We start from the raw sequence: 115,343 nt of genomic DNA on the forward strand, positions 1-115,343 counted from the left end.
CTCCCGTATTCTTTCAGAATTATGACCAACTATTCGGAACACTACACACATTTTCCTACTCTTTCCAAGAATCAAGAATTCTTACTTCTCTAGCGCAAGGAAAGGAAGTTCTCGATTTTAATTTTCATAATTGGACAAATGGAGCAGATCTTGCCAGCAAAAAGATGACAGGTTATATCGAGACAATTAATTAGCTTCAATCCTTTTTAATAAACGTCTAAAACCTTGATACAAAGGGATTAGACGTTTTTTAGAAGGATTAACATCATGCTAGAAGTTGAAGCGTAGCTCAATTACAAAGAAGGGGACTCTTATGTAACTATCGGAGTTTAGGGGAAAAAGGACTTCTATAATTTGTAGAGAATATTAATAAAGGAATTATACAGTTTATGGATTTAGAAGGAGTAGTAGCATGGAGCATCTTGATAAATTGATTACGTGGGTAGAGAATATTAGAGAAAAAAATGGAAGTAGTAGCTCAGCATTATATATTTTAAAGGATAACGAAGTAATACTTGAACATTATAATGGCTTTCATTCCAATTCCACTAAAGCAAATCCGATCACTGCATCTTCTCAATTTAATGTAGCATCTGCTAGAAAGAGCTACCTTGGATTAGTAGTGGCCTATGCAATATATGAGGGGAAAATTAATAGTATTAATGATTATGCCAGTGATTACTTTGGAGATATGGATGAAGGATTATTAGGTAAAACAACTTTACGTCATTTAGTTACCCACTCGCACGGGTTACACCAAAAAGAGGATGGTACTATTTATCGAGAGTTTGAACCTGGGCAAAATTGGGCTTATAGAGGGATTAATGTGTTAATGATGACAGAACTAGTAAATCGTCTATTTAAAATAAGTTTTCCAGATTTTTTGGAAGAAAGAGTATTTTCAAAATTGGGCTTTAGGGAAACAGCTTGGCAAACGAAAGAGAGTGAATTATTAGTAAAACAAATCATTAATCGTGAAGATGAAGGAGCCTTCAAACTAGGGAATTCTGCTGATGGAATGGAGTCAAACTTACATACCACTGCACGGGAGTTTGCACAGTGGGGAAATCTTCATTTAAATAAAGGTTTTGCAAATGGAAAGCAGATTGTGCCCAAAGAAGTTATCGAGATTACGACTCAAATCCAAAGTCCTATTTATAGAGATAATAAACTACCATTAAATGGATTGTTTTGGTATGTGCAAGGTGATCCTGCAGTTTACAGTGAACTTGGTCATAGAGTTCCAAAAGGTTCTTATCAAATATTGGGAATATCAGGACCAACACTTTTGGTTATTCCTAAATACAATGTGGTCGTTGCGAAGATGTACAATAAACGTTATAACTATGGAGGTGAAAACTACCTTTATTATTTAAAGGAATTTAGTAATTTAGTTGCTGATACCTTTCAAAATTAAAGATTGTTATAATGTCTAGTAAACATTTGTATGTAATTTAACAGGAATATGCACTTCTCTAATCTATGGGGCATATTCCTGTAATAAGTGAAATGGAGCATAAAGATAAAGTTTGGCCGAAAACACCACACAAAACGATTTCACCTTAAAATCAAAAGAAGCCATTTTGAATAGAGATTAAATAACATGGCTTCTTTCTTTGGGAAAAACTTATCTATCTTAACATACTAATAACAATCATCAGTTGCTATCCCGCTATATGTCCAAGTAACGAGGTTTTTATCATAGGCGGCAAAGAGCCATAATATCAAGCATTCTCCTAGTTTGAATGCTTGATATAATGATTTAAAGGTAATGAGTTATAATATTTCTACATATCCTTCTGTTCCATTCACCCTGATTCTTTGTCCGTCTTTTATTAGTTTCGTGGCATTTTCTACCCCAACCACAGCTGGTAATCCGTACTCCCGTGCAATAACGGCTCCATGCGTCATAAGTCCACCCACTTCGGTGATTAGACCCTTTATTGATACAAACAATGGTGTCCAGCTAGGGTCCGTAAAGGTTGTGACTAGTATATCTCCATCTTCTAAATCTGCGTCCTCCAAGTTTAAGATAACGCGAGCGCGGCCCTCCATAATTCCTGAAGAAACTGGCAGACCTGGAATTGCTTCTTCTGGGAGATTTTCACGTTTATACTTACCTTCAATGATTTCGCCATCAGATGTGATCACACGCGGGGGAGTCAGCTTTTCATATATGTTGTAATCTTCCTTTCTCTTGCTGATAATTTGATAATCCAGCTTATTTGTGCGTACTATTTTATGGAGTTCTTCGAAAGTGAGATAGAATATATCTTCTTTTTCATGCATAACTCCCGCTTGCACGAGCTGGGTAGCTTCATTCAATATGGCCTGCTTGTAAACGAAGTAACGGCTGATCATCCCAAATTTCGGATATTCACGATAACCGATGAAATTTCGGATTAGGTCAATCATCTGTTTTGTTTCGTTTGCCTTTTGTTCACCATCCGGTAAATATTTCAAGCGCTCCAATAACTCTTTTTCTTTTTGCAAAGCTTCATGAAGTCCTTGTTCAAATATCCGCTTACTAGCGTGGGGTTCAAAGTTTTTGATGTTACCAAGAATCATGGGAACAAGTGTAAGTGGTTTTTCACTCCAGCGTATTCTCGTAATATCAATTTCACCAGCACATCGCATTCCGTATTTGGTAAGAAAGGCAATTATGGCATTGCTTGCTTCCTGCCCACCATGTAACTTGACCATTTCATTCAAAAAGTTATCATCTTTTACACTTTGCAAATAATCAATTACTTTTGGAAAAGGTCGAATCGCATCTGCGACATCCAAGAGAGCTAAACCCATTTCTGAAGTAATATTATTCGATACAGATTGGGAAATGGTGTCCGCTGCGTTTTTTTCACCCAGCCACTCGTTCATCTTTTCATTGAGCCATGTTGCTGCATTCATGGCAGCCATAAATACAGCTGTACTTTGCGGGTCAAATAATATCCTCTTTAATTCCTGAATATCTTCTAGAATAAAATCAAATAACTCTGATCCGGATTTAGTTTTAATGTTTTGTTTTAACTCTTCAATGGATATTTGGCTGCGCTTTATGAAATCAGAAACGATGGATGGGTTATTATTTTCTAATTGAGCCTGTATAGCTGTATTGCCTTTTACATGATTGGGAGCTTGATCATCATCAGGTAATAACTTGATAAAATTTTCCCGCTCCAAGATGGTCATGAGTGCATCTTTTAGAAGTGGATCGTGTTGTCCCATGCCATTTAATAACATGTTTCTGCTAGCAGGTAAAGCAAGCTGCTGTGTGACATCAACAAACAACCTTCCACCTGCTTTACGCATAGGTGCGTTAGTCGTTAACAGAAAAAAAGACAATCCCAGCGGTTTAATTGCGTCGGTCATCATTTGCTGATGACCGACAGAGATATAGACATGGTTTTCTTGATCATTCGCCTCGGGGATTGGGAAAAGCGTTGTAATAGGACGACTCTGAACTATATAAAATTTATCATCAACTAAACACCACTCAATATCTTGAGGACAGCCAAAATAATCTTCAATCTTTCTTCCGATGCGTGCCAGATGCAAGATTTGCATATCAGTCAGTGATTGTGTCTTTTGCTGCTCAGGATTAATCGCTTGCGTCTTTGTTCCGCCATCTTTAACAGCAGTTACAGCCAACTTTTTGGCAGCGATCTTTTTATGGGCAATTTCATTTTCTTGAATCTTATAATTATCGGCTGATACCAAGCCAGAGACTAGCGCTTCTCCAAGTCCAAAACTGGCATCAATCGATAGTATTTTTCGGTTGGAGGTAAGGGGATCAGCTGTAAATAAAATCCCAGAAGCCTGTGGAAAAACCATCCTTTGAATAATCACAGATAAATAAACTTGCTGGTGGGCGAATCCATTTTGCATTCGGTAGATTACAGCGCGATCTGTAAATAGAGAAGCCCAACATTTCTTGATATGCTCCAAGATGGCTTCTTTGCCAATGATATTTAAATAAGTGTCTTGCTGGCCGGCAAAAGACGCATGCGGCAAATCCTCAGCAGTTGCACTAGAACGTACTGCATATGCATGTTTTTCACCAAAACGGGCGAGATACGTGACAACTTCACTAACAACATCGGAGGGAATATCCGTTTCCATGATGATTTGTCGAATCTCCCTAGAAATCTGACTTATTTGCTTTTGATTTTCTACTTTTAAGCATGTAAGCTTTTCTATTAATGCTTTAAACATTTCGTTTTGTTCGATGCTTTTTTGATAGCCTACTGTTGTCACACAAAATCCATCGGGTACTTGTATTCCTGGAATTTTTGATAATTCCCCTAAATGGACTCCTTTCCCACCAACAAGCATACGTTCTGTTTTTCCAACTTTCTTTAGATCGAGTACCAAAGAACTCATCCGCATCGCTCCTAACCATTAATGTTCTATTGATTTTAGCAGTAATAAAGGAGAATAAATAGTCTGTAATAACCATTTTTTGTATGGTATAATTAATATAGAGGATACTATGAAAATAAAATCTAGCCTTACAATAAAATTCATGCCATTTCTTATTTAACTTTTTTTGCTTTATGTTCTAATAGTTAATAGGAGATATTAAGCCTTTATCATACACACTGTGCGATACTTAATAATGAAGTATCGTATTTTAATTGAACAATAGGTGTATGAAAAAAACGCTATCTCATGATATATAATGGACAAGTAATAAGGAGGAGATTCATAATGCTAAGCAATAAATTTTGTAGAATCGGTATTTTGGCGGGGATGGGTCCACGTTCGACCGCTCCATTTATTGAGTCGGTTTTAGATGAATGCGAGCGACAATATGGTGCAAAAAATGACATAGATTTTCCCCATATGATTATTTATTCATTACCTACACCCTTTCATCCAAAAGAACCTATTATTAAAGAAGATATGGTGAAATCTTTACAAATAGGAATAAAATCTTTAACAGAAGCTAATTGCGATTTTATTGCTGTTCCTTGTAATGTAGTCCATCAATTTTATGAAGATATGACAAAGATGACCAATATACCTATTCTTAATATTATCCAAGAAACAATAAATGCTATTGGTGTCCAAAGTTCAAAAGTTGGTTTAATTGGTACCAGAAGCACAGTAGAAAATCAGCTATACCAGCCTTACCTACACAATAATAATAAAGATATTTATTGGACAGAACGTATTCAAAGCCAGGTTGATCAATTAATTTATGATGTTAAACAGAATCACGAAATGGAAGAGCTTATTCAAAAATGGAAAAACATAGAAATGGAGCTTGTAGAAAATGGTGTAACAGATGTAGTTTGTGTATGTACTGATCTATATTTTTGTGGATCTTATACTTCTTTAAATTTCTTCGATTCATCAAAAATTCTTGCTAAAAGTTTAGTAGAAAGATATTTAGCCTTTAAATAGGTGATATTCGTGTTCAACTATAGGGTGGTTTATTTAGCGGATAAATAGTTGTACGAAGGGGAATATAGATCTTTAAATTATCCAGTATAATTTTATATTCACAAATAGAGTGCATTTGTATAATACATATTAATGCTTCAAAGATTTTTAATAAAAACGTCTAAAACCTTGATATATAAGGAATTAGACGTTTTTTATTTCAGTTGAAGGAAAAGAAGATTCTTGGGTAACTTCTGGTTTTATTAAGTAAAACCTTACTTTTGCTAGAAAAGGACTGTGTTGTTATTTAAGTTAAATGATTTACGTTAATAATCTTTTATCCGAGTGGTGGAAGAACCTTTAATTAGAATAAAATAAATGCTTTTTAGTAAATAATATAATGGTTAAACCATTTTATTTAAGGGGGGACATCTATGCCACACCATCGAAAAGCAGAACTTCAAAATGATACATACGAAGAAAAAGAGATGATTTCAGATAATTCACAAAGTCTACCTCATCATGTGCAAAAGGAGCTGCCGCAAGAATTATCGGTAAATCCTTTATTTGCCCGTGAAGGGGAATCGGACGTTCCGCGTTTTCACATGGCTGATAAAGGCATGTTACCAGAAACAGCATATCAAATCGTCCATGATGAAATTGCTCTTGATGGCAATGCTCGCTTGAATCTTGCTACATTTGTTAGCACATGGATGGAACCAGCCGCAGAGCATTTATATACTAAATCATTCGATAAGAACATGATTGACAAGGATGAATATCCACAGACAGCTGAAATTGAAGAGCGATGTGTCCGCATTTTAGCCAACCTCTGGCATTCGCCCAACCCTCTCACGACTATGGGTGTTTCTACAACTGGTTCGTCGGAAGCATGTATGCTCGCGGGGCTTGCGTTAAAGAGACGCTGGCAGAACACACGCAAAAGCACAGGAAAGTCGGTAGATCGCCCCAATATTGTGTTTAGTTCTGCTGTTCAAGTCGTTTGGGAAAAATTCGCGAACTATTGGGAGGTTGAACCACGCTATGTGAAGGTTAGCCCTGATCATCCTCTATTGGATCCTCAAGGGGTTCTCGCTGTAGTGGATGAAAATACAATTGGTGTGGTACCAATTCTCGGTGAGACTTACAGAGGGCTTTATGAACCGGTTGCTGCTATTGCAAAAGCGTTGGACGATTTGCAGAAGAGGACAGGTATTGACATTCCGATTCATGTAGATGCGGCTTCTGGGGGATTTATAGCACCATTTCTTCAACCAGATTTAGTCTGGGATTTTCAATTACCGAGAGTGAAATCCATCAACGTATCTGGACATAAATATGGGTTAGTATACCCCGGGCTGGGCTGGATAATTTGGCGGGAAGCTGCAGATCTCCCTGAGGATCTCATCTTCCGTGTTTCCTATTTAGGCGGGAACATGCCGACTTTCGCTTTGAATTTCTCTCGTCCTGGCGCACAGGTGCTCCTTCAATATTACAATTACCTGCGTTTGGGGAAAAGTGGCTACTATGATGTTCAAAGAGCTTCTCAGAAAGTCGCTCTTTTTCTTAGCGAGGCGATTCAAAAGATGGGACCGTTCGAACTTTTGTCCGATGGTTCGGATATTCCGGTTTTCGCTTGGCGGCTTAAGGATGGTTACACATTAAATTGGAATCTTTATGATTTATCTCGACAATTACGTGTATTCGGCTGGCAAGTACCCGCCTATCCTTTACCTCCAGATATGGAAGAAGTGACGATAATGCGCATTGTGGTTCGAAATGGATTTTCTATGGATCTCGCGCATCTGTTTTTGATGAATCTCAAACAGACCGTTGCTTTTTTGGATTCTCTAGACGGACCCATGCCACATGATTCGAAGTCTAACAATGGGTTTCATCACTAAATGGATTCTATAGTCTTTAAATTGAGCTAACTCTCAGTGAAATTAATATTCTTAGATGGATCCCTCCAAGCAGAAGTTTATTGGAGGGACTTTTTTATGGAGATTACGTCAATAAAGGAGAATATGCTTTATACAGCTTATAAAACATAAACGTAGATGATTTGCTTTAAAAGAAATGTTTCTACCTAGCTCTGGCAGTATAACTTAATAACAAAATAGTTTATGATAGTAGTAAATACAATGAAATATATGATAATAAGAAAAATAATAAAAGAAAGGAGTCTTACAAAGTGCTCGAAAATAGAAAAGTTATTATAACAGGTGCAGCCTCCGGTATTGGAAAGGAGAGCGTCAGAAGATGTTTACATGAAGGTGCTTCCGTTATTGCTTGCGATATTAATAAACAGTCCTTACATAGTTTAAAACAGTCAATGGGTGACTGTTATGATCTACATACATATCATTTGGATATAAGTAACTACGAAGAGGTTCATAAATTTTTTGTATATATTGATGAAGACCATGCTGATATAGATGGTTTGGTTAATAATGCGGGAATTTATTTGGCTAAAAATATCTTGGATTATCAAGTAAATGAAATTGATAAAGTTCTAGATGTAAACATAAAGGGATTTATTTATTTTTCGCAAATGTTTGGTAGAAAATTGATGCAAAGTAAGTCAAATGGAGTAATCGTAAATATGTCTTCCGTGTCAGGCGTTGAAGGCAGTTCAGATGCAATTTACGGGCTCTCAAAAGCTGCCATAATTGGTTTAACTAAAAGCTGTGCCATCAATTTCTCACCGTATATTCGAGTTAATGCTGTTGCGCCCACGATGGTGGATACATCTATGATGGATACAATACCCGATTGGAGAAAAGAGGAGTATCAAAGCCACCAGCTTATTGATAAGCCTGTCTTACCGGAAGATGTGGCTGATACGGTTGTTTTTTTATTATCAGATAAAGCTAAACATTATACTGGTGCCACATTTGATATTAATAACGGAGGATATTTAAGATAGTACATTTTTTATAAGCTTTGTGCAGGCTTCCTTTTATTTTAGGAAGCCTGATTAATTAATTAATTGGAATGAGAAACAAATGCTTTTCGCTACTATTATATATAGTGGATTAAAGAAGTAATGTAGCAATAGGCCAATAGAGAACCTAAATAAATTTGTGATATAGTTAAGAATAAATAACATTTGATTTATGTAATTGGAAGATTTGATTTTATTTAGGAGGAGATTCATTGAAGAATAAAAATTGGATATTATACGAGAATTTTGATGGTAAGAGTTTAACGGAAAATCTTGTGTGGCGTTGTGAACCAAAGAAATGGTTTGTAGACACGAAATCTTCTCAACTAGTTTTAGAAACAGATCAAGAAACCGACTATTGGCAAAAAACTCACTACGGTTTTGAGGTTGATAATGGCCATTTTCTCTTTACCAAAACGAACAAGAATTTCAGAATGACAACAAGAGTTAAAGCTATTCCCAAATCTAAATATGACCAAGCTGGACTGATGATTCGATTTTCCGAAGAGACATGGGTGAAAACGTCTCTAGAGTACATACCAGATGGGTTAAGCAAGCTGGGTGCAGTTGTCACCAATAGAGGTTATTCCGATTGGTCTACTCAATATGTAGACTGTAAAGAAGTGCAAATATATTACCGTATATCCAAAATTGGGCAAAATTGTTATATGGATTTTTCGTGGGACGGAGAGGTATGGAATCAAATTAGAATTGCCCACTTAGATGTGGCAGATAGTTCAACTGTTTTAGCAGGAGTCTATGCTTGCAGTCCTCAAGGAAGAGAACAAGAAGTTCGTTTTGATTTTATAACAATCGAAGAGCTAAATAATGACCCGGCAACTGCATATTTGTAAGTCAACGATATTTACTATAAATTGCAAGTATTTAATTTAGATTAGATAAAAGAATTACTATGGCGCATTGATCCAATAAGGGATAATGCTTCTTTTTTGTTCTTATACTAACGGGGGGGGAGTATAGCCCAAGAAGGATGATTTAAAGCAATCTAGAGTAGTAAAACGGAGTTAATTGTAGTATAGAAAGGAGAAAACCTACTTGTAAATAGATAAAACCATTGCGGATTTACGTCAACAAGTGGATACTTAGCTTAAAGAGCTAAATGTCGTTTAAATGCTGTTCATATGGATGAACAGACTTACTTCCTTTTAAATAATAAGCATACAGCTAACGAAAATTTTATAGATTAAAGTACTTTAATCATTTGACGAGTCATGTTATAGTAAATACTACAAATGTAAAAGTTTGGGCGTGATGAATGTAATTTTAGAAAATCTAAATATAGAAAATAAGCTATTTATAGAATTTTACAATCATTAAATGGTTAACGAATTATTTTAAATAATTTTTTTTGGTTGAAAAACTACAAATGTAGTATTTTGAGAAAAGAGAATCTATATCCAATATGGAAGAATAAATGTCAAAATACGTATATTTATTGTTATGAAAGGGAGGGTGCCGTTGAAGAAAAAAAAAGAGAGGACAAAGCCATTTGTTTTCTCCTTCCGAATAAACATATTATTTTTAATTGTTTTTTTGCTGTTCTCGCTTCTTATTTTAAGGCTTGGGATTGTGCAAATAGTAAATGGAGAGGACTATAAGCGGGAAGTTGACAGAAAGGAGAATGTAACTGTAAAAATTGCTATGCCGCGTGGGGAAATATTAGATCGAAATGGAAAGTTAATCGTAGGGAATAAGCCGTCTAACGCAATAACGTTCACAAGAGCACAAAATAGTAAAACTGAAGAAATGTTGAAAATTGCAGAAAAGCTAGCGATATTTATTAAAAAGGATTCTAAAGAGGATTTAAAAGCAATAACAGAAAGAGATAAAAAAGATTACTGGATTATAAAACACTCAAATGAAGCAGAAGCGAAAATTACTGTAGCTGACAAGAAAAAGCTTAAAGATGATAAAAATTACGATGCAAAAATTTATCAGCTAACCCTAGACCGTATAACAAGTAAAGAAGTAAACTCATTTACTAAGCAAGAACTAGAAGTATTAGCTATTTATCGTGAAATGAGTAGCGGATATCCGTTGACACCACAGATCATCAAAAAAGAGGCTACAACTAAAGAAGTTGCAATGATTAGTGAAAATCTAGATTCCCTGCCTGGGGTTGATACAACGATAGATTGGGATCGCTATAATCTTTATAAAGATACAGAAGGGAATGAAACTTTAGCCTCGGTCATTGGTAAAGTATCCTCTTCTAAAGAAGGCTTGCCTAAAGATTCTATTGATTATTATTTAGCAAGAGGCTATAGCAGAAATGATCGAGTAGGAAAAAGTTATATTGAAAATCAATATGAGGATGTATTGCAAGGCCAAAAAGAAAAAATCAAAAACATAATCGATAAAAACGGAAATATATTAGAGTCGGAAGTTGTGCAAGAAGGAAAACGAGGTGATGATTTAATCCTTTCAATTGATATCGATTTACAGCGTGAGATAGAAAAGATAATTGAAGAAAAAATAGGTAAAGCTAGAATTGGTGAGCCTTATCTCGATCGAACATTTGTTACTGTTATGAATCCGTATTCCGGTGAAGTTCTTTCCATGGCGGGAAAACAATTTGAGCAAAATAAAAAAACAGGTAAAACGGAAGTAAATGATTTTGCATTAGGAAATATAACGACCTCATATGAAATGGGATCAGTTGTGAAAGGAGCTACCGTATTAACGGGCTATCAAACAGGTGCAATTGTTCCAGGTGAGGTACTTAATGATCGACCTTTAAAGTTTTTAGGAACGAATGCAAAAAAATCTTGGAATAAGACAGGATTCGGTCCAATTAATGATCTTTATGCATTGAAACGATCTTCTAATGGATATATGTTTTTAACGGCCATGAAATTAGGTGGACAGCAAACCTATATTCCCAATGGACTATTAAGTATTGATAAAGTGTTCGCGATTGAAACATTCAGATACAATTTCTCTCAATTTGGGCTAGGAGTGAGAACAGGAATTGATTTACCTGGTGAACAAATTGGTTATGGTGGAGGTCAAATCCCTTCTGAATCTGGAAAAGTATTAGACTATGCGATTGGGCAATATGATACATATACGCCATTACAAATTGTCCAATATATTTCCACTATTGCAAATGGGGGTTATCGAATCCAGCCGCATATTGCCAAGGAAGTACGTGAACCTAACCAAGCAAATGAATTGGGACCTATTATTCAGGAATTTGAACCAAAGGTGTACAATAAAATTGACATGAAGGAAGAGTGGATTAAACGTGTCCAGCTTGGCTTTAAGCAAGTAGTGAATGAGCCACTTGGAACCGGATATGGAATAAAGAACAAAGAATATAAGATTGCTGGGAAAACAGGGACTGCACAGGCGTTATATAATGGCCCATTACCACATAGCCCAGGTCTAATGCTCTGGAATATTACATTTGGAGGGTATGCACCTTATGATCACCCAGAAATTGCTGTTTCTGTCACTGTCCCTTGGTTACGAACAGACCAATCACACGTTAATTTAGAAATAGCGAATGATGTGTTTAAAGCGTACTTTGAACTAAAGGAAAAGAGGCAAGATTCTGAATAATCATTGTGTTTAATTCGCCTTAATTACTACAAATGTAGTAATTAAGTGAAAGGAAATGAGGGGAAGAGAGTTGACTAGCAGAGTAGAAAGAAAAAAGAGAAGAATCAAACCCTATATCATAATGATATTTGTCACTTTAGCTGGGATTATTGGCTTAAGTCTTTATATGATCATGAATAATAGTAATAGTAGCCAAGGACAAAAAGCTGCAGATGCCTTTATTCAAATATTAGTGAACAAAGAGTATGAAAAATTAGGAGAAGTTCTCGAAAAAGACTCATACGATTCATTAGGATATACGTTGGAGGAAGTGATCGACAAATATGATCATATATTTAATGGAATTAATATTCATGGGATTCACGCGTCCAATATTGAATTAAAAAAACTCAATCACAATGTGCAAGAGTTATCCTATCAATTAAGCATAATAACTCCTTTAGGTAGATTAGATAAAATTAATTATCAAGCAAGGATTATCAAATCAGGAGATCAGTATTTGATAAAATGGGACCCTTCATTAATTTTTCCTAATACGGAGGGAAAAGATAAGGTAGCTTTTCATCAATGGAGAGCAGAACGTGGAGAAATTATAGATCGTCTTGGCAATGGCATCGCAGTGAATGAAAACTTTAAGGAGGCAGGGATTGTTCCGAAAGACTTACTCAAGGGAAATGAAAAAACGAAGCAACTGCAAAACATTAGCAAACAATTAAATATATCTATAGAAGAGATTCAACAAAAACTGAAACAAGGATGGGTAAAGGATGACCTATTTGTTCCTCTTAAAATTATCGAAGCCAATAAAGCGGAAGTCATATCTGGGATTTCCTATCAAAATACTAACCTCCGATATTACCCTTTAAAAGAAGCTGCGGCACATTTAATTGGATATATCGGAGAAGTAACAAGGGAAGATTTAGATAAAAATTCTGATTTGAAAGAAGGAGACATGATAGGCAAAGCCGGATTAGAAAGAGCTCTTGATAAAGAGTTGCGTGGAAAAGATGGTGGAGAAATTCTGATTGTCGATGAAAATGGAAAAAACAAGCAAGCAATTCAAAAAACCGAAAAAATAGATGGAAGAGATATTAAACTAACCATTGATGCTTATATTCAAATGGAGGCATACAATCATTTGAAAGAAAATCCAGGTTCTACTGTAGTCATGAATCCGAAAGAAGGTGGTCTTTATGCTGTAGTTAGCTCTCCTTCATACGATCCGAACAAAATGGTTCGTGGCATATCACAGAAAGAATATAATAAATATGCTATGGATGAAAACAAGCCATTTCTTTCAAGGTTTGCTTCAGCTTATGCTCCAGGCTCCACTTTTAAAACGATTACAGCTAGTATCGGGCTTGATGCGGGTGTGACATATCCAGAAAAGCGAAGAATAATAAATGGGTTAAGTTGGCAAAAGGATAAATCCTGGGGAGGGTATTCCGTTACACGTGTTTCTAATGTGCAACATGTCGATATGAGAAAGGCACTTGTTTATTCCGATAATATTTATTTTGCTCAAGAAACGTTAGAAATGGGAGAAAAAACGTTTCGAAATGGGCTGGATAAATTTATCTTTGGCGAGGAATTGGATTTACCAATCGCAATGAAGCCAGCGCAAATTTCAAATCACAAGTCATTTAATTCAGATATCCTTCTTGCTGATACAGGATATGGACAAGGAGAATTATTACTTTCACCTATTCAACAAGCTGCCATGTATTCTATTTTTCAAAACGAAGGAAAAATCGTTTATCCGAGATTGCTAGAGGATAAAAGCGGGCCGAAAACTAAATCAGCTATTACCCCTTCAACAGCAAATGAAATGAGAACCTTTTTAGAAGCTGTTGTGAGCAACCCAAATGGAACGGCCCATCTTCTCTATAATCAACAGTATCAGTTAGCAGCCAAAACGGGTACCGCTGAATTAAAAATGCACCAAGGAGAGAAGGGGGATGAAAATAGCTTTTTATTAGCTTTTGATACAGGGAATGATCAGTTTCTTTTACTTTCATTAGTGGAACACTATTCAAAAGGCGGTTCGGCTACTCAATTAAATAAATCATTCATCGATGAGTTGTATAAATATTTTAATTCCTTGTGATGCTTTAATAATTTGGCCCAACCTGCTATAATAAATACTACAAATGTAAAAGCAGGAGGGTCATGATGAAAGATATTCCGCAAATTTCTGAAGGTGAATATGAAGTGATGAAGGTAGTCTGGAACTATGAGCCGATTTCCACTCCTGAAATTGTGGAGAAAGTATTAAAAAATAGCGATTGGAAACCGAATACAATTCATACAATGCTTGTACGTCTAGTGAAGAAAAAAGTATTACAAACAAGAAAAGATGGCAGAGCATTTATTTATACATCACTTGTTAAAGAGAACGAATATGTGGAACAGAAAAGTAAATCTTTCCTGAAACAATTTTTTGGTGGTACATTAAACTCAATGGTATTAAATTTTATTGAAAATGAGCAGCTATCAAAGGAAGATATTTCAGAACTCAAGAGTATTTTAGCTGAGAGGGATAAGAAAGAAGGGAAAAAATAATGGTTGTAACCCGGTTATTATTAAGTACACTTGTTGTATCCCTCCTTATTTTAATAATCCTGTTAATCAAAAAAGTATTTTACAACCATTTATCTCAGCAAACACATTATAAAATTTGGTATTTTCTTTTCGCTCCAATAATTACTTACGTGATTCCATGGGATTTTTTACAGTTTCGAGAAATATTTCAATATATGCAAAACTTCCTATTCATTGAGAAAGATATAACTAAGGGCAATGAAAGGTTCAGTGGTTTGGGCATTTCACAGACATCCAATTATGATTTATTGAATGATTTCTCTATTTCTGTGAACAAAACAAATACAGAATTTTTTCAACAGTTCTTTTTGGTAATTTGGATCACTGGAATCATGTTTTTCATTGGGAGTGCTATTTATGCAAATTATCAAATTAGGCAAATTAAAAAGTCATCTACGAGTATTAAAGATCAAAAAATAAATGAAATGTTAGAAGAGTGCAAGGAGGTTGTCGGGGTAAAAAGAAAAATAATTTTACTGGAGACCGCACTTATTACCTCTCCTATTACATTAGGATTGTGGAAGCCATATGTATTTTTACCCCAAAAAACCAAAGAAGAATTCTCGTTAAGTAAAATAAAATATGTCTTTTTACATGAACTATGCCATCAAAAAAGTAAAGATAGTTTCGTTAATTACCTAATGTGGTTGCTTCAAATTATTTATTGGTTTAATCCATTAGTATGGTTGGCTTTAAAAAAAATGCGAATCGACCGTGAGTTGGCATGTGATGCTTCTGTTCTAAATCTTTTGGATGAAAGTAGATACACCGAATATGGCTATACAATCATTCAGTTTGCGGATAAACAGTTTAACCGACCATATAAACAGTTTTCCACTGGAATGGGAGGAACGAAGGAACAACTCAAACGACGAATTCAGAGTATAGCTAACTATAGAGTGGATTCTCCATTACTAAAATGGAAGAGTAAAGTTATTTATACTATATTGGCAATTGTTGTGTTACTCTTTACTTCGCTTTCTTCTGTACTCGCTAGTTCAGACGATGTGTATCATTTTAATGAGAAAAATGTTATCTATGAAGATCTTAGTTCTTATTTTAATGGGGATATGGGTAGTTTTGTTCTATATGATGCTATCAAAAAACAATATCAAATATATAATCGTGAAATGAGTGAACAGAGGGTTTCCCCCAATAGCACCTATAAAATTTATTCTGCATTATTCGCTTTAGAAACGAATGTAATTTCCACTACAAGCAACGAGCAGTTGTGGGATGGAACGGCATATCCTTTTGAAAAATGGAATACCAATCAGAATTTGTCAACTGCTATGGAGAGTTCTGTTAACTGGTATTTCCAACACCTTGATCGTGAAGTTGGGAAGAAAAAGCTGCAAAGTTATTTTCACAAACTAAACTACGGGAATGAAAATTTGTCAGGTAATATAGATCGCTATTGGATGGAATCCTCTTTGAAAATTTCTCCAATTGAGCAAGTTCAATTATTATCTGCATTAGAAGAAAATAAATTGGGCTTTAAAGAGGAAAATATTCGTTCAGTAAATAATGCTATTTTCATAGATGAACAAAAGCAGGCACAGCTATATGGAAAAACAGGAACTGGTACAATTAATGGGAAAGAAATAAATGGTTGGTTTGTTGGCTTTGTGAAAAAAGATGGCTATAGTTATTATTTTTCGATAAATATTCAAAATAAAACTGGAAAAGCCAATGGAAAAAAGGCGGCTAATATCGCAAAGCGAATATTACATGACAAAAATATTTTCTAAATAAACCTAGTATGATACATGAAATTTTAAAGATGACTAGATTAGGAGAATTTAATACTAGTTGATAAAAAAATTATTTTAAATGATATGGTTTAAATTAAACACCTTCACTTTATTGGAAGAGTCTGTCACTAAGGGATACGTATGTTCTTAGTGACAGGCTTTTTTCTGATTTATGTTTGGTTTGGAACTTTAATCGATTTTATCATCTGTCGTATTGATCCGAGATGGTAGGCGGAGTGAGCGAGCGCCCCTAACAAACCATGCGATGTTTGTTTATCTAAGGAGCCAAGAGAATCAATCTTTTTTATTAGTTTTGTGTATTCTTGTTGAAGTTCGTCAGTAAATTGAGCCCATGTGATTTTATCAACGGTTGTGATTTTCCATGATGCTCCCCAGTCCTTACTGGGTACTTCCCCATTTAAGTAAGAGTTCGCAACCCATAAGTAATAGCGGGTATGATCTGTTTGTGCGGCGATTGTCGTACCGTTGACAGGTATTGAAGCATCTTCTGCCGATATCTTTTCAAGTGTTCCGAATAAACCACTACCAGGTTTCGCTTCTGTGTACCAGCTTGCGTTTTCTTCAGGTCCAGCATATGTTTCCTTCAACAATGTTCTAACAGCCACCAACATCGGATTGTCCATCTCAGTACCTCCTAAATTCAGTGTTTAACCATCAAAAATACTTTTGATGGTTAAATTATAGCTAGGTTGATTCTAACTGTCAATTTGTATTATGATAGTTATAGTAAAGGAGCTTTAAATATGTCGGAAATGAACTCTTATATGATGGTCGGAGAACGTTTGTGTATGGATTTTATCAATACTGTCAGTTGGCGGGAAAGTGATGAGAAAAGGCGCGATTGGTTTACGAGTTACGCTAAAATAGTCGACTGGTGCATCCATGCTGACGTCTTGACCAAACAAAAAGCAAAAGTACTTCTTTTAAAGGCCGAGGAGAAACCGTCTGAAGCGGGAGAAGTTCTAAAGCGGATTATCGAAATGCGGGAGGTCATGTATCAAATCTTCAAGTCCGTTTCAAAGGGGACATCGCCACATCCGCTAGACCTTGAATGTTTCAATGGTTTTGTAAGTAACTTCTACCAAACTTTGCGTGTAATCCATGAAAAGGATCATTACACGTTGAAGTTCATGGATAACGAGGAAAACTTGGACACTATGCTGCCTCCAATTTTGCAATCTGCTGTTGATTTACTTGTTTCTAAAAACGATTTAGAACGAGTCAAAAAATGTGAGGGCGACTCTTGTGGATGGTTATTTTTTGATACGAGTCGGAATAGGAGCCGTCGCTGGTGTTCAATGGCTGATTGCGGCAATCGAGCTAAAGCCCGCCGATTTTATCAAAAAGAAAAGTGATTAGATTCTCTCTGTGTAGAAATAGTAATTGGACAGGCAGGAAATAACAGTGGGTTTTCAATAATTATAGACTTGTTTAATAAATAAATCGTAGCTTATAAGCTATATCATCAATTTTGGTGATTGCCCCTTGGTGAAGTCTTAGCAAAATGAGGAAACCATAAAGGCATAATCATCCATTCTGATCAATGCAGCGTCTACGCTTCTTATACATATCAAAAAATATGATTAAAGAAAAAATTTAGTCAGTAGTATGTCACGCCGAGGAAACTATTGAGAAAACACAGTCATTGAGCCTTTTCATTCGAATGTAAAATTAGAGAGGGTTCAAAAGAAGTAACAGAACATGTAGAACAGTTTATGAGGATCATAGCGAGTAAACATATGCTGCCTGTTACCAATAGAGATTGGCAACAGGCAGCATATGTTGGTATTTTATTACTGCCCCATTTTGCTAGGTCAGTCTAATCTAAAAATATAATTTTTTAACTTTTGCATTCCTAATAACCTCTGTTATAAAGTTGCCCGATAACTTAGAACAGAACTTTCATTAATTGCCCGAAAGGAAGCCTAAAAAGTGTACGATATTTAATCTACATCTTTTATGCTTATTTTATTGATGTGAAGTAAAACTAGCATATTCATAACATTCTCTCGCCATTAACAATACTATAGTAGCCAACTTTAGCTAATTAAAAATCAATCGACTCATTATCCAATTGCTGCTGAATGGTCTTTACTTGTTGAAGTGTTTGCTCCTTCGTTAAATTATCTCTTTCCATTCCTATCATAATGTAAATGGACTTAGTAGTTATAAGAGTATTATAGTTATAGGCAAAAAAAGAAACTAAATAAATACGTGATAGATCTAGTTAAGAACAAATAAAATTTGGTTTATGTAATTGTAAGGTTTGATTTAATAGGAGGGGAATCATTGAAGTATAAAAATTGGGTATTTTACGAAAATTTTGATGGTAAGAGTTTAAATGAAAATATTGAGTGGTGTTTTGAACCAAAGAAAGGATTTATAAACATAAACTCTTCTTAAATTGTTTATGCTTCTTTTTTGTTTTTTGTTCTGCTACTAACAGGGATAGTTAGTTACCCAGAGAATATAATAAATACAATCATAATTTAAGTATTAGAGGGGGAATTTTAAATGAATCCTATTTTATTAGATATTCCGTTACAAATCGAAACAGATAGACTGATTCTTCGAGCACCGCTTCAAGCTGGTGACGGCGATGTCGTATGCCAAGCTATAAAGGATTCATTTCATGAGTTAAAGCAATGGTTAAGCTTATTTCAAACAATGCCTACTGTTGAAGAAATAGAAATTATCTTGAGAAATGCCCATATTGATTTTTTGAAAAGAGAAAGCTTTCGTTATCTTATCTTTCATAAGGCAACTAACGAATTTATTGGAACTGCTAGCCTTCACGGAATTAATTGGAAGATTGCTAAATGTGAAATTGGATACTGGATTAATACAAAATATACTGGCAAAGGATATATGACAGAAGCAGTAAGAGCGTTAGTTAACCATGGTTTTCAACAACTCAATTTTAGCAGGATTGGAATAAGATGTGAATCAACAAATGTTAAAAGTCGTTCGATTCCAGAAAAACTAGGTTTTGAATTAGAAGGAATTTTAAGAAATGAGGATTTATCCGCAGATGGCAGCAAGCTAACTGACATTTGTATTTATTCAATAATAAAGGAATAATCCCACTTAAATTAATACGGGTGCTTTCGTTTTAATAAAAAAGTAGGTAAAAACAGCTGAATATGGTTCAGCTGTTTTTACCTACTTAATTTTAGTTAATAACCGGAGTCTTCTGAGGTAAGGTTATCGATCATTTTATAATCATATTTTTGTAATGGCTTTTCAGCTGGTCCTTCAAGCACTTCTCCTGTATACGAGAACCTAGAACCATGGCACGGGCAATCCCAAGATCGTTCACCATCATTCCATGCAACTTCACACCCCATGTGAGTACAAGTTGTATCGACAATATGAAGCGTACCTTCCTTATCTCTATAAGCTCCTTTTCTTTGTCCATTAATGTCAATAACAGCTCCCTCATCAGGGGATAGGTTATGGATATCGTTTTGAGGTATTTCTAATTTCCCTTTAATTAGGTGACTAACAACGTTCGCATTTTGCGTTAAGAAATTTTTTAGACTTGGATTCAAATTGAAACGGGAAGGAGAATACAATTCCTGGTACTTGCTCTTTTTACCGAGTATGGTATCTCGGAATAAAAGCGCAGCTGCAGTTCCATTTGTCATTCCCCATTTCCGGTATCCAGTAGCGATTAATATATTTTTTTGGCCGGAAGTAATTTCGCCAATGTATGGAATTTTATCCAGAGTAGTTAGATCTTGTGCTGACCAGCGGTAGATAATATTTTCAATTCCGAATACTTGTTGACCGAACGCTTCTAAGGCTTCGTAATGCTTCAGTGTTTCTCCGCCTTGTCCTGTTTTATGACTTTCCCCAGAAATGAGAATCATTTCTTCCCCATTAATTGTTGCATACCGGAGAGACCTTTTCGGCTCATCTGCACTAATATACATACCACCTGGATAGGCTGTTTTTACTTTTGCAGCAATAATATAGGAACGGTCTGCATGCATTCTTGTAGAATAAAGTCCAGCCCCCTCATAAAAGGGAAAATGAGAACAGGAAAGAACATATTTCGCTGTAATTCGTGCTCCCCCACGGGTAAGAACTGTGGGGTGTTCGCCAGTCTCGATATTTACAGCTGTTGTATTTTCAAAGATGTATCCTCCTTTTTCGGTGATTATTTTGGTAAGATGAGCTAAGTACTTAAGTGGATGGAATTGAGCTTGATTTTTCATAACAAGTGCATTATATATTTCTAAATCGAAAGGAAGTTTGTTTACGAGTTTTCCTTCAATATGAAGCTCCTCATAGGCTTTTGCTTCTTTTTCTAGTTTCCGTGCATATTCTTTTGTTGTGGTATATACATAGGCATCTTGATGAGTGAAATCACAATCAATTTGATGCTTATTGACCGTTTCTTGAATAAATTTTAAAGCATCGGTGTTCGCCTCGTAATATAATCTTGCCGTGTCTTTCCCGGCATAGCGAATTAGTTCCTCATAAATTAAATCGTGCTGGGCAGTGATTTTAGCTGTGGTATGTCCCGTTGTCCCATTCAGTAATTTGTCTGCTTCGATAATAGCAACTTTCAGACCTTCATTCACCAACAGATAGGCGGAAGTAATGCCTGTAATGCCACCACCTACAATAGCTACATCAACTTGCATGTTATCCTCAAGGCATGGGTACTCTGGTAAATGAATAGTGTTTGTCCAATAAGATTCGGTGTTAGGTGGTAATTTTTCATTGTAATTAGCGTTGTCGGCCACTTTAACTCCTCCATATAATAGTTTATACCATTATTATTTCCATTTGCTAGAAGGATAAACTTAGTTTGGAAAACTGTATCGTTTATAAAGGGGAATAAAAGTGAATTTATGACCTATTTTCATACGTATTTAGGCTGTACCCATATAAGTCCTAATATATAAACATGAGTAAAGAGAAGTATAAAAAAATATTAACAGATTTTCAAGGAAGGGGAAACATTACCTAAGGGAACAAGTAACTTATATACCATTTAAGACTTAATAGAAAAATTTTTTCCTGGTAAAAAGAATGGAGTGTAAAAAATACAGATTACGCTAAATAAACAATAGAATAAGTCTAATATGAACTGGGAAAAGTGATTGCCTTAATTAGCCCATTTCTTTATATAAAATACTTTTTATATTTTTCCTGTTATTGGGAATATTATTCCCAATGGATGAATAGGAGGATTGTTAATGAAGTTGATGAGGCATTCAAGGGGATTACTAGTATTGATGATGTTTCTGTCTTGGTTTTTCCTTCCTTTAATCGGGAAAGATGCTGTAAAAAGATTTTTGCCAGCAGGGTTATTTATAGCTTTGATTGTCACCATAGAAGATATAATTGCAAAAAAGCGAAAATGGTGGTGGTGGTACGAAAAAATTCATCCAAAGCTATCTGGCATTGTTCCTTTTTTATGGGGCCCATTTTTTATTGGTTCCTTGTGGATTTAAAAATGGACTTACGGCAAATACTTCAGATACATTTTAATAAATTTAGTGGTTGATTCGATCTTCGTCTATTTCTTGGTAGATTGGTTAAAAAAATTAGGAATTGCTTCGTTAGTTCGATTAAAAAAGTATCAACTATCATTGTTATTCTTTTTTAAATCCTTACTTTTATATGGCTTTCAGTTTGTAAAGGAAAGAAAATCATTAAAAAAAAATAGTGATAACACTCTTGTCTAATGGCTAGATACTAACGTATTGTTAGTAGAACAAAGCCTTTTTGTGACTACATTAAAGACATCACTACTTAGAATTGAAAGCAATATCGTTAAATAGTTCAGCTATTTATGAAGGAAAATGACCATTTTAAAGTAATAAACGACAAGAACAAAGAAATTAGCTATAGTGTTAGTTGATTTTCTCGGATAATAAACCGATTAGTACATATTAGAGGTAACTTAGGGGGATGGTTACTGTATTATCTCTACTTGGGGGTTACTTATGATAGTACATGGTTGGCTGGAACAGCCCCCGATGGGATCAAATCGTGATGAATTAATAGGAAAATGTGTTCTCTTTAACTTATTGGGATCGAAATATTTCTGTCCCATCATCGTTTATTTTTAACAAGTTTTTTTCCTTCATTGTACTTTCAGACTTTTAGTTTATTGCTGTGAGTCAACATATTAAGTGATTTCAGCATCTATTTCCTTAAAAAGACTAAAAATCGGGTGTTGTCTATTAGCATAATATTAATCATTGTTGTGATAGCTTATATTATTTGAAAAAAACGACCGTAATATCAATAATCTTCTCTATTGTTGGAAAAGCTATGGAAGTGCGAACAGATGCACTAACTAGAGAATTACTTAACATGAAGGAGGATTATAATGGGGATTTTATCTGGAAATCCAAAGGAAGAGCCCTTACACTATGGGGAAGTTTTTGATATTTGGGCTTCCCTATTGGCCGGAAACAGTATGACAGCAGGTTACCAAACGATGTTGAATCATGCTGGTGATGGGGATTTAAAGAAGTTATTAGTCGAAGCTATTGAAACTTGTCAGGAAGAAAAAAAACAGCTAGAAGAAATTCTGAAAGAAAATGGTGTCGCTACACCACCAGCTGCTCCCGAACCTCTTGAAGCATGTTTAGAGGATATTCCAGTTGGAGCAAAAATTCCAGATCCTGCAATAGCAGCTACACTTTCTGCTGATATTGCTGCGGGCTTAGTTACCTGCAGCCAAATAATTGGAAAATCCATCAGAGAAGACGTTGCTGCTATGTATGGTCAATTTCATACCAAAAAGGCAGCTCTTGGAGCAAAAGTTCTTCGCTTAAATAAAGAAAAAGGCTGGCTTATTCCACCGCCATTACATCTTAATAAACATGGTGATTGTTAATTCTCAAACACGGTTAGTACTAGCCGTGTTTTTTTATTTTCTAGCTAACAAGCTATTCACGAATTGACGCTGGGGTCGATGAGAGGATGTATGTACATAAAAGATAGTATTGTTTAATAACTTAGTCTCTGTTTTGTTTACTTTTGTTGAAGAGGAGGAAATGAATAAAAAAGGTTTATTACAATAATGAAAAAGAAAAGGAGTTTTGTATCATGTATTTTTGAGTAAAGTTGTGGATCCAAAAGGCATATTCATATAATCTTTAAACAGACTAGAAAAAGTTACCGGTTGTTTCTGCTCTTAAAATATATAACAATGATATAGCAAGATAGCAGTCAACCAAACAGGGAGGAACATCATGAGAAAAACTAAACTATTATTATCACTAACTATGAGTATCGCGATAATCATTTCTGTTATGGGGATGAAACCAACTGTTTTAAAAGCTCAGACAACTGGACATGATCCAGTAATCTATGTTCATGGAACTGGCGGCAGCAGTACAAACTTTCTTGCGATAAAAAATTATTTGCTTAAGCAAGGCTGGTCTTCTGATGAATTATTCGCAATTGAATTAATTGATAAAACAGGCAACAGCTTGACGAATGCTAAGCAGCTTGAATCATATGTAGATAAAGTGTTAAAGGAAACGGGAAAAAACAAAGTAGATATTATCGGTCACAGTGCTGGTGGAATCAATACCCTTAAGTATATCCAAAATACGGGCGGAACGAAGGTAAATGATGTGATTACATTGGGATCTCCAAACAAATTCATTACGTCAAAAGCACCTGTGGGAAAAGATCCTAATCATAAAATCCTTTATACTTCTATTTACAGCAAAAATGATTATTTAGTTCCTAATATGCTCTCAAAATTGGAAGGCGCTAAAAACATACAAATAAGCGGTGTTGGCCATTTAGGATTAGTAGTAAATAGTAAGGTAAATGAGTTAATTAAAGAAGCTTTAAATGGTGGGGGAAAAAACACCAATTAAGATAAGAATAATAAAGAGCCCTTCGATGTTTAGTATAAGCATGGAAGGGCTCTTTTATTATGGAAAAATTAAATTTGGGGTTAGCAGTGGTACGATTTTATCCCAATTTGGTGTCGCGTTTGGTGCTTTTGTTGGAGCTATGATTACTACATTATGTGGTTCCTTCTCTAGCCTCATTATTTATTTTTCTAATAAATGTGATGGTATCAAAACAGTTATTTTTGGGTCTATGGGAAGCTTAGCATCATCTAGTTGGACAAAAGTCCCTATTATGGCAGTAGTCATTATGCTAGGGTGCATTTTGTTTCTTTTTCAATATCGCGTGTTAAACACAAGGCTACTTTGGGATGAATCTACTATTACTTTGGGAATTGATTTAAGCGTTTTCCGTAAATCTTACATGATTGCTACTGCTCTGGTTACAGGAACATTGGTTGCATATGCAGGAATGTTTGGTTTTGTTGGGCTTATTATTCCCCATATATGTAGAAGTGTTTTTGGGGAAGATTATAAACGTTAATGCTAGGAACATTTCTAGTAGGAGGCTTGCTTTTAATTTGAGCGGATATTCTACCAAAGAACATTAATACATAATGTTGAATTGCCTATAGGAATCATTATATTTGTCATTGGATCACCGCTATTTATCTACAGGAAGCAAACGTTATATGAAAACAAAGAATTTAAAATGGAAAATCTAGTGGAAAATCTCCCGTTTTTTAGTAATAACATGTTACAATATACTTCATTTAAAAAAAATGGAAATTTTGATTATAATTTATATATCAATTATTTATAGGAAATTGTTGAGGGGAATATCTACATGTCGAAAAAAAAAGGAACTATTCCGTGGTCCCAAGAGAACTATTACGGAAGAATAATTGATTGGATTGTGGAAGAACTAGACAAAGTAAATTTACGAGTACAAGGTAATATAAAGCATATAAAAGAAACCGATCTGACACTCCTACTTCGTGTGCCAACAAACGAGGATAATTATTATTTTAAGGCAGTTGGTTCAGTACTAAAGTTTGAGGCAGCCCTAAGCAAGGAATTATATAGGAAATGCCCTGAAAGAACAGGTGATATACTAGCTATAAATGAAACAGAAGGATGGCTATTGATGAAGGATTTTAAAGGCCAGCCCTTACAAAAAGATAAAAAACTTTGGCAAAAAGCTATAGGGGATTATGCTGAACTTCAAATTTCACAAATCGGTAACGTGGATAAGTTTTTACAGATTGGGGTTCCTGATCGAAGAATGCCTATTCTTAAAGAGGAAATCAACCAGTATTTAGAAGAAATGTGTCTAACAGGGTTAAGCAAGGAAGAAACTAATCAGATACTTTCACTCTTGCCAATATTACTTGAGATGTGTGATGAAATGGCATCCAATATACCAGCTTCAATTGAACATGGGGACCTTCATACAAACAATATTAGAATTGTGGAAAATAAATTTGTATTCTTTGACTGGGGTGACGCATCAATTTCACATCCCTTCTTCAGTACCCGAGTTTTCTGGCATGCGCTTGATAACTTAATTTCATCAGAAACTGAATGGTTGGGTATGGTAGAAGAATTTCGTCCATATTACCTGGAACCTTGGACCAGATTTGGGTCAATGAAAGAGATTGATAAAACTCTTCGGATTTCTGATGAGCTAGCATGTATTCAAAGAGCGCTAAGCTGGCATTTATATATCACACCAAATAGACAAGATAAATCTGATTCTAATCATAAACCTTCGCAATGGCTTCGGTTATTACTTGAACATCGTACTTTATTAGGAAAGTAATGCACTTTGAACTTCAATGAGATACACCACTGAGAACCATATCATAAATAATGAATGAATCCTCCAACAAAGGTACTTTAGTTGAGGATTATTTAAATAACTTAAACTACTATATTATTAACTTAGAATTTTGCGAAATAAATTAATAATCAACTTCACTATTTTATGAACAACTATTGATATATATCCGAAAGGGAGAAATTTAAATCCATCTATATTAATTCTTGATCAAGCTACTTCAGCTTGAGATACTGAAACCGAAGCAGCTATACAAAGAGCATCCACTGAATTGTCACAAAGAAGAACTATCTTAGTCATCGCCAGCTGGTTTGCGACATAAAAATTGCTGATTGTATTCTAGTGATTCCGGAAGCAGGCATACAGAAACAGGGAACTTATAAAGAATTAATTCAAATAGGAGGGACATACACTAGACTTCGTCATACTCAGTTTCGTGTCGACTAAAAATTTTACCGTTAACGTAAGATTGATATGGATCCAGTTTTGGATAATATCTTGCCAACCAACTATAAAATAAAGGAAAAAAGTGTAATCACCAAAAGAGATTACGCTTTTTTCCTTTAACAAGACTTTTTGTCTGGTAATAAGACGTCCCTTTTTGTTTTCATTATTTACGGTCGGCATCTTCTTTAAATTTTCCTGCTGTTTCCTGCATTTTTCCTTTCAGCTTATCTTTTTTACCATCAGCTTGCATACTCGTATCGCCTTTCGCGTTACCAATCTGATCCTTTACTTCGCCTTTTACTTTTGATACACCACTTTTTACTTTATCTGCGATACTATGTTTATTTTCTGCCATGATTGATCACTCCTCATTTTATGTTATGTTTAATTTGTACCCTGTTGTTTTTTTCGTTAAACGTTCGGCTGATTGATTTAGTGATAAAGGTAGAGCATATATAGATGATTAACAAATTCCAACATCAATCATACAAACAAACTCTCATAATACATCCACTGAAACATGATTTTTTGAGGGTCTTGGAGACCAAAATTAAAAATTGCTTGAATTCAAATGTTTTGATTTTTATTTTATAGGTAATGTATAATTAAAGTGACAGAAAACTGATTTTTCTGTAATAATTTATTACAAGAGGTGTTTATTCAATGAGTAAAGTTGCAGTTATTACAGGTTCAGCCGGTGGTTTAGGTCGTGGTATTGCAGAACGTTTACTTAAAGATGGTTTCAAAGTAGTAATACATGATATCAATCAAGAGTTATTGAATGCCACTCTAGAAGAAATGAAATCTCAAAATGCTGATGTAATTGGTGTTGTGGGAGATGTTTCAAAGCGAGAAGATCAGTTTAATCTTGTCCAAAAAGCAGTAGACGCATTTGGACGTTTAGATGTATTTGTTAACAATGCAGGTGTTGATGCAGTTAAACCTTTCTTGGAAATTGAAGAAAATGAATTAAACCGCCTATTTAACATCAATGTAAATGGTGTAGTTTTTGGTACACAAGCTGCTGCTAAACAATTTATAGCGCAAGGCTCAAAAGGTAAAGTCATAAACGCTTGCAGTATAGCAGGTCATGAATCTTTTGAAATGTTAGGTACTTATTCTGCTACAAAACATGCAGTACGTTCATTTACACATTCTGCTGCGAAAGAGCTTGCCAAATATCAAATTACTGTTAATGCTTATTGTCCAGGGATTGCGAAAACAAAAATGTGGGATCGAATTGATGAAGAAATGGTACGTTATAGTAATGGTGCTTTACAACCAGGTGAAGCATTTGCTCAGTATAGTGCAGATATTGCGTTACAGCGTTATCAAACACCAAGAGATGTAGCGAACTTAGTATCATTTTTAGCTTCTGATGATGCCGATTATATTACAGGACAAGCAATCTTAACAGATGGTGGCTTAGTTTATCGTTAATTTTCTAAAGTTTATTGGAGGCTGCTGTGTCTGTAAATGCAGACTGCAGCTTTCAAATTCATTTTTTAGCTGCTTTCTACTTATTCTTTGTTGTTTCTACGCTTGTTATTATTGATACCATTCTTTTCAAACCAACTTTCAAACGGTTGTCTACATTCTAAATATCAGCAAAACAGGAAATAGTCTATTGGCGCCTTTCTAGATAACGCTAATAGAGCCAAAAACCGTTCCTTTATCCCCAAATAAAATCTTCATTTTATCTCGCTTTCTATTACAAATACAAAATAGATTAGGAGAAAAAGAATTTAGCTCAAAAAAAGCCAATCCACCAATTATTTTTTTGTATCCGTATTTTCTTATTACTAGAAAGATTCAATCAACAGTCACTTTATTTAATATGAGTTTTCAGTACCTTTATCAGGAGAAGAAGTGAATTAAATCTAAGAATAAGCTTTTTTCTTCAGTATCCCAAGCCACTGTCATAGTAAAACATTGTTTTATGAACTAAAGCTCCCAAATTATATCTAAGAATTGGATAAAAATCCTTTTCTATCATTTACACAGTTATTTATTAGCGAAAAAGGAAGAAATTTGGGAATCTATGTTAAAATAGATATGGAAGGTTAAATTTTTCGAACAAGACATAAAGAGATTGGAGTTTTACAAAATGAAAAAAAGCAGTATATTTTTTGCAGCAACCTTGCTTGTTCTTTTATTAGCAGGTATGTCTGCATGTAGCAACACATCTGAAAGTGATTCATCGAACAACACTAATAATAAGCAGTCAGAAAGTGATTCATCGAATAACACTAATAATAAGCAGTCAGAAACTGATCAGAAAGCAGAAAACACAGACGTTTCTTCTCCGTCTAATGAAGCATCTGCAGATAGGACAGAAACTGCTGTAAATAGTAAGAATAGCAAGATGGACAAACCGGCGAGCGAAGAGAAATCGCAAGCAGTTGATAAAGTAGAAGGAAGAAAAGCAGAGTTTATCGCAAAGTTAGATAACATCCAAAAAGAAGTAGATGCTATGCCTGATAAGAAAGATTCAGATAAAGGGGTAACAAACGCGATGATTAACTACTATGGCGTATCCTATGAGAAGTATGATGAGGCTCTGAACGAGATTTATAGCATTTTAAAGGCAGAGTTATCACCAGAAGTAATGAATAATTTGAAAACAGATCAAGTGAAGTGGATTGAACAAAAGGAAGCGGCAGCAAAGGAAGAGAGATCAAAATATAGTGGCGGTACGTTTGAAAATGTTGCTAATTATATTTCTTTATACGAATCCACTAAGAAGAGATGCTATGAATTAGTGAATGAGTATATGGCAGATTAGCGGTCTTTATCATTCCATCTGGATACGACATTTATAGGCAGAATATGTCGGACGAAATGTCTCTAATTTTTATAAGATAGGAAGTGAAAGGAGGGATTCTATGGACTGGCTGGATAGAATGAATCATGTACTAGACTACATAGAAGCAAATCTAGAAGGAGAGATAGACTACAAAGAATTAGCCAAAATTGCGTACTGTTCTGAGTTTCATTTTTCGAGAATGTTTGCATCTATATCAGGATTTACTCTATCTGAATATATAAGACGAAGACGTTTAACGCTTGCTGCTTTTGAATTACAAAAAAGCGATAGGCGGATTATTGAAATTGCTCAATTATATGGTTATGAATCAGCTGATTCTTTTTCTCGTGCTTTTAAAAAACTACATGGAATAAAGCCCTCAGAATGCCGTTATCAAGGAACACAGCTAAAGGCCTTTCCAAAAATCTCCTTTCAAATCACTATGAAAGGAGACACAGAAATGGAATATCGAATCGAAAATATAGACTTTGAAGTAAGGATTGTTGGGAAAAGCAATTCGGTTCAAACAAGTAGAGCCTTTAAAACGATCCCGACCATCTGGAGCAAAGCGAAAAAAGATGGATTTATGCAGGAATTGATTGACCTGTCATGGGAAAATCCAAAGTGCTCATTGGAAGGGATTTTAGGTATATGTGGAAAAGAAGCCGCCATAATGGATGAGGAATTCAATTATTTTACGGGTGTCCGATATGAGGGAGAAGCAAAGAATGGGATGGAAAGCATCTTTATTCCTCCAGCAACATGGGCTGTTTTTCCCAATATCGTAGAAGCTTGGAAACGATTATATTCCGAATGGGTTCCTACCTCTGGATATGAGCTTGCCAATTTACCATGTATAGAATGTTATTATGGCCCAGGACATAAGCCGCGCCATGAACTCTGGGTGCCCATTATTCCTAAACCATCCAAGTAACTTTTAGAAAAACAGCCACTTATAAGAATGGCTGTTTTTCATTGAAAAGGAAGAGTTTTATTAATAGAAGAGTTAGTATAAGCTTACAGGTGAGTGCAGACTTACAAGGAAACGAACAATAATGGACTTAGAAGCCTAGAATAAAGAATTACAGCAAAAAGAAGCTGTATGGATGAATGGAAATGTATTAGTTATTGCAAATCATTAATACATTTCCATCTAAGTCTTTAAAGTTAAAATAAGCAAAATCACCAATTCGTTCTATCTCTTTCACAATAGTAATCCCTTTGTTTTTGATAAACTGATATGCTTCATCAATATCTTGAACAAAAAAGTTAAACAAAACATGCTCAGAGGGATTTAACTTAAAGCCTGGATCGAAAGTATGGTCGTCCAAAGTAATCCCCGTTTCTGAAGTAACTGGAATATTGTATACAGGCGATTCAACATTATTTTTATTGAAAGGAAGTCCGAGTAATTCACTATACCATTCAGCTGCCTTTTCAAGATTATCAACATGAATAAAAACATTATTTACTTTACAAGCAATAGGAGAAGAGAGTGAGTTCATTTATTTTCCACCTTTATATAGAATGTATGATAAAGATTCTATATAAGGGGAAAATATTCCTTTAAGATTCGAAAGATTTAGTAGCTTTTTTTGCTCATGTTAAAAGGACTGAAAAAGTCAATCAGTTTTTAGCTGGCTGCCTAATAGCTGCTTTTCTAATCAGTATTATCATAAATCGAACAAATAAAAAAGTTGTTGCGATGGAACCCAGGCTATAGAAAGAGGTCCAGGATTTTTTGTATTTAATTAAATTGGTTTTTCTTTCGATCCAATGTTCGGCAATCGCTATTGGAAGGCTAAACAATAAGCATTTAACCAAAATTCCCACTATACTTGAATTTCTTGTTACTTGATTATAATAGATACAAGTGACAGGAAAGAGAAGATAACTGAAAATCACACTGACATCAAATGTCTTTAAAAATTTTACAGGATAAGTTAGATAGCCCTTTTTTACTAACAGATTATCTAAAATAGAGGCGATATAACTTTTCAATAAGAAAATAATGAGCCAATCTTTTAGTGGCGGCTTTCGCAGTAAATTTAAAAACGAACCTATTCCAATTACAAATAGGACCCGTAACAGGAGCTTTTCTTGCTTGCGTTTCTTCACAGTAGTTTGCCCTTTCCTTTGCTTTTCTTTTAGTTTAACCAAAGAAGAAAGATTTCCTCTGCTTTTTTTAATGGGAATATGAGGATGGATGAATAAGCAAGATAGAAATTAGAAAAGCTCTGCTTCTTACACAGAGCTTTTTTCAAAATCTCCTTTAAGGATCGAATACATATATAAATCATCAAACTTTCCGCGTGTATACTCATAGTGCCTTAATAGGCCTTCTTTTAAGAAGCCGTGTTTTTCGACTAATTTTTGCGAGGCTGTATTGGCTGGTTCGATTAAGGCTTCGACTCTTTCCAAGCTAAGCTGTTGAAATCCATAGGCGAGAACAGCGTTGAGGGCTTCACCTGCGATTCCTTGTCCCCAATAGCTGCTGCTTAATTCATAGCCAATTTCTGCTTTATAATGCTTTGGCTGTCTATTCAGAAAGCCGCAGCTTCCTATAACGATGTTTTCCTTTTTCAATGTGATGCACCAGCGTATGCCAGTGCCTTTTTCCCAGATTGATTTGTACCAATTTATTTCTTCTAATACATCTTCTGCTGACTTGTAAGGTTCAAGCCCCATATGCTGCACTACCTCTTGATTCGATAAGTAGATAAACATATCTTTTGCATCTTCATCTCTTGCCTGTCTTAAATGCAAACGCTCTGTTTCTATGATGGGGAATGGCTGCTTCATTGACAATACTCCTTTTTTCTAAATACAATGGATAGGTATATACTTCAACAAGGAACAGATAATTCCTTCATTTGTCTTATAAAGAAGGGAAGAAGTCCGGCAGAATACATTTAGAATCACATATAGAAGAGGAAGTGAAACAATGGATTTGGAAACAGTTATGCAGGAACTAGAAGCACTAGGGAAAGAGAGAACGAAAAAGATTTATATGGGCAATGGGGCACAAGAGCCGGTTTTTGGGATTGCAACAGGTGCGATGAAGCCACTTTCTAGGATGATTAAGAAGGATCAAGCCTTGGCAGAAGAGCTATATGCAACGGGTAACTATGATGCCATGTATTTTGCAGGGGTTATTTGTGATCCAAAGAGCATGACAGAGGAAGATTTTGAGCGGTGGATTGATGCAGCCTATTTTTACATGATTTCCGATTTTATAGTAGCCGTTTCTTTAGCGGAAACTGACTTTGCCCAAGATGTTGCTGATAAGTGGATCGAAAGCGGAGAAGAATTTCGCATGTCAGCCGGATGGAGCTGTTATTGCTGGCTGTTAGGAAACCGCAAGGACGAGGAATTTAGTGAAACTAAGCTGGCGAGTATGCTGAATCAAGTAGAAAATACGATTCATCAAGCTCCAGATATTGTAAAATCATCTATGAATAATTTTATCGCTACTGTAGCCATTTCCTATGTTTCCTTACATGAAATGGCAGTAGAAACGGCTAGAGCAGTAGGTCCAGTGGAAATCAAGAAAGGCAAGAAAAAAAGCACGACCTCAATTATATCAGACAGAATTCAAAAAGAGCTGGACAGAGGAATGCTAGGATTTAAAAGGAAATATGTAAGATGTTAAGAAAAAGGTCAAATTCCTTCATGCTCACAGGGAATTTGGCCTTATGTTGTAGCCCTTTGTAATCATGCAAAACCTTTTCTAAACCAGAAGGCAAATTTCTTAGTCATATATAAAACGAGAAAGTCGATGCTGACAGCAAGCCACCAATGCCAGTTTAGATCATGTATAAGATTGCTATTTTTCTCTACTAAAAACATAAAAAGATGTATGCCATTGCTAAAGATTAAGTAATAGAGGAAAATTTTTAGCCAATGTTTCTTTTCCGGATAATAGAGAAGAAACAGAACAGCGAAAGTTGGCAATACAATGTAGTAGAGGGAGAAACTCATTTTTGTTGCATGCGAAAATTCTCTATATGGAAATCTCACCAAGTCCATAGATACTTGTATATGTGTAAAAATCCAAGCTGTTGCATGGGCGAATAAAAAAACAATTTGAAAATATCTTTTTCTCTCTTTTGGAATAATGCGAATGAGTAAAATCAAACAGACAACCCATGAAATAATTAAAATAATTAGTTCCTTATTCATTCTTTTTCAGTTCCTTCTTAAACCAACTATAGTAAGTATGGTTAATATACAATGTGACCATAACACTTAGTAGCGTATAAGATCCGTGCCAACTAAGATAGTCCACGAGTTCGGTGTAGCGCTCTATCACTACTTCAAGACAAGTGAAGAATCCAGCAAAGAGAAAATAATAGAAGAATTTGCCTGTTTTTTTTAATTTTTTGGGGAAATATAAACTAAACATAATCGCTGTCACTGGGAAAAGAAAGAATTCAAACGTAAAGCTAGACCGGTTAAATTTGTTTGCGGAGGAGAAAAGTTGAACAGGGTAGTCAATCATATTCCATTCCACAGCAAGTAATCCGGCAGGCCAAGTGATAATCTGCAGAGATAAAAATATCACCCACGCTTCTCTCGTTTTCTGTTTGGGAACAAGTAAGAAAATGGCAAGGATACTGATTACAATAATTCCTACTAAAATCCATCTTTCCATATTCATGGGAATTTCACCTGCTCAAATAGATAGTTATCCATAGTATTGCCGCTGGGACAGAAATTATCCAGAAAAATATAAAGGAAGACTTCTAGATATTCTACCTATTAACAAAGGGAGGCAGGTGGAGAGCAACGTCCACTGGCAGATAGAGAAGTGCGGGAAGGGAGAATAGCAGCAAACAAATTTATTGCTTACGTTCTCTGTCTTGCTCATAATGCTTCCAAACATAATAAATGCACCAAAATACAATCGGCAAAGATAAGGGAATAAAACTCTTTTCTGGTGGAAGAAAGAGAATAAGCACAATTCCTAGTATCAAAAAGGGAGGCATTAATAGCCAATACTTCTTATCTATGTTCATTTGTATCAATCCAAATAGCTTGTTTATACATATACGCTCCCGTGGATGAGAAAGTTTCCTTTCGTTATGAAACTTTCCCCCAGAATTGAAAAAATGCTGTTTTTTCTATAGCCAAATTGTCAAGACTGCATATGATAAAGTGGATGGACAACCAATAACTTGCCAGCTAGGAACGCGAAAAGCTCTGCTCATTTCATCCTGAGCAGAGTTTTTTTAGCAAAAAATTAATAAGCAATCTGTTTATGATTAATTTGGATAGATATTTTATCTGGAACTTCTTTTTTTGTTTGTTCCAGATTGGAGACGGAGGAAGTTTGGAGGCGATGGGAATCTGGTGGACCAATGACAACAGATTCCTTCAGCGCAGAAAAAGCATTGGCAACCTTTTCTGAATCCACTCCATATGCTGCTTCAAAAACTTCTGGTGGAGTTAAGCGTAATGTATCGGAGCCTTCCGCACTTTCAAATTGGTCATTATTAAAGAAGAGATGTAAATGCAATTTCTCTGTCGTCGGCTGAATCCAATGCCACCATGCCATTGGAATAAATACGACATCCCCGACCTTTGCATGGTAATGATGAAGTTTTCTTGTATCTGGATCGACAATCGAAATCATTGCTTCACCGGATACAATGACATCTAATTCCCAAGCGTTTGGATGCCAATGCGGCTCCCGCATATGTCCTTTTGTTAAAAATAAATCGACAAAGGCTCCGCCAATCATGGCTGGTAATTGTGTAGACGTAACTTTATAGGCAATGTTTTCTGGATTTCTTTCAAAAAATACATTATCACGAGTGTTATAAATAAGATTAGGAGTGCCACTCGATGAATGAATATTCGTGTTATCAGGAATATAGCCTGACTTTGACATGTGTTTTCCTCCAATACATAATTTTAAGGAATAGATCCTATTTTTTAATATGCACATGGAATGACGATGGTGTTAAGGAGAGAAAGAAAAGAGGAAGAAAAAATGGAAGATGCCATAATAGGCTTCTCCCATTTTTTCAGGCTTAATTATTTAAATCCATAAGGCCTGATGCATGCTCATTTGGCATATCTGGCAGTTCTGGAACTGGATAGCCTTGCGGTGGTGGAACGACATTTAAATCACCATTATTTCGGCTAGGGGTTGTGCCTTGAAAAATCTCACCGATTCTCGTATCGTCTAGGCGGAAATTAAATTGGGCATTGTGGAAGCCCATTTCTACATATTTACGACATTCAGGATATTTATTAATATCGTAGTTTGGAACTGGCAGAATTTTCCCCCAATTTACTCCTAATGTTTCTAATGCTTTGGCAAAAGCATTTTGATGAGCATTATCACGAACGATTAAAAAGGCAATCGTTTCTCTTAATGTCTTATTATCGCTCATTTCATAAATTCTTGATTTTTGAAGTACACCTGTTGATTCTAACATCACATTATTGAGAAGATTAGCAACGAGGTTTCCATGATCATACACCCAAGAACCATTCCATGGATTTCCGCCTGCATCGACAGGAAGAGAAGCTTTTGCACCGATTATATAATGGTGAGGGTTTGCCCCGCCTTTAATGACATCATCTAAAGGAGCTCCATCACTTGCCATATTTCCTGGCATGCTACCACCAGAATCGTTTAGAAGCTGATTGATAGTGGATTGTACAAGCTCTACATGGCTAAGCTCTTCCAAGAATACGCCGCGGATAAGATCACGATACTGTTTTGCTTTTCCACGGAAGTTAGCGCTTTGAAAAGAGAACTGCATTAGTGTTCTCATTTCTCCAAACTGTCCGCCTAATGCCTCCTGCAATACTTTTGCTGCATTTGGATCTGGTTTGTCAGGGACGATCATATTGATTAAATCTTCTTTATAAAAATACATACATCATCTAGCTCCTTTTTGATAATCTGCATATCGCTTTTATGATTCCAAAAGTAGCTGAATCTATTCTGAACTAGGGAGAGTTGGGAATTTTTTGATAGGAAAAAATGATGATTTTTGTTAGAGTGAAGGAAGCATTAGCTAATGGAGGGGAAAACATGAACAGATTAGTCGTCATGACAGTGGGCATGACACATAGCGGAAAGTCCACTTTTGCGCAAACGTTAAAAAGCAGACTTGAAAACGCGATTGTCATTGATCAAGATAATCATGCAGAATTTTTGCAGACCTATTATGAAAAGCTTTTGCCAAAGAAGGGGCCTAATCTTATTAAGCATGCTCTCACAAAAACAATTGTTGATTATGCCGTCCATCACTCTGACTGCCATCTTATTTTGAGTAATAGCAATCGCGATCGTGAAAGTCGGGCAGAACTGCTTCCATATTATAAAACACTTGGTTTCACGACGATTCTTGTCCATTTTGATCTGCCGATAGAGCTGCTAAAGGAGAGAATAGTTAAAAGTAAGCGGGATAAATTACGTTTAAGAACAGCGGCTACTTACGAAGAGGTTCTTGAGCGTCAGCATAAACAAACAGGGGGAGATCCAGCAGAAGGGGAAGCGGATCATTTATTTAGAGTAAAGCAGGAAGCAGATATCCCAGTTATAAGGGATTTGATTGTTAGTATATTTAAGTAGGCTAAAAAATTGATTCCTGAGATAAATGGAGTCCATTGTTCATGACCATTAATCTCAGGATTTTATTTAAGGCAACTTAAAAAACGGCATTTTCCTTAAATAAATAGTAAGATAATAGCTTTTCTGTATTTGCTTTTAATTCTGTATTAGCAAATCGGTGAACTTCGTGATAGTTGGCTACATAGTAATGATACTCGGTAAAGTTTTTATCCATATTGCCTTTTAGTAGTTTTATTTTCTTTCTATACATTTTTTCTCTGAAGCCTTTTAAATCATCTTGGACTTTTTTCATCGTATGTTCGATTAAGTTTAGATAGACTTGATTAAGTTTAAAGGGAGTTGTTTTTGCTTGCTGGTAATCTCTTTCTAAAACAGTTAGTAAGAGAGGCAAATATATGAGATGTTCCAGTATTTTTATGTCTTCCTTTGATAGTCTATTCATGGTGATTTCCTTTAAATTATAGGCGTTCCACATCGATTAATAGATGGAATGGAATGTAGTGAATAACATTGGTTTCGTCCTCTATCCGAAGTTCTTTTTTTAAGTAGTCAATAAAAACAGTTCTGCCAATGAGTGTTTCGATAAATCCATTTTTAAATAATGAAAATTGCAGGAATAAATGGTATTCCATTCCCTCGTGAATAAGCAAATCGATATCATTTAATTTTTCTTGATCCAATTCTGGTTTTTTTATTTTTTTCTCATTTAATAGCTCTTCTTTCACAGCAGCAACATGTTCTGGCAGCATCATTGCTACCCATTTTTTTGTTCCACGGTCTTTAATCATGCAAACACACTCCTTATATTATTATAATAAAACGAACAGACGTTCTTTTCAATACTTTTTTGAGAACATTTGTTCGTTTTATAATATGCGCATAATGATGATATATATGTGAAGTTAGGGAAAAAAATCGTAGCGTATAGAAAACCACTGATGAGGTGAATACGTATAAAGCGAGGGAGATCGAAGAGAGAAGGGGGTTTTCGGTGATTCGCTAAAAAACGTGGAGGAGCTGATTATATGTTTGCCTATCAATTTGTTTCCATTCCCGTTAAAGGATTGAGTGGAATACTCCAAATGGATTATCAACCAATTTGTTCATGAATATGCAAGAAACGGTGGAGTAGTCTTTAACAATGGAGGTAGTTTTTGAAAAAGAAAGAAAAGAAGGGGAAGGCAGTGAGCCAACCCTTTTCCTTTTTATTTAATAGGTCTTTCAAGTGTCAATAATTCGTCTTCAAGAGAGCTGGCTCTTTCTTCCACGATTTTTCTTGCATCTTTTACTCCAGCATTATAAAAATGGGGAGCAAGAGACTCTTTCACAAAGTCTAACAACCGTTCGGCAGCAAATTCCGAGATTTCTTCTTCTCGCTCTTGAGAAAAGAAGTATTGAATGTCTGCAATCATCGCATTTTGCTGTTCTCTAGTTAATTTATAAAACATGGTATCCCGTCCTTTATTTTGAGTTTTCCCATTCTTCACGCAGCAAACCATAGATAACATGGTCAACATAATGGTCATAAAGCCATTCTGCTTGTCTGATAATGCCTTCTTCTGTAAATCCAAGTCTTTCTGGAAGTGCTCTGCTTTTTTTGTTTTCGCTTGCTGCTGCAATTTGAATACGATTAAGCTTTAATTCAGTGAAGCCATAATGGATGATCGCTTGGCATGCTTTTGTCATAATTCCCTTTCCCTGATATTCTTCTCCTAACCAATAGCCAATTTCGCCAATCTTACTCGTACGGTTAATCTCATTGAAGCCGATGGTTCCAGCAATTTTTCCTTTATAGAGAATGGCGGTGGATTTTGGATAGCCACCAGTTTCCAGCATTCCTTGAAGTCTTTGCCGAATATTTTCTTTTGTGTCTTCCACTGTTCGCGTATAATCAAGCCAGCCGAGCCATTTCTTTAAATAAGCTTTATTTTTCATTGTTAATTGAAAAAATTCTTCGGCATCGTCTAAACGGAACACTCGTAGTGCTAAATTTTCGTCAATTGTATGTTCAAACATATGTATCCCTCCGCGGTTAGATTATGTATATTCTTTCATTGATTTGTAGGAGAAGATACACTGCTTGCAGCAGATGCATTCTTCCCATCCACTCAATATGCAATGAATGTGCTTGGAAAAGAAAGAGGATGGGAACCATATACGCGAGAAACTTTTGATGCAGCTCGTAGTGAAACTGGTGCTTTATATGTCGGAGATCCGCGTACAGTCGCAGATAAAATTATTGCTCTGCGCAAAAATGTAGGAATCACACGTTTTATGCTTCATGTTCCTGTTGGCAGCATGCCACACGACCAAGTGATGCGTTCAATCGAATTGCTTGGAACAGAAGTTGCCCCAATTGTCCGTAAAGAAATTGCCGAATGGGAAAATAATAACTAAAAAGATAAGGACTGCTCGTTAAGAAGCAGTCCTTATCTTTTTATCGGAGATGATAAATTTTTGAAACCAGTAATTAAGAAAAGAGAGGCCATATGCAATTAAGAATAAATGAATGGATGTGAATTTTTTTAATTTATAAAAGCCTGCTTTTTGAAAAAAGGAATTTAGTGGAAACGCAAAAATAAGATCCATGATTAAGTTTACTAGTGTGTACACAAGGAATCTTTTATATGTGAAATGAAATATCCCAATATTAATGGCGGCGAAAGGTCCGAATATAAACCCTAATGCGTCTGCGACCAATGATTTTAATCCGCCTTTTACCTCCCACCATTTAAAGATAAGCGATAAGAGCGTTTCAACTAAAAGGATAGAAGCAGAGAAAAAAGTAACCGGAAGAAATTTTTTAACTGCTGATTTAGGAAGAAAAAACAAGCTTCCCCAACTAATCAGAACCATACAAATTCTTAAAATAACAATCGACATTGGATTCCATCCCCATTTTGAAATTTTCCTAAATATGAATCATTTTTAGTTTTCGTCTATTTAATAATTTTATTCTCAGTAGAAGTCGGGGAATTTGGAGAATAAAGTCTGATTTGGCAAAGGGAATGGAAAGGAACAGTAGACAATAAAAAATCCATCATTAATTAATGATGGATTGGCAGTAAGGACAGGTGATATCAGTTAACTGTTTAAATTCAATTCGTTTAAAGTCTGATTTTTTAAAGGTGGAGTATGATTTATACTTTGATCCACACATACAATAATTTTTGTCCTTTACAACATGTCTAAGACAAGGCTTTTCATCCGTTACTACAGTTGGGTAAAACATTAACATTCCTCTTTTCTAATTTTATAAGGCAAATTAGACAGGAAGATTTATTAACAAGATATACGATAATCTTGGCAACCCGGCTACCATAGCATTTTTGCTTTAGGCCCGTGGCTTTGCGTCTTTTACTTTCGTAAAATTTGCCCAAATTTAATTCTACCATGTTCCTCTGTTAATTCAAGGTATAAAGTCATGATTTTTTAATATTTTTGTAAAAAAAATGAGTTTATAGACCTATTTATTGTCAAATAAGGAAATATAGACGAGCGTCAATACTAATTTCAGATATATATTCGATTATATTCATGAATGTGGCAGGAAAAAAGAGATGGATTTTTTGGTATACCGCCAAAAGCGGCAGGGAACGGGATGAATTGCCGCTATATCAGCCAACCTGCAGGATATATCAGCCAAAGTGGAGGGGAAATCAGCCAACCTGCAGGGTATATCAGCCAAAGTAGAGGGGAAATCAGCCAACCTGCAGAAATATCAGCCAAAGTGGAGAGGAAATCAGCCAACCTGCAGGGTATATCAGCCAAAGTGGAGAGGAAATCAGCCAACCTGCAGGATATCAGCCAAAGCGGAGGGGAAATCAGCCAACCTGCAGGATATATCAGCCAAAGCGGAGAGGAAATCAGCCAACCTGCAGGATATATCAGCCAAAGCGGAGAGGAAATCAGCCAACCTGCAGGATATATCAGCCAAACCAAATAAAACCCCAACAAAAAGCCGAGTAGCAACCCAACCAGGACGCGCTTTCTTTATAATTACGCCAAAAAGGATTTCTTCTCGAGCTTATTTATTAGCTTATAATATTTAATTAAAATAAATAATAAGAACGGATTAATAAGAAAGGAGTAGGAGAGTTTCCACCAGCCATAATGAAAGTATCCCCATGGGGAGGGGAGTAAAGTAAGCCATTCGTATCCTACAATGATAAAATTCCATAGGAAAATAAACAAAATTTTGTTTAGAATTCGCTTTTTTATCGGATAAAGATTTAGGAAAATAATATTTACTGGCGGTACTAAAAATAAAATATGAATAATGGATTCCCAATCTACTTCTGTTTTACTAAAGTACCAGTAGGCATGGTATCCAATATCTATATATAAGTCAAAAAGCTGCTGAAATGCAATCGTGAAGATCCATATATGTAAGATTTGATTTACTGTTAACTTTTTATTTGTTTTATAAGCAATCAAGTTAAATAAAAAGACAGAGAGTAATAATCCAAGCATAACATCCTCCTGGAAGTAATTAGATAGTTATACTATTTACTTACTTTGATTAGATTATCCTATATATGTTTTTTTACATTTCTTCTTCTGTAAATATATCTTTTAACATTTTCTCCCGATATTGCAAAAAGTATTTAGTAATCTGATAATGTTCTGTATCCTCGTATGCTATTTCTTCGATTTGGTCCCCGTCGAAGCTTAGAATTGTTGCACTTGGATACCCTAATAGAATTGGAGAATGGGTGGCAATAATAAATTGGCATTCTTCCGTTTCAGCTAAATCATGGAGGATGCGGAGAAAGCTTAATTGCCGCTGCGGGGATAGCGCAGCCTCGGGCTCATCCAGCAAGTAAATGGCTTCCCCTCTAAAACGATGGAGAAAGAGGGATAAGAAGGATTCGCCATGAGATTGCTGCAATAAGGACTTTCCGCCATAGCTCGCGAATTTTTTTTTAATATCGAACTCATCTAGTTGATCAATATGGGTGGCAAATTGATAAAAAGATTCGGCCCGCAGAAAGAATCCATTGGTGAGCTTAGTCGGAGACCAAGATAGCTGCAGATATTCTCCTAAATCCGATTGAGAAGCATGAATATCATAACTGTTATTTCTTCCGCCGCCTGCTGTGTTAAATTGACATTGATAGGCAATTGCCTCAAGCAAGGTCGACTTTCCAGAACCATTTTCCCCTACAAAAAAAGTCACTTTATTTTGAAAATCAAGGGAGCTGAAATGGCTAATAGCAGGGATGGTAAAAGGATAGCCACTTTTTGATGGGATATTTTCTTTTTTTAAGCGAATTTGCTTTAACATTTGATGCACCTCATTTTTTTTATTTTTTATGACCGCCAAGCAGCTGTGCGCGCTGCAAGGCTGTACCGCCAGAAGTGTAGGAAACAGCACGTAAGAGGGCAGTTGATCCATAGCGATTTCGAATAGTATCGACAACATATCCAAGCTTTCTTTTTTTCCAGCCGCCTGTATCAAATAAATCTAATTGCATTTCATCATCATTCTCTAATTTTGTAATAGAAACAGAAATTTGTCTAACGGTTTGTCCTCGGTGATTTTCATGAAACAATTCAAGACAAACTTGATAAATAATCATGGTTACATTAGTCGGATTTTCGATTGTTCGTGAGCGCTGGAAACCGCCGCCAAATTCATCTTTGCTGTAAGAAATGCCTAATGTAACCGTGCGTCCTGCATGGTGATTACTTCGTGCTCTTTTGGCAACATCTTCGCACATTTCAAGAAGAACCGATTTGATTTCATCAATCTCTTTATAATCCCGTAATAAAATTTGACTTTTCCCATAGCTGATTTGTCCCTGCATAATAGGTGCGCCAATTTCCGATAAATCAATGCCCCAAGCATGATGGTAAAGTTGATTGCCCATAATTCCCAATTTTTTCTCTAGTAAGCCTAAATCATAGTGTGCAAGTTGACCAACAGAGAATATTCCCATATTATTTAATGTCTTTTCCGTTCGCTTCCCAATCCCCCACATATCGCGTAAAGGGGAGATAGGCCATAATTTATCTGGAATGTCTTCATAAGTCCATCTGCTTATACCACCTTCTGCCTTTTTGGCTTCTAAATCGAGACAAAGCTTTGCCATAAGCATATTTGGGCCGATGCCGATCGTTGAAGGCAGCCCAAACTCACGCATAATATCGGCTTTTATTTTTTGTGCTATTTGGAAAGGTGTGCCCAAGCTTTTTTCCATTCCACTGACATCCAGAAAGCTTTCATCGACAGAATAGGTATGGACAGCAGTAACAGGGACATAACGAAAAAATAATTTCGTTATTTCCGTTGACACCCGAATAAATAGTTCCATTTTGGGATTACTTACGAGAATTCTTGGATCATCTGGTATTTCAAAAAGGCGGGAGCCAGTCTTTATCTTAAAATCCTTCTTCATAGCAGGAGATGCCGCAAGTACGACACTGCCCTTTTGATCGGTATTGCCGACAACAACTAGATGACAGGTTAGAGGGTCTAAACCTTTAGTGACCGCTATAATACTCGCATAAAAACTTTTCATATCGACGCAAAGAATCGCTCTATTGGGCAATTGGTCATAATCAAACACGGTAATGCTCCTTTTTTTAATCATTTTGTATGTTTACTAAGCTGTGAAAAGGAATAGAGTGCATATGATTATTCTTATCCTTGAATACGAAACTCTTGTTTTAGGTGGTTTTGCCATTTAAACGATCAATCGTTCCATTGTTAAAAATATCGTAGTGAAGCAAAAGCTTATTTTCGAGTCCTTCTAGTAAGAGTAGCTCCATTTCTGCATTTTATCTTTTTCTAAAATGAGAATTGTTATTTTTTCCGGTTACTCTAAAATCTCTTTTATACTTTGAAACATGCTCCGGCAGCAGCGATGTCCATTTAATCGAGCCTCGATTGCGTATTCATCATCTCCTTAATGGTTTCATCATATCAGAACAAACGTTCGTAAACAAGGAAGGGAACAAGAAAAATAAGAGGTAAAAGAAGGAAATGAAATATTAGAGAATAAAAATTTTACGTATCCAAAATAAGTAAAAAAACTTTCAACGTCTATAAAACAAGAATTGACAACAAGAAATTATCGTGCTAATATTTTGTTAATTCAAAATCGAATAAAAACTCTTATATAGAGAGGTGGAGGGACTGGCCCGTCGAAGCCTCAGCAACCATTCTTTTTAAAGAAAAGGTGCTAATTCCAGCAAAGCTATTATGCTTTGAAAGATAAGAGGGGGATAAGGATACAAGGTGAAACCTCTCTTTTTTTTAAAGGGAGGTTTTTTATTTTTGCACAGGACAATTGAATAGCGCAAATAGGTGCTGTGAATGAAGTATTCATAGCTTAAAAGGGAAGACCGGTTAGAATCCGGCACGGTCCCGCCACTGTAAGGAGGAGCAATTTCTCAATATCCACTGTCTTTTTTAGATGGGAAGGGGAGAAAGAGTGATGATTCTAAGTCAGGAGACCTGCCTATTTTGTAAGTAAGCTACTCTACGTGGATATAGAGGAGGGAGACCATGTGTTGGGATAAAGCGTATCTCAACTCTAGTTAGTGCTGGACTAAAATGAGAGAAAATCTCATAAGAGTCTGACTCCACTGTTTATCCAAGAAGCAAGAAAGTAGGAAGCTTCTGAAGAGAATGTGGATGTCAGACTCTTTTTTTACTAACTTTTGGCTGAGAAAAAATAAGAAATGGGGAAAAGAAATGTACAAAAGTTCTAATTTAGGCTATCCGAGAATTGGAGAAAAGCGAGAATGGAAAAAAGCATTGGAACGTTATTGGAAGGGAGAGTGTTCCGAAGAAGAGCTTTTACAAGAAACGAAAAACCTTCGATTGAAAAACTTACAAAAGCAAAAGCTTCAAGGAATTGACTTGATTCCAGTTGGTGATTTTAGTTTCTATGACCATGTATTAGATACGGCTGCAATGTTTGGGCAAGTGCCAGCTAGATTTGCTTATGATGGGGGCAGGGTCCCGTTACAAACTTATTTTCAGATAGCTCGCGGAAATCCGACTGCTGTAGCAGCAGCCATGAAAAAATGGTTTAACACAAATTATCACTATATCGTGCCAGAGCTTGGGGAGAGAACACCAACATTAACGGAGAATCGCCCGCTGTTTTTTTATCGAGAAGCAAAAGAAGCATTAGGAATCGAGGGGAAACCAGTATTATTAGGACCGCTGACCTTTGTGAAATTAGCAAAAGGCTATGAAGAAGATAAGCTTGCAGAAACAGTGGCATCCTATCTTCCTTTATATGCGCAGGTTTTAAAAGAGCTAGAAGCAGAAGGGGTACAATGGCTTCAAATTGATGAACCATATTTAGTAACAGATGTCACAGCAAGAGAATGGGAGATTACGCAGCAAATATATCAAACATTGCGAGAAGCGGCTCCAAACTTAAAAATAATTCTACAAACCTATTTTGATTCTGTAACAGATTATAAAACAATTGTTTCGTTGCCTGTTGCAGGAATCGGTTTAGATTTCGTTCATGATGATGGAGAGAATTTAGCATCTATCCAGCAATACGGATTTCCCCAAGATAAAATCCTAGCGGCAGGCATTATTGATGGTAGAAATGTATGGAGAGCTAATTTAGAGGAAAAATGGAATCTGCTTACAGAGATACAGAAAGCGGTCGGAAGTGATAAGTTAATTATTCAGCCGTCATCAAGCTTACTTCATGTACCGGTAACAGTGAAGGAAGAGCAAATTGCTCCCATTTTAAAAGAGGCACTTTCTTTTGCAGATGAAAAACTGCAAGAATTAAATGCATTAACAAAAGGAATTAGAAATGGAAAAGCAGTCATTCAAGCAGAAATCAATAAAAGCGTAGAAGCAATCGGTCAATTGAATGCCTCCTCAGCAAGAAATAATCAACACCTTCAAGAAGAATTAAAATGGCTTCCTGATAAAGTGGAAAGAAGTGAAAATGCAAAAATCAGACAGCAAGCACAACAAGAAGCTTTTAAACTCCCAATTCTTCCAACCACCACAATCGGAAGTTTTCCGCAGACAAAGGAAGTACGAAAAGAACGCTTGAGATGGCGAAAAGGAGAAATAACGAATGAGGAGTACGAGACTTTTATTCAAGCAGAAATAAAAAAATGGATGGAAATACAAGAAGACTTGGGATTAGATGTATTGGTACATGGAGAATTCGAACGAACCGATATGGTTGAATATTTTGGCGAAAAACTAGCTGGTTTTCAGTTTACAACATTTGGCTGGGTTCAATCCTATGGTTCCCGCTGTGTGAAGCCGCCTATTATATATGGAGATGTTGCTTATGTGAATCCAATGACGGTGAAAGAAACGGTTTATGCCCAAAGCCTGACGAATAAGCCTGTGAAAGGAATGCTGACAGGGCCCATTACTATTTTAAACTGGTCTTTTGTAAGAGATGATATTTCACGAGCAGAAGTTGCCAAACAAATTGCCTTCAGCCTTAAAAATGAAGTAGAGGAGCTGGAGAAAAACGATATACGCATGATCCAAGTAGATGAACCGGCACTTCGTGAAGGGCTGCCATTGAAAAAAGAAAAGTGGCAGGGCTATTTAAATACTGCCGTCTATTCTTTTAAACTTGCTACCACTTTTGTGGAAAAGGAAACACAAATTCATACCCATATGTGTTATTCGAATTTTGAAGACATTATCGATGCTATTGATGCCCTCGATGTGGATGTCATTTCTATTGAAACTTCGAGAAGTCACGGTGAATTTATTCAAACATTTGCAAATAAAACATATGAGAAAGGAATTGGCCTTGGTGTATATGATATACATAGTCCTAGAGTGCCAACAAAAGAAGAAATAACGCAAACAATCGGAAACTCCTTAGGTGTTTTGGATCCACAATTATTCTGGATTAATCCTGATTGCGGCTTGAAGACTAGAAATGAAGAAGAAACGATTCGTGCACTTGAAGTAATGGTAGAGGCAGCGAAAGAAACCAGAGAAAAGCTATTTGTGCAAAAACAGTAATTGATCGTAAAAACTTGTAACCTTGGTTGCAAGTTTTTTTGCATTCCCATTAAAAATGTCCAAGGCTTGCCACAAAGTTTTTTTCAAAAAGCTGAATAAAATGGTCATTTCATGTATAATATTAGTGGCTTTAAGTAATGACAGATAGATAAGCGCCTAAATACAGTAACTAAAAGTTGAAGAAGTACCGTGTTTTTATCTATAATAAATAAGTTGAATGTATAAGCAGAAAGAGAGTGTTCATAATGGGTCGTAAATGGAACAATATTAAAGACAAAAAAGCTTCAAAAGATGCAAATACTAGTCGGATTTATGCAAAATTCGGACGTGAAATTTATGTAGCGGCTAAACAAGGGGAACCAGATCCAGAATCTAACCAAGCATTAAAAGTTGTACTAGAGCGTGCAAAAACATATAGTGTACCAAAACACATTATTGATCGTGCGATTGAAAAAGCAAAAGGCGGTTCCGAAGAAACATATGACGAGCTTCGCTATGAAGGCTTTGGCCCTAACGGTTCGATGGTAATCGTTGATGCTTTAACAAATAACGTAAACAGAACTGCTTCAGATGTTCGTGCGGCATTTGGCAAAAATGGCGGAAACATGGGAGTAAGTGGATCTGTTTCTTATATGTTTGATGCAACAGCTGTTATCGGTGTAGAAGGAAAAACAGAAGAAGAAGCATTAGAGCTACTAATGGAAGCAGATGTAGATGTCCGTGATATCATGGAAGAAGAAGATTCTGTTATTGTATACGCAGAGCCAGATCAATTCCACGCTGTCCAAGAAGCATTTAAACAAGCTGGTGTAACAGAATTCACTGTAGCCGAGTTAACAATGCTTGCTCAAAACGATGTAACATTAGATCCAGAGGCACAGGCGCAATTTGAGAAAATGATTGATGCAATCGAAGATTTAGATGACGTGCAGCAAGTATACCACAATGTGGATTTAGGCGAGTAAGCTGGATAAGAATAAATGATAAAACCCCACTTATTGGATGGATGAGAGCCATCCAGAAAGTGGGGTTATTTGTTGTTAGAAGAAGTATATCCCCAGTCTATAAGTTGGGGGATTTTTAACTTATTCTGCAATCGCCAACCATTAGGTAGAATTTTTCCAATTCTCCCTTGAACCTCCAGTTACTTGAGGAGTTATAATGAAATTAAACTTTGAATAGGGGGAATTTTAATGGACAAAAATAACAAGTTTTCGATTGGGGAATTCTCAGAAAAGACAGGAGTATCAATTCCTACTTTACATTACTATGATGAGATTGGTATATTACGACCCGAAAAGAATCCATCATCCGGTCACCGAATTTACAAATATCAGGATATTGTAACCTTACAGAAAATTCTTAGCCTAAAATTTCTAGGATATAGTCTAGATAATATCGCTAATTTGTTATATGAATCAAGTTTTACTACTGATTTGAATGAAAGTCTGTCTCTCCAATTGCAAGTGTTAGAAAAAGAACAAGAACAAATTGAACAATCCATAAAATCTATTAAAAGAGTAATTAAGCTAGTCAAGGAAGAAGGAGAAGTAGATAGTGCTGTTTTATTTAGCCTCATTCATAGCATGCGTACCGAATATATCCAAGAAGAGTGGATGGAGCGTCATATGTTAACAGATGTTGTTGAAGAGCTATCAAAGAAATCGGAAGAAGATAAAATCACTTTAGATAAAACATATATTCAGATGTCTAAAAAAGTAAAACGATTATATGGTAAACCAGTAGAGGATCCAGAAGTCCAAGAAATGATAAAGACCTATATAGAAGCATCCTTGGCATTTCTTGGGGAGGATTTGATGCAAAAGCTGGCTGATACTAATATGGAAGAACTTGATATTCAAGAAATTGAAAATATGACACCATCTCCTTTTACGGAAGAAGAACAACAATGGTTTAACCAAGCAATGGCATTTTATATGAAGCAAGAAGAACTAGAATAGGCAGATAACCCTTGAAGTTCAAAGAGATAAACCATTAAAAGGGCACGTTTGTAGGATTTAACAGGTCTTTCCTTAGTTAAAAGGGAAGCCTTTTTTTATGCTGGGATAAACAAATATTAGTAGAGGTAAAACTTACCTTGATTGAGGATCGTCTAATCATTGAAAGAGAGTAAATAAAGGTATGCAGCTTACAAAACATTGAAAAGTAATGGAGGGGAAAATGAAGAAAATAGGAAAAGTAGCTCTAAAGATAAGTTTCGTGTTTTATTTATTAGCACTAGTATATTTATTATTCTTAGGCACAAGAGCGATCTTCTGGTCAGATATATCATGGATAGAATATATAAAAAACTCATCCAATTTTGTCCCATTTAAAACGATAACTACCTATATTCTAGCAATGTTTGACGGAAGTATGAATATGTATATACCTATTGAAAATCTATTTGGTAATTTTATGATGTTTATGCCAATGGGTATATACTTACCTTATTTATTCAAGCATTTAAACAAGTTTAGCAGATTTACTATTTCGATGAGTTCCTTGCTAATAGTTATTGAAGTAGTTCAAGTAGTTACAAGATTAGGGAGTTTCGATATTGATGATTTTATCTTAAATATGTTAGGTGCATGGATAGGATATGGTGTTTGGAAAACAAAAGTTGTCCAATATTTACTTAAATGACTTATGTTGAAGAAGGAGTACAACGAGAGAACAAAGAATATAAAAGGGGAGAATTTACAAGGGGATGATATACGATGGAAGGGATACTGCAATCATTTTTAGAAGTAGAAATTTCAGATCAAGAGTTTTATGACGGTATTATTGATTTTATTTATAATGGCAATATAAGATGTGGAGAATATGAATGCAATGAATTTGTCATTCGGAAAATGGATTTTTTAAATTTCATCGTTTATGTAGAGTATGTTATAGATGATAAGAGAGAAATTCACGGGTCTTTTTCTATCGCTAAAAATAAATTACTTCGAGCCATTAATGAATATGCCCGAAAGCAAGGATTTACCATAAGAAATTTCGAAGGTTATTCTAAACATAAAGGACATTGATCTAAAAAAGATTAATGTCTTTTTTCGTTTGGATGTCTTATGGAAGAAAATAAGTTAGAAGCACAAGCAGTGCGAAAAGGGAAGTTATTTGTGAAGTAAATTATTAGCTGGGATAAAGAAATTTGGTTATTTTAAAAAGAATAGTATTGTTTATGTTTTAGGACTTTTTTGGCAGAAGCAGGGTTTCTCACTCTGGTTAGAGAATACAAGTTAGTGGCTACGTAGTAGTGTGAAAAGGATATCTAAAATTATGGAAATTAAAAAATGATATTGGGAGAGAATCAATGTTAAATAATATATGGCAAGAAGATGATGATTACTATAGGCTAGCTCCATTAACAGATAAACTTATAAAAAAGGCCGAAGAACAATTAAATATTAAGCTGCCATTATCTTATCTTAATTTACTGCAGAAACAGAATGGTGGATCTATTAAATTCAATGCCTTTCCCTCGAAAGTCCCTAATTCATGGGCAGAAGACCCTATCAATGTAGACCATATTTTCGGTATAGCAGAAGAAGAGGGCATATTAAATAGTGAATACCTTATTAAAGAGTGGGGTTTGCCGGATAATATTGTCTTATTTAGTGGAGATGGGCACTCTTGGATTGCATTTGATTACAGGAACGTAAGAGAAGAACCACCCATTATCTTTGTTGATGTAGAAATGGAACAGATTATTAACCTGGCCCCTGATTTTTCCACATTCTTAAGTGAGTTATACTCTGTCGAAGCAGAAATAGAGAATGTAGAAGATGAAGAAACTTATCTTCAGCCAGAGACAATCAATTGGAACCTAAATAATGTTGAATCAGCCTTGTCAACTTACGACATACCGCAAGTGATGTTAGCTTTAGACTATCTCTGTATAAATATGAAAGGGAATGAAGGCTTTATTGAGCAGAAGTTAATAAATCTTCTACAGAGCTCAGTGCTTGAAATAAAGGAAATAGCAGCAAATTATGCTAATCATTTCAATGAAATGGGGATAATCTCTTCTGAAGGTATTGAGAATATGATATCTATTATACGTGACAACAAGGAAATAGAATATTATGTGGAAATGTTCTTTAGTGATATTTGAAGTTTAATTCTATCTCAAGGGAAGCTTAATGCTAATCGTTCTATTCATTAATTAATATTCCTAAGTTTTAGGACTCTTTGGTACTAAGTGCAGTATGCGCAAATAACAAGCAGTATAAAGCAAAATAGTCTAATGGAGGAAAAAGATAGAGAGGGATATTGTGTAAAAAGAGGTGATTATATGGAAAAGGTATTTTCTCGTGTCCTTATAAAAGATGAGGACCATCATATGTTAGTAATTCAAGATAGAGCAAACATTTCGAATTTTCCAGGAGGCAAACAGGAATTAGGAGAGACACCTGTAGAGTGTGCAAAATGAGAAATACAAGAAGAAATCGCTCTTTATATTCATCAACTTACAGAGGTTTTCCAAGGAGATTTTTATTTCGGACATACTAAATGGAAGGGCTATTTCTATTTTGCAGAGTCTGTTAGCGGAATACCTTCGATGAATGAAATGGATAAAATAAAAGGAATCAGGTTTGTAAATAGTAAGGAAAAGATTAATTTTCCAATTGAGTTATCCGCAGCAATAGAAACAGTATTAACTAGTAATCTTGTCCACGATAAAATAACTAAATGGATTTAACATTTAGGTGCTTTCCTTTAAATAAAAGGGAAGCTTTTTTTACGTTGCAATGGGGCAGAATAGTGAAATATTATTCAAAGCGGCGAGGAAATCAGCCATAGTAAAAAGATATCAGCCAAACTAGCGGGGAAATCAGCCATAGTAAAAAGATATCAGCCAAACTAGCGGGGAAATCAGCCATAGTAACAAAATATCAGCCAAACCAGCGGGGAAATCAGCCAAACTAAAAATTTATCAGCCAAACTAGCAGGGGAATCAGCCAAAGTAAAAAAATATCAGCCAAACCAGCGGGGAAATCAGCCAAACTAAAAATTTATCAGCCAAACTAGCAGGGGAATCAGCCAAAGTAAAAAAATATCAGCCAAACCAGCGGGGAAATCAGCCAAAGTAACCAAATATCAGCCAAACCAGCGAGGGAATCAGCCAAAATAAAAAAATATCAGCCAAACCAGCGGGAAAATCAGCCAAAGCAACAAAATATCAGCCAAACCACATACAAAGAAGAGGATATATTTTCCTTTTCGTCGAATATAAAAGCAAGCTATTCTATCGAAAAGGAGAAAAATAATGAATACAATCATCCACAGAGTGGGAACGATTTATCTGCCAGTTGAAAATCCAGAATTAGCCTCAAACTGGTATCAAGAAAAATTAGGAGCAAGAGAAAATTTCAGAAATGGAGATAAAGCTATTCTAGACTTTGCGAATCAAAGTTTCTTTCTTGTTAAAGCGGAAAAAGGAGAAAAAGCAGCCTTTCAAGATGATGCAGGAAATGAGCATTTCTTCCTGACATTTGAAGTTGATGGGATAGACCAATTAAAGAAACTTCATTCCTCCTTAAAAGAAAAAGGTGTTACGGTTGACGATATTGAGGATAGAGGACATCCAGGCAACAATTTTGTTTTTTACGATCTTGATGGAAATAAATTTGATGTGTGGAGTCAGTTAAGCCCGAGCTTTAAAGAAAAATACTTGATTAACCATGATGAAAGATAGATGATACATAACTTGAAAACTCCAGAGCATACTAATGGTTTGGAGGTGGCTATAATGGATGAAAAAGACTATCAAAAAATATACGATAATTACTTGCAGCAAGCAAGTGGCCAAGCTCAAAAAGAAGCGGCCGAAGAAATAGATCCTAATGTAGAACAAATTGTCGCTGTTCGTAAAAATGAGGATGATGATATTATTGCTTTTAAAACGAGCAGTGGTAGAGAATTAGATTATATTACTGCCATTGATGAAGCTAAAGCAGGGAAATTAGCGCATGTAGATGTTTTTCATAAATATGGCAGGGATATTATCCGTAGTGAACCAGATGGGATTAAAGAAAATAACTTAGATAATTTGCCTACTTTTTAAATAGGAAATAAAAGAGAATATTCAAGTGGATATTCTCTTTTAACATTTAAGGAGGAGAGAGTGTGATAAATATACATACATATATATTTAATTCACAAAGAGAAAAAATTGCTATTACAGAAGAGAAAGCAATAAGCATAGCAAATGACTATCAAGTGCGAAACAATGGTTATATAGACGGCTTCATCCATATCACATATTATAATCATAATATAACATCAGAGGAAAACAGCGATGATGTAGAATTAATGTGGATTGGTTTGCTGCGAATGACGTTAGAATACTTGGAAAATGGCAGCGGAGAAACGAGTTATTTTATGAACGATCAGACTTGGAAAATGGAAAGAATCAACACAAAGCCAGAAAATCAAATATTGTTCAGTATAAGAAACAAGCAGAAAAAATTCGCATTTGAAGAGCAATTGTTTCTAAAAGAATTACTAAAAAGTGGGGAAGAATTCACGAAATTTATAAGTGAGTTATCTCAACCAAATAGTATAACTGCTTTAGAACCAGTAATAATGAAAATAAAAAAACTAGTATACAAGTAACCTTTAGTTGTAACTATTGACTATAAATCTAATTTAAGGTAATATTTTCTAAAATAAATACGGAATAGTTGGCTAAGAAGAGAAGAGTAATTTTGATTTATTATTTAAAGAGAGCTCCAGCTGGTGAAAAGGAGTAATAAGAATCTTAATGAAAAAAGACTTGGAGCTTTCGCACGGATCAAAGAAACACTCTTTGTGATACTGCGACCGGGATCTCCCGTTATAGAGATAGGGTATAACCAATTTTTTAATTGCCGTACCCGAAGAGGTTGATATGGCAACATATCAATAAACTGGGGTGGTACCACGAAGTTAATAATAACTCTCGTCCTCAAGATGAATAATCTTGGGGGTGGGAGTTTTTTTATTTTATATAGAATAAATAAAAAATCCAATAAAAGGACTGGAGGGCCATAGAATGAGCCAGGAACAAACAATACGGAGAATAGAAAAATTAGCGGCATTAAGATCAGAGGGAGTTTTCGTATATCCAGAAAGATATGAGACAAATTATGAACTTTATGAAGCAGCTTTACTGGAGGATGGCACAGAAGAAGTGCGAGTGGCAGGAAGAATCATGGGGATTCGCCAGTTTAGTAAATTTAGCTTCCTGACGATTTCAGATATTCAAGGAAGTCTGCAGCTGCTTTTGAAAAAAGAAGAGGTCGGAGAGCAGTCAGCCAATGTTTTCGCTAACTATTTTGATGTAGGAGATTTTATTGGTGTGGAAGGAAAAATGTATTCGACAAAAACAAAGGAAAAAACGCTGCGGATCGAAAAATATGTTTTACTAGGAAAGGCTCTGCATCCTCTGCCAGAAAAATGGCATGGATTAAACAATGTAGAGACCCGTTATCGACAACGTTATTTAGACCTGATGATGACAAAGGAAACAAAAGAACGAATGTTAACACGAACAAAGTTAGTGCGTGCAATTCGGAGATTTTTAGAAGAAAGAGGTTTCCTAGAAGTGGAGACACCTGTATTACAGCATACTTCTTCCGGGGCATTAGCTCGTCCATTTAGAACGTATCATAATGCATTGGATTCGGAATTAAATTTACGAATTGCACCAGAGACTTACTTAAAAAGATTAATAGTAGGAGGCTTTACTAAAATATTTGAGCTTGCAAAGTGCTTTCGAAATGAAGGAGTCAGTCCTCAGCATCTTCAAGAATTTACGATGGTAGAAGGCTATGCGGCTTATTGGAGCTATGAGGATACAATGGCACTCATGCGTGATTTACTTCTATATGTGCTGAATGAGGTTTTTCATACAACCGTTATTTCCATCCAAGGAAAAACCATTGATTTTTCTTTAGACTGGAAAGTCGTCTCCTTTAGGGATTTAATTCTAAAAGATACAGGCATTGATATTGATTTATTTCCCAATGTAGATGACTTGTATGAAGAAACAAAGCGGAGAAGTATCTATTTAGAACAAGACAATATCGAGACCTTAGGAAGAGGGAACTTTATCGATTTGTTATATAAAAAAATGTGCCGTCCGCAACTAATAGAGCCAACGTTTTTAATCAATCATCCTATTGATTTGTCACCTTTGGCAAGAGCAAATGATCATAATCCCGCAATTACGGATCGCTTTCAATTAGTAGTAAATGGAGCTGAAATTATCAATGCATATTCTGAATTAGTGGATCCTCTTGAGCAAAGAAGAAGATTAGAGGCACAGGCTGTTTTGAAAAGCGGCGGTGATTTAGAGGCAATGGAAATGGATGAAGACTACTTATTGGCAATGGAATATGGAATGCCGCCAATTTCTGGTTGGGGATTTGGGATTGAACGCCTTTTAATGATATTAACAGACAGTGAGACAATTAAAGATTGTGTACTGTTTCCATTAACGAAAAAAGTTTAATAGAATTTTACAAAAGAAAAGCAGCAAGCATCCCCTTTTAGTAAAAGAGAAAGTGAGACCAAAAAGTTTTGGTCTCCATTGCTTTAGATTAGGAAATTTAAAACGCTTATTTAATTGAAGTAGGAGAGGTCAGCTGATAAAAAGAGAAAAATAATTGATTTCTAGATTGAAAAAAGAGATACCTAATAGGTGAGGAATTTTCCAAAAAACTGGATGTAATCAGACTGGTCTGTTAAAATCTAATGATAAAGAAGAATGAGAGAATGATAACAAATTTAGTGAAACAGCTCTAAAGGAAAAGAGGGACTAATGTGCAAGATCATATAAATGCTATAGCAGCAAGCATTCCAACACCCACAAGTGGGAAAAGAGTTGTAGTTGGGATAGACGGGCTAAGCCGGTCTGGAAAAACAACTATAGTGAAAAAACTACAAGCAAGTCTCCATGAAAAAGGATTTTCTGTAACAGTTTTACACATAGATGATTATATTGTAGAAAAAAATCGGCGTTATCATACCGGCTATGAGGAATGGTATGAATACTATCATTTACAATGGGATGTCCATACGTTACGAGAATCACTTTTAAAAAAACTAAAAGAGACAACAGAATTACAGCTGCGTAAATATAATTCAGACGATGATACCCACCAAATAGAAACGATTTCCTTATCGCATACTGACTTAATCATAATAGAAGGAGTTTTCTTACAACGGAAAGAATGGAGAGAGTTTTTCGATTTTATCCTCTATTTAGATTGTTCAAAGGAAACTAGATTTGCACGAGAAAGCAAGGAAACGCAGCAGAATCTAAATAAATTTAAGCATAGATACTGGAAGGCAGAGGATTATTATGTAAACACAGAATATCCAAAAGAACGAGCAAATATGGTGTTTCAAGTTTAAAGGAAAAGTACCGATTACATAAATAAGGAGACAAGATCGGGCAAAAGATTTTTGCATAAGGGGGCGTGGGCTGATTACTAGGATAAGATCTAATATTGATCACTTCAACAGCCATTTTAAGATGACTTCCTTTTATATAGTAAACATGAAGTGAACGGGAAGTAGATTAGGTATTTATATACCATTTACTACAGTTCTGCTCTGTACTTGGAGAATAATGAATAAGGTAAAGCACAAAGAAGTGTGGAAAGGACGTGGCAGGATGATAGGTAATATGGAACAAAACGTTACACTTCTTCCGGTAAACAAGTATATGCTGGCCGATTTTAAGCAGGAATTACACAAAGCTTTCTTAAAAGGGTTAAAGGATAGTTTTCCAGAGCATGATAATCCAGCTGAAATAGCACCGGTTCCATCTGAAAAGGATGTTGAGCAAATGCTCGCAGAACCAGATGCAGCGATCTATCATCTCGTAATGAGCGGAGAAAATCTGGGTGGAGCAGTGTTAAAGATTGATGAAGACACACAGCATAATGAAGTTGTATTTTTATATATGAATGCGAATGCCCATGGTAAAGGAATCGGGACAAAAGCGTGGCAAGCAATAGAGGCAGCATACCCAGAAACAAAAGTTTGGGAGCTATATACACCCTATTTTGAAAAACGCAATATTCACTTTTATGTGAATAAATGTGGTTTTCATATTGTGGAATTTTTGCATAGAGGTAACCCTGGCCCAGACTTTGAAGTGGATGAAACGAAACCAGATACAGAATATGAATTTTTCCACTTTAAAAAAGTAATGAAGTAAGAGCGTAATTTTATAAGGTAACTAAAAAAGTTGACTACTTGTTTAAGTTAACTTTCAGGTTGTATAAAAGCTGCGTTTTTATGCGGTGGAATGGATATATAATCGTTTGGTATGTGCGCAATAAACAAAAAGAAGAAGGAAAAACTTGTATTTTAATGATATAATCATAGGGTTGTTTTCGATTATTCAAGAGAGGAAATAGTATGAATAGTATACGTTTTTATAGTTTCTGGTTTGCTAAGACAAGCATAGCCTTAGCGGATGTCATTTACATTATGGTCATTACCACCTACATATATCAAAAAACGGAATCTGCATTAATGTCCTCATTGTTTCCTTTATTCAAGGCTTTGGCTAATTTAACTGCAGGTCTAACATCCCCATTAATTTATAGAAAGTTTGCTTTCGCTAAATTAATGTTAAAGCTTCAGGGGTTGAAAGCATTATTACTTTCTTTTTTACTACTCGGTTTTATGCCGATAACGAATCATATTTATGTTTTGCTTCTATTTATTTTAGTTATATCTTTTATGGAAGGATGGGGAAACCCATTACTTAACTCTGTTACACCTAAAATTGTACCAAAGGAAAATCTTGTGAGAGCTAACAGTTCACTATCCATCACAACTCAATCTGTTCAAATAGCGGGTTACAGCTTTACAGGTTTTGCAGTAATAAATTGGGGACATAATTCTACTTTGGCGTTTAATGTAGTATTGCTTTGGCTTTCTGTATTGGCTTTATATATTACATCAAAACATTTCGTTTCTAATATGGAAGTTCCTGTCGAAAATAAATCCAAGTGGGCGCTGATGAATGAAGGATGGAAGATTTTATGGCATAATCAGACGCTTAGAATGGTTACTTTAATGGATGTTATTGAGGGAATGGCAGGTTCCATTTGGGTTGGGGCAATAACATTGGTGTATGTAAAAGAAGCCCTAAACCAAGGAGAGCAATGGTGGGGTTTTATTAATGCAAGCTATTATGTTGGTGCTATTTTAGGGGGGATAATCACCATATTCATAGCTAAAATAATTCAGAAGCACTTGATACTTAGTATGGCAGTTGGTTCGTTAGTATTTAGTATTTTTACTTTAATTTATGGGCTGACCAGTAGTCCTATATTGGCTCTTCTGCTTTGTATTGCAATGGGTCCAGCCTACCAAATAAGAGATGTGGCTCAACAAACTGCATTTCAAATAAATATTCAAACCATAGACTTACCCAAGGTATTTGCATCACAGAGTATTCTATTATCAACTGTTACAGGTTTATCCATTTTTCTAATAGGTTTCATTGCTGACTTTGTTGGAATAAGAGCCGTTTATATATTTGCCTCCATCCTAATCTTTATTTCTGCTTTATTATCTTTTACCTTGGTTAAAGTAAACAAAAAGAAATTTTCTACTGTAGATGCTAGGTAATATTAAAGGGGACAATTTCTGACTTGGAATAGTGCCTATTTCAGTACTAAAATTAATCAAATAGCATCTTTTGTTGAATCGAAAAGCAAATACTAGTGAAACTTCTAATTAGAAAAAAATAATGTAATATCTCTCCTAATCTTTTATTGAATTTAATACTACATAATCTAAGTATCTACTGTAATAATATTAAAATTGTAATATACTATTTTAAACAGGTTAACATTGTTAATTCTGTATAAGTTGAAAATTTCTAGAATGAATAATAAGAAAACATCATGAGGAGTCTTAACATGAAAAAGAAAATGAACTATTTAATCTTACTTTTAACTGCTATCTTTATAGTTGGTTGTTCCAACGTAGAAGATGTATCGATTACAGATGGGAAAGCTGATTCACAAGAAGTAACTACCAAAAATAGTGAAAAAGAAAAAACATCGACTGAAAAACAAGTAGTAGAGGAAACAGCAGCCCAATCAAAAAATGAACTGTTCAAAGGATATAAACTTATTGAAGTGGATGGCGGTGATTTATCTGGTCATCGTGAACCGAATGTTGTTGTTGATATTGGATACGGGGATCGTGAATATTGGGCATTTACGAATAAGCATGGGCAGCTAGTCCGTGTCATTGCTGAAGAAATCATTCTACAAGATGACAATAAGGAACCAGTAACATCGTCTGGCAGATACTACTCTGATGAAGCAAAGGTTCCTGGTGTCGAGAGAGCAGATTTAGATGAAGGACATATCATTGCAGATTCACTTGGGGGAGTATCGAATGCTTATAATATTACCCCACAAGATAGTACGCTTAACCGCCATGGTGATCAAGCTTATATGGAAGACGCAATCCGTAAGGCAGGTGGTGCAACGAACTTTGAAGCAATCATCACATATCCTAATACAGAAACGCAGATTCCTTCTAGATATCAGTATACCTATACAATAAAAGGAAATGTCATTAAGGATGAATTCGACAATGTGAACCCTGATGAAGTAAATAAATCACTTGGATTAACTGGCAGTAAGTCTTCTGAATCAGCTAGTTCGAAGAAGAAAGAGGATATTTCTACTGTGGATACAAACGGTGATGGTCAAGTAACAATTAAAGAAGCAAAAGCAGCAGGATATAGCATGCCAATAACAAGTGATCATTGGTTGTACAAATATATGCGCGATAATGATAACGACGGTATGGTAGGGGAGTAAGCCGCTAGAATTTCAATCCATGACCATAAGTAACAGATAAAAAGTCCAAAGAATATATTAAAAAAATGCAGCTGATATTATTAGTTGCATTTTTTTATCCTTTTAAACATCTCTAACGTCACCTGATTTGATTTATGGACAGCATGAAATGAAAGTTGCTACTCATTCTTTTTGATTCATCTTTTTGGTATATTCTAAATATCACTTTGTGAAGGTACTTAAACTATGGGGGGCTTTTCTTAAATAGAAGGGAAGTTTTTCTCTCATGTAGCTAAAGGTGCAGGGAGTTAAATAAGAAGATAAGGTATCATTGAGTTATATAAATCAATAAAGGAAGTGTACAAGTGTTTTATTTTTCAAAAAAGAAGAAAATACGAGGTTGGAAAAGGCATAAAAGAAAAATCGAAAGATGGAAGCAAAATGCAATGAATTTAGATATGGACTACTTAAGGAATTACCAAAGACAATACGAAAAATTATGGATTCACCCTTTTTATGGATTAGAACGAAGAACCCCTCCTAATTGGTATAATTGCCTTTTACTTGATGCAATGATCGAAGTTTACCTAAAGTGGCATCAAAAAATGAAAAAAGAAGATGAAGACCTTTATTTGAAACTCTGGCTTTATGACCCCCATTTTATTAATTCACAAATTGTCGTCGCATATAGAAATTGTCTTGATTTTTATGATGAAACCTTCAAAAGAAGGCAAGAAAATAAGAGATTTCCATTTGATAAATTTCATTCTTTGAGAGACAAGTTAGAACAATTTGAATGGGATTTGCATATAGAGAGTGATTATTACGATGAAAACGACTTAAATGAATGGTTAGAAGAAGGAGCTTTAACTGAAAAAGAAGTATCAAGAATAAAAGAAAAAGCCTATGATGCCGTAAGAATTAAAGATGAAGATGGGAGTTTCCTGCAATATAGTCTCGACAAAGGTGATGTTTGGATAGGGGCTTTAAGGAGATAAAGATAATACGCTAGTTCTTCAGCTAACTGTTGCATTGATCCAAGACGGATGAACGCACTTTTGTCTATTAAGTTATTAAAGGGGAAGCATTCCTGCAATAAGTGAAATCTTGCTATTGGTAAAGGTTTGTTAAATAACGGGAACTTTTTCTAAAACTAATCGTAGTAATACTAAGAATATAAAGGATTGTTATAATCAAAAAAAATAACCCAATTTAACTATGTTTTACAATTATAAAAAAAGAGCCGTTAAGGTGTGTCATAAAATTTTGAGCTAAGGAGTGGTAAGGTTGATCGTCTTGAGAGATATTGGAAGGTTTCAGGAGCTGCCGGAAATTGCGATGCATATTTATGAAGGAAATATTCCAGCTTTAGAGGCGGAAATCGCAGCAGGCTGGGATATTGAGGAGGGTATCGTACTTAGTAAGCGTATTTCTCTTAGTCCGTTAGATCTGGCGCTCGTATTGCAGAAAATGGAGGTTCTAAAGCTGCTGGTAGAGCATGGCGTTAACCTGAATGTTCATCATAATCCAGCTTTTTTGAGAGCTGTACGTTATTGCGGGGAGGATATCGTCCGTTACATTGCAGCGCAAGGAGCCGATATGGACAAGCTTAATCAAATGGGGTCGGGTGCCTATTCAGAAGCCTATTATGGCAACAAAAAAAACATTCCGCTTATTCATGAGCTGGGATTAGATATCAAGCTGCACGGCGGTGCCATCATGCGTGAAGCTGCATCGGACCATGACCTGAAGACACTCAAGTATTTGCTCAATCATGGAGTGGACATCAATTATAATCAACCGGATATGGTCTATCCTTATCAAGCGACTCCATTAACAGTGGCTGCTCGTATGGGGAATATGGGCATGGTTAAATTTTTAATTGAACATGGTGCAGATGTTACTAAAGCGGAAAAAGACGGCGATCGGCCATATACGATTGCGGTCAGCAATAAGGATACGGTTATGGCTAATTATTTGAAATCGTTGGAGCCGGCTGAATTTCATGATCCAGCGAACAAGAAAAATGAGCTTAAAAAATATAAATTACCTGATGAACTGGTCTGCTTCCTTACAGGAGATCAGCTACGCCTTGAGCTAGCGCAAAATGAATATGAAATCGAGTATATAGATTTTTTTACGTTGAACGATACAATTGAGATGAAAATCGGTGGACAAAAGCTGCTGCGTCTTTCAGCTGATATCGACAATTACTCTGACCTACAGTTGGTTTGGAACCCAAAGAATAATGGCCTGATAGGATGTTATGATGTAGAGCATCAGACGTATCTGGATTTATGCAGCTTTACAGAGTTCTTCGCGCAGCCTGAATTGTACCTAATAAAGTATCTTGATGGAGAATTGTAAAGATGAGGAGGAGAAGATCAGATCAGATGAAGATTTTAGCCAAGAGAACAGATATATTTTTTTCTGTTTTCTATAGATTGCAATTTAGATCTTCTGGAACTTCAATTGATCGATGAATTTTATCTAATTTTTAAAGATGGACGGATTACCGACTATTATGCCGCAAAGGGACAAGAAGTGTTACATAATCTCATCGAACCAGACGAAGGTTCACATTTTCTAAGTGAAATTGCCTTGGTCTCTAATAAATCTCCACTTGCACATGCAGATACTCTTTTTTACAATAGCTTGTTTGCTGAAAATACGGCCAGTCCTATTGGAATCGGAAATGCATCGCCCTCTAATATTCAAAATGGCCTTGGCCAATCTGAAGAAGAGTTGAAGGCAGAGGGGCTGAATACTTCACTTTTGTAAGTCAATGAGACCTTTGGTACCGAAGATATGAAAGTAGTGGGAATTAAAGAAGGTGGAACTAAAGTGCTGCTAATGAAGGATGGGAATATCTAAATCTAATCCAAACTGGGCAGCTTTCTTACTATGGAGATTATGGGTTCTGTTTGTGAAAGTATGTACTTAAACAAAAGGGTGCATTTCTTATATAAAGGGGGGCCTTTTTCATGTGGTGCTAAAGTGGCAGTAAACTGTAATATGTAAGATCTTTCTTATGGTAGAAAAGGTCAGTTTAGTAAAAGATAGGATTAAACCGACAAAATGGTGCACATAATGTCGGACGGATACATTCAACTCCTGTTATTCTATTGATGAAAGGGGGTCATTTATTGGATTTGCTTAAGAACATGAATAATGCAATGAGGTATATTGAGGATAACCTCACGAACGAAATAGACTTTAAAATAGTGGCAAGAATTGCTCATTGCTCTGAATATCATTTTAAAAGAATGTTTTCGTTTCTGGCAGGTATAACATTATCAGAATACATTCGCCGTAGACGACTGAGTTTGGCAGCATTTGAGCTTACAAATAGTATTTTAAAGATAATTGATATTGCGGTTAAATATGGATACAATTCTCCAGACTCTTTTACTAGAGCTTTTCAAAATTTACATGGTGTAACACCATCAGAAGCAAGAAACAACGGACAGCAATTAAAGGCCTTTCCACCAATGACCTTCCAATTATCAATTAGAGGAGGAAATGAAATGAATTACCGAATTGAACAAAAAAAGGCATTTAACATAGTTGGTATTATGAAAAGAGTTCCAATTATTTTTGAAGGGGAAAACCCAGAAATTACAGCAATGTGGAAATCTTTGGATATGGGAAAAATAGATCAATTAAAAAAACTCTCTAATGTTGAACCTAAAGGGATGATTCAAGCATCTACAAACTTTTCTGATGGACGTATGGAAGAAAAAGGAGAGCTTGATCAGTATATAGGAGTGGCAACAACAGAAGAATGTCCTGAAAACTTTTCAAAACTTGAAGTTCCTGCTTTAACCTGGGCGATATTTGAATCAACGGGATCTTTTCCTAGTACTTTACAGGAAACTTGGGGTAGGATTTTTTCTGAGTGGTTTCCATCTTCCAATTATCAAGTAACAGAAGGACCCGAAATCTTGTCGATTAAAACCCAAGATTTAACTTCACCATCTGTGAAAAGCGAAATTTGGATTCCAGTTTTAAGAAAATAATTTTAATTTTTAGATCAAAGAGCTGCTTATTGTCAGCTCTTTTTTCTTAAGAGATGGAATGATTGTGAATGTATTCACTTAAACTAAACCAGCTAATAGTTTGTCAATAAATATATTTTAAATTTATAATTACTAAATGCTATACTAAAAATGCATAACTCAAATAACCCTCCTGATTCAATTTGGAAGGTTTTAGTTGTATAGGAAAATGTTGTTACTAAATAGTTTCTTGGAATGGTGTTTTCGTTTTTAACATCGCATAAATCCAGTGTAAAAGCTTATTAGCACATGCAATAATGGCTACTTTATAAGGCTTACCTTCTTCACGTTTTAAATCGTAGAAGGCACGTAATCGCATATTTCGTGCAATGGTTTCTTCAGTTGTTTTCTTTTTACGACTATCTCGAATGGAACACCGAACTGCTGTAAAAAGCATGTGGCGAAGCCTTGCAGAGCCTCGTTTAGTAATATGATTCTTCGTGCCTTTAAAGCGACCTGATTCAAATACACTAGGATCAAGTCCTGCAAAGGCAACTAACTTTTTGGGATGACTAAACCGATCAATTTCCCCGATTTCAGAAATAATCGTTGCAGCGATTTTTTCGCCTACACCGGGAATTGTTTGGAGTAGTTCATATTCTTCGAGCTGTACTGCTAACTGATCAATCTCACCCTCCAACGTAGAAAGCTGTTGGTGGTACACTTGAAGTAAATCAATATACATATTCAGACTGACAAGAAGGCTTTGATAACGCGTTGACTGAAATGGGTTGCGTTCTGCAGCTGCGATTAATCCCTCTGCTTTTTCAAGCGCCCAATTAAACGATCTTGCTTTACAATGCCTATCAATAAATTGTGCAATTTCCTCCACACAAGTTTTTAAGACAGTCTCCGAGGTAGAGAAAGTTTGTAAAGTTCTTAATGAAACCTCGGCATACAGATCGCCAAAAACACCTTTATACTCTGGAAATACTTGATCTAATACAGATTGAAATTGAAGCTTTGTTTGAACCATAATTCCCGTCATATTTTCATGTTGTCTTGTCAGATGCCGAAGGTTTAATAACTGAACACCACGCTTTTTCTGCGGCTCTAAATCCTCTTTGTAATACAGTTCGCCTAAGTGATAAGCATCAATGGCATCTGTTTTGGTTTTTCTTAAACTAGAACTTTTTGCTCGGTAAGATACCAATGGATTTACGATAATGACAATGTACTCTCTTGCTTCTAAAAACTGTACAACTGGGGCATGATAGTGACCCGTTGATTCCAAGACAACTGGTGGTTTCATCCCTGTTTGATGCTCTAAATCTAGTAAATAAGAGTATAACTCTTTTAAACCATCCACCGTATGTTCAACTTTCACACTATTTTTATAGGGCATTTTTTTATCCAAGAACATTTGAACCTGACTTTCACCTTTAGCGACATCCAGACCAACAACTGGATTCATAAATTATCTCCTCCTAGTGTAGTGGATTGACCGGTAACCTCTATCTAGCTTGTCATTCATATCTTCGCTTGTTATACGGGATCATCATGTCCCAACCAGCCTAATCATGTGTTAACAAGTAGAGGGAGAACAGTTTAGTTGTCGGGATCAAGTCCCACGGGTGCGTCCGTTCTTCCCCGGCTACTATCAATCTATAAATTGAATAAAAAATAGTCAACCAGAATTCTCTGGCTGACCTTATAATACGATAGGGTGAGATACTTCAACAAAGAGGTATCGCATTTCTTACTAAAGTAGGATAGTTGATCTAGAGTGAATATAATTATACATAATTTTTAGCCGAGGCTTTCTTTAAAGAAAGAGGGCCATATTCTGTGTTGCTATAGTGGAAATCGCTGTGGTTAATTTGATGAACCTATAAAATGGTAGGTAAATTTAATAATTCCATACATCCTCTAGTGGCTATTTTCATATTGAATTTACTGGAGTTTATGCAATATCTTAGCGATATTCTTGTGTCGCTATAGGGGCAGGGCAGGTTGGCGCAAATAGAATTCAAGTTTAGCATAATCGCCTTCAAAATATATGCTAAACTTGAATAAAAGTAAATCAAAGGACTGATTCAATTAATGGATATTAGAAAACCTAATGATTTTGAACTAAAAAAGGTATTATCTCTTTCACCACAAGCTGTTTTTGATGGTACTTTAGGACAAGTGGAACCTACGAAGGAAAAAATTGACCAGCTTGTTAAACCACTTTTGGAAAACGGAAGCTATTATTTAATAGCAACAAAAAACAACAAAATAATGGGCTGGATTCTTATAGGGACAAGTAAAGACCAATTTACTGATAGGGTAATTGGATTTATTTACGAACTATTTGTTATAGAAGAATTTAGAGGGAAAGGAATCTCCAAACTGTTAATGAGAGCAGGTATTGACCATCTAAAACAAGATGGATATTCAGAAATCCGTCTAAGTGCATTTGCAGAGAATCATGCAATTAAACTGTATGAGAAATTGGGATTTAACACCAGGACTATTACTATGAGTTTACAGTTATAAGAGACTAACTTATTTCATTTCCGGTTGTTAATCCAATAGGTATTATTGCTGCTTTTAGACTTGGTATTAACGGGGCAGGTTAACAAAATTTGCATTCTTGGTGTAGATGAAACAATAGAAGAACCCTGGTTTGAACAACACATAAACTAGGGGTTCTTTGGTATAGATATAAATTCTCATTTACATTCTTTATGCTTCCTTCTTAAAGGTTCGACAAATAATGATTGATACAAGTAGTTAATTATTGCTACTGCAATGCTTAAAAAGAAAAGTTGTTTTCGGCTCATTCTTACCATTTTATATACTCTAAGCTTCTCGGCTATTGAAGTTAATGGATATGCAAATAAATAGTCAGCAATGACATTAGAAAATAGATATAGCCAAAATCTTTTGTAAGTTAATTTAAAAATCCAAAAGTTTAGGATTGTAAAAGGTCCAAATACAAAAGAGACATCCGTTGCTAATTTGGGGAATATAGGTTTTCTTACTTTCCACCATTTTAAATTTCGGGATAGCTCACTTATTAATGCAATAACCAAGTCGCTAAAAATAATAGTGGGGAGAAAGCGAAGAAAGCTAAATTTACCAAGTTTTCTTATAGTTAACCAAGGCAATACCAATAATAAATACATTTTCCAGTTTCCTTTCATAAACAACCTCCGAAAATATACGATCTACATGATAATCACTGGTATTTTCACCTAAAATAACTTCATATATTCAATTTATTCATCCTATAGTAAAAATTACTGTCATTTGCTTGATTATGCTTGTTATTGAATATAGTCGCCAGCATGTCAATAACCAATCTTTTTTCATAATCGGGGTATGTTTATTGAATAATAATATGGAAAATGAATCTACAGCTGCTGACAAGGCAGCTTTATTTAGTTATTATTTTCTTTAATCGTGACTTCCTTCCTTTTATCCAATTGTTCTTCTCCCCAATAGCAAATTGCATCTAATACAGGAATCAGTGACAACCCCTTTTCTGATAAACTATATTCTACTTTTGGCGGTACTTGAGGATATTCCATTCGAATAATTAGTTGATCACTCTCAAGTTCCTTTAGTGTATTGGTTAATGTTTTAAAAGAAATATTGCCAAGCTTCCGTTTCAACTGATTATATCGTATAGGGTTATTGTTTAAATATAACGCATATAAAACTGTCATTTTGTATTTTCCGCCAATTAATGACAAAGTATATCCAAAACCAGTATCCTTCAAATTCCCTTCAAATAGATAAGATTCTTTTTTCATTTAGCACTCTCCTTTAGGTTAGTATCGTACTTTAATTACCGTACTTGTAAAAATATATAGCATACAATAAGATGAATGTACATCAAAATAATGAAAATAAGGGAGAAGGGTGAACTAGTAATGAAAACCATTGTCTATGCACATCCATGGGAAGGAAGCTATAATCATGCAATTTTAACTTCTATCACGAAACACTTAGAAGCTAAGAAAGAAACATTTCAAGTGATCGATCTATATAAAGATGGATTTAATCCCGTATTTACAGCAGAAGAATTGGCGCAATTTAATAGAGGAGAAACACCTTACGAATTAGTTAAGGACTATCAAAAAAAATTAAGTCAGACAACCGAGTTGATTTTTATATTTCCTGTCTGGTGGTGGGACTTACCTGCTATTCTAAAAGGATTTATTGATAAAGTGATGTTGAGTGGATTCGCTTTCCTAGAGGATAAAACAACAAGTACTCTCAAAGGGCTATTGACAAATATAGAAAAAACAACTGTGATTTCAACTTCTACAACGGATAAAGAATATATTGAATCTGAAGGAGGCAATGCTATTCAAGGAGTTTTCATTAATCGAACTTTAGCTGACCTGGGAATTAAAAATGAATACACTAAATGGATACATTTTTCTAGAGTCAACTTAACAACAGATGAGAAGAGAAAACAATTTTTAAGAGAAATAACTCAAGAAATTTAAAGTAGAATGAACGGAAAAGACGTTGTTTGTGAAGACATGTACTTAAACAAACGGGAGCGATACTTTTACAAAAAGGTATCGCCTTTCTTTCTAAAGAGGTAGTTTGGTTTAATAAGGAGTATCGTCAGTTTTACGGGACTTTTAACTTTTAGTATAAAATGTTCTCCCACGATTTTTGGATTGTTATCATTTTATTACGAAGTGTTGGATATATTTTGTAAAAATCATTATTATAAATTTAATCAATAGTATACTGAGAATCTTGTTACAAAAAATATACATAGGAGTTTGGCGATGGAAAAGTGGGATTTGTATGATAAGCACCGTAATAAAATTGATAAACAAATAGCTCGTGGCGACGAAATGACTTCAGATGAGTTTCATTTAGTAGTACACGTATGTATATTTAACCCAAAAGGAGAGATGCTCATTCAGCAGCGTCAGCCCTTTAAGCAAGGATGGTCGAACCTTTGGGATATCACTTGTGGTGGTAGTGCGGTTGCAGGCGAAACAAGTCAGCAGGCTGCTTCAAGAGAGTTATTCGAGGAGCTGGGGATTCTTTATAACTTTGAACGGATACGCCCACGATTTACTATTAACTTTGAAAGAGGCTTTGATGATTATTATTTAATTGAATATGAATTAGATTTGAATGAATTGACATTACAGACTGAAGAGGTACAAGCAGTCAAATGGGCCTCTAAAGAAGAAATCTTAGAGCTAATCGAATTAAAAAAATTTATACCCTATTATGAGAGTATCATTGCTTTTCTTTTTGAGGGGCGACATCATTATGGCTCTGTTTGTCTTTAAATGAAACGTGTAAAGGATAAAAACATATAAAGATCTGGTGAGAACACAAAAAGATGATGTGAAGTATGGTCCTTAAAATAGTGCGTTAGTTTAAGAAAGCCCCTCTAATCAACTAACTTTGAGGGGCTCTTCATTTTTAGGAGGTTGACCAGTTCTTGGAGAAGACTCTTTATTCAAAGCCAACAATAATATCATTCCAATGATACAAGCTGTACCTACCCATTGAAATAAACCAAAGGCTTCTTTTAACCAAAAGACCGTTGTCAAAACAGCAGCTAGTGGCTCTATGCTTCCAAGAAGACTTGATTCTTTAGGTAGCAGACTTTGTAAACTTTCTATATAGAACCAAAATGCAATCATGGTACCAAATATGATAACGAAGACTAAATATAAATAAGCTTCTATCGTTAAGCTTTTAAGGTCCATTTGCCAGGGAGGATGGATAAAACTTAATGCAAAACCACCGATAATCATAGCCCATCCGACAATGACAAGTGAATGATATTGCTTCAGTAATGGAACTGCATAAAGAGTATAAAATGCTAATGCTATTCCTGATAAAACACCCCAAATGATTGAAAGTGCAGGTACAGATAATTGAGAGATTGAGCCGTTTGTTAATAAGAAAAAACAACCCAATAAGGCCAAAGAAACAGTCAACAAATCACTTCGTGTTAAAACCAATTGTTTGCGGAAAATTAAGTATACGATAATCATAACAGGCGCTAAATACTGTAATAGTGTTGCAACAGCAGCATTTCCATATTTAATGGAAGCCATATATGTGTATTGAACCGCAAGCATACCGAGTAACCCGAAGATAATTAAATGAATAGCTGTCCTTCGAGATTTCCAAACACCAAGTATTTGGGAACGATCTTTTCTGAAAAACTGAACTGCTAAGAGTAAAAATCCAGCTATAAGCAATCGGATTATTACCAACCAATCTAGATCGATTTGATACTGTTGAAAAAGCTTTTTTGCAACTGTACCACCGATCCCCCAAAATACTGCTCCCGTTATAACAAGAAATATGCCCTTTCGTCTATTCATCATAGATCCTCCACCCTTAAATATAAAAATAGTGTTATAATATTTAAATAATAAGTGGAAAACCTCTAAAATAATATCTGAATCGAATAAAAAAATATAAGTATATTGAGGTGATATATATGCAAATAAAAAAATTTATGGTTGATGAAAGTTTAAAAGAATTAACTGAACACCGTACAGTTGAGTTACCTATTGCTTGTTATGAAACTATCATTAACCAAAATATAAATGGATATGTACCACTTCATTGGCATGATGAATTTCAGTTTATCTTCATTGTAAAAGGAGAAGCAATTTTTCAAATAAATGAGGAGAATATTACAGTTCAAGAAAGTGAAGGGCTATTTATAAATAGTGGCTGCCTTCACATGGCAAAAGATAAGAATGAGTCGGGTTGTGTCTATATTTGTTTGAATGTTTCACCACACTTCATTTTATCTCAGGAACTTTATACAACCTATGTAAATCCCTATATTCAAGCAACTAATATACCTTATTTATTATTGGATCCAACGGAGCTTTGGGCGAAAAATATTTTAGCCTCTATCATGAAAATCAATCAGTTGATACAACAAAATCCACCATGCTATGAAATTGACATTACCGTACATCTTACTTTAATTTGGAAGAACCTAATAATAAATGGTATTCAATTAGAGTCCGAAGAGACGGAAATGTTAAAGAATAATCGAATGAAACAAATGCTAAATTGGATACACCTGCATTATGCTGAGAAAATCCTTTTAGACGATATTGCACGAGCTGGTCAATTAAGCCGTTCCGAATGCTGTCGATATTTTAAACGAATTTTAAAGAAAACACCTTTAAATTACGTAAACGATTATCGAATTCAAAAAAGTTTAATTTTATTACAACATCCAGATTCCAATGTTACAGATGTTACCTATCAAGTAGGATTTAACAGCACAAGCTATTTCATCGATAAATTCCGAAAGTCTATGAACATGACACCATTAGCATACAAAAAATATAAGATTAGTTGTTCACTTGTGAAGTAGTACACTTAAACTATTTGGTGCGATACTTTTCCAAAAAGGTATTGATTTCTTTCTAAAGTAGGATGTTAGTTTGGTGGAAGAAGGAAATAAATACTTTATAGCGAAAGGTATTGTATTAAACTAAATTAGGGGTGTTCAAAATATTGATAAAATTCTTTGAATATAACTGGCAAGTAAGAGATGAATGGTTTGACTGGTGTAATCAATTAACAATTAAAGAGTTATTAAAAAATCGTATTGGCGGAGTAGGAAATATTTTATTTACACTTTTCCATATAATTGATGTGGAATATAGTTGGATTCGTGGTATTCAAGGGAAAGAGGATGTAGTATTTCAGTTTGATGACTATAATACACTTGAAAAGGTTAAAGCTCTTTCAGATAAATTACGGAAGGAAATCGCTGAATATTTGAGAAACATAGATGACTTGAAGGAACAGAGTGTCAGTGTCCCTTGGGATGAAAAGAAATACGCTGTAAATGATATAATTCACCATATTATTGCACACGAAATTCATCATATCGGACAACTTTCAGTTTGGTCGAGAGAATTGGGACTACAACCTCCGTCTTCTAGTTTTGTTGGCAGAGATCTAAAATTTGTTCATTTTTCTTGAACTATCAGGCACATTTTTTTCTTTTTGTTATTATCAGGAGCTGTATTTCTATAATAAATGTATTATGTGACAAACGGGATTAACTTAGGAAATTTAGTTATAAAGGAAAATGGAGAAGGAGGGAATTGTTATTTTCGGAATAAAAAATTACAATCCCAAATTGTATGAAGAATCGTTTGGAATCATAGCTGAATATAAATGTAAGCTGGAATCTCTGAAAGGGCAAACAATAGAAGAACTATGGGTGTCCTGGGATAGTATTAATGATGAATGACCTGCCAGTAATATTAAAATTTAAAACTTGCCAGTTAGAACTATGTGCATACAAGACTAATCAATATGCTGTAACTTTTGACCACATTGACCTGTTACAAGAGATTAATTACTTTGGTAGAAAACTAGTTTGGAAAAAGAACAAATTGGTAGAGCTTAATAAATTTTTAAAGAAAGAAATAAATACTGTTGAAATTATTCAATGGATGGAACAATTGATTGGCGTCGGTTTTGAAACTAATGAAGGTTTTTTTGCAATATGTAATGGCTTAGATGAAAATGAAATTGTTACAAGAAAGCATATAGATCAGGATTATAATTATATCAATATATAGTTTGTTCAAAGGGTAACTTGCTTAATATAGGAAAAAAGAGGCAGCATGATTGGAATAAACTAAAGTAAGGGAAGAATTGTACTTAGACTAGGGGCATTGATCCAAGACGGATGAATGCTTTTTTATCCATTATGGTACTGAAGCTGCAGGCTGCTGCTTGGTATTAAACTTATGAATACAAAAAGGTGTGATCCATATGAAATTATACGATAAACCGATTAGAGCATATTTACACAACGAATTAAGTGCTATAGAGGAACATGACGGTGAACTCGTTTATCATTTTGAAAAGGGGTACGTGACAGTTCTTGGTGAGTTTGAATGTGAGAAGTATGTTGGAGGAACAGCTTGTATTATTTTTAATCAAGAAGATGTTATATCTGTTGGAAAAGGAATGCTACGATTTATTGACAAAGGAGTCAATGAAAAAGAGGGAGCCTTTTTTTAATGACTAATAGATACTATGAAGCAACGGCACTCTTTCTTGATCTTGCTATAATGGCAGATTAGTCAGTAAAGAATTTATAAATATTGGTTTATTCTGCATTTTATAAGAAAATAAAATGATTATTGAGTTAATAGGGGGTAATTTATGAGTGTTGAAATGATAAAAATTTACGATGAACAAAAAAATCCATTAGGCATAACTAGTCGTGATATCGTTCACCAAAAAGGTTACTGGCACGATACCTTTCATTGTTGGTTTTTAAAAAATGAAAATAATATAGATTATATATATTTTCAATTACGTAGTAAGGTTAAAAATGATTTTCCTAATTTATTGGATATTACGGCTGCTGGTCATATCTTGGCCAATGAAACTGTTGGAGAGGGTATTAGGGAAATAAAAGAAGAATTAGGCATGGATGTATCAATGGAAGATTTAGAATTAATAGGTGTTATAAAGGATTGTATTATTACTGAAAATTTTATTGATAAAGAATTTGGCAATGTATATATGTATAGAGTAAATGAAGAACCTGTATATAAACTTCAAAAAGAAGAAGTATCTGGTATTGTAAGAACCAAATTCAAAAATTTTTATGATTTTGTTTTTGATAAGAGAACTGAAATTACTGTAAATGGTTTCATAATTAATACGTATGATGAAAAGTTAGAAATTACAAAAAGTGTTACAAAAGAAGATTTCGTACCACACTCTGGTTCATATTTGAAAGATGTTGTAACAATAATTAAGAATGTTATGGATTGCTAAAGAGAGGTATAGTTGTCAGGGATGCATTTCCTTAATAAATAAACAAATTTTATTTAAAAAGGCAACCAAGTTTGTAAACAAATATACTTCAACATCAACTAAAGGGGATTTTAGCTCGATTAAAACGATGGTCAGTTTTTTGCGGACTTTCAACTCTAAGTAAAAAATGTTCCTAATCGTCGTTATGGGAAAGTTACTCAATTTTATTCCCAATCTTTAAATATCTATTGTGAAATTCATTATGATAATCTGATTATATAGTATACTGGGCATCTTATTACAATAATATACATAAGGATTTTTGCAATGGAAAAGTGGGATTTATTTGATAAGCATCGTAATAAAATAGAGAAACAAATAACTCAGGGGGGATGAAATGAAACCAGAAGAGTTCTATTTAATAGTACACATATGTATATTTAATTCAAAAGATTCAGCAACGTCAGCCCTTTAAGCAAGGGTGGTCGAACCTTTGGAATATCACTTGTGGTGGTAGTGCTGTTGCAGGTGATACAGTCAGCAGGCTGCTTCAAGCGAGCTATTCGAGGAATTGGGGAATTCATAATAACTTTGAAAAGATTCGTCTACAATTTACTATTAACTTTGAACATGGCTTTGATGATTATTATTTAATTGAATATGAATTTGACTTGAATGAATTGACAATACAGACTGAAGAGGTACAAGCAGTCAAATGGGCCTCTAAAGAAGTACAAAGAACTTTTTAAGTTAGTAAATAATGTAGAAATCGATGAATGGATTCTCTATCCTATTAAAACCCAAATAAATTCTAAAAAAACATGGGACGATGTTGTTAGACAAAATAAGGAAGCAAGAGATGAAAGAATGTCTGAAGACCTTATTGCAATTGGTGATGATGGTTCGGGAGATCTACTGTGCTTTTAAAAAGTGAACAGAAAAATTGAAGATACCATTTTTCTCTGGAATCACGAAACAAGGGAATTAGACGAATATGCAGCTAGTTTAGAGGAGTTTATTAATTAAATATCTGAAGAAAATGATGAATAAACAGTAACACCCTTATTCAACGAATGCTTTCGTTAAAGATGGAATGGCTGTGGCGCTCCCGTTTACTTCTTGTGCAACTTGCAGTTTAATCGTTCATAGCTTTTTTTAGAGCCAGATATTATTCAAGAGAGACGAAACCGGCGCTCCCCTTTTGTTTAGGATAGAACCGGTTTAGGCATAATGAGTTTATAACTAGTCATAATGGATAACAATTTTAGATACCAGGAAAACCGTCTTTAAACATACATTCAACTTAGCTTTTTTCACTCTTTTTTTTACCTTTTTCCAAAAGCCATTTAATAAAAAAGTTTGGCTCTTTGATTCGACAGTTGTGAAAAGCAGAGATCTTCCATTCCCCATTTTGTTTGGCTATTACATTAGTATTGATAGATTCTCTTTTCTTATTATAATTTTTTTGGTTTGACATTTTTGTATTTCCTATACAGTGAACAATTGCTAGTTCATCATTTAGGAAACGAATGCTCGTAATTCGTCCTTGCATTTGTGATCCCTTTAAGACACCATTAAATAAATCCTGATGTGATCTCTCTACTTCTTTTTTTCCTTTTAAATGCTGTCCGAAAAAAGTAACATAGTCAACATCTTCCGTAAAGCAATTCGCAAATGCTTCGCCATCTCCATGACTCCATGCCGAAAACATTTCATTAAATAAAAAGTGTATGGCTTCTTTATCTGTTTTCCATTTTTGTGTCATTTGAATGTTCCTTTCTCTTATCGTTTTTTATGCTCATCTTAATCTGTTCTTTAAAATTAGTTGCCCATTGTTTTTCTAGATTCCATTGCTCTGCATTTAGGTGCATTAAACTTTCTATGGTCGTATAAAATGAGGTACGATGCATTGACTTAACATGCTCAGGATTTTCATCAAATTCTAATTGTTGGGCCTTGATATGATCAATTGCTGTTTGACAATATTTTATATAGTGATGAACCAAATAGAGTTGATCTTCTTCGTTTAGAAATTCAAAGTAGATGGCCTTTATGTGAAAAATTTTTTGGTAATTTCCAAGATTTTTTTTTGTATCCATCATCAACTCAAAAAAACGTGATTTACCTTTATTCGTTATTTCGAAAGTACGACTTGGCCGATCGGTAGGAAAAGGGACAGTGGCTGGATCAGATTCTTGAATCAGACCAGATTTCTCTAATTTATTAAGCAATGTTGAAAGAGTTCCTCTGCTCACCTGCTCCCATGGACCAATGGTGTCATTTGATATTTTTGAGATAAGATATGCATGTAATGGAAATTTCATTAATAACGAAAGTACAAGAAGTTCATACATTCATTATCAAGCTCCCTTCTATAGTTTTGTTAAAACTAATTTAATAAAACTATATTCAATACTTTAACTTTTGTCAATGAAATATGAAAAAAGTACGTATTGCTTATTAAATAAACTGGCTCGTTTCTAATGTAAGAAGTTGTCTTTTTTATACTCTAAACAAAAGATTGTGAGGTTATTCACTTAAACTAACATGTGCTTTAAAGCTTGAAGTTAGATCCTACTTTTATAAAGCTGGATTTCAAAAATACATATTACAGACGCCTTTCTAGTCATGGCAGCTAATGTATCGTTCGTTGGATTGTACTTATTGTATTAATGCTTAAATCATTAAACGTCTAAACCTTGCTAAATAAGGATTAGACGTTTTCTTTATTATTCAATAATCTAGTTAATAGAAAAATGAACACTACTTCTTATATAATACTGTGCAATAGTTTAAATTAAATAGAGATTCTAGCTAGAGTTAGTACAAGCTGAATTATTTTTCCATTTTCCAGCATTGCATTAATTGGTGTATGCTTTCCTCGATTTTTTCTAATGGAATGCCTCCAAACCCTAACAGGAATGTTGGATACTTATATTCAATTGGTTTTATAAGATAATCGCTTAATGGATAAATGGAGATATGGCTTTTTGCTGCGATAGCTTTTAGCTCATTTTCACTTTTGGGCAAGGGTAGGGAAATTAAAATATGCATCCCGGCTTGATCTCCAGTGATGATGACTTCTGGATAATCTGTTTTAAAGATATGGATCAGTTTATCAAGTTTTTTACGATAAATTTTCCGCATACGATTTAAGTGTTTTGAAAAATAACCGTCTCTCATGAAGCTGGCTACTATATGCTGGTCAAACCTTGGTACAGTTGCCGAATAATAACTGAATGTTTCCTTATATTTCTTCAACAATGTAGAAGGCAAAAGAAAATAGGCCAATCGCAATGAAGGCATTAATGACTTGGTGAACGTACTTAGATAAATCACCTTATTGTTTTGGTCCATCCCGTGTAAGGCGGGAATGGGTTTACCAGTGTAACGAAACTCGCTGTCGTAATCGTCTTCAATAATGTAGCGATTTTTACTTTTGGCTGCCCACTGCATTAACTGTGTTCTCCTTGTGGCGGAAAGAACGGCACCTGTCGGAAATTGGTGAGAAGGTGTAATATAGACCACATTCGCCTTTGTTTTTTCCAGTTGATCCACCATCAATCCGTCTTCATCAACTGGAATAGGGATGGCTTTATTTTGCAGTTGAATTCTAGGGCTTGCTGAATAGCCAGGATTTTCAAGGGCTAAGGTTGAATCTTTTTCAAGCAACTTTAAAATCATAGGAAAGAGTTGTTCTGTTCCTGACCCAATCACAATTTGCTCTGGTTTACATATTATCCCACGCGATTGATATAGGTATTTGGCTATTTCCGCCCGTAAAGTGTATTCCCCTTGTGGTTCTCCAATCTGTAGCAACTCCTTTGACGGTGTATCATATAAATTTTTTGCATACTTTCTCCACTGGGAAAAAGGAAAGGAATCTGTGTCGATTTTTCCAGGATGAAAGTCAATTCGGATCATTTCTTTCTCTATATCCTCCATAGGCAACTCAACATTTTCTGTTTCAATATAAGGTAATTCGTTTATATCCTCTACAAAAAAACCAATCCGTGGTTTTGAGACAATAAATCCCTCTGCAACCAGTTGAGCATATGCCACTTCGATAGTTGTTTGGCTGATGTTTAAAAAATCGGCCAATTTTTTTTTGGAGGGGAGTTGCGTTCCAACTTCAATTTGTTGGCTTAAAATAGCAGATTTGATTCCCATATATAGCTGCTCATATAAGGGTTTAGTTGTGTTTTTATTCAATTCAAACATAAGCATATCCATTCGGGAAGTATCCTTTCTGACCACGTTATTTTTATAAAAATTGACACTTTTTATATTGTCAGATTTTATTATACTAGTAATCATGAAGAAGAGGATATTCTTTTTTTAAACTGAAAAACAAATACTTGAAGGAAGAGGAGAATTTTGCATGTTTACGACAAAACAAAACAAAACGAGAATCCTAGTTCTCAATGCACTTTTTATTACTTTAACGTTTCTTGCTACAATGTTTATCAACATCAGGCTGCCACTGATGGGAAATGGGGGACTAATCCATTTGGGTAACGTGCCGTTTTTGATTGCTGCATTTCTTTTTGGCAAGAAATCTGGTGCGATTGTAGGCGCTTTTGGAATGGCTTTATTTGATATTATGTCAGGCTGGACATTATGGGCTCCATTTACATTTGTAATTGTTGGTACTATGGGATATATAGCAGGACTTATTGGGGAAAAGATGCCTGGCAAAAAGTCTTTTGTATATATAATGGCAGTTGCTGTTGCCATGATCATCAAAGTTGTCGGCTACTATTTTACAGAAGTAATCCTTTATGGCAACTGGATCCAGCCATTCGGCTCCGTGCCAGGTAATATCATGCAACTTGTCATCGCCGGCATCATCGTCGTGCCACTTACAAAAGGGTTTGAGCAACGCATTATTAAGAGTGTCCATTAAGAGTGCCTGGCACCACAAAAAGACAAAAGGGATTAAAATGTCCTTGCTGAGAGTACATTTTAATCCCTTTATTTAGTGTGGAACTAATCAACCAATTTGTTTACATATTAAAAAAATTCATACAACCCTTCGTCAAAATATCGAAATTCATCCATGGTAATCTGATAGTGTTTATATCCTGCATAAAAAGCTTCTTTAAACCTGTTATTATGAACAAAGCTTCTAATGGCTAATGCTTCATCATAGCGGGGATCACCAACTGTCATGCCAGCGACATCAATGAACTTTGTTACAGCGCCATTCACAACAAGAACATTGTCTGTTGTGCAATCTCCATGTATAATCGTTTGGTTTATTGGCGCTGGCTTGTTGCTTTTCAACAAAGTGAGAAGTTCATTGGATCCTTCTGTCCATCCTTTTTTAACATAATACTCCGCTTTTAGAAGACGTTCAGATAACCATTCACCTACATGATGAAATGGATCCATTATTTCTGTAGTATGCAGATTATGTAAAAGTTGACCAAAGCTTTGGATTAAAGCACATTTCTCTGTGTCTGTTTTTGCTTGGTTTAAAGCAGCTGTTAAGGTGATCCCTTGTTCATAGGACATGATCAAATGACTGCTGGCTTGTTCCTTTATAAATCCATAGTAATACGGAACAGGAATAAATTCTTTCCCGATTAATTTTTCTAAAACACATGCTTCTGTCTGAAGCCAATCTCGATATTTTTCATCAAAAGCGCTTTTTAGTATGTAGGTGCCACTTCTGGCCAGCATTTGATACACGGTAGAAGTACTGCCTTGTTCAGCAACAAGAGAAATAGATAGAAGCGATCCAATTATTTTCTCTAACTGCTTTAGTGGTAATTCGTTCAATTCTTTCACCAGCTTTCCATTATTCTATTTTTATATGGCCAAGAAAAGAGTAAAGAAAGAATCTTGATGAGATAGGTCACTGGAATAATTTATAATAATATTATTATGTTAACTAATGATTTTGGGACATTTTTTTCAAGCATATCCTCTATAATGATAGAAGAGTGCAATAATTTATTGCTTTCGACCATTATCCTTTTTGCGATACATATTTAAAAGCAAATCATAGATAAGATAGACAATGACAAATACAATAAAAATGTTGTACCAGATAGTATCAATGTTTGTTAAGATTAATAGAAGACCTAAACCAGTAATCAAAATTTTTATCAATACATGTAACTTATTCATCATCATTCACTCCCAACCAATTCTTTAAAATAAAGATCCCCCATTCAAACAAATTAATAGTAATAACTCTATCAAAGAAAAAACATAAAGAGCTAAAAATAAATCAAAGTAGAATTCTCCTATAGAATAAAATCCGCTTTATCTGTTATCAATGCCTTAAATAGAAAGTATATAAGGGAAATCAAGGTTCATTCCAAAAAATTGAAGTAACAAACGGTACTATACCGTTAAGAAAAAGATAAGGACATTGCCGATAAGGCGCTAATTTGAATGACTCCTTTTTTTAAGAAACCAGAGATAATCCCAATGAGAGGAAGAAGCCATATGAGTATGATAGAAAGAGTATTGGAATAGAGACACGCATAAAAAATACAACGATAAAAGCCATCAGCGATATAATAAAAATAACAAAAGATCCAACACCAAAGAAATTCCGTTTTACATAATCTCTTATCCTTTTTTGTTTAATATTACCATATTGCAGCTTTAATAATAAAGAAAAGGAGTTTGATAGATAAATGCCTATTTACTTCACCAACCAAGAAATCGAAATGGTAAATCAATTAAATAAAACTGGCTATTTAACTGGAAAAGCAGAATTTGTGGATATAGACTTTCTCCCTTCTTATAGATGGATGATAGAACAAATGGGTAAGAGGCTGAATCATAATGGCTCCTATCCTATTTGGCTGTGGACGACAAAACCAAATTTACAGTCGGAAGGACATTTTAATAAAGGAACAAAAGCTGTATGTTTAACAGTCGAGATACCAGAAAACCAAATTCTGTTTTCTGATTTTTCTGCTTGGCATTGTGTGTTAAATAACGGTTTTTGCCCTATGACTGAGGAGGAAGATACTTTATTCGACGATGGTAAATTAACTATTACAAAGGAGCAAAGCTGGGAAAGAATTTTCGATTTAGCAAAATTGCGTAATTCAGAAATGTGGAATAACGGGGATCAAATAGTTCAAGGGGTGACACCTATAATTCAAAAAGAACAGATTGTAAATATAGAATATTTTATTGCAAAATAATAGATTTATTGAAATAATATCGTGAATGAAAAAGAGGAATTAGCTCCTTTCTATGGAATTTTTAAATTAATGTCATAGATTAGGAGAAAAAAGATGAAAAATATATTAGTGCTAGGCGGCACGCGTTTTTTTGGAAGGAAGCTTGTGGAATTGCTGCTGAAAGAGGGACACCGTGTTACGATTATGACTCGAGGGACTGTAAGTCATCCATTTGACAACGAAGTGAAACATATTATCGCTGATCGTTCTAAAAAGGAACAATTACAACATCATTTCGCAGGTCAAACCTTTGATATTGTTTATGACAATATCTGTTATACACCTAATGAAGCAAAAGACTTTTGTGATGTATTTAATGGGAAAATAGGAAAGCTTGTGTTTACTTCCTCTTTATCTACTTATCCTGTTGATGGAAACGAAAAAAGAGAGGCAGATTTTCATCCATACAACTATCCAATACAACTAGATAAGAGCGAATTTGTTTATGATGAAGGAAAGCGGCAGGCAGAAGCAGCATTTTTCCAGTATGCAGATTTCCCCGTTGTAGCGGTAAGATTTCCAATTGTGTTAGGGGAAGATGATTACACGCGTCGGCTGCATTTTCATGTTGAGCGAATTCAACAGGATAGAACGATCGGCTTTGTTAATATGGAGGCAGAAATGTCCTTTATTCTTGCTTCGGAAGCGGCCGCATTTTTAAAGTGGGCAGGTTTTTCAGAGGTGGAAGGGCCATTTAATGCGACAGCAAATGGGAAAATTACAATGAAAAAATTAATCCAAATAATCGAAAAGATTACAGGACATACTGCAAAAATTACCCTTGACGGAGATGAAGAAGATTTCTCTCCGTATGCCATTCCTGCATCATGGTATATGAATACGGAAAAGGCAGAAAAAGCAGGATTTACGTTTACGAATCTGGATGATTGGCTGCCAGCTTTGATTAAGAAGATTGCAAAAGATAATAAAAAATAATCTGTATTACTGAGATTTTAAGATAAAAATGTAACGAAGAAGAAATCCCCCGAGAATTAGACCATATTTAGTGTATGTCTTATTCTCTGGGGATGTTTTTGTGGAAAGGAGAAATATAGTCTTAGAAAGAGAAAAGAAACTAAAGGAAGATACCTATTATACAAATGTTTTGTCAGATGGATAACAACGGAATTATCATTAACAAAAAAATTAGTTGATATGATAAGTCGTATAAAAAGAATAAATAGCTCTACAAAGTAATTTTCGGGAGACTGGCAGTTGTTTTATTAACGAAAGAATAGATGTTGATATTTATAACACTTCCCTCATCTGTAAAATTCAATTAAATACAAATTGACATATCGTATTTTTTAGATATAATAAAAACCATGAAACCTATTGAAATCTTTAAAGCCTTATCAAATGAATCAAGGCTGCAAATTTTACATTGGCTAAAAGAACCTGAACGTCATTTTGTACCTCATGAAGGGATTGATATGAGAAAAACAGGGGTATGCGTTAGTCAAATAACAGAGCAATTAAAAATGACGCAATCAACAGCTTCTCAATACCTAAATATACTTTTGCGAGCTGGGCTGATTAAGACAGAGCGTATTGGAAAGTATACGTATTACAAAAGAGATGAAGAAGCAATAAAAAATATTGCAGCTATTTTGGAGCAAGAGATCTAAAGTAAATGTAACTGAATTCTCTCTAAGAATTCAGCTTTATTTACACCTAACATATCGATATATCACGATATGTTTATATTTATCATTTACATATCGTCTTTTCTAGATATGTAAATATAATATGCGAAGGAGAGATTATTTTGTCTAACACATTTAAAATTTATATTTTAGCACTTATTAGTTTTTTAGTTGGAACATCGGAGTATATTATCTCTGGTGTATTGGATAACATTGCAGATTCACTAGGAATCACTTTGGCGGCTGCAGGACAATTAATAACGATATTCTCGCTTGTCTATGCAATCTTTACACCCATTCTTATGGCACTAACATCAGGCATGGATAGACGAAAGCTTATGATTGTATCACTGGGCTTGTTTGTGATAGCAAACATATTTGCATTCTTATTGCCAGGTTACACCTTATTTGTTTTCTCAAGAATTATAATGGCACTAGGCGCTGGAATGGTCGTCGTTACAGCTCTGACTATCGCGGCAAAAATAGCACCTGAAGGTAAACAAGGTAGTGCAATAGCTACTGTAGTGATGGGATTTACAGCATCTTTAATCATTGGTGTTCCACTAGGACGAATTATTACAGATGCATTCAACTGGAAAGCAGTATTTGGCGGAATTGCGTTCCTTGGGTTATTAGCGATGATCATCATCTCATTCGTAATACCGTCAACAAAAGGAGATGAACCGGTTCCGTTGAGACAACAACTTGCTCTCCTAAAGGATCGAAAAGTAGCGATTGGTTTATCCATCACCTTTTTCTGGCTTGGCGGGTATTCAGTTGCTTACACATACTTATCTCCTTATCTTTTGAACATCTCAGGTATCCATGAAAAATTATTAAGTGGAGTTCTGCTTATATTCGGTGTTGCTAGTTTATTCGGCTCAAAATTCGGTGGTTTTAGCACAGACAAATGGGGTGTGTCACGTACATTAATAGGTTCGATGCTTCTACACATTGTCATGCTTATTCTTTTATCATTAATCACTCACACATATGTTGGTGTTGTAATCATACTAATATTGTGGTCCTTTGCAGCGTGGACATCAGCGCCAGCACAACAGTTCAATTTGGCAACCATAAAACCAGAATCATCCGGAGTACTTTTAGGACTAAACCAGTCAATGATGCAATTATCAATGGCTGCAGGGGCAGGAATTGGTGGGATATTTGTAGAAAAGGTATCGCTAGGTTCCATCACCTGGGTAGGAGTACTTGGATTAGCTATAGCTATTTTTATGGTATTAAAGTCTTCTCGTGGCAACTTACATAAATAGTTGAAAACAAGGTAAAAGGAACAAAAGATTTCAAGTATAATAGGTTTCTCTCTAAGTTGTTAATACTAAATGGAAAGTTTTTAAAAGGTTGCTGGTGGATTATAACGGGTTCTTTTTTGGAGTATAGAGAAAACAATCCAATTAGATATGTAATTAACATGAAAAACGACCAGATTTTTGTCTGGCCGTTTTTCATATCTTATTTCTTAAAATATATACACCAATCATAAGAAATAAAAATCGTATAGTAACAACTAATAAAAATCTTTATGACCATTCTTTCTGCTTATAATATTGGCGTATTTTGCAAGTGGTTTGTCGCAGTTCGCTAGTTACAAGACTCTATTGGAGAGGTATTATTAAACAGTACCATTTGTAAAAAAGGACATAATTACATTTAAAATTAGTAATGTAAATAGAAAAAGGAGGACCATATATATGACGTTGTATGCCTCTGACCGTATTAAAATGCCGGCAGGATTTTGGACAGGATTACGTCAATTGGGGATAGACGCCATCGACATGGTTGGAAAAGCACAATTGCCAATCACCATTGTTTCTGATCCAGTTGTCACCACAGCCCAATATTTTGCGATTTGGCAGGCTTATTCCGATCTCGTTGACGACACTGCGAAAGGAATCATCAAGCTTGCGACATCCTTTGAAACAGATCATTTCCCTCCGACTGTCTTAGCAACTTACCATGCTCGTGACTACCGTGATGCCTTAAAGCGGATGGCTAGGTACAAACAACTGTGCCCTCCTGAAAGCTTATATATTACCGAGGAAGGGGAACACTGTACAATTGAAATAAAATCATTGCATAGTGAACAACCCGGTCTGACCATATTAATTGGTATTACGATGGCATTTCTTCTCGAACTGGGACGTCGGGGTACAGGTCAACCTTTGACAGCAAGATTCGTAGAATTTTCGACCCATTCAATTGGCGACCTACAGTTACTTGAAGATTACTTTGGCTGCCGAATTCAGCTCGGTACAAATTGTAACAGGTTGACTATACATCGAGCAGATCTGGATCGTCCCTTTGTCTCATACAATGCAGAATTGCTAGAGATATTAACTCCCGTACTCGAACAGTCGTTGAATGAGCAAGTACGCAGACCTTCTATTACTGAGACAGTCAAGTGGATCATGAAACGCAGCCTAACAGGAGGTCGCCCTGATATTCAGACTATTGCGAGCGAGTTAGGGTTAAGCGATCGTACTTTGCAGCGGCGGCTTACGGAAGAAGGCACGAGCTTCAAGCATTTGTTAACAAAAGTTCGACATGAGCAGGCAAAAGAGTACCTGGCAGACCCCTCACTTGATATTAAAGAGGTCGCCTTTTTAATTGGATATGAAGATCAAAGCTCGTTCTATCGAGCCTTTCATCTTTGGGAAGGTACTACTCCTTTAAAATGGCGCACTGAATATCTCGATTTAAACTTGATTAATTGACCGTTTACTTTTGGAACTGTATTATCAGTCGGATAATTTTAATAATAACTAGAATTTACTTCAAACGAAAAGGAGCAATGGATTATGCAGCTAGATTTAAAAAATAAAACAGCTTTAGTCACTGGATCATCAAGAGGGATTGGCAAAGGAATTGCCATTGAACTAGCAAAAGAAGGTGTTAATGTACTAATTAATGGCCGAAATTACGAGGAGGTGGAACAAACCGTAAATGAAATTAAACTAGAGTTCCCTGATACCTTCCCTCAAAATGCCACTGCTGATATAGTAGATATTCAACAAAGGGAAGCATTATTTAAAAAGCATCCTCAAATTGATATTTTAGTTAACAATACGGGGATTTATGAAATAATGAAATACGAGGACGTCAACGATGAAGTATGGGAAAAGTATATCCATACCAATGTTCTTGCCGCAAATGGATTATCTAAATTTTACTTCCCGAAAATGATAAAAAATAATTTTGGTAGAATTATTTTTATTGCGAGTGAAGAAGCAGTTATGCCTTCGGGACAAATGCCGCAATATTGTATGACAAAAACAATGCTATTATCATTGTCAAAAAGTCTATCTAAATTAACAATAGGAAAAGAAGTCACTGTTAATACGATTATGCCAGGTCCAACACTCTCCGAAAATGTTCATCAAATAATTGAGGGGATGTATCCTAATGAAGATATGACATTTTCAGAAAAAGAGAAAAAATTTATGACCACAAATCTACCTCAGTCTGAAATCCAGCGATTTATCAGACCAGCTGAGATAGGTAGATTAGCTGCCTTTATATGCAGCCCTTATGCATCCGCTTTTAAAGGTTCTCCGATCCGCATGGATGGAGGCATGGTACCGACTATTTACTAGCACTTTTTCCTTTACTCATCTCTCAGAGTAAGTAAAAATTCTTTCAATAAACAAATCTTTGTCGAAATGACGAGTGTGCGTTTTCTTTTTCTGCTAAGCGTTGTTTACAGTAGATTACTCTTTTACTATTAAAGCGAACAACTGCATACTAATATTATTTTGCAACTTAATAATCATACATAGTGATTTTGTGTTTAAAAATAAACAATTAAAATGTTCTATTTGTACTAAATAAATTGAAACTAATGAAAGTCTTCAAGTTGAACTATAATTTCCATACACCGAAGTTAGAGTCAATATCCTAACTTCGGGCAGTATTAGCAAAAAATGCTAACTCAGGAGCATATTATCATTTATCTTTTGCTTGCCTGCAGAACGTCTATTACCAAATGCCTTTTTAGCTAAATAAATTTTTTCAAATCATTAATCGCCTGTAAATGCATGCCTTCGTGAAAAATCGTACGAATCAGCACTTGTTCGATTGTCTGCATTCCCATATCAATTGGGGGATATTCTTTTTCCAGATCAGCGCCGTACTTCTCTAATATGGCTTGTGGTTGTGACTGCAAAAGTACTTTTAATTCCGTAAAAGAAGGTGTTTCTTCTGTAAAGTTGGCTGGTGTAGTACCGAAACCAAACCATTGATTGAATTGTTTTGAGATAGCAGTGGGTACTTTAGTCAATGCCTCAATCCATAATAACTGATCAAGATATAGGTGACCAAGATTCCAGCGGATATTATTCCTAAACCTCGCTGGAATGATTTCTGCCTGTTCTTCTGTCAACGATTCAACGGCCCCTAAAAGTTCCTTTCGATAGGTTTCTAATTGTTTAAACAAAACTTCCTGACGTGGTTCCATTTTATCCACTCCTTTAAACATTAAATTACTATAAACATTCGCTATATATTTGTCTTTTTCCTGCACTGAAAGAATAGAGATCTGTCTAACGGAAATAATAGAAAAAATAGAATTACAGTCAGGAGGAGAACAATGCCTCGCAAGGATGTAGAGATTAGTGAAGAAGTAGAAAAAAAAGAACCGACGAATATGAAAAAGGAAGAAGGAGAAGAAGATAAATTAAACCGGATGCTGGCAGCAGTAATGGAGTATATTTCCGATGATGAAGTGGAAGAAATCGACATTGAATACATATTGGATCAAACAGAAGGACTTCGCGACTGGTGGAATCAATACCGGGAGAAAAACCGCAAGCGCATGGAAAAAGAAATTAAAGAGTCATTAGGGGAATTGTCCCTTGAAGAATTGGAGAAGATTCGGGAACAAATAAAGGCAAAGCAATAGAAAAAAAGGTTTTCATCGTCGCTGATGAAAACCTTTTTAAATTTTTTTATTAAAAAAGCAGAAAAATGTGGATGTGATCAGCATATTCCTTTGATAGAATAAGAGAATCGAATTGGTAGATAAAATATTAAGAAATTCTTAAGAATTTTGCTTGGCAGATGTTAAGAAATTTTTTCTATGATAGAGACAGCGAAGAGAGAGAAAGCAGGTGGTTTTAAGGTGGAGAATGTCAATGTGCTCGTGGTGGATGATGAAAAAGAAATAAGAGATGCTATTGAAATATATCTTAAAAACGAAGGAATTACGGTGTTAAAAGCCAGTGATGGAATAGAGGCGTTGGAGATTTTAGTGGGAGAGACAGTTCATTTAATTTTAATGGATATTATGATGCCTAATTTAGATGGAATTTCGGCTACTTATAAAATTCGTGAGCAAAAAAATATTCCGATTATTATGCTGACAGCTAAAAGCGAGGATACAGATAAAATATTGGGATTACAAATAGGGGCAGATGATTATATCACCAAGCCATTTAATCCAATGGAGCTAGTTGCCCGAGTGAAATCGCAGTTGCGAAGATATGTAACACTTGGCACCTTTGATGGGGTGAAGAAAAAAATAGACCTTCATGGATTAACATTAGACCAGGAGGCGAAAGAAGTCGCCGTAAATGGAGAAAGTGTAAAGCTGACTCCGATTGAATATAAGATTGTTGTTTTGTTGATGAAAAACGCTGGCAGAGTATTCTCTATTGCGGAAATTTATGAAAGTGTTTGGAAAGAACCTGGATACAATGCCGAAAATACGGTAGCAGTACATATACGAAAAATACGTGAAAAAATTGAAGTGGATCCAAAAAATCCTCGCTTCTTAAAGGTGGTGTGGGGCATTGGCTACAAAATTGAGAAGTAAAGGCCTTTTTATTGTCTGGACACTGCTTATTACACTCGCGCTGAGTGGAATTGTATCTGTAGATATGTGGTTTAACCGTTATTTACACACGGATTTTTATCAAACATCGATATTTCAAGAAAGAATGCACTATTATAAGGATCTTCTAAGTGAAAATGAGTTATATTATATTCCGATTGAAGAGGCAAAGAAAAAAATAACCGTATCAGCTAAAGAAATAAATGAATATCGTTATTATTATGGTGATTTAAATGAACAAATTCAAAACATAAAAAGTCAGTATGAAGAGCAAATTCAGACCGCTAAAGAAACAGGAAGCTCAGAAGCAGAACAGCTATATACAGAAGAAAGAGATAAGAAAATCGCTGATATTACGAAAAATTTCCAAAGTGATGAATACGTAGAAGATAAGATTAAGAAAGAAAAAGCAAGACAATTAGATGAATACTATCAAGAATTACAGAATAGAGAATATGAGTATAAAGACTGGACTGATTCCTTCCTTTATTATTTTGAAAATAACAAAACAGGAGAAAAAGTAACAAATGTTAATCTTGCTCCGGGCGAAACAATTGAGAATAAGCTGAATCAGAAAAATACAAAATTTCTTGGCGATATCCATATAAATCCAAAGGATGAGTGGGAACAGCATTATATTTCTTTAGATTCTCCGTGGTATGAGTTTGGCGATCCCGATGCGGTTGCTATAGAAGTGTCTATTCTAAATAACATCAAGAAAAACATCGGCAGCTTTGAAGGAGTTATTGCTGTTCCTGACAATTTAAGTACTAAGAGTATGCTGCATAAAGACATGGATAATTATAAAACGCAACAAAAGCAAGTGATCTACTTTAGTGTTATTAGTATCATCAGCCTAGTTGCCAGCTGTATTCTCCTTTTAACTAAAAGAAGTATTTTAACACAATGGGAATACCCATTTTATAAGAAAATTCCAATTGATATCGGTATAATTTTTCTCCTTATAAGTTTAGCTGTTGCTATTATAGTTGTATGGGGAGTAAATGATCAAATAGTATTAAATTTATATAATGACGGCTCCTATTGGAAGGAAATTATTTTATTTGGCTGTTTAGCTTGGCTGTTTATATCCTTGTTCTTTATCCAAATGTCTCTATTATATAAGGAAATAGTAAAAGGCGATAAATCAATTTGGACAAAAACATTTGTTGGAAAATGTGTTAAAACAATCGGAAAACCAATGCTGCTATTATTTTCAAGTAGAAGTCCATTGACTAAATTAATCCTTTGTTTAATGATTGTTTTCGCGCTAGGATTTTGTTTAATGGCAGTGATTGTGGAACCATTTTTTGTGTTGTTCTTTCTTATTGCGGTCATAATTATCGGCATACCAGCCATCCATTATTTAGTGAAAAATGCAAAGTTTCTAGGTCAGTTAGTTCTATATACAAAGGAAATCAGGAGCGGTCGAAAAGTAAGTGACTTAGATATAAAAGCATCTAGTGAACTTTCAGCATTAGCAGAGACAATCAATACACTAAAAAATGGCGTGATTTATTCCCAAAATGCTCAAGAAAAAAGCGAACGCCTAAAAACAGAGTTAATTACGAATGTTAGTCATGATTTGCGAACACCTTTAACATCAATCATCAATTACACGGAATTATTGAAGAATAAAAATCTATCTGAGGAAGAAAAAGAGGGCTATCTAGGTATTATCGATCGGAAATCCCAACGATTAAAAGTACTAATTGATGATTTATTCGAGGTTTCGAAAATGGTCAGCGGCAATGTGGAATTAAAGAAGGAAAAAATAGACTTAGTGCAGCTTTTACAGCAAGCGTTAGGTGAATATGATGAAACAATTAAAGCGACAACACTTGATTTTCGTGTAACCAATCAAGAACCGTCGATTTATGCAACTGTAGATGGGCAGAAGCTTTGGAGAGTATTTGATAATTTAATAGGCAATATTTTGAAATATTCTTTAGAGCATTCACGTGTCTATATTTCCATTAAACTAGAAAAAGACCAAGCTATTTTGCAGTTTAAAAATATATCTAAGTATGAGCTTGACGATAATCTTGATGAATTATATGAGCGTTTTAAACGAGGGGATACATCGAGGCATACAGAAGGATCAGGTCTAGGACTTGCGATTGCGAAATCAATTATGGATCTACACCAAGGCATGATGAAAATCGAGACAGATGGCGATCTATTTAAGGTTACGCTCGCATTAAATCTAAGCGATTTGTAGTGAAAAGAAGTATGAATAAAAAACAAGCAGCCAAGCTGTATGCCTTAATATTTCCGATTACTCGCAATAAAAAGACAGCAACAAAAATAGTAATGGAAATGCTTCAGGCCGATGATAACCTAGGAGAGAAAGAATTAGCCCGCAAAGCAGTTAATAGAGCCATTGAAATGGTGAAAAAATAAATACGAAAAAATACTTTCTTTTCAACTAGAAAAGGAGGTATTTTTTCGTAGGAGAAATTTATGGTAAAATAATGGAAAGATTGCAAAAAATCGCAAAAAAAGAAGGGATGGGGGAAAGCAATTGACTCAAAATGCACAACCGCAATATGCGCCGCCTAAACATATTGTTTCGGCTGCTTCGATTGTCATCAATGAACAAAAGGAAATTTTATTAATCAAAGGACCCAAAAGAGGCTGGGAAATGCCAGGTGGCCAAGTGGAAGAGGGAGAGTCACTGAAAGCTGCAGCGATAAGAGAAACAAAAGAGGAATCAGGAATTGATATTGAAGTAATAAAATTTTGTGGAATCTTTCAAAATGTCAATGGTTCTATATGCAATACATTATTCTTAGCTAAACCGGTTGGCGGGGAATTTACTACATCACCAGAAAGTTTAGAAGTAGGATTTTTCCCTATTGAGGAAGCGCTCAACATGGTGAAATATAAGAATTTTAGACAAAGAATAGAATACTGTTTGGATGAGAAGAGCCAGCCTTTTTATGTGGAATTTTGAGAATGACATCGAAATAGATATAAATGGTGTCAAAATGCCCATATAAAAGGTGTATGGTTTACTCCTCGCAGGATCAAGAAATCCCACCGAGATTAAACCATTTGCCGAAATTCATTCTTTTGATCGTTTATTGAGTTATTTTCCATAAGATAATAATCGTTATTTCAGAAATTAGAAGTAGACGTTTACTTACATAAGGATTCACACACCTTTTTTGAGTGAACCTGCTTGAATAAGCGGATATTTAAAAAAAGCTGAACCATCAGGTATGGAAAAAGGGGAATTGATGATTTCCCTTTTTCTATACTGTATTTACAATAAACTATTATCTATTTACCTATAAAACAAACACAAAATAAGCTTCTTCTTGCTCGGTATCCTCGAAATATTTAATGCCCATATATTGAAAACCAATTTTGCCAAGTACATCTAAGGAAGCCTTGTTCGCAATACTTGCAGAAGCATTTATTTTTTGGATATTCCCTTGCTCTTTTGCGAAGGTTAAACAGGCAATGCCAGCTTCTGTAGCGTACCCTTTATTCCAATTAGGTTTGGAGAAATGGAAAATAAGCTCAGCTTGATCAACGGAATCTTCCATATTAAAGCCTGCTGCTCCAATAACTTGATTGGTTGCCAAATCAATAACACCATAAACGGAGAGTCCAAAATCTTCTTGGCATTGCTGATAAAAGTCAATAACTTGAGGCAGTAATGCAGAGGAAGTGCTGCCGCCACAATATTTCATTACTTCCTCATTTCCCCAAAATTGTTCACATGCATCTATATCTTCTTTTGTTAATAAACGAAAACCTAATCGCTCACTTGTAAAAAGTAAATCCACTATAAAAACTCCTTTAAAAAATTCTATTGTCATTATAATCATTTTAGCGTATGGGAACCAATTCATGCAAAAGTAAATAAAAATACCAGAAGACCGCACAAGTGAAGATATCATTGAACGAAAAATAGAGGATAGGAAAAGTCACGAGGATAACAGATTATATACAATTAGAAAGATAGAATGGGGAAAGGAATTTTATCCTTCTTTTAACGGTTAGCAAGCATCAAACTATTGGAGGGAATTAGATGGGAAATTTGCTGTTAAATCAGAAAGTTACAACCAAACCATCAAGTGGGCGATGAACTTCCACTTGATGGAAGTTTTGATTTATTATGAAGTTTCATATTTACTAATAGAACTTGTGATACTTTCAGCTAGTTGGGAACAGTCACCTTCAAACATGTGAAAAGTTAAGGAATGTAGTAAATGGTCGAATTGATTGTGTGGAGATTCTGCATTGCTTATTTCGGTAGACCAATTAATTTTAGGGATGGAAATAACAAACGAATCAGTTGTTTTCATGATGTATAATTTCGTATCTTTTAGTCCATGTTGGGCAATATCTTCTAATAAAGTAATCATTTCAACAACCTCCCCCTATTTTTATTTCCATTATACTCCTTTTTTTCGACGTTTTTTTCCAATAATAGAATATTTAATAAAATTGTTAAAGAATTGTTATTTTTGAAATAAAAAGAGCAAGGTTCATTTACCAGTTAGTAGACAAAAAGATATTGGGGAAGTAGAATTGCATTTTTATGTATTGCTTGGAGTGAAGAGGGAAGACTCCCTATGGGAAAAGGGAGTTTCAGTCTGAGACCCTGCAGTTTAGCAGGCAAATCGGGGTCATTCAGATTCAAAGAGATTAATAAATATACTTTACTCAAACTTTCATTTCCAAAATACAGGAGTTTGTCTACAGTTCGGGGTTGATTTTTATATGCTTTTTTCTTTTCATCGTAATGGATAATTAATTAGTTAAATCCCCATTATTTAAAAAATGGGATATTTTGGAAAAATGAAACGGTAAGAATTATCGTGAATATAGAACCAGCAGATGTTAATAAAACGATTTTGCGATTGTTTTGTTCTTTCGATGGCTTCAAAAACTCATATATTTGTATAGACCATATAGCTATTGCTGCTAATGCTATAATCAGGATAAAGGTACTATTCATATTTTTCACTCCCCAAGATAGTTTTTTATTATATAATTTATCATTCGTAGAAGAGATGACTGTCTTTTATACAGCTTATTACGTTTAGACCATTCTCGTCTTCATAAAAGTCATCCCCACCATGTTCTACGGATTTGATAGAAAAAAGGTTTCATTTTTTAGTGTCATGCTCGGCTATTGGGAAAACGTGTAAGTTGTAGGGAAGAGAAAGCACCAGAAATAAACTCTTGAAAAGGTTAATGTTTCAAACAATAGCAGACTGTTATATACTAATAGTTCATTATGTACGTTTTTTACCAGAATAAAAGGATAAGACTAATTAATGTTACGTAATATATTAGAAAAATCGGAGTTGATTTTATGAGTAAAGCAAAGGCTAAAGGTAAAGGCGGTACAGGCAGAGGAACAGATAAAAAAGGCTGGAATCGTTGGCAGGCTAGTGCCAATAAAGCAAAGAGTAACAAGCCTTATAAAAGCAAAGGGGTTAAGAATCGTAAAAATGCAGAAAATACTAGCAATCCTGCTTCAACCGAAAAAAATAACTAATCTCCATATTAAGAATTTTTTACTGAATAGATAAAGTAGCGATGCTTCCCTTAGGAAGGATCGCTTTGTTTTCTTGTCCAAGAAAGTTCTCTATTGGAAATGTTATAACCATTTTGCTTTAATAATATGTTTGACGGATAGCATCTCAATAATTCCTTCTTCAGAAGTAAAATGTCCGCCAAAAGGTAATAAAATAAAAGGAATTTCAAGTTTATTTGCTAAGGAATTTGAGATTTGCCAATCGATGATGCTATCAGTTCTGGATGAAATTAAAAAGGATGCTCCCAGGAAATGCTTGATTCTATCCAAATTTAATTCGTGCATATAGGGATCAAATTGTGGGAACGCTGTAATGGGTTCTGCAAATCCAGAAACAAAAATAGCCCCTTTAATTAGTACATTATTACGTGAAAGGTATCTTAAAAACGTAATAAAGCCTAAACTGTGGCAAATAAAATAAGCATCTTTCGGTTCTTTGATAGCTCTATCTAAGTCGAGATCCCATTGCGTAACATTTGCGATGGGTGCCATCCGTATAGTCCACTATTTGATATTAAAGGCGTTTTTTAAATCTAAGATAAAGTAGTGAAAAACAAAAAGAAAGAGGGGGGAAGTTATTCTGAGTGATATTACCTTCCAAAAACACGCCTGCATTGTTAATCAATATATCAAGCAAACCATTTTCTTGTTCAATGTTTTCTACAACGGAGAATATGGGAGTGGGGTATGAAACCTCAATACCCACTGTTTTAGCTTTAATATCTTCCTTTTCTAATAATGCTAATGCCTCAAGCCCCTTTTTCCATTTCTCAATCCTATTAAAATCTCATTCCTATTTTCCCTAATTGTCTATCTGTCTCAAAACCAATTCCTTTGTTATCGCCAGTTATTAATACTATTTTGGATTAATCCATAAAATATCCACCCTTAATCATTTTCTTAATCTGTTCCTGCAAAATGTATTCATGTCTCGTCTCGACTATTAACATGTGATCATGATATGAACTCTTTCATTTCTGATATATTAAATATAGTGAAAATGATTGGTACATGTAAATATGCTCATTTTTGTAACTTAATGAATGGGGTGGCATTATGGGATATAGGTTAAAAAAATAATGGAGAATACAGTGAAGAGGTTATAAGAGCTTATCCAATTGAGACGGCTTTACAGATTGTAGGTGAAAATGGAAAGGTATCAAAATCGATATATTATCCGAAAAAACAATCAGATTTAATGAACTTAAACGATTAATATCGGGAATATCACAAAGAATACTAACTTAGCAACTGCAAACTTTGCTGGATGTTACAATTTGTATGTATACTCTAAGATTAAAAGGCGGGATTCAATTCGTAATTGCTATTAGAGAATTAGTAGATAAGAATAAAAAGTAGAATGTCCAAAAAGAAACCAAAATAATTATTGACTGGACAGTCCAGAAAGTGATAAGATGGATTTGTCAGGAAGGGGAACTGTAATTATTTATTACAGAACCTTATTTTTTTGATATTTCTAGACTGAATAGTCAATAATAAAAAGAGAGGAAGATAATAATGGATAATCAAGCATTATCAGTAGAAGAAATCCGCGAAAGAGCACAGGAGATATTTAATAAACATCTAAAACATCTATCTAGTGGAGATATTAAATCATGGATCAATCTTTGGGCAGAAGGCGGGGTATTAGAATTTCCATATGCTCCGAAAGGCTATCCAGATATGCTGGTAGGGAAAGAGGATATTTATGATTATATGCAAAGTTTCCCTGAAAACTTTGAAGTAGAGTTTACAGATCCTATTTTTCATATAACAGAAGATCCTGAACTAGTTATTGCAGAGCTCAATTCTATTGGAAAGCAACGTGAAACAGGCAAACCATACAACCAAAAATATATTAGTGTAGTGGAAACAAAAGATGGATTTATTACTCGTTATAAGGATTACTGGAATCCACTAGTGTTCATTGATTCAATTGGAAGTTAAAATGAATTTGTTCCATTCCCTAAGTAACTCAATCCCAAATTAGATACGCATAATTTCTAAACCTATCTATTTCTTGACTGTACGTTCTAAAAAAGTTAGTATGATAGAAAAAAGGGGTTATCACTTTGGCAAGAAACAAGGAATTTGATACTACCCAAGTATTGCATAAAGCCATGGAGGTATTCGGTCATTATGGATATGAAGGGACTTCACTGCCACTACTAATTAAAGGACTTGGGATTGCACGGCAAAGTCTTTATGATACTTATGGTACCAAAAGGGACCTTTTTATTTCTGCAGTAAAACATTATATTAATGAAAAAACCGCTACGGTAATATCTTATTTGGAACATCCAGGATCAGTTAAAGAAGCAATAAGTAAAGTTTTTTATGAAGTGGTATACGTTTTAAAGGATGATGAAAAACGTAAAGAGTGCTTTATTTTGGATAGTGCAATCTCTCAAGTACCTCATGATAGGGAAATTGCGGAGTTTTTCAAAATGGATATAAGAAGGTTAGAAGAAGCTTTTTATAAATCACTAATACGTGGTCAAGAAAATGGGGAAATTGAGTTGCAAAAAGATATAGAAGCTCTGGCTAAGTATTTGAACCATTCTCGATATTCACTTACACAAGTTTCTAAATTATCATCTGATCCAAAGGTTTTAGATGATTTTGTTTCCATTGTATTATCAACATTGGACTAGGGTGAAGCTAATAAGGCTTCTTACATTGCGTTTATTATTGACCGTTTAGTCTAATATTAACATTTTTGACTTGTAGAATAAATTTGTGAAGTGAGACAGCTGCCCGGTTGTATCTAGTGCCTCACGTTGTGGTAATGTAATTAGAAGTACTTTTTAGAGAAAAATATATGATAATGTTAAATAATCAGGTAATTAATTTAATAAAGATATAACTTTTCCAAGGAATAATTGATCTTAATGGAATTGAAGTGCCAATTCTTAGTGAAGCCGTTCCATTCTTTACCGAAGTGTTAAACAAAGCTTCAATGTATATTAAAAAGCATGTGTAGAAGGCTCAGCATTTCTTCAATATGGCAGAAAGAAATAGAGCATTGTTTAATAGACTGATTCTGAACAAAAAGCTGTACCTAAACCAGCAGAAATTGGTACACTCTTTTAGCAATTTCAGCAACAGACGTTCAAAAACGTATACTTTCTTGAAAATATTCTCTGTGTAAGATAAGTCATATAGTCCAAACAACTTTTTACTACAAGGGGACTTGAAATCCAAATTGTAGGTACAGGGTAATTAAAAATCTTTAAACATTGTATATATATTTTATAGATTTATATTAATAACGTTCCCTAAATAAAAGTTAAGAAAGATAGAACAACCCAAGAAGATATTTTCACAGCTTTTCTGGGGTTTTCCGTTAGAGGGTTTTCGCTCTTTAACCATCGGAATTTTTAGTTTAAGAATCAAAAATAAAAAAGTCGATTCCTTAGAGTTCGGGAATTCGGCTTTTTTTAAGTTGAAGTTTGCTTAGTATACAAAATTTCCGAAATGTTAATAATTATCTAAATATAAAGTGAAAGTCCAGTATAGTTCTTATTTTATTTGGTTATTTGATAAGATTTTCTTGATTCTTCTGATTTTGTAAACAATAATTATTTAATACTCATTTGTTGTTAATTAACTTGAATCTAAAGTAATAACATTTCAAGATCAGAAAGCCAATTTATTTCAGGTGATGCGCCAAATCCATCAATCAGGTGTAATTTATTTAATCTTATCCTAATACTACGATCTAGAGTAATAAAAAAATAACATAGTGTATTACGCCAGAAGATATTTATAATTTCAGTTCTTCATTTATGATTGTTTAAAACCGATTATTCCAAATAGATTCATGGTGGTTAATAATATCAACTGCATTTAAAATGGAGCTGTTAATGGTGCTATGAGTGTTTTGATAAAGGAGATTCTGCTGAAATCCCAAGCTATAGGCTGCTCTGATAGTAGTATCAAGACAAAACTCCGTTTGTGCACCAGCAAAAATAAGCTGTTCGATTTTCTTGCTTTTTAAATAATCCAAAAGTTCTGTTTGGTAAAATGCATCCCATTTAGATTTTCTAATTATCTTATCAGTAGTGGATAACAATAGATTATGATGGAGGTTCCAATCGTCCTTCCCCTCATAAAGCTCGGACTGTTCATTTGGATCTGTATGTTAGATAAAGATAACCTGAATATCTTTTTCGTGTGCTTGATTGATTAGTATATTGATGTTTTTTACTAGTTGAATTCTATCGAATAAATAATTTTCACGATGGTTAAAGAAAATTTCTTGCATGTCGATGATAATAAGTGCCTGTCTCATATAATTACACTTTCTGTTCGTTTCTTTTAAAGTATAGCAAATCGAAAAGGAGCTGGACAAGGACATTTAAGATGGAAGCGATCTAATAGACTTAAAACTTTGGATGGTTTGAATTTTTTCTTGATCAAAAAGTCGGAATTAACGAATATTTATATTGAACTTATGATAGATTCGTCTATAATATAAAAGCGAACATATATTCGTTGAAAGGAGGGAGTTAGTAGTGAATACCTATATAAATAGTGCACTAAATCAAATAGAAATAGCTTTAAAAACAACAATCCAAATGGTTGAAGTTATTGAAGAGGCGGACTTACAGAAAAAGCCAGCAAGTAATAAGCGCTCGATAGGTGAGCTTTTAGAGCACATAGCCGTTATTTGTAAGGCTGATTTAATGATATCGAACGGTGCAAAACAAAAAGAGATGAATCAATATTATTCGAGTGTTGCATTATTAAGCATACAGGATGTCAAGAGTGCTATTGCAGAAAATTATAAAACTTTAAAAGATATTTATATGAATCTTACAGAAATAGAGTTACAAGAAAGGACTACAGCTTATTGGGGAGCGACCTATACAAGGTACGAGTGGTTGTTAGAAATAGTCGCACATATCTATCATCATAGAGCTCAATTACACACACTGCTTGTCTACTGTTATGGGAAAAACCTGAATATATCATTATTTGAGTAAGGAACTTCCATAGATACATACATTTTATTAATAGGGAGGAAGAAAGATGCCATACTGCAAAGTGAAAAATGCAAACATATATTACGAAGATATAGGAACTGGAATTCCCATTATCATGCTACATGGATTTACGCTAGATCATAGACTCATGAGTGGGTGTATGGAGCCTGTTTTTAGAGAGAAAGATGGATGGAGACGGATATATTTGGATTTACCTGGCATGGGGAAAACCATGGATTATGACTTAATAAGTAATTCCGATGAAATGTTAAAAGCAGTAGCAAGCTTTATAGAGACAAAGATTGCTAATCAACCTTTTCTGATTATAGGAGAATCCTATGGCGGCTACTTAACTAGAGGAATCATCAAGCTTTATAAAGAGCAAATATTAGGCGCAGCATTCATTTGCCCGATGATTTTACCAGATAAAGAAAAGAGAACACTTCCAGAACACACGATTGTTTATGCAGATAATGAATTTTTATCAATCTTAGTAGAAGAAGAACGTAACGATTTCAAAACCAATCAAGTAGTTTTAGATGAATACAATTGGATACGATATAAGGATGAAATTTTATCAGGATGCAATATAGCGAATACAGCATTTTTGAATAAAATTCAAAAGAACTACGGATTTTCCTTTCCAGTCGATGATGTCCTATTTCAAAAACCAACTGTCTTCTTACTAGGAAAACAAGATTCGGTAGTCGGATATCAAGATGCGTTTGCAATTTTAGGGAATTATCCCCGAGCAACATTTGCAATTTTAGATCGAGCCGGGCATAACTTGCAGATTGAACAGGCAAAGTTATTTACTGCGCTTATGAATGAATGGTTAGATAGGGTAGAAGAGGACATGTAGGAAAAAATAGTTTGATAGAATGGAAATAAAGTATAGTAAAAAAAGTAGTTATGTTTATGTAAAACTTAACTGCTTTTTATGTACTTACTTATTTTTTTTAGGTAAGAAATAATCCCCCCCTGATTGAAAAATAGTAGAAACGGGTAGAAAAACAGATAATATAAAAAAACAAAAGGAAGAAATCTGTAGAAAATGATACTCTAAGTGTACCACTCTTTAGAATATGACATATAATTTATGAAAAAGGTGATTTATATAAAACATTTTTGGAAGCCATTTACGTTTTTTGTGACAATCAGCCTCTTTATTATCTTTTTCCGATACACTGATATTTTTCAGGCGATTCGTGAAGGGGAGTTAAATTCAGTCACATCTTCATTTAAAGAGAATATTTCTTATGCACTTATTGTCAGTTTATTCCTTATGATTATTCAAAATAGCTTTACCGTTATTCCTTTAATTTTAGTAATTATCCTCAATTTTTACTCATTTGGCTTCATTTATGGCTTTCTATGGAGCTGGTTTTCTAGCATCATTTCTGCAATCATTATCTTCTTAGCCATTCGTTTTTGGTTCCAAGATTTTGTGATCAAAAAGGTGCAAAATCACCAAGAAATGTTAGATAAAATCGAACAAAAAGGGATGCGCTATGTGTTCTATGGAAGGGTTTTTCCGTTTTTTCCGACAAGTATTTTAAATATCATTGCTGGTATAAGCAAAATATCGATACGTCCTTTTACTATCGGTACAGCAATAGGTAATTTCTTTTACTTTTTTATCCTTGCGTTAATTCCTTATGGTGTATTCTCTACAGATATTAATCCATTAGCATTAATTGTAATTATTCTACTGATAACAGGGATTTTCTATTATTTCAGTAAAAAGAAGCCTTCCGTTATGGAAAGAGTAAAGGAAATAAGGAAAAGAGCATAAATTAATCTATCCGAAAGGTAGTTTGCTACTTTTCGGCTTTTTTAATTGAAAAAATATGAAACTATTTCCAATCAGCCTACGTATATAAAATAGAACAGCAAGTGAGGGAGGAATAAAGTATGTTTGGAATTATTATGTTGGTATTTGTGGCAATCGTCTTGGCTCAAATTTTTTCCCGCAAAGAAAAGACAAACAATATAAATGACCATCATTATCCGCCTTTTCAGGGAAATCCAGGAGATAGCTCACAAGCGTCTTTCTTTGATGGAGGAAATGACTGTGGATCCTCGTTTGATAGTGGAGGAAGCTGTGGGGGAGAATAAGAATAATATCGCTGGAATTTTCTATTTATAAAGAAAAATCGAAACTTTTCTGCAATATCAATCGTCCAATATATAAAAGAGGAATGAAAGGGGACAAAAAGGTTCACATGTTTATGGTGGTAACAATAATTGCTTTTATTTTTGCCTGTATTTGGGTTCTAATGGATACGATTTATTTTTCCAAGCCACCAAAACCTGAGGTATTATGGAAGAATAATAGAATTCCGACAACAATTGGTTCTAATTGCTGGCAAGGTTCATTAAAAGGATCTTGTGTTGATTATGTCTATGCATCTCCATGGGATATGGGGTTACAAAATGGTTCTGTGAAAGTGGAACCGAATTCAACGATTACCATCGATTTTAATAAAAAGCCATTAGCTGGATCTTTACAGGTTGCAGAAGTGTTTGAAGATGGAGAAGAGGAATTTATTAAAGTAGATAAAAATAAAATGACAGTGCCAGCCAAAAAAGGAACATATGTTTATATGATTTATGCTAAATGGGATCAAGGAAATCCCAATTATACGTTTTCTATTAGGGTCGAATAAGGTTGTCTAAACCTAGAGCTAGGGATAGACAGCCTATTTTATCGTGATGATACATATTTTATCTATAAAAAAGGAAGGGAAATGAATGAAAAATCATCCAATATTCAATTTGTTGATCACACTAGTGTTTTTAATACTATTTATTGCCAGTAAGAAGCTATTTGCCAATTACTTAGCAGCACTTATTATTTTTGGTGCCTTTTTTTGTATTTACTTAGGGCGGTCTATCCTTTCTTTAATCCGATATATTGATGAGAAGAAAACCAAGGATATTTCTGTCAAAAGCAAGCATAAATGAACAGGAAAACCAACAGTAATCCATGTATGCTATTTTTAAGGATGTGATGAATGTGACATGGTTGGAAGGGTTACAAAAGGCATTAATATATATCGAAAATAATTTGGAAGAAAAGCTTGAAATAGAAGCGATTGCGCGTGTCGCAAATGTTTCAATATTTCACTTTCAACGAACATTTACAATCCTTACGGAAATACCAGTGGGAGAGTATATTAGGCGACGCAGACTATCAATGGCTGGTCAAAGCTTGCTTCATTCAAGAGAAAAGATAATCGATATTGCATTAAGATATGGATATGATACACCAGAAGCATTTACGAAAGCATATCGCAGACAGCATGGAGTTACACCAAGTGAAACGAGACGAGGAATTGGTAGTCTAAAAATATACAATCCACTAGTCATTCAAGTACAGCTGAAAGGGGCAGAACCAATGAAAGTAAAAGTAGTGGAGAAAGAGGCATTTACGATTGTCGGGATGAAAAAATCTTATACTTTTAAGGAAGATGAAAATCTCCGTGAGATTCCAAAACTCTGGGATGAAGTTAATAAGAATGGAACAGTGAACGAGCTTCTGATGCTGACTAGGGGAGAAATTCCAGGTGTTCTTGGCGTTTGTGTAGAGGAGTCAGAAGCAGCGGGTAAGGATATGGATTACTGGATAGCGGTTGCAACAGAGGATAAATCTGAAAAATATGATCAGCTCGTTATTTCAGCATCCAAGTGGGCAGTTTTTGAGGTGCATGGACCAATGCCGCAAAGTATGCAGAAGGTTTGGAAGCAAATATATTCGGAATGGATGCCGTCCAGTGGTTATCAACAAGCAGGATTTATTTCCTTTGAACGCTATACAGATGATGATCCGTCAAGCGAAAATTGCTACTCTGAAATATGGATTCCAGTTAAATAACAAAAAGCGATGGAATGACTATGCGGGCATAGTGTCAAATTCCATCGTTTTTTTGATATTTAAGGATGATTGTTATAGGGGGGGATATGTCAGTTAAGAGAGAGGGATGCTAGACTTGGAGTATAGCAAGGAGATTCAGTATTTTAATAGATTGAAAACCATTTTATAGAGGAACCGAGGGGAAAGTGGTGTTCATAAAGGGGATGAACCCTATAATTTTGAGGAAGCAAGGGGAAAAATGCGTTCATAAAGGGAATGAACACCATTATTCAAAGAAACCGGGGAAAAAATACGTTCATAAAGGGAATGAACACCATTATTTAAAGAAACCGGGGAAAAAAGGTGTTCATAAAGGGGATGAACACCATTATTCAAAGGAACCAAGGGAAAAGTAGCGTTCAAAAGCACAGTAGTTTAGCCGACAAAACTAGATGCACCTCCATTGTTCCCGATCGGTGCATTTCCCTTTGCCTCCATGCACTACTCGTTATCTGTTGTAAAACTATTATTTGCTGATGCTTGCCGCCAGTATCTGTATTTGCTAATGCACTGGCATTAGTAGGAGCTTGTCCTAACATAGCTCTTTTCTCGGTTGGAGCGTCTCTATAAGATTCTTTCCCATGATGGATTAGCAGTAACCTTCGCAATCTGGCGAAAAAATAAACAAATAAGCATAGCGGAATAATATCAACAGCATAAAAAAGCAGCAACTAGAATTTCTCTAAATGGATGGAATCTAGTTGCTGCCTTTTTTCTGAAATCAATAATAGGGATAATATCCGTAAGTAGAATAAGCGGGATTATAGCCATATGGTTGTGAGTATGCTGGGAAATGCTGACCATAATTCCAATGGTGTTGAATAGCAGGGCTATGATGAAAAGGCGTATAAAATAGAGGGTTGCCTCCAGCAAAGCTAGCTGATGGTGTAACTGCACCAAGGGGGATAGCCCCGATTCCCACTGCGCCATGCCCCACGCCTGCAAAACCACCGGCTCCAACAGGACCAACTGCACCAATAGGACCAACGGCCCCAATATGTCTGTCAAAAGCTCGATTTTGAGTATTCATAAATGTTTCACCTCCTCCATTACTATATGTAAACGGAAATGATTGGCGCTTGTCTTTCTTTTATAAAAATAAAAAAGTATTGGATTCTTCCGAAAAGTGTGTGTATAATAAGAAAAAAATATAGGAAATCGTAGAAAAAGAGAGTAGCTGGTTGTAAAGCAATAGCGAATTAGGGATGGTGGAAGCCTAATGTGGAGCAAGCAGTGAAACGCACTTTGGAGATATCATGCTGAAAAGGTATAGCATGATCGGTAACAGGCCGTTAACTGATTTAAGTGGTTATGAAAATAACAATTAGAGTGGTACCGCGGGAATTATAAGCTCTCGCCTCTTCGTATGAAGGGGCGGGAGTTTTTTTATTTTATTAAAATATCTAATATAGAAAAGGAGAATATAGATGAACATCAAATCAGAACTAGCAAACGTATTAGCAACACAATTAGATGTAGAATTATCACCAGAAACGATTGAACAGTTATTGGAAAAACCGAAATATGATCATTTAGGAGATCTCGCTTTTCCTTGTTTTACACTTGCCAAAAAATTGCGGAAAGCACCTACGTTAATTGCGGAAGAGTTTTCTCAAAAGATAGAATCTCCGCTGATTGATCATGTCGAAGTGGTAGGAGCTTATATTAATATTTTTTTAAATCAGCAATTAATTGCCTCTAAAGTAATCAAGGAGGTTCTCGAACAAAAGGAGCATTATGGGGATTTACCTACGAATAAAGGAGTCATGACAATTGATTTGTCTTCACCTAATATTGCAAAGCCGTTTTCCATGGGGCATTTGCGTTCCACTGTTATCGGCAATGCTCTTGGCCTTATTGCCGAGAAAAATGGCTACACACCGATTCGTATTAATCATCTTGGTGATTGGGGGACCCAGTTTGGTAAATTAATCGTCGCCTATAAACGATGGGGAAACGAAGAGGAAGTGCAGAAGAATCCTATTAAAGAATTATTAAAGCTGTACGTGAAGTTTCATGAAAAAGCAGATGAAGACCCCTCGCTAAATGAAGAAGGGAGAAAATGGTTTAACTATCTAGAACAGGGAAATGAAGAAGCCATTAATCTTTGGAAATGGTTTCGAAAAGAATCGTTAGAAGAGTTTAATAAAATCTATCAACTATTAGGAATTACATTTGATTCAAATGATGGCGAAGCTTTTTTTAACGACAAGATGGGAAGGGTTGTCGAGTTATTAAAGGAGAAGCAGCTTTTAGTAGAATCAGAAGGGGCACAAGTAGTAGAGCTTGAAGACTTCCCACCGTGTTTAATCAAAAAGAGAGACGGTGCGACACTTTATGCCACACGGGATTTAGCTGCAGCGATCTATCGTCAAGAAAACTATCATTTTGTGAAAAGTTTATACGTAGTAGGAAATGAACAAACTCTCCATTTTAAGCAGCTATTTCAAGTGTTAGAGAAAATGGGCTATGATTGGGCAGAAGGGATGGCTCATATTCCATTTGGTATGATGCTGAAAGACGGCAAGAAGATGTCAACGAGAAAAGGGAAAGTTGTTTTATTAGAAGAAGTGCTTCAAGCAGCTATTCAATTAGCGGAGAAAAATATCGAAGAAAAAAACCCTTCTCTTGAAAATAAAGAAGAAGTGGCAAAACAAGTAGGAACAGGAGCAATTATCTTTCATGACTTAAAGCATTATCGCCTAACAGATATTGAGTTTTCTCTAGAAGATATGTTGAAGTTTGAAGGAGAAACAGGACCATATATCCAATACACACATGCAAGAGCCTGTTCCTTACTGCGGAAAGGTAATTTCTACCCACCAGCTAATATAGACCAATTACAATGGGATCAGCTAAGTTTTCCAATTGTAAAGCTTTTAATGGACTTTCCGACAATTGTGGAAAAGGCGATTGTGCAATATGATCCTTCTGAAGTGGCAAAGTACGTTATTGATTTAGCAAAAACATTTAATAAGTATTATGCGCATGTTCAAATTTTAGAGGAAAATAGCGGAAAAGAAGCGAGACTTTCTCTCGTATATGCTGTAACACTTGTTTTGAAAGAAGGCTTAAGATTACTAGGAATTGCCGCACCAGAGGCAATGTAATAGAAAGATAAACCCCTTGATTAAAGATGAATTATTTTGGCTAAAATGGGGAATAGGTCATTTAAAAGTACATTTGTCATAAAATGTTCACAGAATAGACATAATCCAAGCTGTTTTTTCTTTGAACGAAGTATCTCTATTTGATATGATGAAAGAGGTTAACACATTCAAAGTAGTGTTAACCTCTCTTTTTGCAAAACTGCAGAAATAAGGAAAGGAGATTTGAAATGATACATAAAAAGAAATTTTTATCTGGATTAGTAGCATTAGCGGCTGTCTTCTTTATAGCATTACCAGTCAGCGCCCATGTTACCGTGAATCCATCCCAGTCTACTACAGAGGCTTGGGAAACGTATACTGTAAGAATTCCAGTTGAAAAAGATGTGGATACAACAAAAGTGACGATTAAAATTCCAGATAATGTGGAGTTTAAAATGTATGAACCTGTCGATGGCTGGAAAACGACTACAACTACCGATGATAATGATAAAGTGGCAACTGTAACTTGGGAGGCAGAATCAGAAGAGACTGCGATTAAGGCTGGTCAATATCGCGACTTTACCTTTAGAGCACAAAATCCCAAAGAGCCTGGCGATATTGCATGGGATGCATTCCAGTACTATACAGATGGCAGCATTGTGGAATGGACTGGAGACAGTGATGCAGAACTGCCTCATTCTATCACTAGTATTGCTCAATCCAATGAAACGGTTGACAGTCATGGACATAGCACAAAAACGGATGATACAGCAGATGATCAACAGGAAGACAAAGATGCCGAGCATGCAAATGAAGGTACTAATATAAATACGATTTTATCGATTATCGCTATTGTTTTATCACTAGCTGCGATTGTAATAACTTTTATAAGAAAAAAATAAGAACTAGCTAAAGAGTTCATTCCTAAGGAAGAGATTAACTTCAAGGAATGGACTTTTTCTTTTTACTCTATAGTAAATTATTCCACTACAAGCTTATGAGAATTTAGCGAAATAGGTAGGGAGTGATTAACCACAGTATTATTTATATTCCACAAAATAAATAGTACATTACGAAATAGAAAAAAGGAATGATTATGCAAAATCCATTACGATTTATATCTAGTGTATATTTAGTACTTGTATCAGTTGGCTTAATTGCTCACGTTGAAATAATTACAGGAAAAAAGAAATGCGTGGAATAGCGTCCTGTTAACGGTGCTTGATGTGCCGCTGTATGTGTTCATACTTCACATAATTAATGTAATCATACATACAAATTCATACATTAAAATAGTAAAACGGTATAGCAGCACAATACAATACTATTATTTCTTATTACCATTAGGTTTATATATGTTATTAGTACTTTTACAACGGAAAGAATTTGTTTTCTGGTCGTAATTAACCTATCTGAAAGACTATAATATATTTTTTTCGAGGCCGTGCTTTTTTTATGTTTACTGTGCAGCAATTTACGGTTATTCTCTATGGGGATATTAAGCACCATACTATGCCCAATCGTGATTTTATTAGGTTTCTTTTTTCCCTTGCAAATAGGGAGAATAAAAACTATGAATTATTATTACCGGTATTAGAAAATGGATGTATGCCTGTTTCAAAAGGGCTCATATATACGCTTATCCTAAATTTTCAGGATTGTCCACATATAAGGCTGCAATGTAACCGCAGTGACAACAATATTCTGCCGATATTGGAGAAGGTTTCTTTCCAAGGTTTTTTCGGGATACATATGAACTTGACCAACAGTAGCTGCCATTACCCCTTTTTTTATTTCATCGCTGTTGCATTTCGGGCATATATCATTTTTTTCATACGAGAGTCCTCCTTGTTAATGTTGTCTCTATATTTTCATTGTAACATAGTAAATTCCTTCCTGAAAAATATCAAATTTACAAAAAGGTTGCTATCATAAATATTAGTGGAACTAGATCAAATTATCCGATGCTATCCAGAGCCTATGAGATATTCTCGATTTTATTAGTAAAAACAGTTGGATTTAGTGAATTCAATGAATGATAAGATAAAAAGGGTATGCCGTTTCTAAAAGGTTCAATGTTGTTTAAAGATGAGAAATTAAGCTATAATGAAACAACATAAAAATGAGACAGCTGTCTTTATGGAGACAAAATATAGTAAAGAAGTGTGGAAACAATGGAGTGGAAACCTAATCGACAAGTAAAAAAAGCAATATATAAGCAGCTGGCGGAGTATATAGAAAATGGTATCGCAGATGGATCCTTTCCCTTAGATAAACCGCTGCCATCGGAAAGAAAGCTAGCAAAACTGCTAGAATTAAATAGAAGTACGGTAGTTGCTGCATATGATGAGTTAGAGTCGAATGGATTAATTGAAAGAAAACGCGGCAGCGGAACAATGATAAGTAAAGATATATGGGGAATAACCAAAAAACGTGTACCTAGCTGGAATCGTTATATAGAAGCGGGATCTTTTCTTCCTAATCTACCTGTCATGCAGCGGATACGAAAAGAAATGACGGAACATGACCTGATTAATTTAGCAAGCGGGGAACTTTCGGAAGATCTTTTCCCCTTAAGTTCATTGCGGAAAATTACTTCTGACCGAGCTTACATAGGATCATTGGGATACGATCATCCACAAGGAAGTGAAGTGCTAAGAAAGACCATTGCAAATCATATGGAGAAATATCGTGGTTTACAAACAACGCCTTCTTCTATATTGATTACATCTGGAGCCCAGCAGGCTTTACATTTGGTTATTCAATGCTTGCTGAAACCTGGCGATGCGGTAGCAATGGAAGATCCATCTTATCATTATAGTCTTCCGCTATTTGAATCAGCCGGAGTTAAACCTTATTATTTGACTGCAGATGAAAATGGCATAAAACCTGACGATTTAATCTTATTATACAGAAAACACCGAATTAAGATGATATTTCTAAACCCAGCTTTCCAAAATCCATCTGGCGTATCTCTCGGTCAAAAAAGAAGAAGAGAGATTTTAGAAATTTCTTCTCAATATGGTATTCCCGTTGTAGAGGATGATCCATATAGCTTAACTTCTTTTAGCGGAAAGCCATTGCTTCCGCTAAAATCGATGGATCAAAATGGCAATGTATTATATATAAGCTCTCTCTCCAAAATTGTCGCCTCTGGTCTGCGAATTGGCTGGATTATAGGACCTAAGCCGGTGATAGAAAGGTTATCCGACGCTAAGCAGCAGATTGATTTTGGCCATTCTAGTTATTCTCAATGGGTAGCAAACGACTTCTTAGAATCACCCTCCTTTGCAGTCCATTTAGATAATTTAGTTAAACAACTTGAAAGCAGAAGAAATCAAATCATCGAAAGCTTGAATACCTACTTAAAAGGAGAAATGGAATTTCTAACACCAAATGGTGGGATTCATCTGTGGTGTAAAATAAAAAACGAAGTCAATGAAAATCGCTTATTAGAAGAGTCGTTAAAAAATGGTGTTATTTATGCGCCTGGATCTACAATGGGTTCAAACGCTAACTATGTTCGTTTTACGTATGCGAAAGAAACAGAAAGTAATATTGATGAGGGGATAAGGAGATTTGCTGCAGCGCTTAAATCCAGTAAAGAATAATGAGGGAAGGATGCAAGGATAAAGCGTGCATCTTATTTTTATCGCATGAGATAAAAAGTGGATGGTCAACTTATATGAGAATTGGATGGTCTATTTAGAGAGAAAATTTAGTACTATAAATAACGTAGAAATATTAATTGAATAAGTAATGGAGTGAATGGAAATGACCTGGATTACTATTATAGCCTTAGTGTTCTTTTGTATAATAAAAATTTTAATGACGTGCTTGCCAACAGGAGTAGTGGATTGGCTGCTGGATAAATATAAATTGCATTTAAAACTTAATAACATGGAAACAGAAATAATCTACAATGAAATGAAAATAGATGGAGAGAATAAAGAAGCAATTATTAAGATATTCAACGAAGCGATTGTTAGAGAAAAGTATAGTTTATATCCAGGAAGTGAAGAAGCATATCTTAATGCTAAAAATGCGGAGTATTCTCTTGTTATTCATACCAAAAAAGGGAATAAGAACATAAACTTATTTTTGAATAGTTATCAAGACCATGTAGATATTGTGAAAAAGTACAAAAATAAAATGGTTGCATATAGCACCTATCCACTTCAACTAGATGTTTTAACTAAAAAATAAAATATATTTTTACAAATTTATAAAAAGCTATTAAAGGGCTAAGCCATTTGCTGCTGCCACTTTAGTAGTTTTTTTATGCATTTTTTTAAAAATTAATTTATTAAACAATAATGACAAGGGAATTGGCAAAAAATGTCGAATTGAATACATATCAATTTTAATTTGGAGTGTTGCATATAATGGAATTTCTTGTTGAAAGCGAGTACTTTAATAGAGCAATAGCGGATGTGAGTAAAGCAGTATCCCAGAAAACTCCATTTCCTATTCTTTCAGGTATCAAAATAATGGCTACTAAAGAATCATTAATTGTTATAGGAAGTAACGCTGATATCATTATTGAACAAGTAATTCCGATGGAAATAGATGGAGTACAAGTTCTAAAGATAAAGGAGGTAGGCAGTGTTGTACTATCAGCAAAATATTTAAGTGAACTAGTGCGGAAATTGCCAGGGAAAATTCATCTAATAGTAAACGAAAAGCAAATAGCTACGCTTAAAGCGGATGAAATCATGACAACACTTAATGGTTTTCATGCAGAAGAATATCCAACGCTTCCAAGTATGGAAGAAACAACACATATTAGAATGCAAAGCACCGATTTAATCGAGATGATCAACCAGACAGCTTTTGCTGTATCAAAAAGTGAAGCGAGAGCCGTTTTGACTGGCGTTAATATGTTATTCGAAGAAACAAAACTTACATGTGTAGCTACTAATTCTCATCGACTAGCATGGAGAGAGCTTCCGATTGAATCTGGTGTAAGTGGTGCATTCATCGTCCCAAGTACAAGCCTCCATGAGCTTACTAAGTTAATGCAGAAAACAACGGGAATGATTAAAATATTTGCTACAGATCGCTATATTGTATTTAAAACGAATTCAACTACTCTTTATTCTCGATTAATCGAAGGGAATTATCCAAATGTTACTGGATTATTCGCCAAAAATGCAAGGACTATGATTACTGTTAATACAAAACAGCTGTTAAAAGGAGTAGATCGAGCTTGTCTTTTTGCAAGTGAGTGGAAGAATAACAATGTCCATATGGAAATAAAAGATGGTTTGAAATTAAAAATCACCTCTAATTCTTCAGAAATAGGAAAAATAGAAGAAACGCAACCGATCAATAAGCTTGCTGGAGAAACAGATTTAAGCATTTCTCTAGATGGAAGCTTTCTTATGGATGCATTAAAAGCAATTAAGGAAGAAGAAATAAAAATCAGTTTCGGAGGTACAATGAGACCAATATTGATGGAACCAGTTGGAAACAATTCATATATGCATTTGATTTCTCCTGTACGCTCCTATTAGAGATTATAGATTGCTGATATGTATTGGATTTTAAATTTTCTGAAACCTTTGAGATGTTACATTCGTAATTAATCAAAAGGGGAGGGGAATATATGCAAAAACTTGGAGCTGTTGTTATTCTGTTTTCTTTCCTTCTATTAATCTCTTGTGAACTGAAAGAGACGATAAAAGAAGAGAGTGAATCAGATAATATTTATTTTACTTTTAAACATCCTGAAACAGACCAAGAATATGAGATTGTGCATGCTTATAAACTTTATAAAAAATATGAGAAGAGAATGAAAGAAGATTCAGCTACGCCGAACTTTTTGCTGTTTGATGAGGAGGTGATAGAACCAATTGTAGATGCGTGCTATAAAAATGCAGAATTTTTTGTAGGTAATTTTGACCTTACTGTAAAAGCACCAGAAAATATGGAGGAAGTTAATAATATTATTAAAACAATGGATGAGAAGCAGCTTAATAAGGCAATTCAAGAGGCACTCCTTAAATCATCAGATTACATCCCATCAGAAAAGAAGACGAATATATGTATTTTACCTATAGAAGAAGATCACATTACCCAAAGTATGGATACTTGGGGCGCTGGAAAGATAAGTTTTTACTATAATAATAAGTTTTATACCGAAGAGTTTATCAAGACAACGATTGCTCATGAATATAATCACAGTGTATGGTTTGAGAAATATTATAAAAAAGAAGAGGAAGAAACAGTTTTAGATCGATTAATTTTGGAAGGAAAAGCAGTTATGTTTCAGAAATTAGTCTACCCAGATATTGACGTAGATAATTTATATTACAACTTTAAACTAGATTTTTGGAATAAAATTGAACCAGATTTGCAAACGTACGATTTAAAGAGAGCGCAGGAAATATTGATTGGTGGAAACGGATTACCATACAACTATGGTTATAGTGAGGGCTATAATATGGTAAGAACATATTTAAATAAGCATCCTGACATAACACCAGAAGAATGGACTGGACTTACTAGTAAAGAAATATATGAAGAGGGAAATTACATAGAGAACTACCAGTAAGTAATTTGTATGGAGATAAACGTTTCTTCATTGAAAGAAATAAAGAATTGGAAGCGTATTAAGAAGAGACGTTATGTCATCAGTTTAGATAACTTTTTTTAGAATCTTGATGTTAAGTAAAAATATCCATTTAGATAATAAAAAGAGAGTAGTGGTGTATTTATGGAGTTTATTATAGCGATGGGGCTGATAATATTAGCCATTACGTGTTTATCTATAGAAGTAAAGCTAAGAAAATTAACGGAACAAAACAAGGAAATTTTAGAATTGTTGAAAAGGAAAAAGGAAAAATAATCTGTTTAGTAGAAGCGTTTTTGTAGCTATTGTACTTTTGTTTTAGCGACGTATTTTTGTGATAAAAAGACCACTTCTAAATAGAGGGATTTTTTCAAAAAGAAATCAGGAGGAGAACTGTTCTTAATTATATGCCCTAACATGATATTTTTTAATTAAGGAGATAGTAAAATGTGTAAACGCAAGATTGGAATTTGATTATATGACTATGTTGATCTTTAGATTTTGCCGGTCCTGCGGAGGTTTTCTCGTTAACAACTGAAAGTAAAGCAGAAAAAGGGTTAACTCTTTATAAAAAGAAAGCTAATGCCAACGAGACCTTATGAAGTATATATGATTTCGGAATCAGGGAAGACAATAAAAACACATATTGGGACAAAAGTGACACCGGATTATAGTATAAATGATAGTCCAACATTTGATATATTGCTTATTCCTGGTGGCCCATTAAGAGCAATACAATCAATTAGCAAGAATAAAAAGATTATTGAATGGATTAAGAGTCAGAAAAGTATAGAGTATATATGTTCTGTTGGTACCGGTGCCTATTTATTAGGAGAAGCTGGCTTATTAGCTGGAAAGAAGGTGACAACTCATCACCTAGCATTAAAATTGCTCCAGGATAAGTATCCAGATACACCATGTGATATCTCAGGAAAAAGTTGTCCATGATGTCAACATTATTTCATGTGGTGGAGTGTCTTCTGGAATCAATATGGGATTATATCTTGTCGAGCAATTATTAGGAGACTCGTTGCAAAAAGAATTGCTAGAACGATTGAATTTACAAGATGAACATTTCAATAAATATATAGATTTCAATTCAATATTTATAGTAAATCGTTCCATTTTATATATACAGGAGAGGAAAGAATGAAAGAGTTTACTGCTTATCATCTAGTTACTAATCAAAGAATGTCTCGTGGACAGGTTATTCACTTTGAAGAAAAAAAGATGAACACATTATATCGCTTTTTTTTGGAAAAGGAACACCTTAATGCACAGGGCGAAGATTATATGGGGATTTTAGATAATCATTATACAGATGAAGGTTTGCACTTAAATAAAGAGAACGCCGATGTGGTTGTTCAGTATGCAGGGCACACCATGAGAGCAATTAGAGAAGTAATAGCAGAAATGGTGAGACTCCAGGATTTCCCCAATCATCCGTCTAGATTATCCTGTCTGTATGCTGCGAAAAGCTATGAGGATGTCTTAAAATGGAAAGCACTTTTTGATTCCTATAAGCGCAAAGTATTACAAATTGTGAAACTTCATGTGTCTGGAAATTATTTTGAAGGAGACGGAGAGCTTCTGCCTAATTTAGAGGCTGTTCCTTTCCATAAAAAAATGGAACAAGCGCGGGAGTATTGGAAGGGGAATGTAAAAAATGAACTTCCAGAGCTTTTGATAAATGGAAGAATAGAAGTAATGGAGATTATTCATGAATATTTAGATGAAAGTAAGTCGTAAAAATTTGATAGAAGAATGTTTTAGTAACCTTCGTGGACGGCAAACGTATTAAGGAAAAAATAAAGAGGGTTTCATAAAGGGAAAATGTATTGTTTGCAAAAAATACATTACCATCTATTAATGGCATATTCTTATTATTTATTTGTTAATTTTATAGGAGGGCTTGAAATGAAAAAAGAAAAAGATGCTCCTGAAATAAGAAGGGAAAAAATGCGACAAGAAGAATTGAAACATCCATCTAGCAGTGTGCACGGCAGCAATCTTGCTGATTTAGTGGGCGGGTTAGGGTGGAAAGGTACTGGAATACTCATCCTTATCATAATTGTGGGGGTAATCATTTATGCTGCCTTCTTTCAATAAGGCTCTCCCACACATATAATGGGAGACCGCACTTTTCTATATTAGTTAAGAAAAAATAATAATGAAAGCTGGAATCAGTCGTAAGAAAAGAAACTTGTGCGAAAAGGGGGAGTATTAACAGTGATTAATTTAACTTTATTGAATGCAGATGAATATCAAAGATATCTGTCTAGTGCGATAAAAACGTATGCGGAAGAAAAGGTTATCGCAGGAAATTGGAAAGAAGAAGAGGCGCTTAAGAAAGCAGAGGAGGAATATACAAGACTTTTGCCACAAGGGGAGAAGACAGAGCAGAATTTCTTATATACCATTTAAAAGGGTGACGAGGCAGTTGGTGTAATATGGCTTGCGCAAAAGTCTGAAGAACTAGGGTTTATTTATGACATTTATATACTAGAAAAATACCAAGGAAATGGATATGCTAAGGAAGTTTTAAAGAGTATAGAGAATGTTGGTCAGAAACTAGGATTGAAGAAAATAGGTCTCCATGTTTTTGGCCATAATAAAGTAGCTAGAGGATTATATGAAAAATTAGGATTTGAGACTACAAATGTATTGATGGAAAAAGACATTTAATATAAATCCATGCATGGTAGGAGTTAATGGATTCATGTCCGGAACAAGCTGTGAAAAAGTAGGGGGTTAGAAAGAAGTAAGATGCTTGGTAAGCTATTTACAAATAATTTGAAATAGCTTACTATTATACATAGTTTTACTATATACATAGATAATCTTTGTACTATTGTAAAGTTTAATTGATTTAATAAATAGAATTCAGAGGAAGGAGAGAAAGGAAAGAATTGAAGTATTCTGTCATAGGATTAATTTTTCAATTAATTTTTGTTTTCACAATAACTATCTTTAATCCAATTCGAGTTTATGTAATGAATCAATACTCCGTTTATCCTGTAGCATTATTTGAGTTGCTTTTAGGAGTTATAAGTCTAATTTGTGC

Annotated in this window: 121 protein-coding genes, 7 pseudogenes, 3 riboswitches and 2 other annotated features (2 of these 133 running past the window's edge); of the genes and pseudogenes, 90 read left to right on the plus strand and 38 right to left on the minus strand. The window is 34.9% G+C overall.

The genetic code is table 11. The features are described 5' to 3' along the window. Together NSQ89_RS07580 and NSQ89_RS07585 are read left to right on the plus strand one after the other, a co-directional pair. A protein-coding gene (locus NSQ89_RS07580; RefSeq protein ID WP_144579711.1) for a C45 family autoproteolytic acyltransferase/hydolase crosses the window boundary here: on the plus strand, positions 1-194 show its end. The gene continues 829 nt to the left of window position 1, outside the view; only the last 194 of its 1,023 coding nucleotides appear in the window; its start codon lies off the left edge, out of view; its stop codon occupies positions 192-194. 218 nt (positions 195-412) lie between these two features. Beyond that, complete coding sequence (locus tag NSQ89_RS07585; protein WP_341132420.1) at positions 413-1,417, plus strand: serine hydrolase domain-containing protein; 1,005 nt, start codon at positions 413-415, stop codon at positions 1,415-1,417. A 359-nt stretch (positions 1,418-1,776) separates the two neighbouring features. On the opposite strand, the gene ppsA is transcribed toward NSQ89_RS07585, so the two are convergent. Next, a complete protein-coding gene (ppsA, locus tag NSQ89_RS07590; RefSeq protein ID WP_341132421.1) occupies positions 1,777-4,380 on the minus strand; it encodes a phosphoenolpyruvate synthase in 2,604 nt (867 codons plus the stop codon). Between the two features lie 327 nt (positions 4,381-4,707). Between ppsA and NSQ89_RS07595 the strand changes: the two genes are divergently transcribed. From NSQ89_RS07595 to NSQ89_RS07630, 8 genes are all read left to right on the plus strand, one after another. Then, positions 4,708-5,406: an aspartate/glutamate racemase family protein gene (locus NSQ89_RS07595; RefSeq protein ID WP_341132422.1), complete on the plus strand. Its 699-nt coding sequence runs from the start codon at positions 4,708-4,710 to the stop codon at positions 5,404-5,406. A 413-nt stretch (positions 5,407-5,819) separates the two neighbouring features. Beyond that, complete coding sequence (locus NSQ89_RS07600) at positions 5,820-7,289, plus strand: glutamate decarboxylase (RefSeq protein ID WP_341132423.1); 1,470 nt, start codon at positions 5,820-5,822, stop codon at positions 7,287-7,289. Positions 7,290-7,579: 290 nt separating this feature from the next. Next, positions 7,580-8,314, plus strand: a complete 735-nt coding sequence (locus tag NSQ89_RS07605) for an SDR family NAD(P)-dependent oxidoreductase (RefSeq protein WP_341132424.1) — start codon at positions 7,580-7,582, stop codon at positions 8,312-8,314. Positions 8,315-8,544: 230 nt separating this feature from the next. After that, complete coding sequence (locus NSQ89_RS07610; RefSeq protein ID WP_053215549.1) at positions 8,545-9,186, plus strand: DUF1349 domain-containing protein; 642 nt, start codon at positions 8,545-8,547, stop codon at positions 9,184-9,186. A 625-nt stretch (positions 9,187-9,811) separates the two neighbouring features. Beyond that, positions 9,812-11,917, plus strand: coding sequence for a peptidoglycan D,D-transpeptidase FtsI family protein (locus NSQ89_RS07615; RefSeq protein ID WP_438825712.1), 2,106 nt, complete (start codon positions 9,812-9,814; stop codon positions 11,915-11,917). A 70-nt stretch (positions 11,918-11,987) separates the two neighbouring features. Then, positions 11,988-14,024 carry a penicillin-binding protein PBP4(5) gene (gene pbp4 / locus NSQ89_RS07620; protein WP_341132425.1) on the plus strand — a complete coding sequence of 679 codons (2,037 nt, stop codon included), beginning with the start codon at positions 11,988-11,990 and terminating at the stop codon, positions 14,022-14,024. A gap of 65 nt (positions 14,025-14,089) precedes the next feature. After that, positions 14,090-14,479 carry a BlaI/MecI/CopY family transcriptional regulator gene (locus tag NSQ89_RS07625; protein WP_341133151.1) on the plus strand — a complete coding sequence of 130 codons (390 nt, stop codon included), beginning with the start codon at positions 14,090-14,092 and terminating at the stop codon, positions 14,477-14,479. After that, the gene (locus tag NSQ89_RS07630; protein WP_047940132.1) at positions 14,479-16,269 is read left to right on the plus strand and encodes a BlaR1 family beta-lactam sensor/signal transducer; all 1,791 of its coding nucleotides are present in this window, start codon (positions 14,479-14,481) and stop codon (positions 16,267-16,269) included. The genes NSQ89_RS07625 and NSQ89_RS07630 overlap by 1 nt, the downstream gene beginning before the upstream one ends. A 173-nt stretch (positions 16,270-16,442) precedes the next feature. Here NSQ89_RS07630 and NSQ89_RS07635 read toward each other — a convergent pair whose 3' ends face one another. Then, a complete protein-coding gene (locus NSQ89_RS07635; RefSeq protein WP_047940133.1) occupies positions 16,443-16,916 on the minus strand; it encodes a hypothetical protein in 474 nt (157 codons plus the stop codon). Between the two features lie 120 nt (positions 16,917-17,036). Here NSQ89_RS07635 and NSQ89_RS07640 point away from each other — a divergent pair, with 120 nt between their 5' ends. Beyond that, positions 17,037-17,648, plus strand: a complete 612-nt coding sequence (locus NSQ89_RS07640; RefSeq protein WP_047940134.1) for a CGNR zinc finger domain-containing protein — start codon at positions 17,037-17,039, stop codon at positions 17,646-17,648. A 692-nt stretch (positions 17,649-18,340) separates the two neighbouring features. On the opposite strand, the gene NSQ89_RS25330 is transcribed toward NSQ89_RS07640, so the two are convergent. Continuing rightward, positions 18,341-18,505 carry a hypothetical protein gene (locus NSQ89_RS25330; protein ID WP_438825713.1) on the minus strand — a complete coding sequence of 55 codons (165 nt, stop codon included), beginning with the start codon at positions 18,503-18,505 and terminating at the stop codon, positions 18,341-18,343. Positions 18,506-18,807: 302 nt separating this feature from the next. Here NSQ89_RS25330 and NSQ89_RS07645 point away from each other — a divergent pair, with 302 nt between their 5' ends. Further along, positions 18,808-19,374, plus strand: coding sequence for a GNAT family N-acetyltransferase (locus tag NSQ89_RS07645; RefSeq protein WP_341132426.1), 567 nt, complete (start codon positions 18,808-18,810; stop codon positions 19,372-19,374). A gap of 95 nt (positions 19,375-19,469) precedes the next feature. Here NSQ89_RS07645 and NSQ89_RS07650 read toward each other — a convergent pair whose 3' ends face one another. Then, entirely contained in the window at positions 19,470-21,047 is a 1,578-nt protein-coding gene (locus NSQ89_RS07650; protein ID WP_341132427.1) for an FAD-dependent oxidoreductase, read from the minus strand. A 456-nt stretch (positions 21,048-21,503) separates the two neighbouring features. Here NSQ89_RS07650 and NSQ89_RS07655 point away from each other — a divergent pair, with 456 nt between their 5' ends. From NSQ89_RS07655 to NSQ89_RS25335, 6 genes and pseudogenes are all read left to right on the plus strand, one after another. Continuing rightward, positions 21,504-21,761 carry a hypothetical protein gene (locus NSQ89_RS07655; protein ID WP_341132428.1) on the plus strand — a complete coding sequence of 86 codons (258 nt, stop codon included), beginning with the start codon at positions 21,504-21,506 and terminating at the stop codon, positions 21,759-21,761. 884 nt (positions 21,762-22,645) lie between these two features. Further along, positions 22,646-23,158 (plus strand): DUF3231 family protein, encoded by a 513-nt coding sequence (locus NSQ89_RS07660; RefSeq protein ID WP_341132429.1) that lies wholly within the window; start codon positions 22,646-22,648, stop codon positions 23,156-23,158. 358 nt (positions 23,159-23,516) lie between these two features. Next, complete coding sequence (locus NSQ89_RS07665; RefSeq protein ID WP_047940139.1) at positions 23,517-24,155, plus strand: esterase/lipase family protein; 639 nt, start codon at positions 23,517-23,519, stop codon at positions 24,153-24,155. A 25-nt stretch (positions 24,156-24,180) separates the two neighbouring features. Beyond that, positions 24,181-24,675, plus strand: a complete 495-nt coding sequence (locus NSQ89_RS07670; protein WP_369988543.1) for an iron chelate uptake ABC transporter family permease subunit — start codon at positions 24,181-24,183, stop codon at positions 24,673-24,675. 303 nt (positions 24,676-24,978) lie between these two features. Next, entirely contained in the window at positions 24,979-25,953 is a 975-nt protein-coding gene (locus tag NSQ89_RS07675; RefSeq protein ID WP_341132430.1) for a phosphotransferase, read from the plus strand. A 205-nt stretch (positions 25,954-26,158) separates the two neighbouring features. Continuing rightward, positions 26,159-26,418, plus strand: a pseudogene (locus NSQ89_RS25335) (multidrug ABC transporter ATP-binding protein); the annotation flags it as partial. Between the two features lie 163 nt (positions 26,419-26,581). Here NSQ89_RS25335 and NSQ89_RS07680 read toward each other — a convergent pair. Continuing rightward, positions 26,582-26,773 (minus strand): CsbD family protein, encoded by a 192-nt coding sequence (locus NSQ89_RS07680; protein WP_047940141.1) that lies wholly within the window; start codon positions 26,771-26,773, stop codon positions 26,582-26,584. A gap of 308 nt (positions 26,774-27,081) precedes the next feature. Between NSQ89_RS07680 and NSQ89_RS07685 the strand changes: the two genes are divergently transcribed. The 4 genes from NSQ89_RS07685 to NSQ89_RS07700 all read left to right on the plus strand — a co-directional run bounded on the left by NSQ89_RS07685 (position 27,082) and on the right by NSQ89_RS07700 (position 30,158). After that, a complete protein-coding gene (locus NSQ89_RS07685) occupies positions 27,082-27,858 on the plus strand; it encodes an acetoin reductase (RefSeq protein ID WP_047940142.1) in 777 nt (258 codons plus the stop codon). Between the two features lie 26 nt (positions 27,859-27,884). After that, the gene (locus tag NSQ89_RS07690) at positions 27,885-28,019 is read left to right on the plus strand and encodes a hypothetical protein (RefSeq protein WP_268874878.1); all 135 of its coding nucleotides are present in this window, start codon (positions 27,885-27,887) and stop codon (positions 28,017-28,019) included. Positions 28,020-28,525: 506 nt separating this feature from the next. Then, a complete protein-coding gene (locus NSQ89_RS07695) occupies positions 28,526-29,203 on the plus strand; it encodes a lysozyme inhibitor LprI family protein (RefSeq protein WP_341132431.1) in 678 nt (225 codons plus the stop codon). 100 nt (positions 29,204-29,303) lie between these two features. Then, positions 29,304-30,158 (plus strand): AraC family transcriptional regulator, encoded by an 855-nt coding sequence (locus NSQ89_RS07700; protein WP_095319982.1) that lies wholly within the window; start codon positions 29,304-29,306, stop codon positions 30,156-30,158. A gap of 187 nt (positions 30,159-30,345) precedes the next feature. Here NSQ89_RS07700 and NSQ89_RS07705 read toward each other — a convergent pair whose 3' ends face one another. From NSQ89_RS07705 to NSQ89_RS07715, 3 genes are all read right to left on the minus strand, one after another. Continuing rightward, complete coding sequence (locus NSQ89_RS07705) at positions 30,346-30,729, minus strand: VOC family protein (RefSeq protein ID WP_095257481.1); 384 nt, start codon at positions 30,727-30,729, stop codon at positions 30,346-30,348. 121 nt (positions 30,730-30,850) lie between these two features. Continuing rightward, entirely contained in the window at positions 30,851-31,342 is a 492-nt protein-coding gene (locus NSQ89_RS07710; RefSeq protein WP_341132432.1) for a CBO0543 family protein, read from the minus strand. A gap of 126 nt (positions 31,343-31,468) precedes the next feature. Then, positions 31,469-32,026 carry a GNAT family N-acetyltransferase gene (locus tag NSQ89_RS07715; RefSeq protein ID WP_047940146.1) on the minus strand — a complete coding sequence of 186 codons (558 nt, stop codon included), beginning with the start codon at positions 32,024-32,026 and terminating at the stop codon, positions 31,469-31,471. Between the two features lie 142 nt (positions 32,027-32,168). On the opposite strand from NSQ89_RS07715, the gene NSQ89_RS07720 reads away from it, so the two are divergent. After that, the gene (locus tag NSQ89_RS07720; protein WP_047940147.1) at positions 32,169-32,876 is read left to right on the plus strand and encodes a DNA alkylation repair protein; all 708 of its coding nucleotides are present in this window, start codon (positions 32,169-32,171) and stop codon (positions 32,874-32,876) included. A gap of 62 nt (positions 32,877-32,938) precedes the next feature. Here NSQ89_RS07720 and NSQ89_RS07725 read toward each other — a convergent pair whose 3' ends face one another. The 5 genes from NSQ89_RS07725 to NSQ89_RS07745 all read right to left on the minus strand — a co-directional run bounded on the left by NSQ89_RS07725 (position 32,939) and on the right by NSQ89_RS07745 (position 36,117). Next, positions 32,939-33,406: a CBO0543 family protein gene (locus NSQ89_RS07725; RefSeq protein ID WP_047940148.1), complete on the minus strand. Its 468-nt coding sequence runs from the start codon at positions 33,404-33,406 to the stop codon at positions 32,939-32,941. Beyond that, positions 33,399-33,884 carry a CBO0543 family protein gene (locus tag NSQ89_RS07730; RefSeq protein ID WP_341132433.1) on the minus strand — a complete coding sequence of 162 codons (486 nt, stop codon included), beginning with the start codon at positions 33,882-33,884 and terminating at the stop codon, positions 33,399-33,401. The genes NSQ89_RS07725 and NSQ89_RS07730 overlap by 8 nt, the downstream gene beginning before the upstream one ends. 181 nt (positions 33,885-34,065) lie before the next feature. Continuing rightward, the gene (locus NSQ89_RS07735) at positions 34,066-34,242 is read right to left on the minus strand and encodes a hypothetical protein (RefSeq protein WP_162837567.1); all 177 of its coding nucleotides are present in this window, start codon (positions 34,240-34,242) and stop codon (positions 34,066-34,068) included. 224 nt (positions 34,243-34,466) lie between these two features. Beyond that, positions 34,467-35,117 carry a cupin domain-containing protein gene (locus tag NSQ89_RS07740; protein ID WP_047940150.1) on the minus strand — a complete coding sequence of 217 codons (651 nt, stop codon included), beginning with the start codon at positions 35,115-35,117 and terminating at the stop codon, positions 34,467-34,469. A gap of 142 nt (positions 35,118-35,259) precedes the next feature. Then, on the minus strand, positions 35,260-36,117 hold the full coding sequence (locus NSQ89_RS07745) for a manganese catalase family protein (RefSeq protein ID WP_047940151.1): 858 nt from the start codon (positions 36,115-36,117) through the stop codon (positions 35,260-35,262). Between the two features lie 158 nt (positions 36,118-36,275). On the opposite strand from NSQ89_RS07745, the gene NSQ89_RS07750 reads away from it, so the two are divergent. Further along, positions 36,276-36,818: an ATP-binding protein gene (locus tag NSQ89_RS07750; protein WP_095321356.1), complete on the plus strand. Its 543-nt coding sequence runs from the start codon at positions 36,276-36,278 to the stop codon at positions 36,816-36,818. 76 nt (positions 36,819-36,894) lie between these two features. On the opposite strand, the gene NSQ89_RS07755 is transcribed toward NSQ89_RS07750, so the two are convergent. The 4 genes from NSQ89_RS07755 to NSQ89_RS07770 form a co-directional block, all read right to left on the minus strand. After that, on the minus strand, positions 36,895-37,260 hold the full coding sequence (locus NSQ89_RS07755) for a hypothetical protein (RefSeq protein WP_095321351.1): 366 nt from the start codon (positions 37,258-37,260) through the stop codon (positions 36,895-36,897). A 16-nt stretch (positions 37,261-37,276) separates the two neighbouring features. Beyond that, the gene (locus tag NSQ89_RS07760) at positions 37,277-37,606 is read right to left on the minus strand and encodes a YolD-like family protein (protein ID WP_047940153.1); all 330 of its coding nucleotides are present in this window, start codon (positions 37,604-37,606) and stop codon (positions 37,277-37,279) included. Positions 37,607-38,023: 417 nt separating this feature from the next. Further along, positions 38,024-38,266, minus strand: a complete 243-nt coding sequence (locus NSQ89_RS07765; protein WP_047940154.1) for a DUF2164 domain-containing protein — start codon at positions 38,264-38,266, stop codon at positions 38,024-38,026. Positions 38,267-38,279: 13 nt separating this feature from the next. Beyond that, a complete protein-coding gene (locus NSQ89_RS07770; RefSeq protein ID WP_047940155.1) occupies positions 38,280-38,834 on the minus strand; it encodes a GNAT family N-acetyltransferase in 555 nt (184 codons plus the stop codon). A gap of 42 nt (positions 38,835-38,876) precedes the next feature. On the opposite strand from NSQ89_RS07770, the pseudogene NSQ89_RS07775 reads away from it, so the two are divergent. Next, positions 38,877-39,215, plus strand: a pseudogene (locus tag NSQ89_RS07775) (LLM class flavin-dependent oxidoreductase); the annotation flags it as partial. Between the two features lie 18 nt (positions 39,216-39,233). On the opposite strand, the gene NSQ89_RS07780 reads toward NSQ89_RS07775, so the two are convergent. Together NSQ89_RS07780 and NSQ89_RS07785 are read right to left on the minus strand one after the other, a co-directional pair. Continuing rightward, complete coding sequence (locus NSQ89_RS07780) at positions 39,234-39,701, minus strand: hypothetical protein (protein WP_047940157.1); 468 nt, start codon at positions 39,699-39,701, stop codon at positions 39,234-39,236. A gap of 160 nt (positions 39,702-39,861) precedes the next feature. Further along, positions 39,862-40,050 carry a hypothetical protein gene (locus tag NSQ89_RS07785; protein WP_141231309.1) on the minus strand — a complete coding sequence of 63 codons (189 nt, stop codon included), beginning with the start codon at positions 40,048-40,050 and terminating at the stop codon, positions 39,862-39,864. A gap of 70 nt (positions 40,051-40,120) precedes the next feature. Continuing rightward, a riboswitch (cyclic di-GMP riboswitch) is annotated at positions 40,121-40,205 on the minus strand. Between the two features lie 214 nt (positions 40,206-40,419). Between NSQ89_RS07785 and NSQ89_RS07790 the strand changes: the two genes are divergently transcribed. Beyond that, on the plus strand, positions 40,420-40,764 hold the full coding sequence (locus NSQ89_RS07790; protein WP_144546242.1) for a hypothetical protein: 345 nt from the start codon (positions 40,420-40,422) through the stop codon (positions 40,762-40,764). A gap of 53 nt (positions 40,765-40,817) precedes the next feature. Here NSQ89_RS07790 and NSQ89_RS07795 read toward each other — a convergent pair whose 3' ends face one another. The 3 genes from NSQ89_RS07795 to NSQ89_RS07805 all read right to left on the minus strand — a co-directional run bounded on the left by NSQ89_RS07795 (position 40,818) and on the right by NSQ89_RS07805 (position 43,342). Next, the gene (locus tag NSQ89_RS07795; protein ID WP_047940159.1) at positions 40,818-41,291 is read right to left on the minus strand and encodes a hypothetical protein; all 474 of its coding nucleotides are present in this window, start codon (positions 41,289-41,291) and stop codon (positions 40,818-40,820) included. 73 nt (positions 41,292-41,364) lie between these two features. Further along, entirely contained in the window at positions 41,365-42,105 is a 741-nt protein-coding gene (locus tag NSQ89_RS07800) for an AAA family ATPase (protein ID WP_095319989.1), read from the minus strand. 19 nt (positions 42,106-42,124) lie between these two features. Then, positions 42,125-43,342, minus strand: a complete 1,218-nt coding sequence (locus NSQ89_RS07805; protein ID WP_369988621.1) for a Y-family DNA polymerase — start codon at positions 43,340-43,342, stop codon at positions 42,125-42,127. Positions 43,343-43,935: 593 nt separating this feature from the next. Further along, a riboswitch (SAM riboswitch) is annotated at positions 43,936-44,044 on the plus strand. Positions 44,045-44,111: 67 nt separating this feature from the next. Next, positions 44,112-44,302, plus strand: a riboswitch (cobalamin riboswitch). A 218-nt stretch (positions 44,303-44,520) separates the two neighbouring features. Between NSQ89_RS07805 and metE the strand changes: the two genes are divergently transcribed. The 19 genes and pseudogenes from metE to NSQ89_RS07900 all read left to right on the plus strand — a co-directional run bounded on the left by metE (position 44,521) and on the right by NSQ89_RS07900 (position 63,658). After that, entirely contained in the window at positions 44,521-46,806 is a 2,286-nt protein-coding gene (gene metE / locus NSQ89_RS07810; protein ID WP_047940284.1) for a 5-methyltetrahydropteroyltriglutamate--homocysteine S-methyltransferase, read from the plus strand. 245 nt (positions 46,807-47,051) lie between these two features. After that, positions 47,052-47,771: a YebC/PmpR family DNA-binding transcriptional regulator gene (locus NSQ89_RS07815; RefSeq protein WP_047940162.1), complete on the plus strand. Its 720-nt coding sequence runs from the start codon at positions 47,052-47,054 to the stop codon at positions 47,769-47,771. 228 nt (positions 47,772-47,999) lie between these two features. Next, positions 48,000-48,767: a MerR family transcriptional regulator gene (locus NSQ89_RS07820; protein WP_047940163.1), complete on the plus strand. Its 768-nt coding sequence runs from the start codon at positions 48,000-48,002 to the stop codon at positions 48,765-48,767. Between the two features lie 220 nt (positions 48,768-48,987). Then, positions 48,988-49,452, plus strand: coding sequence for a VanZ family protein (locus tag NSQ89_RS07825; RefSeq protein WP_047940164.1), 465 nt, complete (start codon positions 48,988-48,990; stop codon positions 49,450-49,452). A gap of 74 nt (positions 49,453-49,526) precedes the next feature. Then, positions 49,527-49,838 (plus strand): hypothetical protein, encoded by a 312-nt coding sequence (locus tag NSQ89_RS07830; protein WP_341132434.1) that lies wholly within the window; start codon positions 49,527-49,529, stop codon positions 49,836-49,838. 284 nt (positions 49,839-50,122) lie between these two features. Further along, positions 50,123-50,584, plus strand: a pseudogene (locus tag NSQ89_RS07835) (SMI1/KNR4 family protein); the annotation flags it as partial. Positions 50,585-51,103: 519 nt separating this feature from the next. After that, positions 51,104-51,241, plus strand: coding sequence for an NUDIX hydrolase (locus NSQ89_RS07840; RefSeq protein ID WP_341132435.1), 138 nt, complete (start codon positions 51,104-51,106; stop codon positions 51,239-51,241). An 837-nt stretch (positions 51,242-52,078) separates the two neighbouring features. Continuing rightward, complete coding sequence (locus NSQ89_RS07845; RefSeq protein WP_061800977.1) at positions 52,079-52,507, plus strand: VOC family protein; 429 nt, start codon at positions 52,079-52,081, stop codon at positions 52,505-52,507. 54 nt (positions 52,508-52,561) lie between these two features. Then, entirely contained in the window at positions 52,562-52,876 is a 315-nt protein-coding gene (locus tag NSQ89_RS07850) for a DUF3892 domain-containing protein (RefSeq protein WP_061800976.1), read from the plus strand. A gap of 62 nt (positions 52,877-52,938) precedes the next feature. After that, a complete protein-coding gene (locus tag NSQ89_RS07855) occupies positions 52,939-53,427 on the plus strand; it encodes a hypothetical protein (protein ID WP_144545923.1) in 489 nt (162 codons plus the stop codon). Between the two features lie 65 nt (positions 53,428-53,492). Beyond that, positions 53,493-53,763, plus strand: a binding site (T-box leader). Positions 53,764-53,845: 82 nt separating this feature from the next. Further along, positions 53,846-55,306 (plus strand): lysine--tRNA ligase, encoded by a 1,461-nt coding sequence (lysS, locus tag NSQ89_RS07860; RefSeq protein ID WP_061800974.1) that lies wholly within the window; start codon positions 53,846-53,848, stop codon positions 55,304-55,306. Positions 55,307-55,617: 311 nt separating this feature from the next. After that, positions 55,618-56,211: a kinase gene (locus tag NSQ89_RS07865; protein ID WP_082138204.1), complete on the plus strand. Its 594-nt coding sequence runs from the start codon at positions 55,618-55,620 to the stop codon at positions 56,209-56,211. Positions 56,212-56,485: 274 nt separating this feature from the next. Further along, positions 56,486-57,022 (plus strand): GNAT family N-acetyltransferase, encoded by a 537-nt coding sequence (locus NSQ89_RS07870; protein ID WP_053215556.1) that lies wholly within the window; start codon positions 56,486-56,488, stop codon positions 57,020-57,022. A 203-nt stretch (positions 57,023-57,225) separates the two neighbouring features. Next, on the plus strand, positions 57,226-58,449 hold the full coding sequence (locus tag NSQ89_RS07875) for an MFS transporter (RefSeq protein WP_047940171.1): 1,224 nt from the start codon (positions 57,226-57,228) through the stop codon (positions 58,447-58,449). A gap of 293 nt (positions 58,450-58,742) precedes the next feature. After that, complete coding sequence (locus NSQ89_RS07880) at positions 58,743-59,660, plus strand: DNA/RNA non-specific endonuclease (RefSeq protein ID WP_095319994.1); 918 nt, start codon at positions 58,743-58,745, stop codon at positions 59,658-59,660. Between the two features lie 425 nt (positions 59,661-60,085). Then, positions 60,086-60,637 carry a hypothetical protein gene (locus NSQ89_RS07885; RefSeq protein ID WP_341132436.1) on the plus strand — a complete coding sequence of 184 codons (552 nt, stop codon included), beginning with the start codon at positions 60,086-60,088 and terminating at the stop codon, positions 60,635-60,637. A gap of 289 nt (positions 60,638-60,926) precedes the next feature. After that, the gene (locus NSQ89_RS07890) at positions 60,927-62,006 is read left to right on the plus strand and encodes an ankyrin repeat domain-containing protein (protein WP_047940174.1); all 1,080 of its coding nucleotides are present in this window, start codon (positions 60,927-60,929) and stop codon (positions 62,004-62,006) included. 105 nt (positions 62,007-62,111) lie between these two features. Further along, on the plus strand, positions 62,112-62,420 hold the full coding sequence (locus NSQ89_RS07895) for an aminopeptidase (RefSeq protein ID WP_061800970.1): 309 nt from the start codon (positions 62,112-62,114) through the stop codon (positions 62,418-62,420). 365 nt (positions 62,421-62,785) lie between these two features. Next, positions 62,786-63,658: an AraC family transcriptional regulator gene (locus NSQ89_RS07900; protein ID WP_061800969.1), complete on the plus strand. Its 873-nt coding sequence runs from the start codon at positions 62,786-62,788 to the stop codon at positions 63,656-63,658. Positions 63,659-63,875: 217 nt separating this feature from the next. On the opposite strand, the gene NSQ89_RS07905 is transcribed toward NSQ89_RS07900, so the two are convergent. Next, entirely contained in the window at positions 63,876-65,111 is a 1,236-nt protein-coding gene (locus tag NSQ89_RS07905) for an IS110 family transposase (protein WP_341132437.1), read from the minus strand. Positions 65,112-65,740: 629 nt separating this feature from the next. Between NSQ89_RS07905 and NSQ89_RS07910 the strand changes: the two genes are divergently transcribed. After that, the gene (locus NSQ89_RS07910; RefSeq protein ID WP_047940177.1) at positions 65,741-66,178 is read left to right on the plus strand and encodes a GNAT family N-acetyltransferase; all 438 of its coding nucleotides are present in this window, start codon (positions 65,741-65,743) and stop codon (positions 66,176-66,178) included. Between the two features lie 176 nt (positions 66,179-66,354). Here NSQ89_RS07910 and NSQ89_RS07915 read toward each other — a convergent pair whose 3' ends face one another. Beyond that, positions 66,355-66,828, minus strand: a complete 474-nt coding sequence (locus NSQ89_RS07915) for a hypothetical protein (protein ID WP_061800968.1) — start codon at positions 66,826-66,828, stop codon at positions 66,355-66,357. 237 nt (positions 66,829-67,065) lie between these two features. Further along, entirely contained in the window at positions 67,066-67,440 is a 375-nt protein-coding gene (locus NSQ89_RS07920) for a winged helix-turn-helix transcriptional regulator (protein WP_061800967.1), read from the minus strand. 120 nt (positions 67,441-67,560) lie between these two features. On the opposite strand from NSQ89_RS07920, the gene NSQ89_RS07925 reads away from it, so the two are divergent. Both NSQ89_RS07925 and NSQ89_RS07930 read left to right on the plus strand, forming a co-directional pair. Further along, a complete protein-coding gene (locus tag NSQ89_RS07925; RefSeq protein WP_061800966.1) occupies positions 67,561-68,142 on the plus strand; it encodes an NAD(P)H-dependent oxidoreductase in 582 nt (193 codons plus the stop codon). A gap of 294 nt (positions 68,143-68,436) precedes the next feature. Next, positions 68,437-68,955, plus strand: a complete 519-nt coding sequence (locus NSQ89_RS07930; protein ID WP_047940181.1) for an NUDIX hydrolase — start codon at positions 68,437-68,439, stop codon at positions 68,953-68,955. Positions 68,956-69,063: 108 nt separating this feature from the next. On the opposite strand, the gene NSQ89_RS07935 is transcribed toward NSQ89_RS07930, so the two are convergent. Then, a complete protein-coding gene (locus tag NSQ89_RS07935; protein WP_061800965.1) occupies positions 69,064-70,008 on the minus strand; it encodes an EamA family transporter in 945 nt (314 codons plus the stop codon). Positions 70,009-70,127: 119 nt separating this feature from the next. Here NSQ89_RS07935 and NSQ89_RS07940 point away from each other — a divergent pair, with 119 nt between their 5' ends. From NSQ89_RS07940 to NSQ89_RS07965, 6 genes and pseudogenes are all read left to right on the plus strand, one after another. Further along, positions 70,128-71,027, plus strand: coding sequence for an AraC family transcriptional regulator (locus NSQ89_RS07940; protein WP_047940183.1), 900 nt, complete (start codon positions 70,128-70,130; stop codon positions 71,025-71,027). A 143-nt stretch (positions 71,028-71,170) separates the two neighbouring features. Next, the gene (locus NSQ89_RS07945; RefSeq protein ID WP_095257465.1) at positions 71,171-71,644 is read left to right on the plus strand and encodes a DinB family protein; all 474 of its coding nucleotides are present in this window, start codon (positions 71,171-71,173) and stop codon (positions 71,642-71,644) included. A gap of 263 nt (positions 71,645-71,907) precedes the next feature. Continuing rightward, positions 71,908-72,252: a hypothetical protein gene (locus tag NSQ89_RS07950; RefSeq protein WP_341132438.1), complete on the plus strand. Its 345-nt coding sequence runs from the start codon at positions 71,908-71,910 to the stop codon at positions 72,250-72,252. A gap of 196 nt (positions 72,253-72,448) precedes the next feature. After that, positions 72,449-72,700, plus strand: coding sequence for a hypothetical protein (locus tag NSQ89_RS07955; RefSeq protein WP_341132439.1), 252 nt, complete (start codon positions 72,449-72,451; stop codon positions 72,698-72,700). Between the two features lie 144 nt (positions 72,701-72,844). Next, entirely contained in the window at positions 72,845-73,468 is a 624-nt protein-coding gene (locus NSQ89_RS07960) for an NUDIX hydrolase (RefSeq protein WP_341132440.1), read from the plus strand. Between the two features lie 672 nt (positions 73,469-74,140). Further along, positions 74,141-74,473: pseudogene (locus NSQ89_RS07965) on the plus strand (SMI1/KNR4 family protein). Positions 74,474-74,750: 277 nt separating this feature from the next. On the opposite strand, the gene NSQ89_RS07970 reads toward NSQ89_RS07965, so the two are convergent. The 3 genes from NSQ89_RS07970 to pdxR (NSQ89_RS07980) all read right to left on the minus strand — a co-directional run bounded on the left by NSQ89_RS07970 (position 74,751) and on the right by pdxR (NSQ89_RS07980) (position 77,680). Next, positions 74,751-75,212, minus strand: a complete 462-nt coding sequence (locus NSQ89_RS07970; RefSeq protein WP_251687059.1) for an SgcJ/EcaC family oxidoreductase — start codon at positions 75,210-75,212, stop codon at positions 74,751-74,753. Then, entirely contained in the window at positions 75,187-75,801 is a 615-nt protein-coding gene (locus tag NSQ89_RS07975; RefSeq protein WP_341132441.1) for a PadR family transcriptional regulator, read from the minus strand. The genes NSQ89_RS07970 and NSQ89_RS07975 overlap by 26 nt, the downstream gene beginning before the upstream one ends. Before the next feature lie 481 nt (positions 75,802-76,282). Continuing rightward, the gene (gene pdxR / locus NSQ89_RS07980) at positions 76,283-77,680 is read right to left on the minus strand and encodes a MocR-like pyridoxine biosynthesis transcription factor PdxR (RefSeq protein WP_172885233.1); all 1,398 of its coding nucleotides are present in this window, start codon (positions 77,678-77,680) and stop codon (positions 76,283-76,285) included. Positions 77,681-77,828: 148 nt separating this feature from the next. On the opposite strand from pdxR (NSQ89_RS07980), the gene NSQ89_RS07985 reads away from it, so the two are divergent. Next, complete coding sequence (locus NSQ89_RS07985) at positions 77,829-78,353, plus strand: ECF transporter S component (RefSeq protein WP_095257460.1); 525 nt, start codon at positions 77,829-77,831, stop codon at positions 78,351-78,353. Positions 78,354-78,460: 107 nt separating this feature from the next. On the opposite strand, the gene NSQ89_RS07990 is transcribed toward NSQ89_RS07985, so the two are convergent. After that, a complete protein-coding gene (locus NSQ89_RS07990; protein ID WP_445668959.1) occupies positions 78,461-79,231 on the minus strand; it encodes a phosphotransferase in 771 nt (256 codons plus the stop codon). A 174-nt stretch (positions 79,232-79,405) separates the two neighbouring features. Continuing rightward, complete coding sequence (locus NSQ89_RS07995; RefSeq protein WP_328054222.1) at positions 79,406-79,582, minus strand: hypothetical protein; 177 nt, start codon at positions 79,580-79,582, stop codon at positions 79,406-79,408. Between the two features lie 518 nt (positions 79,583-80,100). On the opposite strand from NSQ89_RS07995, the gene NSQ89_RS08000 reads away from it, so the two are divergent. From NSQ89_RS08000 to NSQ89_RS08025, 6 genes are all read left to right on the plus strand, one after another. Then, on the plus strand, positions 80,101-80,619 hold the full coding sequence (locus NSQ89_RS08000) for a DUF3841 domain-containing protein (protein WP_341132443.1): 519 nt from the start codon (positions 80,101-80,103) through the stop codon (positions 80,617-80,619). A 93-nt stretch (positions 80,620-80,712) separates the two neighbouring features. Continuing rightward, positions 80,713-81,594, plus strand: coding sequence for an NAD-dependent epimerase/dehydratase family protein (locus NSQ89_RS08005; RefSeq protein ID WP_251687067.1), 882 nt, complete (start codon positions 80,713-80,715; stop codon positions 81,592-81,594). Between the two features lie 389 nt (positions 81,595-81,983). Next, positions 81,984-82,286 (plus strand): ArsR/SmtB family transcription factor, encoded by a 303-nt coding sequence (locus NSQ89_RS08010; protein WP_047940192.1) that lies wholly within the window; start codon positions 81,984-81,986, stop codon positions 82,284-82,286. 140 nt (positions 82,287-82,426) lie between these two features. Beyond that, a complete protein-coding gene (locus NSQ89_RS08015) occupies positions 82,427-83,578 on the plus strand; it encodes an MFS transporter (protein WP_095321376.1) in 1,152 nt (383 codons plus the stop codon). A 438-nt stretch (positions 83,579-84,016) separates the two neighbouring features. Beyond that, entirely contained in the window at positions 84,017-85,039 is a 1,023-nt protein-coding gene (locus tag NSQ89_RS08020) for a helix-turn-helix transcriptional regulator (RefSeq protein WP_341132444.1), read from the plus strand. Positions 85,040-85,123: 84 nt separating this feature from the next. Then, positions 85,124-85,918, plus strand: coding sequence for an SDR family NAD(P)-dependent oxidoreductase (locus NSQ89_RS08025; protein ID WP_341132445.1), 795 nt, complete (start codon positions 85,124-85,126; stop codon positions 85,916-85,918). Positions 85,919-86,319: 401 nt separating this feature from the next. On the opposite strand, the gene NSQ89_RS08030 is transcribed toward NSQ89_RS08025, so the two are convergent. After that, entirely contained in the window at positions 86,320-86,778 is a 459-nt protein-coding gene (locus NSQ89_RS08030; protein ID WP_047940196.1) for a DinB family protein, read from the minus strand. Positions 86,779-86,910: 132 nt separating this feature from the next. On the opposite strand from NSQ89_RS08030, the gene NSQ89_RS08035 reads away from it, so the two are divergent. The 6 genes and pseudogenes from NSQ89_RS08035 to NSQ89_RS25340 all read left to right on the plus strand — a co-directional run. Beyond that, positions 86,911-87,222, plus strand: a complete 312-nt coding sequence (locus NSQ89_RS08035) for a hypothetical protein (RefSeq protein WP_047940197.1) — start codon at positions 86,911-86,913, stop codon at positions 87,220-87,222. A 219-nt stretch (positions 87,223-87,441) separates the two neighbouring features. Continuing rightward, positions 87,442-88,134 (plus strand): response regulator transcription factor, encoded by a 693-nt coding sequence (locus NSQ89_RS08040; RefSeq protein ID WP_047940291.1) that lies wholly within the window; start codon positions 87,442-87,444, stop codon positions 88,132-88,134. Beyond that, entirely contained in the window at positions 88,112-90,373 is a 2,262-nt protein-coding gene (locus NSQ89_RS08045) for a histidine kinase dimerization/phospho-acceptor domain-containing protein (protein WP_341132446.1), read from the plus strand. The genes NSQ89_RS08040 and NSQ89_RS08045 overlap by 23 nt, the downstream gene beginning before the upstream one ends. Positions 90,374-90,384: 11 nt before the next feature. Next, positions 90,385-90,555: a hypothetical protein gene (locus tag NSQ89_RS08050; protein WP_156485459.1), complete on the plus strand. Its 171-nt coding sequence runs from the start codon at positions 90,385-90,387 to the stop codon at positions 90,553-90,555. 121 nt (positions 90,556-90,676) lie between these two features. Further along, positions 90,677-91,108 (plus strand): NUDIX hydrolase, encoded by a 432-nt coding sequence (locus NSQ89_RS08055; protein ID WP_341132447.1) that lies wholly within the window; start codon positions 90,677-90,679, stop codon positions 91,106-91,108. A 27-nt stretch (positions 91,109-91,135) separates the two neighbouring features. Further along, positions 91,136-91,256, plus strand: a pseudogene (locus NSQ89_RS25340) (HAD family hydrolase); the annotation flags it as partial. 189 nt (positions 91,257-91,445) lie between these two features. On the opposite strand, the gene NSQ89_RS08060 reads toward NSQ89_RS25340, so the two are convergent. The 3 genes from NSQ89_RS08060 to NSQ89_RS08070 all read right to left on the minus strand — a co-directional run bounded on the left by NSQ89_RS08060 (position 91,446) and on the right by NSQ89_RS08070 (position 93,127). Beyond that, positions 91,446-91,949 (minus strand): GNAT family N-acetyltransferase, encoded by a 504-nt coding sequence (locus NSQ89_RS08060; RefSeq protein ID WP_061800545.1) that lies wholly within the window; start codon positions 91,947-91,949, stop codon positions 91,446-91,448. Positions 91,950-92,279: 330 nt separating this feature from the next. Continuing rightward, the gene (locus NSQ89_RS08065) at positions 92,280-92,531 is read right to left on the minus strand and encodes a YueH family protein (protein ID WP_047940201.1); all 252 of its coding nucleotides are present in this window, start codon (positions 92,529-92,531) and stop codon (positions 92,280-92,282) included. Positions 92,532-92,938: 407 nt separating this feature from the next. Beyond that, positions 92,939-93,127, minus strand: coding sequence for a hypothetical protein (locus tag NSQ89_RS08070; RefSeq protein ID WP_341132448.1), 189 nt, complete (start codon positions 93,125-93,127; stop codon positions 92,939-92,941). Between the two features lie 360 nt (positions 93,128-93,487). On the opposite strand from NSQ89_RS08070, the gene NSQ89_RS08075 reads away from it, so the two are divergent. Beyond that, a complete protein-coding gene (locus NSQ89_RS08075; protein WP_047940202.1) occupies positions 93,488-93,673 on the plus strand; it encodes a DUF3934 family protein in 186 nt (61 codons plus the stop codon). A gap of 102 nt (positions 93,674-93,775) precedes the next feature. On the opposite strand, the gene NSQ89_RS08080 is transcribed toward NSQ89_RS08075, so the two are convergent. Next, positions 93,776-94,204 carry an RBBP9/YdeN family alpha/beta hydrolase gene (locus NSQ89_RS08080; protein ID WP_341132449.1) on the minus strand — a complete coding sequence of 143 codons (429 nt, stop codon included), beginning with the start codon at positions 94,202-94,204 and terminating at the stop codon, positions 93,776-93,778. A gap of 696 nt (positions 94,205-94,900) precedes the next feature. Here NSQ89_RS08080 and NSQ89_RS08085 point away from each other — a divergent pair. From NSQ89_RS08085 to NSQ89_RS08095, 3 genes are all read left to right on the plus strand, one after another. After that, positions 94,901-94,960 (plus strand): hypothetical protein, encoded by a 60-nt coding sequence (locus tag NSQ89_RS08085; protein ID WP_235850400.1) that lies wholly within the window; start codon positions 94,901-94,903, stop codon positions 94,958-94,960. Between the two features lie 270 nt (positions 94,961-95,230). Then, positions 95,231-95,659 carry a nuclear transport factor 2 family protein gene (locus tag NSQ89_RS08090; protein WP_095321384.1) on the plus strand — a complete coding sequence of 143 codons (429 nt, stop codon included), beginning with the start codon at positions 95,231-95,233 and terminating at the stop codon, positions 95,657-95,659. Positions 95,660-95,784: 125 nt separating this feature from the next. Beyond that, positions 95,785-96,366 (plus strand): TetR/AcrR family transcriptional regulator, encoded by a 582-nt coding sequence (locus NSQ89_RS08095; protein WP_095321385.1) that lies wholly within the window; start codon positions 95,785-95,787, stop codon positions 96,364-96,366. Positions 96,367-97,508: 1,142 nt separating this feature from the next. Here NSQ89_RS08095 and NSQ89_RS08100 read toward each other — a convergent pair. Continuing rightward, a pseudogene (locus tag NSQ89_RS08100) lies at positions 97,509-98,006 on the minus strand (isochorismatase family protein). A gap of 223 nt (positions 98,007-98,229) precedes the next feature. On the opposite strand from NSQ89_RS08100, the gene NSQ89_RS08105 reads away from it, so the two are divergent. The 7 genes from NSQ89_RS08105 (at position 98,230) to NSQ89_RS08135 (ending at position 102,577) form a co-directional block, all read left to right on the plus strand. Continuing rightward, positions 98,230-98,700, plus strand: coding sequence for a DinB family protein (locus NSQ89_RS08105; RefSeq protein ID WP_144581316.1), 471 nt, complete (start codon positions 98,230-98,232; stop codon positions 98,698-98,700). A 46-nt stretch (positions 98,701-98,746) separates the two neighbouring features. Then, complete coding sequence (locus NSQ89_RS08110) at positions 98,747-99,562, plus strand: alpha/beta fold hydrolase (RefSeq protein WP_341132450.1); 816 nt, start codon at positions 98,747-98,749, stop codon at positions 99,560-99,562. A gap of 237 nt (positions 99,563-99,799) precedes the next feature. Next, positions 99,800-100,495, plus strand: a complete 696-nt coding sequence (locus NSQ89_RS08115; RefSeq protein ID WP_341132451.1) for a TVP38/TMEM64 family protein — start codon at positions 99,800-99,802, stop codon at positions 100,493-100,495. Between the two features lie 119 nt (positions 100,496-100,614). Beyond that, positions 100,615-100,818, plus strand: coding sequence for a hypothetical protein (locus NSQ89_RS08120; RefSeq protein WP_341132452.1), 204 nt, complete (start codon positions 100,615-100,617; stop codon positions 100,816-100,818). An 83-nt stretch (positions 100,819-100,901) separates the two neighbouring features. Next, positions 100,902-101,369, plus strand: a complete 468-nt coding sequence (locus tag NSQ89_RS08125) for a hypothetical protein (protein WP_142300779.1) — start codon at positions 100,902-100,904, stop codon at positions 101,367-101,369. A gap of 85 nt (positions 101,370-101,454) precedes the next feature. Continuing rightward, complete coding sequence (locus NSQ89_RS08130; RefSeq protein WP_047940209.1) at positions 101,455-101,667, plus strand: hypothetical protein; 213 nt, start codon at positions 101,455-101,457, stop codon at positions 101,665-101,667. Between the two features lie 46 nt (positions 101,668-101,713). After that, positions 101,714-102,577 (plus strand): AraC family transcriptional regulator, encoded by an 864-nt coding sequence (locus NSQ89_RS08135; RefSeq protein WP_328587746.1) that lies wholly within the window; start codon positions 101,714-101,716, stop codon positions 102,575-102,577. 760 nt (positions 102,578-103,337) lie between these two features. Here the strand turns inward: NSQ89_RS08135 and NSQ89_RS08140 are convergent. After that, complete coding sequence (locus tag NSQ89_RS08140; protein WP_061800535.1) at positions 103,338-103,646, minus strand: hypothetical protein; 309 nt, start codon at positions 103,644-103,646, stop codon at positions 103,338-103,340. Positions 103,647-103,768: 122 nt separating this feature from the next. Further along, positions 103,769-103,981 (plus strand) — a binding site (T-box leader). Between the two features lie 62 nt (positions 103,982-104,043). On the opposite strand from NSQ89_RS08140, the gene argS reads away from it, so the two are divergent. From argS to NSQ89_RS08195, 12 genes and pseudogenes are all read left to right on the plus strand, one after another. Continuing rightward, entirely contained in the window at positions 104,044-105,726 is a 1,683-nt protein-coding gene (argS, locus tag NSQ89_RS08145; RefSeq protein WP_095257446.1) for an arginine--tRNA ligase, read from the plus strand. A gap of 227 nt (positions 105,727-105,953) precedes the next feature. Beyond that, positions 105,954-106,607 (plus strand): YcnI family copper-binding membrane protein, encoded by a 654-nt coding sequence (locus NSQ89_RS08150; protein WP_341132453.1) that lies wholly within the window; start codon positions 105,954-105,956, stop codon positions 106,605-106,607. A 1,272-nt stretch (positions 106,608-107,879) separates the two neighbouring features. Next, a complete protein-coding gene (pdxR, locus tag NSQ89_RS08155) occupies positions 107,880-109,316 on the plus strand; it encodes a MocR-like pyridoxine biosynthesis transcription factor PdxR (protein WP_047940215.1) in 1,437 nt (478 codons plus the stop codon). Positions 109,317-109,479: 163 nt separating this feature from the next. Next, positions 109,480-109,911 carry a YfmQ family protein gene (locus NSQ89_RS08160; protein ID WP_047940216.1) on the plus strand — a complete coding sequence of 144 codons (432 nt, stop codon included), beginning with the start codon at positions 109,480-109,482 and terminating at the stop codon, positions 109,909-109,911. A 179-nt stretch (positions 109,912-110,090) separates the two neighbouring features. Further along, the gene (gene dnaN, locus NSQ89_RS08165; protein ID WP_341132454.1) at positions 110,091-111,221 is read left to right on the plus strand and encodes a DNA polymerase III subunit beta; all 1,131 of its coding nucleotides are present in this window, start codon (positions 110,091-110,093) and stop codon (positions 111,219-111,221) included. Between the two features lie 92 nt (positions 111,222-111,313). Continuing rightward, complete coding sequence (locus tag NSQ89_RS08170; RefSeq protein WP_341132455.1) at positions 111,314-112,261, plus strand: DUF2268 domain-containing putative Zn-dependent protease; 948 nt, start codon at positions 111,314-111,316, stop codon at positions 112,259-112,261. 627 nt (positions 112,262-112,888) lie between these two features. After that, entirely contained in the window at positions 112,889-113,227 is a 339-nt protein-coding gene (locus NSQ89_RS08175) for a DJ-1/PfpI family protein (RefSeq protein WP_341132456.1), read from the plus strand. A 201-nt stretch (positions 113,228-113,428) separates the two neighbouring features. Further along, the gene (locus NSQ89_RS08180; protein WP_061800501.1) at positions 113,429-114,028 is read left to right on the plus strand and encodes a DUF2441 domain-containing protein; all 600 of its coding nucleotides are present in this window, start codon (positions 113,429-113,431) and stop codon (positions 114,026-114,028) included. Between the two features lie 168 nt (positions 114,029-114,196). After that, positions 114,197-114,388, plus strand: a complete 192-nt coding sequence (locus NSQ89_RS08185; protein WP_061800495.1) for a DUF6366 family protein — start codon at positions 114,197-114,199, stop codon at positions 114,386-114,388. Between the two features lie 120 nt (positions 114,389-114,508). Continuing rightward, complete coding sequence (locus tag NSQ89_RS25345; protein WP_445668960.1) at positions 114,509-114,703, plus strand: histone acetyltransferase HPA2; 195 nt, start codon at positions 114,509-114,511, stop codon at positions 114,701-114,703. A 15-nt stretch (positions 114,704-114,718) separates the two neighbouring features. After that, positions 114,719-114,964 (plus strand): annotated as a pseudogene (locus NSQ89_RS25350) (GNAT family N-acetyltransferase); the annotation flags it as partial. 224 nt (positions 114,965-115,188) lie between these two features. Then, positions 115,189-115,343: the 5' portion of a hypothetical protein gene (locus tag NSQ89_RS08195; RefSeq protein WP_095328386.1), read on the plus strand. 148 nt of this gene lie beyond the right edge of the window; the window shows 155 of its 303 coding nt (coding positions 1-155); it begins with the start codon at positions 115,189-115,191; the stop codon falls past the right edge of the window.

This window comes from Niallia sp. FSL R7-0648 (assembly GCF_038007005.1).
GTDB lineage: Bacteria > Bacillota > Bacilli > Bacillales > Cytobacillaceae > Niallia > Niallia circulans.

Coding starts and splice junctions, on each gene's coding strand:
- NSQ89_RS07585 (WP_341132420.1), top strand. CDS start 413: ATGGAGCATCTTGATAAATTGATTACGTGGGTAGAGAATATTAGAGAA.
- ppsA (WP_341132421.1), bottom strand. CDS start 4,380: ATGAGTTCTTTGGTACTCGATCTAAAGAAAGTTGGAAAAACAGAACGT.
- NSQ89_RS07595 (WP_341132422.1), top strand. CDS start 4,708: ATGCTAAGCAATAAATTTTGTAGAATCGGTATTTTGGCGGGGATGGGT.
- NSQ89_RS07600 (WP_341132423.1), top strand. CDS start 5,820: ATGCCACACCATCGAAAAGCAGAACTTCAAAATGATACATACGAAGAA.
- NSQ89_RS07625 (WP_341133151.1), top strand. CDS start 14,090: ATGAAAGATATTCCGCAAATTTCTGAAGGTGAATATGAAGTGATGAAG.
- NSQ89_RS07630 (WP_047940132.1), top strand. CDS start 14,479: ATGGTTGTAACCCGGTTATTATTAAGTACACTTGTTGTATCCCTCCTT.
- NSQ89_RS07635 (WP_047940133.1), bottom strand. CDS start 16,916: ATGGACAATCCGATGTTGGTGGCTGTTAGAACATTGTTGAAGGAAACA.
- NSQ89_RS07640 (WP_047940134.1), top strand. CDS start 17,037: ATGTCGGAAATGAACTCTTATATGATGGTCGGAGAACGTTTGTGTATG.
- NSQ89_RS07645 (WP_341132426.1), top strand. CDS start 18,808: ATGAATCCTATTTTATTAGATATTCCGTTACAAATCGAAACAGATAGA.
- NSQ89_RS07655 (WP_341132428.1), top strand. CDS start 21,504: ATGAAGTTGATGAGGCATTCAAGGGGATTACTAGTATTGATGATGTTT.
- NSQ89_RS07660 (WP_341132429.1), top strand. CDS start 22,646: ATGGGGATTTTATCTGGAAATCCAAAGGAAGAGCCCTTACACTATGGG.
- NSQ89_RS07665 (WP_047940139.1), top strand. CDS start 23,517: ATGAGAAAAACTAAACTATTATTATCACTAACTATGAGTATCGCGATA.
- NSQ89_RS07670 (WP_369988543.1), top strand. CDS start 24,181: ATGTTTAGTATAAGCATGGAAGGGCTCTTTTATTATGGAAAAATTAAA.
- NSQ89_RS07675 (WP_341132430.1), top strand. CDS start 24,979: ATGTCGAAAAAAAAAGGAACTATTCCGTGGTCCCAAGAGAACTATTAC.
- NSQ89_RS07680 (WP_047940141.1), bottom strand. CDS start 26,773: ATGGCAGAAAATAAACATAGTATCGCAGATAAAGTAAAAAGTGGTGTA.
- NSQ89_RS07685 (WP_047940142.1), top strand. CDS start 27,082: ATGAGTAAAGTTGCAGTTATTACAGGTTCAGCCGGTGGTTTAGGTCGT.
- NSQ89_RS07695 (WP_341132431.1), top strand. CDS start 28,526: ATGAAAAAAAGCAGTATATTTTTTGCAGCAACCTTGCTTGTTCTTTTA.
- NSQ89_RS07700 (WP_095319982.1), top strand. CDS start 29,304: ATGGACTGGCTGGATAGAATGAATCATGTACTAGACTACATAGAAGCA.
- NSQ89_RS07705 (WP_095257481.1), bottom strand. CDS start 30,729: ATGAACTCACTCTCTTCTCCTATTGCTTGTAAAGTAAATAATGTTTTT.
- NSQ89_RS07715 (WP_047940146.1), bottom strand. CDS start 32,026: ATGAAGCAGCCATTCCCCATCATAGAAACAGAGCGTTTGCATTTAAGA.
- NSQ89_RS07720 (WP_047940147.1), top strand. CDS start 32,169: ATGGATTTGGAAACAGTTATGCAGGAACTAGAAGCACTAGGGAAAGAG.
- NSQ89_RS07725 (WP_047940148.1), bottom strand. CDS start 33,406: ATGAATAAGGAACTAATTATTTTAATTATTTCATGGGTTGTCTGTTTG.
- NSQ89_RS07730 (WP_341132433.1), bottom strand. CDS start 33,884: ATGAATATGGAAAGATGGATTTTAGTAGGAATTATTGTAATCAGTATC.
- NSQ89_RS07735 (WP_162837567.1), bottom strand. CDS start 34,242: ATGAACATAGATAAGAAGTATTGGCTATTAATGCCTCCCTTTTTGATA.
- NSQ89_RS07740 (WP_047940150.1), bottom strand. CDS start 35,117: ATGTCAAAGTCAGGCTATATTCCTGATAACACGAATATTCATTCATCG.
- NSQ89_RS07745 (WP_047940151.1), bottom strand. CDS start 36,117: ATGTATTTTTATAAAGAAGATTTAATCAATATGATCGTCCCTGACAAA.
- NSQ89_RS07750 (WP_095321356.1), top strand. CDS start 36,276: ATGAACAGATTAGTCGTCATGACAGTGGGCATGACACATAGCGGAAAG.
- NSQ89_RS07755 (WP_095321351.1), bottom strand. CDS start 37,260: ATGAATAGACTATCAAAGGAAGACATAAAAATACTGGAACATCTCATA.
- NSQ89_RS07760 (WP_047940153.1), bottom strand. CDS start 37,606: ATGATTAAAGACCGTGGAACAAAAAAATGGGTAGCAATGATGCTGCCA.
- NSQ89_RS07765 (WP_047940154.1), bottom strand. CDS start 38,266: ATGTTTTATAAATTAACTAGAGAACAGCAAAATGCGATGATTGCAGAC.
- NSQ89_RS07770 (WP_047940155.1), bottom strand. CDS start 38,834: ATGTTTGAACATACAATTGACGAAAATTTAGCACTACGAGTGTTCCGT.
- NSQ89_RS07780 (WP_047940157.1), bottom strand. CDS start 39,701: ATGTCGATTGTTATTTTAAGAATTTGTATGGTTCTGATTAGTTGGGGA.
- NSQ89_RS07785 (WP_141231309.1), bottom strand. CDS start 40,050: ATGTTTTACCCAACTGTAGTAACGGATGAAAAGCCTTGTCTTAGACAT.
- NSQ89_RS07790 (WP_144546242.1), top strand. CDS start 40,420: ATGAATTGCCGCTATATCAGCCAACCTGCAGGATATATCAGCCAAAGT.
- NSQ89_RS07795 (WP_047940159.1), bottom strand. CDS start 41,291: ATGCTTGGATTATTACTCTCTGTCTTTTTATTTAACTTGATTGCTTAT.
- NSQ89_RS07800 (WP_095319989.1), bottom strand. CDS start 42,105: ATGTTAAAGCAAATTCGCTTAAAAAAAGAAAATATCCCATCAAAAAGT.
- NSQ89_RS07805 (WP_369988621.1), bottom strand. CDS start 43,342: ATGAAAAGTTTTTATGCGAGTATTATAGCGGTCACTAAAGGTTTAGAC.
- metE (WP_047940284.1), top strand. CDS start 44,521: ATGTACAAAAGTTCTAATTTAGGCTATCCGAGAATTGGAGAAAAGCGA.
- NSQ89_RS07815 (WP_047940162.1), top strand. CDS start 47,052: ATGGGTCGTAAATGGAACAATATTAAAGACAAAAAAGCTTCAAAAGAT.
- NSQ89_RS07820 (WP_047940163.1), top strand. CDS start 48,000: ATGGACAAAAATAACAAGTTTTCGATTGGGGAATTCTCAGAAAAGACA.
- NSQ89_RS07825 (WP_047940164.1), top strand. CDS start 48,988: ATGAAGAAAATAGGAAAAGTAGCTCTAAAGATAAGTTTCGTGTTTTAT.
- NSQ89_RS07830 (WP_341132434.1), top strand. CDS start 49,527: ATGGAAGGGATACTGCAATCATTTTTAGAAGTAGAAATTTCAGATCAA.
- NSQ89_RS07840 (WP_341132435.1), top strand. CDS start 51,104: ATGGAAAAGGTATTTTCTCGTGTCCTTATAAAAGATGAGGACCATCAT.
- NSQ89_RS07845 (WP_061800977.1), top strand. CDS start 52,079: ATGAATACAATCATCCACAGAGTGGGAACGATTTATCTGCCAGTTGAA.
- NSQ89_RS07850 (WP_061800976.1), top strand. CDS start 52,562: ATGGATGAAAAAGACTATCAAAAAATATACGATAATTACTTGCAGCAA.
- lysS (WP_061800974.1), top strand. CDS start 53,846: ATGAGCCAGGAACAAACAATACGGAGAATAGAAAAATTAGCGGCATTA.
- NSQ89_RS07870 (WP_053215556.1), top strand. CDS start 56,486: ATGGAACAAAACGTTACACTTCTTCCGGTAAACAAGTATATGCTGGCC.
- NSQ89_RS07875 (WP_047940171.1), top strand. CDS start 57,226: ATGAATAGTATACGTTTTTATAGTTTCTGGTTTGCTAAGACAAGCATA.
- NSQ89_RS07880 (WP_095319994.1), top strand. CDS start 58,743: ATGAAAAAGAAAATGAACTATTTAATCTTACTTTTAACTGCTATCTTT.
- NSQ89_RS07885 (WP_341132436.1), top strand. CDS start 60,086: ATGAATTTAGATATGGACTACTTAAGGAATTACCAAAGACAATACGAA.
- NSQ89_RS07905 (WP_341132437.1), bottom strand. CDS start 65,111: ATGAATCCAGTTGTTGGTCTGGATGTCGCTAAAGGTGAAAGTCAGGTT.
- NSQ89_RS07910 (WP_047940177.1), top strand. CDS start 65,741: ATGGATATTAGAAAACCTAATGATTTTGAACTAAAAAAGGTATTATCT.
- NSQ89_RS07915 (WP_061800968.1), bottom strand. CDS start 66,828: ATGAAAGGAAACTGGAAAATGTATTTATTATTGGTATTGCCTTGGTTA.
- NSQ89_RS07920 (WP_061800967.1), bottom strand. CDS start 67,440: ATGAAAAAAGAATCTTATCTATTTGAAGGGAATTTGAAGGATACTGGT.
- NSQ89_RS07925 (WP_061800966.1), top strand. CDS start 67,561: ATGAAAACCATTGTCTATGCACATCCATGGGAAGGAAGCTATAATCAT.
- NSQ89_RS07930 (WP_047940181.1), top strand. CDS start 68,437: ATGGAAAAGTGGGATTTGTATGATAAGCACCGTAATAAAATTGATAAA.
- NSQ89_RS07935 (WP_061800965.1), bottom strand. CDS start 70,008: ATGAATAGACGAAAGGGCATATTTCTTGTTATAACGGGAGCAGTATTT.
- NSQ89_RS07940 (WP_047940183.1), top strand. CDS start 70,128: ATGCAAATAAAAAAATTTATGGTTGATGAAAGTTTAAAAGAATTAACT.
- NSQ89_RS07950 (WP_341132438.1), top strand. CDS start 71,908: ATGATGAATGACCTGCCAGTAATATTAAAATTTAAAACTTGCCAGTTA.
- NSQ89_RS07955 (WP_341132439.1), top strand. CDS start 72,449: ATGAAATTATACGATAAACCGATTAGAGCATATTTACACAACGAATTA.
- NSQ89_RS07960 (WP_341132440.1), top strand. CDS start 72,845: ATGAGTGTTGAAATGATAAAAATTTACGATGAACAAAAAAATCCATTA.
- NSQ89_RS07970 (WP_251687059.1), bottom strand. CDS start 75,212: ATGACACAAAAATGGAAAACAGATAAAGAAGCCATACACTTTTTATTT.
- NSQ89_RS07975 (WP_341132441.1), bottom strand. CDS start 75,801: ATGTATGAACTTCTTGTACTTTCGTTATTAATGAAATTTCCATTACAT.
- pdxR (WP_172885233.1), bottom strand. CDS start 77,680: ATGGATATGCTTATGTTTGAATTGAATAAAAACACAACTAAACCCTTA.
- NSQ89_RS07985 (WP_095257460.1), top strand. CDS start 77,829: ATGTTTACGACAAAACAAAACAAAACGAGAATCCTAGTTCTCAATGCA.
- NSQ89_RS07995 (WP_328054222.1), bottom strand. CDS start 79,582: ATGAATAAGTTACATGTATTGATAAAAATTTTGATTACTGGTTTAGGT.
- NSQ89_RS08000 (WP_341132443.1), top strand. CDS start 80,101: ATGCCTATTTACTTCACCAACCAAGAAATCGAAATGGTAAATCAATTA.
- NSQ89_RS08005 (WP_251687067.1), top strand. CDS start 80,713: ATGAAAAATATATTAGTGCTAGGCGGCACGCGTTTTTTTGGAAGGAAG.
- NSQ89_RS08010 (WP_047940192.1), top strand. CDS start 81,984: ATGAAACCTATTGAAATCTTTAAAGCCTTATCAAATGAATCAAGGCTG.
- NSQ89_RS08020 (WP_341132444.1), top strand. CDS start 84,017: ATGACGTTGTATGCCTCTGACCGTATTAAAATGCCGGCAGGATTTTGG.
- NSQ89_RS08025 (WP_341132445.1), top strand. CDS start 85,124: ATGCAGCTAGATTTAAAAAATAAAACAGCTTTAGTCACTGGATCATCA.
- NSQ89_RS08030 (WP_047940196.1), bottom strand. CDS start 86,778: ATGGAACCACGTCAGGAAGTTTTGTTTAAACAATTAGAAACCTATCGA.
- NSQ89_RS08035 (WP_047940197.1), top strand. CDS start 86,911: ATGCCTCGCAAGGATGTAGAGATTAGTGAAGAAGTAGAAAAAAAAGAA.
- NSQ89_RS08050 (WP_156485459.1), top strand. CDS start 90,385: ATGAATAAAAAACAAGCAGCCAAGCTGTATGCCTTAATATTTCCGATT.
- NSQ89_RS08065 (WP_047940201.1), bottom strand. CDS start 92,531: ATGATTACTTTATTAGAAGATATTGCCCAACATGGACTAAAAGATACG.
- NSQ89_RS08070 (WP_341132448.1), bottom strand. CDS start 93,127: ATGAATAGTACCTTTATCCTGATTATAGCATTAGCAGCAATAGCTATA.
- NSQ89_RS08075 (WP_047940202.1), top strand. CDS start 93,488: ATGAGTAAAGCAAAGGCTAAAGGTAAAGGCGGTACAGGCAGAGGAACA.
- NSQ89_RS08080 (WP_341132449.1), bottom strand. CDS start 94,204: ATGGCACCCATCGCAAATGTTACGCAATGGGATCTCGACTTAGATAGA.
- NSQ89_RS08090 (WP_095321384.1), top strand. CDS start 95,231: ATGGATAATCAAGCATTATCAGTAGAAGAAATCCGCGAAAGAGCACAG.
- NSQ89_RS08110 (WP_341132450.1), top strand. CDS start 98,747: ATGCCATACTGCAAAGTGAAAAATGCAAACATATATTACGAAGATATA.
- NSQ89_RS08115 (WP_341132451.1), top strand. CDS start 99,800: ATGAAAAAGGTGATTTATATAAAACATTTTTGGAAGCCATTTACGTTT.
- NSQ89_RS08120 (WP_341132452.1), top strand. CDS start 100,615: ATGTTTGGAATTATTATGTTGGTATTTGTGGCAATCGTCTTGGCTCAA.
- NSQ89_RS08125 (WP_142300779.1), top strand. CDS start 100,902: ATGAAAGGGGACAAAAAGGTTCACATGTTTATGGTGGTAACAATAATT.
- NSQ89_RS08130 (WP_047940209.1), top strand. CDS start 101,455: ATGAAAAATCATCCAATATTCAATTTGTTGATCACACTAGTGTTTTTA.
- NSQ89_RS08135 (WP_328587746.1), top strand. CDS start 101,714: ATGAATGTGACATGGTTGGAAGGGTTACAAAAGGCATTAATATATATC.
- NSQ89_RS08140 (WP_061800535.1), bottom strand. CDS start 103,646: ATGAATACTCAAAATCGAGCTTTTGACAGACATATTGGGGCCGTTGGT.
- argS (WP_095257446.1), top strand. CDS start 104,044: ATGAACATCAAATCAGAACTAGCAAACGTATTAGCAACACAATTAGAT.
- NSQ89_RS08150 (WP_341132453.1), top strand. CDS start 105,954: ATGATACATAAAAAGAAATTTTTATCTGGATTAGTAGCATTAGCGGCT.
- pdxR (WP_047940215.1), top strand. CDS start 107,880: ATGGAGTGGAAACCTAATCGACAAGTAAAAAAAGCAATATATAAGCAG.
- NSQ89_RS08160 (WP_047940216.1), top strand. CDS start 109,480: ATGACCTGGATTACTATTATAGCCTTAGTGTTCTTTTGTATAATAAAA.
- dnaN (WP_341132454.1), top strand. CDS start 110,091: ATGGAATTTCTTGTTGAAAGCGAGTACTTTAATAGAGCAATAGCGGAT.
- NSQ89_RS08170 (WP_341132455.1), top strand. CDS start 111,314: ATGCAAAAACTTGGAGCTGTTGTTATTCTGTTTTCTTTCCTTCTATTA.
- NSQ89_RS08175 (WP_341132456.1), top strand. CDS start 112,889: ATGATTTCGGAATCAGGGAAGACAATAAAAACACATATTGGGACAAAA.
- NSQ89_RS08180 (WP_061800501.1), top strand. CDS start 113,429: ATGAAAGAGTTTACTGCTTATCATCTAGTTACTAATCAAAGAATGTCT.
- NSQ89_RS08185 (WP_061800495.1), top strand. CDS start 114,197: ATGAAAAAAGAAAAAGATGCTCCTGAAATAAGAAGGGAAAAAATGCGA.